Genomic DNA, 114,796 nt, shown 5'->3' with positions numbered 1-114,796 from the left:
CACGGACCCCAACCGCGCCCGCGCCCGCATCAGCGCCGCGTCTTGCCATCCGGGAAGCGGCCGCTTCGACCAGCGCCTGCCGCAGCTCGTCCACCCGTTTCCCGCTCAACTCCCGCTCGGCGGTCGGTGTGCTGAACACCTTGCCGGTACTGTAGAATTTGCCGGTTCCTTCGTAGCGGCGGTTGATGTTGGCAAGGCCCGGCTTGCCAAAGGCATAGCCGGTCGAGAAGTCCCGCTTGCGGTTGTCGTACAGCAGCTTGGCCTCCAGCGCGCGGTCGAAGCCCGCCGGATCGTCGATGTAGCGGTCGATGGCGTCGCCATAAGCATTGACCAGCATGACCATGAAATCCTTGTCGCGCATCCGGCCCTCGATTTTGAAAGAGGTAATCCCCGAGTCGATCAGCTCCGGCAGGTGCTCGTACATATACATATCCTTGACCGCCAGCGGATACTCCGCGGGGTAGACGCGGCCGTCCTTCTTCACCCGGTAGTCCCAGCGGCAGGGCTTCATGCATTTGCCCCGGTTGCTGCTCATGCCGAACACATGGGAACTGAAGTAGCAGTTCGCGCCGTGGACGGAGCACATATCGCCGTGGACGAAATATTCCAGCTCCATCCCCGTCAGCCCGTGCAGCAGCTTCGCCGCGGCGAGATCCATCTCGCGGGACAGCACCGTCCGCGTCACGCCGAGCTCGCCCAGGGCGCGGATCATCTCCAGATTATGCACATTCATCATGACGGAGGCGTGCACCGGAAGACCGACTCCCATCTCGCGGATCAGCGACAGCACGGCCATATCCTGAACGATCAAGGCATCCGGCCCGATACGGTCGAGGAACCGCAGATACGTCCGGGCTTCTTCCACGTCGGCTTCGCTGAACAGATTATTGACGGTCACATAGAGCTTCTTGCCCAGACCGTGCGCGGTCTCTACCGCCTCTTCCATCTCGGCATGCGACAGATTATACCCTTTGCGCATCATGCGCATGTTGAGAACCGGCCCGCCGAGATAGACGGCGTCGCAATTGGCTTCGATGACCTCCTTGAAGATCTCGAAGGTGCCGGCCGGGGCCAGCAGCTCCACTTCTTTACCATTAAAATAACGCGCCACTTCGTTTCCTCCTACTTCCCGCGAAATGCCAAATCCCATAAGCCCGACATACCGCGGCCGTCCGGCGGGACTTGCATGTCATCGGCTCAAATCCGTTCCTTCCTGCTTCCGTCCCGCTCACAGCAGCGCCGCGGCGCTGCCCGCGGCAAGAAACAGGACAATGAACAGCGTATCGGCGGCTCCCCACCGCAGACGGTGATAATACGTGCGGGGCGCATCCAGCACGAACCCGCGCGCTTCCATGGAATAGATCAGATCCTGTGCCCGGCGGAACGCCCCGGTGATAACCGGAACAAGCAGCGTCATCAGCATCCGGGCCTTGTCGGCAAGCTTCAGCTCCGACAAATCCGCTCCCCGCGAAGCCTGCGCCTTCAGAATCACCTGCGCTTCATCCAGAATGGTGGGAATGAAGCGCAGCGCAAGGCTCATCATCAGCGTCAGCCGTTCCGTTGGTACCCCGAGCTTCCCGAGCGGCTTCAGCAGCCCGTCCAGCCCTTGATTCAGCCGGCTCGGCCGCGTGGTGAACGTCAGCAGCGCCGTGAAGGTAATCAGGAAGAACGTGCGGATGACCGAGAAGGCCCCCAGCCGGAGACCGCCCTCGTGCAGCTCCAGCGCCCCGAGGCTCAGCCAGACCTCTCCGGTCTTGACCGTAAGGGTCTGAACGACGAAGATGAAGAGCATCAAATACTTCAGCGGTTTGGCCGCCTTGAGATAATAGTTCAGTGATATCCGGGTGGACGCCATGACCAAAACCGAGAAGACGGCCAGCAGCGCCATATCCGTCCACGATCGGCAGAGCAGGATAACCGCTACATACAGCAGCATTCCGAGCAGTTTCGAGCGGGGGTCCAGACGGTGAACCCAGGACCCGGTCTCAATGCTCCTTCCCAGGAGCAGCCGTTCATTCATCGCCGGCCTCCGTTCCTGCCGGAGCGTCCGGCCCGGAGCCGGCCGCTTCCGCCGCATTCCGGCCCAGCTTCTCCGCAATCAGCGCCGCCAGACTCTCGGGCGTCAACCGCGGCGTTTCCCCGTGCAGGCCGAGCTTTCCGGCCACAGCCCGCCAGTACAGCAGCGACTGCGGCACAGCCAGTCCGCAGCCGGTCAGAATCCCGGGTTCGGCGGCAAGACCTGCGGCATCCCTTTGATACCGCACCCGGCCTTCGCCGAGCAGGACCCACTGATCCGCATACGGCAGCAGCTCGTCCATCCGGTGCGTCACAACCACGACCGTCTTGCCCTGCTCCCGGCACAGCCGGACGAGCAGCACCACCAGCTCATCCCGGCTGACGGGATCGAGCGTAGCCGTCGGCTCGTCCAGAATGACAATCTCCGGGTCGGCGGCAAGCACCGAGGCGATCGCCGCCTTGCGCATCTGGCCTCCGCTCAGGCGGAACGGACTGCGCGCCAGGAGCTCCTCCGGCAGCCCCATATCGTTCATCGCCTGCCGGATGCGGACCCCCGCTTCCTCCCGGTCCATGCCGAAATTCAGCGGCCCGAACAGCAGATCCTTCTCCACCGTCTCGGCGAACATCTGGTGCTCCGGGAACTGGAAGACCAAGCCGACCCGCCGCCGGAGCGGCAGCAGCCGGGGCGGCTTGGCGCCTGCCTGAAGCGTAACGTCCAGCACGGTTACCGAGCCGCTGGACGGCCTCAGAATGCCGTTGAACAGCTGGAGCAGTGTCGATTTGCCCGAACCCGTCGTCCCGGCGATGCCGACGAGCGATCCGGCCGGAATCTTCAGATCAATATCGTGCAGCGCCGTCTGCTTCCAGAGCGTGCGGTCGGCATACGTGTAGCTGACCTCTTTCAGTTCGATGGCCATAGCTTCTCTGCCAGCTCCTCTCCGCCGGCTGCCGATCCGGCATCAATGCCCAGCCGCTTCAGTTCGGCGGCGAGCCGCCAGCCGTAAGGCGCGCGCAGATGGCAGGCTGCCAGCAGGCCCTCATCCGCGAACAGCTCCTCCGGCTTCCGGTCCGCCGCCACGCCGCCGCCGCCCAGCGCGATGACGCGCTCGGCGGCCCGGATCTCCTCGGCGTCATGCGTAATCATCAGCACCGTATAGCCTTCCCCGTGCAGCTTCCGCAGCACGGCCAGCAGGGCATTCCGCCCCGCTTCATCCAACATCGAAGAGGCCTCGTCCATAATGACGATGCCTGGCTCCATGGCAAGTATCGACGCAATCGCAACGCGCTGCTTCTGCCCCCCGGACAGCTCCCCCGGGTGCTTGCCGAGCAGCGGCGCAAGTTCAAATTCAGCCGTAACGCGCATAAGACGCGCTTCCATCTCCGGCCGGGACAGACACAGCCCCTCCAGACCGAAGAGAATGTCCTCTTCAACCGTCTCGCCGACGAACTGGTTGTCGGGATTCTGGAAGACCATGCCGATGCGGCGGCGAACCTCGGCGACGTGCTTGTCTTCAAGCGGAGTGCCGCAGATTTCAATCTGGCCGGAAGCTGCGGGCAGCAGCCCGTTCAGCAGCTTCACCAGCGTTGATTTGCCGCAGCCGTTCGGTCCGACGAGGGCCACCCACTGCCCGGCCGGTATCTCAAGGCTGATTCCGCTCAGAAGCGGCTGCTCCGGCGTGTAGCCGAAGGAGACCTCTCTCAAGGACACGGCCGCGGCTCCGGCCGAGCCCGCTGTACTTTTGGCGTTCATGTGGTCCATCTCTTAGGCCGCCTCCCCTCGATACCTAGTGCAGAAAATCCTCGAACAATGAAATCTGGGACAGCGATTCCGTCAAATAACGAACCGCGATGCCGACGACAACGCCGGTCACCAGTCCGAAGATCAGCAGCACCGGCAGATAATACATGATGCTGGATGCGTTCATGACAATCGAAGCGGCGACGAGCTGGCCGACGTTGTGCGCGACGCCGCCCGCAACGCTGACGCCGACGAGGCTCAACCGGTTCTTGCCCATCCGCATCAGCAGAAGCATCACCGCGAAGCTCAGCAGCGAGCCGAACAGGCTGAACAGCAGGCTGGAGAACGTGCCCAGCAGGAACGCCGTCAGCAGCGTCTTGAGAATGACCAGCGTGAGCGCATCGCGCGCCCGCAGGAAATAAATGCACGTCAGCACCATAATATTGGCAAGCCCCAGCTTGGCCCCCGGCATCAGACCCACGCTGCTTAGCGGGATCTGCGCCTCCACAATGCCCAGCACGACGGCGACCGCCGCGAAGATCGCGATAATGACCGTCCGTTTGAGCGCCAGAGCCGAATCTCTACTGGACATAAGCGTCTACCCCGTCCTCTCCGCCCGCGCTGGCAATCTCGACGAGCACCCGGTGCGGCAGGCATACAATCGTCTGCTTCGGATGGCGGATGAAGCCGAACTCCAGGCAGACTTTGTCCGGGCAATCGGCGTCGTACATCTCCACGCCGTAATCATGCACCTTCAGAATATTGTAACCGCGTTCTGTGCGGATTTCGACGATCTGCTCTTCCTTGGTAAGCTGGACCGTCTTGAACAGCTTGCCGTCAACGGTTACCCGGGCCACCCGGTTCTCCCCGCCTTTATCGTTATGGTCCGACAGCCAGCGGGGAAGGATCAGCGCAAGCGCCACCACCACAACGAGGCCAATCAGCCACACATCAGCGCGTTTCATAAAATTCTCCCTTATTTTTTAATTATATAAAAACCAGACTAATTAATTATAACGGTCCCATCCCGTTCCATCAATGAAACCCGAAGCGTTTTCGGGAGATTGTGAGAAAGTTCACGAAATCGATCACGAATCTCCAGGGATAAACAGGATGCTTCTACAGACTCTCCTATTTCTTTGAATTTTGTTAAAAAAAAGCGATTATCCGCTTATCGGATAATCGCCTGCATAGCCGCTCTCCGCCTCCGGAATTCCGCGGCTCCGGTTCTGCTCGAAGTAGCCCAGCAGCAGACCCGCAAATACCGGGTCCCACTGGGTTCCCCGGCCTTCGCTCAGAATCTTCAGCGCCTTGCCGTGCTCCATTCCCTTCCGGTAGGGACGGTCGGAGGTCATCGCATCGTAGGCGTCGGCCACCGCAATGATCCGGCCAAACAGCGGAATGTCTCCGCCTGCAAGCCCGTCGGGGTACCCCTTGCCGTCATACCGTTCGTGATGCGAGCGGACGCCGCCGAGATAAGGGAGCATCTTCTCCTGCGGCTCAATCTGCCGGAGAATATTCTCGCCCAGCACCGGATGGCTCTTGATCTGATCGAACTCTTCTTCCGTCAGCCAGCCTTCCTTGAAGAGCACCGCATCCCGGACGCCGATCTTGCCGATATCGTGCAGCAGCGCCGATTTTCGCAGATTGTCGAGCTCTTCCCCTTTCAGTCCGGCGAGCTGCCCGATGATGACCGAATACTCGGCGACCCGGATGGAATGCCCCGCCGTGTACGGGTCGCGGGCGTCCAGCGCCACGGCAAGCGAAGTGAACAGACTGTCCAGCAGCTGCTGATTCTGCTCCTCCCGGATCTGAAGCCCGCGGACCATCACATTGAAGCCTGCGACCAGACGGGAGAATTCATCCGAATAATAGTCCTGGGTCTGTTCCAGCCGCCCTTCCTTGACCTTCTTCATGGATTCGTAGAGCTGCCCGATCGGCTGCTGCACGCTGCGGGTCAGCAGCCAGGCCGCGGTCAGCGAGAACACCGTGCCCATGATCAGCACGACGGCCGCCCATCCCCAGTAGCTCAAGAGAGCGCCGCCGCCGAGGTCGCGGATGCGCACATGCGTCATCAGACTGAACAGAAACAGCGGAAACGTACCGATCAGCGTGCAGCTGATCAGAAACTTCGGGCGGATAGAGATCAGATTATGCTCTTCCAGCGAGAAATCCTCTCCATATAGACGGAGCGCTTCATTGCGTAGATGCCGCAGCAGCGGTACAATGGTGGCTCCGGTCTGAAAAAACTCGATCAGCGCATGCATGCAGGCAATCAGCACCGCTCCGGCCAGCGCGAGAAACGGATAATAATAAGGCATATCCAGAAGCTTCACATGAATCATCCAATGCGCCATGCCGACGGCCGGCAGGCTTAGTCCAAGCAGATGCGGCCCCATAATCCGCCGGACCGACAGGCCCGGCAGACGGTGCGTCCGATCATAGGCGGCCCGCAGATCCTCCAGTTCGCTTGCGCCTGCGAAGCTGCGGTAGACAGGCCGGATATGCCGGTAGAACGCGAACAGCTCGGCCCCTGCCATAATGCAGAAAGAGACGGCCAACACCAGCAGCAGCCTCATATATTCCCTTGTGGAGACTTCCAGAGTAGACAGCATGAGCAGACTCCCCGTCGCGATCACGGCCATAACGGAGCCAAGCAAATAATTGTAGACCGATTGCCGCAAAAAGGCCCGATACACTTTCATAATGGTGTTCATCCTCCAGCGGTTTTTGTTGCTTGCGTATTCTCGCAATATCTGGTACAATAGTAAGATATTTAGTTTCCTCGTAATTCTTCTTCAAGAATAGGACGTATCTCTTCTTTATCGGAATCCCCGGTACAAAACCTTACGTTTTCTTGCTGAAAACCTTATTTTTATACGAGAATCATTTTACCATCGCATTCCGATTCATACTGGCGCGGTCATTGGAGCCGCAAGGGCAAGAGAGAGGTAGGGCTTTTGTCGTTTTGGAAAAGAATGCTTCTCGCTTAACGGCTGCTGAAAATAGACAAGGAAATTAAATACAGCGTATAGCATAGTCTATGTACGCATACACCAAGACGCCCGGCCGTCCGCATAGAAGCGGATAGCCGGGCGTCGTCCAATTTTCAGGGCTTCTGCGCTCTTCCGCGCAAATGGCGAAGCACAAAATCGCAGACCCGCCGCACGTATGCCTCCGGGTCTTGATCGTAAGATTTGCCGTGGCCGGCTCCGGGCACGGACCAGCGTTCCTTCTCGCTTCGGCAGGCGGCATACAGTTCCTCCATCATCCCGACGGGAACGAACGTATCCGCTTCGCCGTGTATGAACAGAATCGGCGTCTTCGCCTTCGCTACCTGGCGCAGCGCCGAAGCTTCGCGCAGGCTGTACCCGGCTCGGATGCGGGTAACCAGCCCCGCGCCGTCCAGGACCGGGAAGGACGGCAGCCGGTAGAGCCGGCGCATCTGATAAGCCAGCTCCGCAGCCGCCGACGTATAAGCGCAGTCGGCTACGACCGCTTTGACCTGCGGAGGGAGTTCCTCGCCGGCTGCCATCAGCACGGTAGCTGCGCCCATGGATACGCCGTGCAGCACCACTTCCGACTCCGGTCCCGTCTCCTCCAGCACTCTCCAGATCCAGCCGGCATAATCAAGACGCTCCTGCCAGCCGAACCCGATGTAATCGCCGCCGCTCTCCCCGTGCCCTCTGGCATCGGGCAGCAGCACATGGAAGCCAAGCACCTCATGGTAAATGCGGGCATAGGCGCCCATATCCTTGGCCTTGCCCGAATAGCCGTGGGCAATAATCGCTGTCCGCCCCTCTGCGCGGTCCGACGGCAGCCAGTAGCCGCGGAGCTTCAGCCCGTCCGGGGCCGTCAGCTCCCAGTTCGTGAAGTTCCGGCCGGCGATCCAGCGCTGGCCTTCCCCCCACGAGGCGCCCGCTACAGGGGGCGGACCGCCTTTTCCGCCGCTTTTGGCGATATAAACCGTCTTGGGCGCGCGCCGGACAGCCACGTTGTAGACCAGCAGCCCGGCGTACACCGTAAGCGCCGCACACACAGCCGCAATTCCCGCAATTCCAATCCAGACCAACGCCTATCACCCGCCTTCGGAGTTTACAGCAGCTGCATCCAGCCGATCAACGACATCCAGAGCGGCACACTAATCAATACCCCAAAGACAAGCCCCCGCAGCATCCGTGTCTGTGCGTGCATGGCGATTCCTCTTTTCCATTCCAAATTTTAAATTTAATTTTAACCTTATAAATTCAATATATACGCAGCGCCGGGCATTTATTGTGAAATAAATCACATAATACTCTCGATTTTGCTTCTTTTTCTGATTTCCTTTCCTGCACCTCTTGAATCATGCCGGGGTTGGGAATAAAATACGAATATATGTTCCTAGTAATAGTAATCGGGAGGTAGAAGGATGCCACATGAGGAGAACAGCGACCGGAGGCTTTTGCAGGCCTATATTCTGCTTCCGCTCGTCATCACGGCCCTGGAACGGGACGGACGGCTGCTGGCGCGCCTTCTTCGGACTCCGGCTCCCTATGTCGAGATGGCGGAAGCCGCAGCAGCCGCGGCCGCGCGCGATCTGCGAAAGGTCCGTCTGGCCATGCGGGCCGCCGGGATGAGAGTCTACGAGAATGAGCGTCTGGCGGACGGCATTCGGGTCCGCTATCAATGCCGGGGCTTCCACGGGGAAATGTCGGTAACCGACGCGAAGCTCGCCGATCAGGCCGTATCGCAGATGCGCCGTTATATGGGCCTGGAGGCGCCGGCCGTGCGCTAGACGCGCCTCCGCACCGGGGCGCGCGTCCCCGTCCTCCGGCCGCACAAAAAGCCCGGCCGTGGGAGTCGGCCGGGCTTCAAAAGAATAACCACAACACTGGGGGGTGTTTGGTAGTCCTATCATACCCCCGAAACCTGAAAAAATCCTGACGCCAAGCTGAAAATTTCCTTAAATTTTGCTGGCATTAGCGTTAAATTTATACATAATGGGGCGAAGCGACAAAGAACTGCTGAATATCCAGCTCGATCTTGATGGACTGGAACAGTTGCTCCAGACTTGGCACCCATACCAGCGAATCCTGGCGCAAATAGCTGAGAACCGACTCGTAACTGCGGCAGAAATCATCCAGATGCCGGCTGGTCGCCGATTCCAGCACATTTATCGCCTTTCGGCCCAGCTCGGTATAATCCAGGCACAGCACTTCTTGAAGGTCTGAATCGCCGCCCAACAGGCGGGTCCACGAGAACGCCCCCCCATGCACGATTTCGTTTGAGCCCTCCAAATACTCTACCCGGGAATGTTCAATTATAAAGGCGTGAATGCGGCTTTCTATATTCTTATAACCGTCGAGAATCCGTTCGGTATTCGACATGGCTTCTCCTTTCTGGCAAGGCCAGCAAAAAAGGGAAGCTTCCCCTAGACTTATACGGCGGAAGCTTCCCGAATGGGCAGATATCATCAGTTCAGTTAAATTTAGTATACGACGTTATACATCGTTTGTATAGAGACAAACCTACAATTTACAGCGAAATGGAGAATATAAAAAAACGCGGTTCTCCGTATTCAACGGTGAACCGCGTCTCTGTTCAGGTCTTTCAGGATGCTGGTGAAGGGAATTGAACCCCCGGCCTACGCATTACGAGTGCGTTGCTCTACCCCTGAGCTACACCAGCATGTTAACTTCAATTTCGCAACAGAAACTATTATACCGTAATCGAAGAAAAAAGCAACCACTTTTTGAAGTCAGCTTCCCCAAAGGAACCCGGTGCCCGAATAAGCCTCCGGGTGAGGGCTTCGCCAAGAGCTGTACCGCGCTGGCATCTTCTCATTGCTCCCGGAGCTTCCGTTCCACCGACTCCAGCTTCTGCCGGCTGCTGGAATCCTGATCCCGGCGGTCGTCGATCTTGAGCGAGGTCGAGACGCGGAGCGCGCCGCTGCGGAACGGCGTTTCGTGCAGAAGACGGACGGCCTCCAGAATAGCCGGAAGGCTTCCTTCCAGAATGGTGCCCATGGAGGTCAGTTCGTAGGTGATGCCCTTCGCTTCTTCCAGAGCCCGCTGCATGTCCGCTACGTACCCGCTGAGACTTGTACTCCCTGTGCCAATCGGAATGACTGTAATTTCGGCGATGGCCATCATGGATTCCCTCCCAACTGTGTGTGCTGCTATTGTACCCCTTCCTGTCCCTTGCTGCAAACCGTCGGTTCGTTCCCTATTCAGGCACGAAATTTTGCCTTTTTTGTGGCCGGACCTGTGGATGAAATGTGGATTTCCTTCCCTCGGATTGTGGATGAACTGTGGAGCAATTGTGGAAAATCCCCCTCCGCCCGCGCCCGGCGCGGGATTCAAAATTCGGTTTACATACACAACATATTGGGTTATCTTTATTAAGAAACAACCAAATATAGTAGATTCATAGATTCAGGTGCCGTTTCTCCTCCAAGGAGAACTCGGCTTAAAAGGGAAGCCCGGTGCGATTCCGGCGCGGTCCCGCCACTGTAACCGGAAGCAGTCTGACCTACCCGGGAAGCTGCAAGCGGATTCGGCTCATGCCACTGCGAAATGCCCGTCATTTCACGGGAAGGCGCCTTATCGGTTCCGGAAGCCAGGAGACCTGCCTGCATCGATTCGACACCCTAATTACACAGCCTGCGAGGAACAGGAAGGTGTCCGTAACGATCTGCGGCCGGATCAGGCTGTACATACGGGCATTTTTCGCTGGAAGCGTAAAATGCTTTTTCTATTTATACAGGACGAAAGGGGACGCTAGGCTATGACACTGCTGGAACAACGCCAGGACACCCGCCAAGAGGCGCTGCTGGAGGAAGCGATCGGCATCGGCGACGATATTATCGACAGCCGGGATCTCGACTTGCTGAGGGAGAACGCGAATTTGAACGGGGAGAGCTTCTCCGGCAAAATGAGCAAACTCGGAAGCGAGTATTCCAAATGGTATGCCCGCCACTTTACGCTTCCTCCGCGCCTGACCCATGCGGTTCGGGAGAACATCGTCTATGTCCATGACCTGGACCAGTATGTGATCGGCACGACCAACTGCATCTTTATCCCTTTTGAACGGCTGCTCCGCGAGGGCTTCAATACGGGCAACGGCAGCGTCCGCCCGCCGAATTCGATCATGACGGCGATGGCGCTGACGGCGATTATTTTCCAGTCCCAGCAGAACGCCCAGTACGGCGGCGTATCCGGCAGCAAGCTGGACCACGACCTCGCTCCCTATGTCGCCAAGTCCTTCGCAAAATTCTTCCGCAAGGGCCTGGATTACTTCGGAGAAGGACAGGCCGCTGAAGTGGAAGGCGAAATCGCAATGGGCCGAACCGACCTGGCCGCGGCCTACCCGCAGGCGTTCCGCTACGCAATGAAAGAGACCGAGAGCGAGACGCTCCAAGGCGCGGAGAGCCTCATCCATAACCTGAACACCATGTCATCCCGGGCCGGCGGACAGATTCCGTTCACCAGCATCAACTACGGCACCTGCACCTCGCCGGAAGGGCAGCTTGTGATCGCTTCCCTGCTGACGGCGACGATGAACGGACTGGGAAGCGGGGAGACGCCGGTGTTCCCGATTCAGATCTTCAAATGCAAACAAGGCATCAACCAGCAGCCCGGCGATCCGAACTACGAGCTGTTCCTGAAGGCCGCGGAATGCTCCGCGCGCCGTCTCTATCCGAACTTCGCCAATCTCGACGCGCCGCTGAACCTGGCTTATTACGATCCTGCCGATCCCGATACTGAATTCGCGACGATGGGCTGCCGCACCCGGGTGCTCGGCGACCGCTTCGGCCGCAACCGCTGCTCCGGCAAGGGCAACCTCAGCTTCAATACGCTGAATCTGGTGCGGCTCGGCATCCGGCACGGCATGGTGACGGGCCAGCGGGAAGAGGCCGACGAGCAGGGCTTCTACGACGATCTGGACCACTATATGGAGATTGCGCTCGAAGGGCTCGTCCACCGCTACCGCATTCAGTGCGCCCAGAAGGCCAAAGCCTCCGACTTCATGATGCGCGAGGGCGTCTGGGAAGGCGGCGAAGTTCTTGGACCGGAGGACCCCGTGGGCGATCTGCTGAAGCACGGCAGCCTGTCAATCGGCTTCATCGGCATCGCGGAGTGCATGAAGGCGATGTACGGCAGGCATCACGCCGAGGACCCGGACATTCATGCCAAGGCGGTAGCCGTCGTCCGCCGTATGCGCGACTTTTGCGACCGCAAGAGCGAAGAACTGGACCTGAACATCACGCTGTTCGCCACACCGGCGGAAGGGCTGTCCGGCAAGTTCACGAAGATTGACCGCAGCGAGCTCGGAGCGATCCCCGGCGTGACCGACCGGGAATATTACACGAACTCCTTCCATGTTCCCGTCTATTACGAGCTGGGCGCCGCCCGGAAGATCAGCCTGGAAGCGCCGTTTCACGAGCTGTGCAATGCCGGCGCCATCTCCTATGTGGAGTTGAACGGGAACGCGCGGAGCAACCCGGGCGCTTTTGTGAAGATTATCCGCTACGCGCTGGAACAGAACGTCAGCTATTTCTCGATCAATCACCCCATCGACCGCTGCTCCGCCTGCGGCCATGAGGGCGTCATCGGGACGAACTGCCCCTCCTGCGGCGCGCATGAGGAAGAGGTCCATATCCGGCGGCTGCGCCGGGTGACCGGCTACCTCACCGGCGATTACCAGACCCGGTTCAACACCGCTAAGCAGGCCGAGGTCCGCGACCGGGTCAAGCATCTATGAACATCTGCGGCTTCTATCCCGAATCCATCAATGAGGGCGAGGGGCTGCGGGCCGTGCTGTTCGCCAGCGGCTGCCGGCACCGCTGCCCCGGCTGCTTCAACCCGAAGACATGGAGCTTCGGATACGGCGAGCCGTTCACTGCGGAACGCAGACGGGAGATCATCGGCGAGATCGCCGGCAATCCGCTGCTGGACGGCTTGACGCTCGCCGGCGGCGATCCGTTCTTCTCGGCCGCAGAGGCTGCGGCCTTTGTCCGCGAGCTGCGGGCGGAGCTGCCCGGCTTCAACGTCTGGGCCTACACGGGCTTCACCTGGGAGCAGCTGACGGAGCGCCCGGACACGCCCGAATATGAACTGCTCGCGCTGTGCCAGGTGCTGATCGACGGCCGGTTCGACGAGCGGCTGAAGGATACCTCGCTCCAATACCGGGGGAGCAGCAACCAGCGCATCCTTGATATTCCTGCCGGACTGGCTGCGGGAAGGCCGGTGCTGTGGAGGCCGGCGGCATTCGCCGCACTGTAGCAGTATGGCCCCGCAGCCGCCGCCGCGTCTAACCGTCCGCCTCGGCCGGTCAGATTCTTCAATTGGCCATCCATGCAAGCGGAGCCCCCGGGGTACTTGCCCCGAGGCCCTCTCCGCGCTCCTATAGATCAATTTGTGACATTGCAAAATTAAAATAGAAGGGAAGCGATCCATATGCCTCAACTCGTTATCAAGCCTGACAACCGGAGACTCGCCTTCGATGAAATCCGTCTCTCCGTCTATGCGGACCGTCTCCTGACCGGACTCGAGCAGCTGAACAAGGATCAGCTGCTGCGCGGCGTGTCCTCCAAGCTGCGCCGCGAGGAAGTGAGCGGCGAGGAGATCAGCGCCGCGTTCACCATGAGCGCCCTGGAGCTGGTCACCAAGGAGGCGCCGGACTGGAAATTCGCCGCCGCCCGCTCCCTGCTGACCTCCCTCTACAAGAAGGCCGCTGTTCACCGCCGCTACAAAGCCTACCCGGACGCCCCTTACGGCGCGCTCTACCCGCTGATCGAGACGCTGGTGAAGAAAGGCGTCTACCGCGAGGAGCTTCTAACCTGCTACACGAAGGCCCAGATCGAGGAGCTCGGGGCCTGCATCGACTCCACGCGCGATCTGCTGTTCGATTACATCGGTCTCTTGACGCTCTCCGACCGCTATCTGGCCCGCGACTTCGACGGCCGGGTGATGGAGCTGCCGCAGGAGCGCTACATGGTCATCGCCATGTACCTTATGCATACCGAGCCGGAGGAGAAGCGGCTGGACCTCGTCAAGGAGGCCTATTGGGCCATGAGCAATCTGTATATGACGGCGGCCACGCCGACCATGTCGAACGCCGGCAAGAAGGTGGCCGGACAATTGTCAAGCTGCTTCATCGACACGGTGGACGACTCGCTGGAGGGGATTTTTGACTCCAATACGGATGTGGCCCGTCTCAGCAAAATGGGCGGAGGCATCGGCGTCTACCTCGGCAAAGTCCGCGCCCGCGGCTCCGACATCCGCGGCCACAAGAATACCAGCTCCGGCGTCATCCCCTGGATCCGCCAGCTCAACAACACCGCCGTCAGCGTCGATCAGCTCGGCACCCGCAAGGGCGCCGTCGCCGTCTATCTCGACGTCTTCCATAAGGATATCCTCGCCTTCCTCGACCTGAAGCTGAACAACGGCGACGAGCGGATGCGCGCGCATGACGTGTTCCACGGCGTCTGCCTGCCCGACCTGTTCATGGAAGCCGTAGAGGCGCGCGGCGAATGGCACCTCTTCTGCCCGCACGAGGTCAAGAAGACAATGGGCTGGAAGGATGGGCAGGGCCGGGCGCTCGGGCTGGAGGACTTCTACGACGAAGCCTTCGGACAGGGCAGCTTCCGCGAGCGGTACGCCGAGGCGGTGGCCCACACGTCGCTCTCGCGGATTACGGTACCCGCCATTGATATTATGAAGCGGATTATGAAATCGCAGCTGGAGACCGGAACGCCGTACATGTTCTACCGCGATACGGTCAACCGGGCGAACCCGAACCGCCATGCGGGCATGGTGTTCTCGTCCAATCTGTGCACCGAGATTATGCAGAACCAGTCGGCGACCGTCGTGGAGCAGGAAGAACTGGTCACAAAGGACGGGCAGACCCGGATTGTCATCTCGAAGATTCCCGGCGACTTCGTTGTCTGCAACCTGAACTCCATCCATCTTGCCCGCGCTGTCCCGGCCGGCGTGCTGGAGCGCCTCGTGCCGATTCAGGTGCGCATGCTCGACAACGTGATCGACATCAACAACATCGAAGTGCTTCAGGCCCAGTACACGAACAGCCAGTACCGCGCCGTCGGCCTCGGCACCTTCGGGCTGCACCACCTGCTGGCGCTTGAAGGCATCCGCTGGGAGTCCGACGAAGCCGTTGAATACAATGATCATCTGTATGAGCACATCAATTATTTGCTGGTTCGCGCCAGCCATGAGCTGGCCCTGGAGAAAGGCAAGTATCCGAAGTTCGCCGGCTCCGATTGGGAGACGGGCGCGTATTTCGAGTCCCGCGGCTATGTCAGCGGAGAGCGTCAGGGCAAGTTCGTGACGACGGAGCAGTGGCGCGAGCTGCGCGGTGCCGTCGCCCAAGGCGGCGTCCGCAACGCCTGGATGTTCGCCATCGCGCCGAACGGCTCGACCTCGATCATCGCCGGCTCCACGGCCAGCATCGACCCGCTGTACGAGCTGCTCTCCTACGAGGAGAAGACGACGTACAAGATCGCCAACCCGGCGCCCGATCTGTCCGAGAAGACGATCTGGTATTACAAGACGGCCTTCCTGCTGGACCAGAACTGGTCGATTCAAATGGCGGCCGCCCGCCAGCGCCATGTCGATCAGGGGCAAAGCTTCAATTTCTATGTCCGGCCGGACATCAAGGCGTCGGAATTCCTCGCGCTGCACCTGAACGCCTGGAAGAGCGGACTGAAATCGACCTATTACGTGCGGAGCCGGGCGCTGACCATCGAGGAGTGCGAGTCCTGCGCGAGCTGAGGCGGCTTACTTTTAATAATGGAATCGTGGGACTTCGGCAGGTTCGAAGCTAAGAATTGGATCGTACGACTTCGGCAGGTCCGAAGCTTGGGATTTCCGCAGTGGCGCATACCTTGGCCGCTTAAGACGAACGGCTTATTTTCCATCAAGGAGGAACCCAACATGCAACTGCAAAAAATCTTCAACACCGAAGCCCCCAACCGCTCCACCCGCATCATTGAGGGTGAATGCTCGGGCATTCTGAACTGGAACGATATTCGCATGCCGCATATGTACAAGCTGTACAAGGTGCTGCTGCTCAACCACTGGATTGCGGACGAGATTCCGATGAGCAAGGACGCCCAGCAGTTCCCACTTCTTGATCCCGAGGAGCAGCGCGTCTTCAAAATCAACATTTCGCTGCTCGCGGTGCTCGACTCGATGCAGACGATGTTCGTCGGCGATGTGAAGCGTTATTTTACCGACTCGTCCCTGGAAGCCATCTCGGCCATCATCGGCCAGCAGGAGGTCGTGCACAACCAGTCCTACTCCTACGTGCTGTCCTCCATCGTATCCGAGCAGGAGCAGAAAGAGATCTTCGAATACTGGAAGCATGACCCGGTGCTGCTGGAACGCAACACGTTCATCTCCGGCATCTATCAGAGCTTCCGCGACAACCCGAATCCGCAGACGTTCTTCGAAGCGCTGGTAGCCGACCTGATCCTGGAGGGAGTCTTCTTCTACAGCACCTTCGCATTCTTCTACAATCTGGCCCGGGACCAAAAGATGATGGCGACCAGCCAGATGATCTCCTACATCCAGCGCGACGAGAACCAGCACTGCTATTTCTTCGCAGAGGCGTTCAAGCAGCTTCTGAAGGACTTCCCCGAACTGAACACGCCGGAGAACACGGACTTCGTGTACCGCACGATGGACCGGGCCGTGGAACTGGAGACGAACTGGGCGTACTACACGCTTCAGAACGTGCGCGGCATCGACCTCGGCGAGCTGAGCGATTACATCAAGTTCATCGCCAACAAGCGGCTTACGCTGATGGGGCTGGAGAAGGCCTATCAAGGCGTTGACGTCAACTGCATGCCGTGGATCAAGCCGTTCTCCGACGAGGCGCTGAATGCGACGAAGACGGACTTTTTTGAGGCCAAATCCCGCAACTACGGCAAGACGAGCGACGACAACGGATTCGACGACCTGTAAGAGGAGGCCCAAATCGGGCTGTAAAAGCGCTCCGGGGGACCGATCCCCCGGCACAATAAAGAAACGGATGCCTCCCCTCCAATCGAGGGGCAGCATCCGTTTTTGCGCGGACCGGTCTCTTCTAGTTCTTCTCTTCCGGGATGTTGAAGAAGGTATCGAGCTTCATGTCCTTCTGCCCCAGAGTCGCGGCGGTGCCGTTCGTCTCCACGAATCCGTACCCCGCTTCCATAATCGGCAGCATCAGATGATAGAAGGCAACGCGCCCCTTGATCTGCGGCTGAACGCCGTCCTGGTCCTCCATGGTATAGGGGAGGAAGAACAGCGCCGGCCGATCCGCCTTCGTACCGCTCATCCGGGCTGTCCAGACCAGCTCGCGGTAATGATCTCCAATCCGGTAGTAACGTACCGTGCCTCCGAAGGCAATAAAGCAGGCATCCGCCCGCCCTTCCGGAAAATAATAATCCTGGCTCTGGTTCTCGCCACCGTTCCATTGGTACACCTCCCGGAGCGAGGTCGTCTCCGGCATATGCAGCGCCGCCGTGCGCGCTTCCGCCAGGTCGGCGGACTTCAGCTTCGCGGCCAGCTCATCGCCGGCCCTCGCTACGTAGACCGTGCGGGTATGAGGATTCCAGGCGACATGCGCCTTCCCCGCCTCGGCGATGAAGCGCAGCGGCACCATGATCCGCCCGTTCTTCAGTGCAGGGGCAGCGGGGAGCCGGGAAGTACCCGAAGCCGAGACCGCCTGTTGGCTGCCGGGGCGCAGAACGTACCGGATTCCTTCCCGGCTGACCGTTACTTGCTTGGTGGCATTGTTCCAGCTCACCCGAAGACCCGGAATGGACTGGACTGCGCTCAGCGGGACCATTACCGTATCCCGGGCCAGATAAGGAGCGCTGTCGGTTGGAATCAGCTTGTCGTTAACCACGATCCCGATCGGAGCGGCGGATTGGGCTGAAACGGCGGCGTTCTCCGAACATACGGCCAGCCCGAATACGGTCAGGGCCAGCAATACTTTTAACTTATTCATTTCGGCTTAACTCCTCCCTGATTATGGAATCTGTATACTCTAGACGTCCGCAGTCTCATAAAGTTCCGGTTCGAGTACACGTTATTTCTTTATCTGGAAGGGTGTATTATATCAATTAGAAGAATTCATTCTTTCTGACTAGGGGGATCGCCATGAGCCGCAAGGTCATCCGCCTGCTGTCTCCGGATGGGCAGCCCCCGGCCCAGTTGACGCTGGCAGCTCCCGCACAGAACCGGCAGGAGGCCGAGGCAATCTGCCGGGATCTGAACCCGGACCCGGCGCCTTCCCGTTAGACACAAAAAGGGAGCGATCCAAGCCGCTCCCTCCTTCTCTAGTTCCCGAGGAAATCAAGCACGTTCATGCCGCGCGATGTCTCCGCCTTGTACAACTCGGTATACCCGCACTCTACACAGCTGATCGTAATGAACTTCTTGTTCTGGACATCGAACAGCTTGGCGAAATTGCCGCCCGCCGCCTGAAATTGATCCCGCTCGTACTCCGTACAGCCGCATTTCTCGCATTCATATACCCAATTGCCCATAATATAATCCGCCTCCTGTTATAGTATCTATAACGGATGGATGGTTAAGATCGTTTCAAAAATTTTCCGCACCTGCCGGGTTGCATACCAACCGATCCTTGCGCTATACTATTGCTCACAACTTGACACCTGAACAGGCCGATGAACGGCATCCAACCGTGAGGCGTTTATGACCGGGGCTTCCTGCGCCCTCTAAAATAACCGGGTTTCGCCCGTTACCGCGAAGACCAAAGAGGATCGGACCTGCCGGGCGCTGCTGCGCCGCGGATTCTGGGTTCGGTCAACCTGGGTGGCACCGCGAGCCGACGCTCCTCGTCCCATGGATGAGGGCGTTTTTTGCGTTTTTTCAGAATTCACTATTGGAAAAGGAGCGATTGGCTATGCTGGACATCGGGTATATTCGGGAACATGCGGAGGAAATACGGGCAGCCGCCCGGCACAAAGGGGTCGCCTTCGACACCGATGCGCTGCTGGTCTGCGACGGGCGGCGGCGGCTGCTGCTCGGGGAGACGGAGCGGCTGCGGGCGCAGCGGAACCGGCTCACGCGGGAGGCGGAGGCGCTGCTGCGCGGGGGCCGGGGACGCAAGGACGGCGGCGGCAAGCCGGAAGACGACGGGCAAGCTGCCGTGAATTCGAAGACGGCGGAGCCGGCGATAGCGGAGGCCGGGAATGCGGAAGCTCCGACGCCTGCGGCAGCGCCAGGGACAGCGGCAGCGGTCCCGCAGGGCCGGACGGCACCCGAGGCAACGGAGATGCCCGGGGTGCAGGCAGCCGAGCGCCCCGCCGGAATAGCGGGCGCGGACGCGGCCGAAGCGATCAAGGCCCGTGTTCGCGCACTGGGCGGCGAGTTGGTGACGCGGGAGCGGGAGCTGGCGGAGACGGAGGCCGAGTACCGGCGGCTGATGCTCCGGGCGCCGAATCCGCCGTCGGCGGACACGCCGGTCGGAGCTAGCGACGCCGACAATATGCTCGTCAAGACGGCCGGGCTGCTGCCGGTCTTCGGCTTCAAGCCGCTCGACCACGTGGAGCTCGGCGAACGGCTCGGGCTGCTCGACCCGGCGCGCGGCGTCAAGGCCGGCGGACCCCGCAGCTATGTGCTGAAGGGAGCCGGGCTGCGCCTGCATCACGCCGTTCAGCGGCTGGCGCTGGACGTGTTGGAGGCGCGGGGCTTCACCGCGCTGGAGGTGCCGGTGATTGTCCGGCCGGAGGCGCTGGAGCGGACTGGTTTTTGGCCAGGAGGAGAAGATCAGGTGTACGCGCTGACGGGCGAGAACCGGATGCTCGCGGGCACGTCGGAGGTGTCGCTCGTCTCGCTCTACAGCGATGAAATTGTCGACGTCTCGGAGCCCATAAGGCTTGCCGGGTCGTCGCCCTGCTTCCGCAGCGAGATCGGGTCGGCCGGGAGAGACGCGCGCGGGCTGTACCGGGTGCATCAATTTGCCAAGATCGAGCAGGTCGTGCTCTGCGAGAACGACCCTGCCGTATCGGAGGCCATGCTGCAGGACATTCTGGAGAACGCCGAGCATATTCTTCGGCTCCTCGAGTTGCCCTACCGGGTCATGGCCGTCTGCACAGGCGACATGTCGCTGAAGACGCACAAGCAGTATGACATCGAGACGTGGATGCCGGGGAGAGACGCCTACGGAGAGACGCATTCGGCGTCGAATCTGCTGGATTTCCAGGCCCGGCGGTCGAACATCCGGTACCGCGACAGCGAAGGACGGCTGCGCTTCTGCCACACCCTCAACAACACCGCCGTCGCTACGCCGCGCATCCTGATCCCTCTGCTGGAGAACCACCAGCGGGAGGATGGCTCGGTGCGGATTCCCGAAGCGCTTCGCCCCTATATGAACGGGCTGGAGGAGCTGAGAGCCCCCGGGAGGGAAGAGGCTTAGGGCTGCCGGTCCCGGGGGCGTTTGGACGTGGCCGGGGGACTCGGGGCGGCCGGAGGGCTCGGGACGGCCGGGTAGTTTGGAATGGCCGGGGGACTTGGGACGGCTGGGGAGCTCGGCGTGGCCGGAGGGCTCGGAGTAGCCAGGGGGCTCGGGGCGGCCGGGGGTCTGGAGAACTCGGCGTGGCCGGGGGACTCGGAGTAGCCGGGGAGCTCGGGGCAGCCGGGGGCGGCCGGGGAACTCGGCGGGGCCGGGGAACTCGGCGTGGCTTGGGGCGCTTGGGCGTGGCCGGGGGCTCGGGGCGGCCGGGAGCTCGGCGTGGCCGGGGCTCGGCGTGGCCGGGGGCTGAGCAGGCTGGGCCCCCTCTCGGAGTACGGCTTCCCGGAAGCCATGTCAGGGTTGCCCCAACCCCAACCTCCGTCCGGACTCAGGAGACGCTATTTCAGGCTTGTAGCCGACATTTTACGGCGAAGCGGACCCCAGGGACCTTATTCGCGGCCGAAGACACCTCCGCACCCCCAAAAATCTAAAATAAGGTCTCCTGTGTCCGAAGCCCGGTCTAATGGGAGGTTTGCAGGGCTAATAAGGTCTTTGGGGTCCGGTTCAGGAGCTCGGCATGCGCCCTCTTAGCGGGATGAGCGGCGGCAGGCCGGCGTCTCTTGTCCGGGAGGAGACCTCCCCGGAATTATATTATCAGGAACGCCCCGAGCAGCTGCTCGGGGCGTTTTTTGCCGAATCCAGGCTTGTTGCCGTTGCCGCTTAGTTGGGGTGGCTCGCATCTGCGTCCGCGTCCGCGTTCGCGTCTTCGGCCCGTCCGAACGGGAATTCCGGTCCGCACGCCGTCTCCGGCAGTTCCGAAGGTCCCCTCAGTGTCACAGCGTTGTAGCGTCCCAGCGTTGCGGCGTCCCCGCTTGCGGACAGCTCATTCGCCCGCCCGGTTCCGTTCGATCCACTCCACGCCGTAATCGACCAGGGACCGCTGCGGCATCAGCATGGCTTCAGCCCCGGCAACCCGGCCCCGGCGTAGCACTCCCGTCTCCGACTCATAGGCCGCTCCGATCAAGGCAAAATCATCCGAATCCCATTGCAGGTCCGGGAACTGCCGCCACCGGCGGGCCCCGTCGTCTTCCCGAACCGGCGCGCCGGCCGTCTCTGTCTGTCTTCCCGGCCAGTCGGCCCGGTATTCGGACAGATGCAGAGAGGTGTTGTTCTCGTGCCCTACGCCAAGCAGCAGCACCATGCCGCCGCTGTCATACAGCCGTGCAAGGGGCGAGTCGTCGCCCAACCCGTAAGGGAGCGGGTGCGCGCTTGTCAGCCGTTCCGCCGCAGGTCCTCTCGCCGCGAACGAGTAGAGCGGGTGCGCGCTGCGGCGCGTTCCCCGCTGACGGCGGAAGGTCTCCGGCAGAATTCCCATTCCCCGGGTCAGCGTCAGCGTCTTGTCATAGGCCGGCGTCTCTTCCCGGATGGCAGCCCACCACTCCTGCGGAACGGGCGGCCTGGACCAGCCGGCAGGGTCGGACAAATCTGTGGAATGCGTCGGCATCATCAGCGTTCCTTCGGGTCCAAGCGCCTCCTCCAGCGCCAGAATGACGGCGGGCGGACCGCCCGCCACCCAGGAGCCGAGCGACTTGAACGACGAATGAACGAGTACGGTCATGCCCTCGGCCACGCCGAGCCGCCGGAAATCGTCAGCCAGCGTGCGAACGGTTATCAGAGTTCCTTCCATAAGCTTCATTTCAATGGATATTCTCCTCTCCGAGCCGGAAATAACCCTGAACCGAGGGCAGCATCGTCACCGCCTGGATAGCCATTCCGAGACTCATATACAGCAGATGAACCGCACCCACCCCATTCATCATATACGTCTGAACCATAATCCAGATGATCAGGCCAAAGCCGATATACAGAGATACCGCCCAGGCGCTGTACATGTCCCGGAACGGGTGAACCCGGCCCAGACCCTTCAGCGGCGGGCGGCGCATCATCGCTCCCACCGTCAGCAGCGGCACTGCCCCGAAGACGAGGAGAAGGATAATTCCCGGGATCATCAGGTTGGCGAACGGCGACCGCTTCAGCAGGTCCTCCGTCATTCCGAGCATTTCTCCGCTGGGATCGACGATCAGAAAGCCGCCGCCTCCAATAGCTCCGACTGCCAAGAATACATGCAGCGCATACAGCGCAAAAACGGTTTTTGGCGTACGCGTATGGACCTTCTCTGTCCTGTCTGTTTCTTCCCTCATCCTCTTGTTCCCCTCCGCTTCCTGCGTCCCTTACGGCTTGCTGTCTCTATTGTAGCGGATTTTCGTTTCACAATGGGAAAAAGAAGATTACCGCCGCTGCTCCGGCCGCGGCATGTGATTGCCTCCGCTTTGCGGTATACTATAGAAAAGACTCTACGACAAGAAAGACGAGGTGACAGGGAGGGTGCCGGCAGCGGCCCCGATCCTGCCTATGACGACAGATACCGCAACACCGGTCAAGCAGTGTGCTTATTGCCACGAATATAAACCGTTGTCCGAATTTCGCCGCCGCACGGGCAAAGGAAGCAAGGCGCGCGGGCGGCGCGGCGCCTGCCGGGACTGCCGCAAGCGCCGGCTCCGGGAGAGCGGCGCCCTGCAGGAACCGGCAGCGTCCTACGCCCTGCCCGAGACGGCGGCCGCCGCAGCAAGCGCGCCGGAAGACGCGCGGGCAGCGGCCTCGCCGCCTGAGTCCGCAGCTGCGGAACCCGCAGCCGGGGCTGCCGAAGCCGCCCGGCCTCGCCGCCGCCGCAAGCGCAAGAAGGCCGCTTCTCTGCCGGAGACGGCTCCGGTAAGCGCGCCGGCCGGTTCGCTTCCGGTTCCGGCGGCTCCCGCTGCCGCTCCGGCGGCGGCTTCCGACCCGGGAACGGGCGCCACGTCAAGCGCCCGTTCCCGCCGCCGGAGACGCAAGAAAGCGGCCGCCGTTGCCGCGAAGGCAGCGGCGGCGGCGGCAGAGGCAGCCCCGCCGGCCGCACCGGCGCCGGCTGACGCGCCGCAGCTCCCCGAAGCGGCAGAGGCCGCACCGGGAACCGGCGCGTCAGCCGGTTCCCGGTCCCAGCGCCGCCGCAGACGCAAGAAGGCGGCGGCGCTTGCCGCGAAGGCGGCCGCCGCAGCGGAAGCGGCTGCCGAGGCTGCCGCTGAAGCGGAGGCTGCGCCGGAGCCCGCAGCTCCGGCAGCCGCAGCCCCGCCTGCGGCTGGAGGCGGGGCGGGTTCCCGCCCGCGCCGCCGCCGCAAGCGCAAGAAGGCCGCCGTCAGCGCCCTGCCGGATACGGCGGCAGCGCCAGCCCCGGCGGCCCCGGCCCAGCCGGCTCCGGGCGCGGCCACGCGGCCCGGCCAAGCCGCCGCGCCGGTGAAGGCCCGGACCCGGGCCGCAGAGCCAACCGCGCCGCATCTGCGCCCCCGGGGCCCGAAGCCGGCGCCGGATGATTACCGCGCGCTGGTGCCCTCGAATTCGGGAATGATTCTGATGCGCGGCATGAGCGACAAAGGCCGCCGCTGGCACCAGGAAGTCGAGCTTGAACTGGCGGTCACGCTCGTGAAAGAGCATGCAGCCGTTGTGCTGAATCGCCGGACAATCAAGCGGCTCTACAGCAACAAGGACTTCCGCCGGATGATTCTCGTCCGCGACGGGTACACCTGTTATTTTTGCGGCCTTTACGGAGACACCATCGACCATCTGCTGCCCCGCGCCAAGGGCGGCCACACGACGCCCGACAACTGTGTGTGCGCCTGCAATCTGTGCAATCAGACCAAGGCCGACCAGTGGCTGGAGGACTTTATCGGCCGAAGCTAGAAGCGGCGTCTCTTCGCGGGTCCGGGCCCCGCAATGCAAAAGGCGAGAAACTGCCCGCCCGGCAGCTCCCGCCTTCTTCTCTTCGGATTCAGCCGACCCAGGCTAAACGCCTGTCGGCCCAATGATCGCCTTCACCCGGCCGACCTGGCCGTCGCGGAGCCGCACCTTGATCCCGTGGGGATGCCGGGGCGAGTTCGTCAGAATATCCTTGACGACGCCGCGCGTCAACCGGCCGGTGGGCTGGTCTTTCTTCAGTACGATATCGACGGTGAGTCCGGGCGCAATATCGGCTCTGACTTGTCCGTTCATAAGTAGAACACCTCCAACTCTGGATAAGCAAGGACTGAGAAGCATGGCATTCGGCATCGACAGGAATGAATTGAACCGCTGGAAGGCCGCCGTGTCGGAAGGGCGGATTGCCTTCCTGACGCACTATTGGCTGGACTCCCGGTTCCCCGGGATCAACACGGTCACGAAGGTCGGCTGCGCCGACCGGGAGCGGCTCGCAGACTGGTGCCGGAGCCATGGCCTGCCGCCGGAATACATTCATAACCGGTCGCCGTTTCCGCATTTCGATCTCCTGGGCCCCCGCCAGGCGGATATTCTGCGCCGGGAGGGGCAGTGGGAGCAGCTGCGCCGCTTCAAGCTGCTGTAGACCCGCCTCCGCTTCAGGCCCGCCGCTGCCGGCAGGCTTATTTTTTGCGCAGATCCTCCATGATCTTACGCCCGGTCGGCGTCTGCGCCAGTCCTCCGCCCGCCGTCTCGCGGTGCTTCTCGGGCATGGCCGATCCTACCTCCAGCATGACCTGGATCACTTCGTCGGAAGGAATGACGCTCCGGACGCCGGCCAGCGCCATATCCGCCGCCGCCAGCGCCGTTACCGCGCCGAATCCGTTGCGGACGATGCACGGAATCTCCACCAGTCCGCCGACCGGATCGCAGATCAGGCCAAGCGTATTCTTCAGCGCCAGTCCGACCGCATGCACGGCCTGCGCCGGCGTTCCGCCGCGCAGCTCCGTCAGCGCGCCCGCCGCCATGCCGATCGCCGAACCGACTTCTGCCTGGCATCCGCCTTCGGCTCCGGAGACGAACGAATTGTTGGCGATTACGTAGCCGATGGCTCCCGCCGCGAACAATCCGTAAGTCATCCGGTCGTCATCCCAGCCGAACCGTTCCTGACCGCTCAGGAAGACCCCGGGAATAATGCCGCAGGAGCCGGCCGTCGGGGTCGCAATGATCCGGCCCATCGACGCATTCACTTCCGAGACGGCCAGCGCATACGCCATGGCCCGACCGGCCGGTTCGCCAAGGCAGGATTCGCCGCCGGCATTGTAATTCCCGACACGCTGGGCATCCAGCCCCGTAAGGCCGCTGCGGGAGGTCGTATTCTCCGTCATCCCCCGGCGGACCGCTTCTTTCATTACTCCGTAATATTCTTTCATGGTTGCGAATTCCCGCTCCGGGGACCGCCCCGATTCCTTCGCCTGTTCTTCCAGCATCAGCGCTCCAATGCCGAGTCCCCGCTCGCCGCACAGAACGGCCAGCTCGCTCAATGTTCCAAAATTCATCCTGCCTGTCTCCTTACTCTCTGCTGTTCCCCGAAGGGGTGGTTCTTCCGTCTGCCCCGCTGAGATCCATGACCTTGACCGAGTGGACCGCGGGCAGAATCTCCAGATCCTGAATGAGTTCCGCCGTCGGCGGATCATCCAGCTCCAGAGCCGTGAGGGCCGCGCCGCTGCGGTTCTTGCGGTCCAGCGACATATGGCCGATGTTCACGCCCGCCCGGCGCATCGTATGGGTGACAGCCGCCAGCACGCCCAGATAATCCATATGATGAATCAAAACGGTCGGATACATGCCCGAGAGCCGGACGCTGAATCCGTCGATCTCCACAATCTCGATGTTGCCGCCGCCGATCGAAGTTCCGGTAAGGGACAGCCGGTTCCGTCCGTCCGGGCCTTCCAGCTCCAGCCGGACGGTGTTCGGGTGCGGGAACAATCCCGTTCCCTGCCGGAACGTCACCGCCATCCCCATCGCCTCCGCCGTCTCTATCGAATCCGGCAGCCGGGGATCGTCCGTCCCGTAGTCCAGCAGTCCGCCGACAATAGCCCGGTCGGTGCCGTGACCTTCATAAGTCGCCGCGAACGACCCGTAGAAGACGGCCTCCGCCTTCGCCGGCCTTTCGCCCAGCAGCTGGCGGGCGGCCCGGCCGATCCGCGCTGCGCCCGCCGTATGTGAACTGGAGGGTCCGACCATCGCCGGCCCGATAATGGAGAATACATCCTTGAATCGCATGCTCTGCCTCCTGTGTACCGTATCCCGATAAGCTCCCTTAAGAAGAAGCTCGCGAGAGTCATTACCCTATTATACGGTATTCCCGTCCACTCCACACGGTCAATTTCGGCAGTAATATGCACCCATCAGAGGCAAATCTGACATGATCCTGCCAAAAGAACAGGCTCCCCGCCGTCCCGGCAGAGAGCCTTTCCTTGATTCTTCCCTTATGTGCCGCTACGCATCGCGCGAATACAGCAGAATATTGCCGCGGTACTGCCAGCCCGTTCCCGACCAGAAATCCCGGCCGACTTCATTTGTATCCACCACCATCAGATGGCATTTGCCGATGCCTTCCCCGCGCAGCCGCTCCAAGCAGCCTTCCGCCAGCCTGCGGCCCCAGCCCTGCCCTCGGTACGCTTCCTCCATCGCCACATGGTACAGATATCCCCGGCGTCCGTCATGCCCGCACAGCGCCGTGCCGGCCAGCATGCCGTCCTCCGTCTCGCAGACGAGGCTCAGACCCGGGTTGCGGTCCAGGAACCGGCCGATTGCCTCCCGCGAATCTGCGCGGCTCAGTCCCATTCCCTTCGTCCGGTTCCACAGCCCGCAGGCGGCGTCATAATCGCCGGCCGTCATTTCCCGTATCTTCATCGCTCTGTCGCTCCCTCCCGGCTGAGCGCGGCCTCATTGGCCTGTCAGCGTATACGTATTGGCGGAGCCTACGGGCGCCGCGTTGAAATAAGCGCTGCCGGAGACGGCCCCCGGTATTTTGATGCCGTAGGTGATGCCTCCCCCGCCGTCCTTGACGCCGACAACCTCGATCCGGCAGGGAACCGGCACGTCCACCGCTACCGGCTTATGGAAGATGCCGACATTCTCGGATACCGCCGTTCCGTTGACTTTGATTGTCACGACATCCCCGTCCTCCGCGGCAAAGTCCCAGACCAGCACCCGCGCCGACGTGATCCCCGCCTTCATCTTCAGGTCAAAATCGCGGGGCGCAAGTCCCGCCGAGCTGTCGGCCGATGCAAGCTGGACGCCGGCAGACAGCCCTCTGCCGATTCCGTTCGACCGCACATCTTCCATTCCGGCGGTAGAACCGTCCGTTACCAGGTACACGGCCAGCATCAGAAGAGCGGTCATGCCGGCCCAGAACGCAGGGCGGTTCTTCTTCCGGTTCCTGCCTCTTCCCCCTGCCGCTTCCCTGCCGGACAGTTCTCTGTCGGACGGTTCTCTGTCAGAGGATTCTCTGTCGAACGTTTCTCTTGCAGAGGATTCTCTAAAGGACGGCCGTCTCTGCAACGATTCCCTTACCGGACCTTCTCCCCTCCGGGGACCGCCTGTTCTTCCGCCGCTGCCCCCGGACGTTGCAGCCCTTCCGCGCTCCGCCGGGTTCGGGTGTTCTCTGCCTTGTTCCCGATCAGTCACGGCCTTCTCCTCCTCTGCCGGATGCCGCCTGCGGCATCACCGGATTCTTCCAGAACAGCAGCGACATGAGCAGACGCACGGCGACGAATGCCCCGGCGGCGAGTCCGGCCGCCAGGCTCTTGGAATACGAGCCGTCGTCGGCCCAGCCGTTCAGCAGCGCAATCGCCAGGCTAAGCCCGACGCTGGTATAGAACGCCATCTGCATGGCCGGGAGCAGAACCGGAATGCGCCGGTACAGCCGCCCGAGGAACGGATTCCGCAGGGCCAGGAACAGCCAGAGTCCGATGAATGCCAGAAGGACGGCATTGAAATTGTCTGTAGGCACCTCGTAGTTCCAGATCCGCTTCACATCGCCGTAGATCATGAATGGCATAATAAATGCAATCAGCATCAACACCCACATTATGGGATGGTAGAGGATGGCAAAGAGCCATTTCAGCACCCATTTCATCCCGAAATCCCCCTCTCCTGACCGGGTATGTCTTCCGGCAGCAGCGTCGACAGCTCTTCCGCCGTTGCATCCGTCTTCCGGCTGACCCGCAGCGCGTGCGCGCGGAGAGCCTGCTCCGCCAGATTGCGGACAAGCCGGCCGTTGCCGGACTCGCGTTCACTCCCGGAAGCGTTGAACCGGTCAAGCAGCCGGAGTTCGGTCTCCGCCGTCATCGCATATCCTTGCGCAGCCAGCTGCCCGCGGGCAATCAACAGCATCTCCTCCGCGCTGTAATCCGGGAAGGTTATTACATTGGGGAACCGGGAGCGCAGACCTGCGTTCCGGTTCATGAACCGTTCCATATCGGCTTCGTATCCGGCCAGAATGACGATCAGCTTGTCCCGGTAGTCATCCATCGCCTTGACCAGCGTGTCAATCGCTTCCTGACCGAACGAGTCTCCTTCAGCCAGCGCGTAAGCTTCATCCACGAACAGAACGCCGCCGAGCGCCCGTTCAATGACCTCGCGCGTCTTGAGTGCGGTCTGGCCGACATAGCCGGCGACCAGACCCGACCGGTCCGTCTCGACCAGCGTATCGGCCTGGATCACGCCCAGCTCGCGAAGGCGCCGGGCCAGAATCCGGGCGATGGTCGTTTTGCCCGTGCCGGGATTGCCTTGGAATACCATATGCAGGGTCTGCGCCGCCGCTTGGGGAAGGCCCAGCTCCCGGCGGCGTCTGCCAACTTCAATCTGGGCAGAGAGGCTTCGGACAAAAGCCTTGACCGGCTCAAGCCCGACGACCGCATCCAGCTCGCGGAGCGCGTCTCCCTCTGATGCGCCGGTCCGGGAAGTCCCCTCCCATCCGAAATCGGCCGCATTCAGCTCGTTCAGGCGCTCTCCTTCCAGCTCGGGCTGCTCCGCAAGCCGCCCCGCCTGTCTGCGGATTGCCTCTTCCAGCACATTGCGGACCAGCCGGCCGTTGCCGGCATCCTTTCTTGCGGATATCGGCCCGGAACGGAACAGGTCCTCCAGGCGTCCTTCCATATCCGGGGCCAGCCGGAACCCCCGCTGGCGGACCATCGTCTCGGCAATCTGCCGCATTTCGCCGGCCGTATAATCCGGAAATTCAATGCGCAGCGGGAACCGGGAAGCCATGCCGGGATTAAGGCTGACGAACCGTTCCATATCCTCGGTATAGCCGGCCATAATGACGACCAGATTGTCCTTGTGCAGCTCGATGAGGCGCACCAGCGTATCGATCGCTTCCCGGCCGAAGCCGCCGCCCTGCACGCCGTCCTGGGCCAGCGCGTACGCCTCGTCGATGAACAGCACGCCGCCGAGCGCCGATTCCACGACGCGTTTGGTCTGAACGGCGGTATGGCCCACGTACTCGGCGACCAGATCGGACCGGCCGACTTCCACCAGATGCCCTTTCTTCAATACGCCCAGAGAACGCAGCATGCCTGCGGTGAGTCTTGCTATCGTCGTCTTGCCCGTTCCCGGGTTGCCGGTAAAAATCATATTGAGCGTCTGCTCGCTCCGCACTTCAATGCCCGCATCCCTGCGTCTGCGGTCGGCAAGCACCTGCTGCTCCAGCGCGCGGATGAAGGATTTCACCGGCGCCAGGCCGACAATCCCGTTCATCTCCTGATCGAGATCGAAGACCGGCTGTTCGCCCAGCCCGAAGTCTGCGGCCGTCAACAGCCCCAGCTCCTCCGGCGCCGCATCCCCCGCCTCGCGGAGACGGACCGCCTGCCGGCGAACCGCCTCTTCCAGCAGATTGCGCGCCAGCCGGCCGTTGCCGCCGTCCTTCCGCCCGGGAATCTGCGCCCGTTCCAACTGCTCCGCCAGACCTTCGCGGGCCTGGTCGTCCAGCCGCAATCCGTTGGCGGCCGCCATGCCCTCCAGAATCCGAAGCAGATCGCCGGGCGCATAATCCGGGAATTCCACCATGAAGGGGAATCGGGAGCGCAGGCCCGGATTCGATTCCAAGAAGCCTTCCGTCTCCTGCGTGTACCCGGCAATAATAACGACCAGCCGGTCCCGGCGGTCTTCCATCGCCTTAACCAGCGTGTCGATTGCTTCAAGTCCGAAGGTGTCATGGTCATGCCGCGCCAGCGTATAGGCTTCGTCGATGAACAGCACGCCGCCTGTCGCCTCTTCTACCTTCGCCATGGTCTTCGGAGCGGTGGACCCGACATAGGAGCCGACCAGATCCTGCCGGGCCGCCTCTACCAGCTGCCCGCGCTCGAGCAGTCCCATCGCCTTCAGGATGCGGCCGACCAGCCGGGCGACGGTCGTCTTGCCGGTGCCGGGATTGCCGGTGAATACCATATGAAGCGCCATCGGAACCGCGCCCGCCCCCTCCGCTGCCCTTCTCCGGTTCAGGGCGGCCGTATCCATCAGTTCCCGGATACAGGTCTTGACCGGCTCCAGGCCGATGAGTCCGTTCAGTTCGGCAATCGCCTCCTCCAGCGTCTCATCAGGCGCGAGCGATACCGGCCGGACCGGATAGGAGCCGGAAGGCGCTTCCACCCGGAACTCCTCCCCGCTGAAGACGAGCCGTACCCGGTCGCCGCGCCGAATCTCCCCGCGGGCCCGCAGCTCCGACAGCGCCGGGAACCATACCCGGTCAATCCACTCCTGCACCGCTTCTCCGAAGGTTCGGTCTTCGGCCGCCAGCCGGGCCAGCCGGGCCGGAACCGAGCCGTCCACTTCAACGGCAGTATCCGTATTCCGCGACAGCTTCTCCGCCGCTTGTTCCAGCAGAGCACGCGAAATCTCCTGCATGGAGGCGGGATCATGCGGCTCGGATACAGCGGCGGCGCGCACGGATTGAAGCACGGCCGAAGGCAGACGGCCCGACAGTCCCGCCGGAATCCGCCCCCGTTCGCCCCGTTCCGCTCCGGGATCATCCAGATAGAAGACAATGAACGAGCCTGCTGCGCTGATCCGTATGCCTTCCCGGGTGCGAAGCCGGCCTTCAGCCGCCAGCCGGGCCGCTTGGGCAACCACGGCGGAGTCGGCCTGCCGGAGGCCTCCGAACAGCACGGTGCCTTCCCCCTGGCGGAAGGCGGCTGCCAGATCTTCGATAAAGTTCCCGGAGAGATCCTGCTCTGTGTAATGACTCAAGTCCAGCTCCGCCGCTTCGGCGGCGGGAACCCTTTTATGTACGTGCAGACTGCGGAGCAGCTCATTCAGCGCCGTCCGCTTGCCGGTTCCCGGCGGGCCCGCTACCAGAATGACGCTGCGGGGCTGATCGGGCGATTCGTTCATATATCCCTGCCTGTAGGCGGCGACCAGATCGGCCACGAACGGCCGCTGGCCGACAACCCGCCGGTTCACCGCCGCCTCGGCCTCCTGGAACAGACGGTCCAGGTCCTCCACGGACCAGTCCTCCTGACCGGTCTTCCCCGGCTCGGGAACGGGCGCTGCGGACGCCGGGAATCCGGCCTGACCGAAGGTCCGGCCGTCGGCCCGGACCGGCTGCGGTGCTCCCTGGGGCGCGGTCTGGGCCGCGGTCTGTCCGGCACCCGCTCCGGCAGCCCGCATTCGCTCCTGTCCCTGCCTCCGCCCGGCCGCCTGTTCCGGCGCTTCGTTCCGCTCCTCCGGCTCCCTGCCAGCGGCCGGCTCTCTCCGGGCTACCCAGCCGTGCTCCCGGACGGTCTGGACCAATTGAACCTCCGGCAGCAGAAATTTCAGCGCGGAGCCGATCATTTGCCTGGTACGTCCCATTTCTCGACAACCCCTCCTGCATTTCGACAATCCTGTATTTCCCTATATTGTACCATCGGCACTCCACCTGCGGGGGAATGAATATCTCCGGAGACAATTATTTGCCGGAACCGGGCAGCTCCCGGCCGGCCAGCTCCAGCATCGCCTCATACGGATCGCCCGCCAGCCCCAGCAGCCGGGCGAACGCCTGCTCCGTCTTGTACCCGTCTCGTCTTAGCTTCATCACTTCTTCGCGAAAAGCCTCTCCCCGCAGCTCCAGAATCCGCTGCTCCGCCGCCATGTGGCGGAACCCGTTCTGCCAGCGGACCGGCACCGGCTGCCCGAACACCTCAACCGGCCAGCCCCCGGCATCGAACCTCGCCACAAGCCGGGGAATGCCGCGCACTCTGCGGACGGATACGCCGAATCCCGGCAAGCCGCCGAACCGCCGGGTCAACACTTCCCTAAGCTCCGCCATTTCCCTTTCAGGCACTTCGCACAGAATATCCAGGTCGCTACCCGGAAGCTGAAGGCCAATCGGGACCGTTCCTGCCAGAAGCGGGTCCCATTGGTCCAGAACCCCCCATAATCCGCAATCTTCGAGGGCATTCCAGGCGCTGCGCTGCTGCGCCGAAGCTCCCGGCAGCCACCACGGCTCCTTCCAGCGCTCCAGCTCCGACCGGTCCTTCCCGCCCTGTCTGCCATCCGTTGTATCCATATCTACACCCCCGCTTCCTGCCGGTCAATCCTCTCCAGTATAGCAGTCCCGCAGGCATCGGCAGGCACCTTTTTCTGGGCGGGCGCATAGGCATATATCAGAGAACCCGAGCGATGAACCCAAGGAGGTTGCACCTTTGTCTATCCCTGTCTACCCGTATTACGGTTATGAGACCGTCTGCCAAGAGCAGCCCATTCCCTTCCCGCCCCAGCATCAGCCCCGGCAGCCCGGTCTGGAGAGCCTGATGAACCCCAGACCGATCAGCGAGGACCCGCAGTGGTGCGGCTGCGGGCGGCTGAAGGACAAGACCGCCCTGATTACCGGCGGCGACAGCGGCATCGGCCGCGCAGTCGCGATCGCTTTTGCCAAGGAAGGGGCTGACGTCGCCATTGCTTACCTCGATGAACGGGAAGATGCCGCCGAGACCGCACGCCGCGTGCAGAGTCTCGGGCGGCGCTGCCTGCTGATCGAAGGCGACCTGCGCCCCAAGAGCCACTGCTTCGCCGCCGTCGATCATACGCTGCGGACCTTCGGGAAGCTGGATATTCTGGTGAACAACCACGCCGTCCAGTATCCGCAGCCCAGTCTGCTCGATATTTCCGAGGAACAGCTTCTTCAGACCTTTGCCACCAATCTGTTCCCGTTCTTCTATCTCTCCCAGGCTGCGCTTCCCTGTCTCAAAAACGGGGGGACCATCATCAATACCGCCTCCATCACCGCTTACCAGGGCAACAAGCAGCTGATTGACTACTCTTCGACCAAAGGCGCCATCGTCTCCTTCACCCGCTCGCTCGCCCTCTCGGTGGTCGATCAGGGCATCCGGGTCAACAGCGTCGCCCCGGGTCCGGTCTGGACCCCGCTGATTCCGGCCAGCTTCAGCGCCGAAGAGGTCAGCCGGTTCGGGCTGGAATCCCCGATGAAGCGGGCCGCCCAGCCCTTTGAGCTGGCGGACGCCTACGTCTACCTCGCAAGTCCGGAATCGAGTTATGTCACCGGAAGCTGTATCCATGTGAACGGCGGCGAGATGGTCACCGTCTGACGGGCAGCCGACCTGGTGCCCGCCGAGGCAAGCGAAAGGAGCCGCAACCCATGAATCCGAATGATCCCCGCCACAGGCCGGACCCCGATTCTCCGGCCTATATCCGCCTCAACGCCGGTATGTACGCTCTGTCCAAGCTGGCCGGAGCGGGATTCGCCTTTCTTGTTCTCAGCCTGCTGACCCTACCCCTCTGGGGAACGGTCCCCGATCCCGGCTGGCTTGCTGATCCGGCCCGCGGCGTCTATGCGTATGCGCTTCCCTTCTCCATTGCGGCGGACGCGCTGCTTGCGCTACTCCCCCGCCGCGACCGGACGCCGGGAACGGAGGCAGCCGTCCATGCGGCCGCCGGAATTCTGGCCGGCGTCTGGCTCGCCTCCGACCAAGGGGCGAACTTCAGCGGAAGCGCACTCGCGGGCATCGCGGTTCTGCTCACTCTTCAGCTCGGCCGGCGGGCCGGAGAGCGGGTTCCGTTCTTTCTTCCCGTCTTCGCCCTGTTCCTGCCGCTGCTGGATCTGCTGCTGAGATAGGAACCGGGCTTCTGAATCGGCACCGCGGATGAAGGTTAACCGCTTCCGGCGAACCCTTCCTCATGGCTTACCGTTCCAAGAATGCAAAATACCCCTCCGCCTGCTGGCGGAGGGGTATTCGGTTTCGGGCAGCAGCCCGCTTCTGCCCAAGGGCAGCCGCGATTACTCACCGAGCGGTTCGACTCCCGGATTCACTACGTAAGGTCCGGTACCCGGCACCGAGTGCTGGTGATCGGCCGGTACGCTTAAAACCGGCGCTTCGCCCATCGGCTGCGGCTTCGCCACATACTCGAAGTTGCCGGTGCCGTCCGGCAGCGGGCCGCTCGCCCAGGCACCTTCGGCGCTCTCTTCGCCCTCGGAGAAGTTCAGGAACTGGCGGGTCGCCGGTTCCACCGTCCGTTCGCGCGGGAACGACGCCGGTACGATTACGCCGTCCATCTGCTCAATCTCGGCAATAGCCGCCATCCATTGATTCTGGTGCATGATATCGCGGGAGATCATGAACGAGAGCATATCGCGAATGCCCGGGTCCGTGGTCTGCTCGTACAGCCGGACCACTTGGAGCAGGCCCTGCGACTCTGCGTTCAGGTTGGCACGGAAGTCCGCCAGCAGATGGCCGCTGGAAATAATATATTTACTGTTCCACGGATAGCCGTTGCTGTCCGTCGGTGCAGCGCCGAGACCCGATACAATCGCATGCTGCGGGTTCATGCCGCCCATGACGGCTGCGAGCAACGGGTCCTTTGCCGCTTCATCGACCTGATCGGCCGGAGCGCCGTCCAGAAGCTGCGAGATCATCGTGCACAGCATTTCGACATGGCCGATCTCCTCCGTGCCGATATCGAGCAGCATATCGCGGTATTTCTTCTCTGCCCGACAGTTGAAGCCCTGGAACAAATATTGCATCATGACTGACATTTCACCGAATTGGCCGCCCAAGACTTCTTGCAGCTTGCGGGCATAGACCGGATCCGGTTTCGCTGGTTTGGCGCGGTATTGAAGCTCCTTGACGTGAAAGAACATGTTGTTTCCTCCTCTTCGGTATATGGAATAATGACAGACTCAACATAGGTGTTTTACCCGAGGAGGAGAAATTCAATCAAGCGCCGTCCAGAAACTTGCTCCTGACCGTTCCCCTGTCAGAGCGCCTCGATAAGGTCGGAAGCCACGATGGAAGACGGATCATGCCGTCTCCCGGCAGCCCGTTCTCCGGCCTGTCCGTGGAGGTAGACGGCGAAGGCCGCCGCCTGAATGCCGTCCAGGCCCTGTGCCAGCAGACCGGCGATCATGCCGGTCAATACGTCGCCCGCACCGCCCGTCGCCATGCCCGGGTGGCCGGTCGTATTCACGAAGGCGCGGCCGTCGGGGGCGGCGATGACCGTGTGCGCCCCCTTCAGCACCAGCGTCACGCCGTGCTCTGCGGCATAACGGATCGCAAGACCGATCCGGTCGCGCTGGACCTCGGCCGTATGGATGCCGGCCAGCCGGGCCATCTCGCCGGGATGCGGCGTGAGAACGACCGGGCGGGTCCGCCGCCAGCCGGCATAGGAGACCTCCGCGAGCAGGTTCAGGGCATCCGCGTCCACGACGAGCGGCACATCGGCTTCTTCCCACAGGCGGCGCAGCCACTGCGCCCCGCCCGGGAACCGGCCGATGCCCGGACCGACGGCCAGCACGTCCCGCGTACCCGCCAGCTCCAGCAGCCGGTCCGCCGACTCTGCCGTCCATTCGCCTGCTTCACTGCCTCCGGCATCGGCCAGCATCAGCTCGGGAGCGGCCAGAACGGCGGAGGGCAGGACACGGCCGGGCAGGGCCCAGGTGACCAGCCCGCAGCCTGCCCGAAGCGCGGCCCGGGCGCACAGCAGCCCGGCTCCGCTCATGGGCAGCGATCCTGCCGCAACCAGCACATGGCCGTAGGTTCCCTTATGGCCGTCCGCCGCCCGGCGGCGTCCGGGATCTACGCCAAGCCGCCGCTCCAGCACGGCGGGCGCCAGCCAATGCACGGACAGGCCCTGCTTCAGCGCCAGATCAGCCGGAATGCCGATAGAGCGGAGCGCAACGCGGCCCGCAGCGCCCGAACCCGGATACTGGAGAAGCCCGCGCTTCAGTAAGGCCAGGCACACCGTGACCTCCGCCTGTATGCAGGGATCATGCGTCTCCCCCGTATCCGCATTCAAGCCGCTCGGAATATCGGCGGCCACAATCGGCAGTCCGCTGGCGTTCGCCGCAGCGATCAGCTCGGCGAAGAGGCCGCGCGGCGCACCGCTTGAGCCGGTTCCGAGCAGCGCATCCACAAGGCCGGCGCAGCCCGTGAAGTCATAGCCGCCGCCCCGATAGACGGCGGCGGGCACCCCCAGCGCAGCGGCGATATCCCGCTGCACGGCGGCCTCGCCCGTCAGAGATTCCGGCGGCGCCGCATAGAGAAGCGAGACGGAGAAGCCCGCCTCGCGCAGATGCCGGGCGGCGACCAGTCCGTCGCCGCCGTTATTGCCTTTGCCGACCAGCACGATCCAGTACTCCGCACCGGGCTGAACCGGCCCGGGCGCCGCCTCTGTCCGGATGGTCAAACCTCCGGAACGCGCCCCGCCCTTGGCAGCGCGGTCTGCATCCGTCCTGCCCTGCGCATCGCTTCCTTCCGCGAAGCATCCTGACGGCCTCTCTCCCGGGCTTACTGCCAAGCCTCCCTCCGGGTTCCTTCCCTGCCCGCACCGGCGGGACAGCGCCGCAATCTCCTCTGCTATCGCCCGTCCGGCATTCTCCATCAGGACGATGGCCGGGATACCGAGCTCCTCGGTAGCGGCGCGGTCCAGCTCCCGCATTTCCGCTGCGGTCACAATCGGATACATCTTGTCCACTCCTCTCCGGGCCGAACCGGCTCTTTCGCTAGTAGCCTACCGTGAACCGGGCGCGGATAAAATGCCCCTCTTCCAGTTCGTCCAGCACGGCAACGGCGAAATCTTCCACGCTGATCTCGCTGCGGCCGTCTTCGTCCGTCACCAGCCGGTCCAGCCCGATGCGGAACTGGCCGGTCCGCCGCCCCGGCGAGATGGACGCAGCCGGGCTGGCATAGGTATAGTCCAGCCCGGAACCGGCATAAATCTCGTAAGCGTCGGCATGGGCGGCCGCCAGCGGACGCACCTCTTCCGGGAAGCCTGCCGTATCCATCAGCCGTTCGCCGCCCTCGGTCAGCAGGCTGCCTGCGCCGCCGACGATCAGCAGCCGGGCAACGCCGGCCCGCTTCAAGCCTTCCACAAGCGAGCGCGCCGCCTCCGGCAGCTCGCTCTCGCTGCCGAACGACGGGCCATAGGCGCTGACCACAGCGTCCTGCCCCCGGGCTGCCGAGGCCACCGAATCCGGGTCCAGCACATTCGCCCGGACCGCCGCGATTCCTTCTCCGTCCGTCTCGATCGTCTCCGGCCGCCGTACCGCCGCCGTCACCTCATGCTTGCGTCTGCGCGCTTCCTCGGCAATCGCCCGTCCGATGACGCCGCCTGCTCCGAATATAGCGATTCTCATTGTCTTATGCGCTCCCTTCCTTAATCCATTGCTCCATCACGAACAATCCGTCCGCCCGGGTCCATTCCACAAAAGCCAGGTCTTCCGGGCGGTTATGCCCTTTCAGGCGAAGCTCGGCCAGCAGCCACGTCAGATCCTTGCCGATCTTTCCAAGGTTGTCTTCGTTGACGTCGCCGTCCTCGACCAGCGAATACGCCAGCTCCGCCTCGGGCGCGTCCACCTTGAGATCGCCCCGGGTCGGCGGCTCCTCCTCCGATTTCTTCAGCACACTGAGCGAGCCGTTCTTCTCGAAGACCGCATACGCCACTTCCGACATCTCAAAAATATCCTTCTGCCGAAGCATCATCCGAAGCTGGCCGAAATCCAGCCGGTTGCGCTTCATCTGCTCCATGTCGATTTTGCCGTCGCAAATGACTATGGAGGCTTCTCCTTCCATCGGGCTGCGCAGCCGCTTGGCATGCTGGGTGACCTTCTCGAAGAGATACGAGAGCAGCGCCCACAGCCCCAGCGCAAAGATCAGCATACCGTAATGGGCATCCTTCTGGTAGACCGTGTTGCCGACCAGCTCGCTGAGCATCAGCGACGAGACAAAATCGAAGGGGGTAAGCTGCGAGATTTCCTTTTTGCCCAGCAGCCTTGTCATCACCCACAGGCCCACGAATCCGGTAACCAGCTTGACCGCAATCATTCCATAATCCTGCACAGTCCTCTCCTCCCGGCGGGTGGTATGTACCTCTATGCAGTATTACCCTTAAGTTCTCTTCTTTAAAAAGTCCGGGCTCTTTTGGCTTTCGGGCGCAAGAGATTGGAAACCTTCCTGCTCCGCCTGCGTATGTCTTAATAAAGAAGCAGTTCTTAACCATATCCGCACAAGAAAGGCTGTGTCCTCTATGTCCCCTCTGGGAAAATTAATGAAATGGGGTACGTTCGCCTTTGAGGCGTTCCTGGCCCTGCCGTTTATCGGCGGCGCATTCGTAATAGCCAATGCCTGGATTCCGCTTGGAGTCGCTTTACTGCTCCATCTCTTCGCCATCGTCATCCTCTCCCGGGAGGGAGAACGGGTACTCGGGAACGGCATTGGCGTCGTAACGTCCATCGTCGGCTTTATCCCGTTTGTCGGCTGGTTCATGCACGCCGTAACGGCCGTCGTCCTGCTGTTCGAAGGGCTCGCGGGTCCGAGACACCGCCGCCGGAACACCTACTGATCCGTCCTGTTCAACGCAAAAGGGAGAGCGGTCCGCATTGCCGGACCGCTCTCCCTTTCTGGTTCTCCATCTTTGAGGCCCGCCGGGCTCTCACTCAGGGCTGCGCCCGCCCGGCGGAACGCGGTTCGCTCCGGCGGGCGGAATTGCCGGCAGAGGCCGAACGGGCACCGCCGCCGTTCTCGAACCGCTTCCGTTCCGTGCGCTCCATCTGCACGATCTGCCCTTCATGGACCACAATGTGCAGCGAGCCGAACTCCATGTCATCCAGAAGCGCTGCAATCCGTTCCAGCCACACCTCATCCACCTTTAACGGCTTCGCCATAATCCGCCTCCTTCTTAGGGCGCTTCGTGCGCGTTCTTGCGCGTCAGCCAGATCTTCAGCAGCATCGTCGCTACCGCCAGCAGCAGCAGGAGCGACGCGACGGCAAAGGATGCCGAGAATTGGTATTCGTTGTACAGAATCTCCACATGCAGCGGGAGCGTATTCGTCTCGCCCCGGATGTGGCCCGATACGACAGAGACAGCGCCGAACTCGCCCATGGCCCGCGCATTGCAGAGAATGATGCCGTAGAGGAGGCCCCACTTGATGTTCGGAAGCGTGACCCGCCAGAAGATGTGCCAGCCGCGCGCGCCGAGTGTGATCGCCGCTTCCTCCTCCTGCGTTCCCTGGTCTTCCATCAGGGGAATCAGCTCGCGCGCCACGAACGGGAAGGTCACGAACAGCGTGGCCAGAATAATGCCCGGCAGGGCGAAGACAATCTTGATGTCATGTTCGCTCAGCCAGGGGCCGAACCAGCCGTGCGCGCCGAAGACGAGCACGAAGATCAGGCCGCCGATGACCGGCGAGACGGCAAAAGGCAAATCGATCAGGGTAATGAGCAGACCCTTGCCCCGGAATTTGAACTTGGTCACGGCCCAGGCCGCCGCAACGCCGAACAGGGTGTTCAGCGGCACGGTTACAGCTGCCGTCAGCAGGGTCAGCCGCAGCGCCGAGGCGGCATCGGGATCGCGCAGCGCTGCCCAGTAGACGTCCCAGCCCTTCTTCAGTGCTTCCGTCACCACAATGGCGAGCGGGAGCGCAATCAGCCACAGAAGCACCGCCGCCGCAAGGCCGATCAGCAGCCATTTGACGGCCGGCGATTCGTCCGCCGCCCGGGATGCCGCCGGCCGGGTCTGCGCCCGGGCCGCCGGCAGAGGTACCGTTCCTGCCATCTGCCTGTTCCTCCTTCGCGTGTGAAAGTGGGATGCCGCTGCTTCAGCGGGCCGCCTTGCGCATCCAGCGCTGCAGCGAATTGACGACCAGCAGCAGCAGGAATGAGAGGAGCAGGAGCAACAGGGCGACCGCCGTCGCCCCCGCATAGTCGAACTGCTCCAGCTTGGAGACGATGAGCAGCGGCGCGATTTCGGTCCGCATCGGCATATTGCCGGAAATGAAGACGACGGAGCCGTATTCGCCGATGCCTCTTGCGAACGCAAGCGCGAACCCGGTCAGCAGCGGGGGAAGCAGCCCCGGAAGCACAATCTTCCGGAAGGTCCGCCAGCGCCCGGCGCCCAGCGTCGCCGCGGCTTCCTCGGTATCCCGCTCCATATCCTCCAGCACGGGCTGAACCGTGCGGACGACGAACGGGATGCCGATGAACATCAGCGCCAGCGTAATCCCGAGCGGCGTGAATGCAATGCGGATGCCGAGCGGGTCAAACAGCGAGCCGATCCAGCCGTTCCGGGAGTAGAGCGCGGTCAGCGCAACGCCCGCCACGGCTGTCGGAAGCGCGAACGGCAGGTCGATCAGCGCGTCGAATGCTTTTTTGCCCGGAAACTCATAGCGCGCCAGCACCCAGGCCACCAGCAGGCCGAGCACGCTGTCCGCCAGCGCCGCCGCGGCCGACGTCGTCAGGCTGACCCGGTAAGAAGCCAGCACCCGCGTATCGGACGCCACTTCCCACAGCTTGCTCCAGGTCAGCCCCGTCTGATTGAACACCAGCGCCGACAGCGGAATCAGCACAACCAGACTGAGATACAGCACACTGACGCCCATCGTCAGTCCGAAGCCCGGCAGAATTCTGCGCCCCTTCCGGCCCGGAGCCTCTACACCTGCTCCCATTGGTTCATCCATCCTTTCGCTTGCCTTCGGCTCTTAGGCCGATCAGCCCTGCTCCAGCTTACTTGCCCGGAACGTAGATCTCGTCAAACACGCCGCCGTCGTTGAAGTGCTTCTCCTGCGTCTCCTTCCAGGTTCCGAACTTGTCAGCCAGCGTGAACAGCTTGATGTCCGGGAACTGCGATTTGAACTTCTCCTTGACGCTGTCCAGCGTAGGACGGTAGTAGTTCTCGGCGGCGATGGTCTGTCCTTCCTCGCTGTACAAATACTTCAGGTAGGCTTCGGCTACCTCGCGGGTGCCCTTCTTGTCGGCGATCTTGTCAACGACGGCCACCGGCGGCTCGGCCAGGATGCTCTCCGACGGGTTCACGATCTCGAACTTGTCGGGGCCGAGCTCCTTGATGGACAGATAGGCTTCGTTCTCCCAGGCGATCAGCACGTCGCCGATGCCGCGCTCCACGAAGGTCGTCGTTGCGCCGCGGGCGCCGCTGTCGAGCACAGGCACATGGGTATACAGCTCCTTGACGAACGCCTTGGCCTTCGCTTCATCGTTGTTGTTGTGATCCAGCGCGTAGCCCCAGGCCGCCAGATAGTTCCAGCGCGCGCCGCCCGAAGTCTTCGGGTTCGGCGTAATGACCTCGACGCCGTCCTTCAGCAGATCCGGCCAGTCCTTGATTCCTTTGGGGTTGCCCTTGCGGACGAGGAAGACGATGGTGGAGGTGTACGGCGAACTGTTATGATCGAACTTGGTCTGCCAGCCTTCGTTGATCAGTCCGGCCTTCTGCAATGCGTCGATATCGTATCCCAGCGCCAGCGTTACCACATCGGCCTCCAGGCCCTCCTGCACCGACCGGCTCTGCGCGCCCGATCCGCCGTGCGACTGCTTGATCGTGACCTTCTGTCCGGTCTCCTTCTCCCAATAAGCCGAGAAGGCCTTGTTGTAGTTCTCATACAGCTCGCGGGTGGGGTCATAGGAAACGTTCAGCAACTCGACCGGTTTCTTGGAAGCCGGAGGCGACGAGGCCGATTCGGCGCTCGCGCTGTTGCCGTTCTTGGAATTGCCGTTGTCCCCGCATCCCGCAAGACCCGCAGTCAGCAGCAGAGCAAGTCCGGCGGCGGCGCTTTTCTTGAACCAGGTTTTCATTCTTCAACACTCCCCCAAATTGTATCGTTCGGTTGCGTTCATGCTGCCGGATTCCCTGATGCGAAGGAACGGGCGGTTCCGCCGGTCAAACCCTCCGCCCAGGAGGTGTCTGCCGACATGGGAACCATACCCGATTGTACAGGCCGGAATAATTAATTTACAATTCCTACCCGTTTACTATGTTATAACGACATCATAAAGAGTCTATCCGGCTGGTGTCAAACGTTTTTTTGCAAATATCTAGCATCTTGTCAAAGCCCGGCTTCAAGGACTATTATGTCTACATCTTAAAATAGATGCGTGTCCGTTACGGAACGGAATCCGCGAAAGGAAGACCATCATGGGAGTGGGATTGGAATATGCGCCGCAGCGGCGCCGAAGAGGACGGAAATTCAGAGAGGGGATCGGCCGCCGGATCCGCGGCACCTTCCGCCGCGATACGCGGCTGTGGCGGAGCGCGCTGTCGGGTCCTTGGCTTCTGCTCTTCGCCGCTTTCGGGGCCGTCATGGCCGGCATTCCGACCGGTCTCGGCAGAGCGGCCGACCTGCTGCTGGCCGCCCTCGCCGCGGCAGCCGTGACGCTGCTGGCCGGGGGCGCAGCGGCGCTGCTGCTCTCGCTTGCGGGCCTTCCGGCCCCGCGCCTGTTCACCGGGGCCATGCTGTCGGCCGCCGTCGCCCTGTGGACGATCCTGCACTTCTCGGAGCTCGCTCCGGAGGCCGCAGCGGCGTTCGCGCTGCCGCTGGCCCTAGGCGGCGGGGCGCTCGGTCTCGCGGCCGCGCTTCTTCTGGCCCGCCGCTACCGGGCGGGCCTGGCGCTGGCCGCCGCGCTGCTCGCCGGCGGGCTGGCCGCTGCCGCCGGCCTCGGCCTGCTGCCGGCGGCGCTGCCCGGGGCGATGACGGCGGACCGGGACGCCGCCGTCATCGCCCCGGGAGCGGGCGAAGCGGCGCCGCCCGCGCTGGCCGCGCCCGATCCCGGCCAGCCGGGCGAATCCGCCTGGCGCAGCTTCTCTTATGCAGCGCCCGGCAAGCGGCGCGGCTATGAGGGCGCCGAGCTTGCGAGCGGCTCGGCGGACGCCGCGGCTTATATCGGCGATTGGCCGCGCCTGCGCCGGTGGTATTGGGGCTTCGACCAGCATGAGCTGCCGCTGAACGGCCGGGTCTGGATGCCTGAAGGGGACGGCCCCGCGCCGCTGGTGCTGATGCTGCACGGCAACCATGCTATGGAGGACCCCTCCGACGCCGGATACGCATACCTCGGCGAGCTGCTGGCCAGCCGGGGCTACATCGCCGTCTCGCTCGACGAGAACTTCCTCAACTACTCGGCCTGGTCGGGCATTCCGGACAACGACTTCAAGGTCCGGGCCTGGCTGATTCTGAAGCATCTGGAGCAGCTGGCATCCTTCTCCGAGACGCCGGGGAACCCGTTCTATGGCCGGATCGATTACAGCCGCACGGCTCTGCTCGGCCACAGCCGGGGCGGACAGGCGGTAGCGATGGCGGCCGACGCCGGCCGCTGGTTCGCCGGCGATCCCGCGCTTGCGTCCGCGAAGCGGTTCCGCATCGGCGCCGTCATCGCCCTTGCGCCGACCGACAAGCCGGTAGACGGGCTACAGGCAAGCCTGGATAACGTCAGCTACCTGACGCTGCAAGGCGCCCGGGATGCGGATGTGAACGACTTCTTCGGCGACCGCCAGTATATCCGCACCTTCAATGCTGCCGGTTCGGGCACCTTCAAAGCTTCGCTCTATATTGAACAGGCCAATCACAGCCGCTTCAATACGGACTGGGGGGCCGTTGACCAAGCGCTGCCGACCGGCCTGTTCCTCAAGCGGAGCGAGATTATGGAAGCCAAGGAACAGCGGACCATCGCCAAGGTCTACGTATCCGCCTTCCTGGAGACGGCTCTGCGGGGAAGCGGCGACTACGTGGAGCTGTTCCGGGATTACCGGACCGGGAGGAACTGGCTCCCCGCCTCCACCGCCTATTTCAACCGATACCAGGGCGAGGGGTTCCGGACGCTCGCCGATTATGAGGAAGACCGCAATCCGGCGACGGCGGCTGCCGGAGCGGTGGAGACGAGCGGGCTAACCGTTGCGGAGGAGCAGGCCCGCGACCGCGAAGGCGGCGAGAAGGGCAGCTACGGAGCCGTCCTTAGCCTTGCAGCGGGCGGGAATCTTGCGGACGGCAGCGGGCAAGACGGCGGCGGGCAAGACGACAGCGAGCAGGACGGCAGCCCGGGAGGACTCTACCGGATTACCCTGGCTGCCGGAGCGGCGGAGCGGCTGGAGCTGGCCCGCGCTTCGCACCTCAGCTTCTCGATGGCGCTGCTTCCCGCTGCGGATGGGGAGCAGGCCGCCGGGACAGCCGCTTCCCCGGAGATCACCGTGGAGCTGACCGATGCGGACGGCGCCGTCGCCCGTCTGCCGCTGGCCGATCTCATGCCGCCCGCTCCGCTGCCGGTAACCGATTTCACCGTGACGCCCTGGCTCGCTTCCAGGCTCGACGACGGCAAGTTCGGCTCTCCGAGCGAAGCCGTCTATCAGACGTACCGTGTCCCCTTAACGCTGCTGAAGGACGCGAACCCGGCCTTCCGTCCCGAAGAGACGGCGTCGGTCGCCTTTCGGATGACCGGCGGCTCCGGCCGTGTGATGCTGGACGATATCGGGTTCGACGGGGATTCCCCGGCGCTCAGACTGGCCGTGGGCACAGGAGCGGGCGCGGCAGGGACTGCCGCCTCCTCCCCTATCTTCTAAAGGCGCGCGCAGACTGAAAGCGCGCGGAGAAAGCCGAAGCAGCCCGCACCGTTCATCCGGTGCGGGCTGCTTCGGTATATCGGTCCGGCCAGCGATTCTAAGCATCGCCGGCCTATCGTGCAGGCTATTTCAGGAAGAGCACGCACACCGGCGAAGGCAGCTCAAGCTCGCTGCCGGTCGGGATCAGCCGGCCGTCTTCGGGATTCAGCCGGAAGGACGTGATATTGCCGGACGTCTGGTTGGCGGCCAGCACCCAGCCCTCCGCCACCGCGAAGTTGCGCGGCGTCTTGCCTCCCGTAGACTGCCAGTCGCCTTCCTCCTTCAGTCTGCCGGTCGTTTCGTCCACCGGGAAGCGGACGATGCTGTCATGGCCGCGGTTGGAGACGTACAGATAACGTCCGTCCGGGGACAGATGCACATCGGCGGCACTGTCGTCGCTCCCGGGAGCGTAAGCCTCCGGCAGCGTGGAGACATGCTGAACCGGCTCCAGCTCGGCATACTGCTCGCGGGCCTCCAGCACCGACACGGTGCAGTTCAGCTCATTCGCGCAGTAGACGGTCCGGCCGTTCGGATGCAGAGCCAGGTGGCGGGGACCGGAGCCCGGCAGCATCCGGACATCGCGCTCCTGACGGAGCTGCCCGTCCTCCAGCCGGTAAATGCGGATCACGTCGAGTCCGAGGTCGCAGACCAGGACCCGCTCCCCGCCCGGCACCGGGGTCACCGAGTGCGGATGCGGCGCATCCTGGCGGTCTTCCCTCACGCCGGCTCCGCTGTGTCTGGCCTGGGAGGTCATCCCGCCCAGCCCGCCTCCGGTTCCAACGGGGAAGACGTTCACATTGCCGCCGCCGTAGTTGACGGCATAGAGGTAGTTCCCCGAAGAATCAAGCGCCGCATAGCAGGGAGCGGCGCCTTCCGTCTTCTGAGCGCCGAGCGCCGTAAGGCGCCGTTCCTTCAGGTCCAGGGCGTAAGCGGCCACTTCGCCCTCTTCTTTTTCGCTGGCTGCGTACAGGCGGGTCAGGTCGTCGCTCAGCGCCAGGAAGGACGGATTCTCGATCCCCGCTTCCGAACCCACAATCCGCATCGTTCCTTCCCGCGTATCAAGAGCTCCTATATATATCGTCGGTTGTTCCCCGCTGCCGTAAGTTCCGGCCACAAACAGCACTTCTTCCGGCTCCAGGCCGGACGGTTCCAAGGGTTCTATCATAATAGGCTCCTCCTATGGATGAGGGATGATTGCTGCATCGGCAACTTCACTCTTTTATTACCCTTCCCGGCCGATCCTGTACCTTCCGGGCCTCCCTCTTCTCTGCGGCTTAGAATTTGCACTATTCTACCTGTGTGAATTTCAGAAGGCTTCTGTTCTTCTCTATTAGATGTAGCCTTATCTCCCCTCCCCCTCCGAAGAGGCGAATGGTCTTCCTGCCAATATCCGACACCTGATTTAAACCCGGAGGTTGAGGTTAATAGTTAACATCCAAGACAATAACAAATATGAGGAGATGAGCTAAATGAGTTTCTTGTGGATGCTGATTGTAGGCGGCGTTATCGGCTGGCTGGCCGGACTGATTGTAGGTAGAGACATTCCCGGAGGCGTCATCGGCAACATCATCGCCGGTATTATCGGTTCCTGGCTGGGCGGGTTCCTGGGTGACTTCGGACCTAAGATCAGCGACTTCTATATCTTCCCGTCCCTGATCGGCGCCATCGTGCTGATTGCGATTGTCAGCCTGGTAATGCGTTCGATGGGACGCAGCACACGCTCGTAATTAGAGTTTGCACTTTATAACCTATAAGGTTACCATAACCGCCGGCCTTGGGCCGGCGGTTTTTGGCGTTCCGTCCAGCCGTTTGGGTGAAGAAGCCCCTTTCTGCTATAATGACAACAGCATACGCACTTTAGTTGGAAAGGAAACGTGAGCTATGGGCAGCATTAACCCATCGGTCCTGCACTGGGGAACCACCATCGGCACGCTGTTCATGGCGCTGATGGTTATTTTGATCCGGGTCAAAGCCAGCGAGCGGCCGGTTACGGTCCGCAAAATCCTGATTCCGCCTATGGGCATGGCCACCGGCTTCTTCATGTTCGTCGTGCCCCAGGTCCGCTTTCCGCTCTGGTGGGCGCTTGCCGCATTCGCCGCAGGCTGGCTGATCTTCGCCTATCCGCTGATTGCGACGACGAAATTTCACCGGCGGGACGGCGAAATCTTTGCGACCCGCTCCAAGAGCTTCGCCTTTATTCTTCTCGGTCTGCTGCTGATCCGCACCCTTCTGCACGAATTTATCGACCTCTATGTATCGGTGCCCCAATCCGGCGGCCTCTTCTTCATTCTGGCATTCGGCATGATTCTGCACTGGCGCTGGTTCATGTGGAGACGGTACAAAGCCATTCTCGCAGAGCCCGGCGCTCCCGAGCCGGCCTAAAGTCCCCGCCTCCTTTCAAGCCGGCTTGTCCGCCGCACCCTGCGTTGCCCGTTCAAGAACGGGCGTTTTTGGCTTGTATCTTTTTGGATACATGTCAGGTCAAGGAGGCGCCGATCGGGTAAAATGGAAGAAACGAACAAGAGAGCGGGGATGGGGCAATGGCTAGCAAAACGCGTAAAGTCGCAATCGTCGGCTCCGGCAACGTCGGTTCGAGCTGCGCCTATGCCATGGTCAACCAGGGCATCTGCGACGAGATCATGATGATTGACCGCACCTATGACCGGGCGATGGCACAAGCGCTGGATTTATCGCATTGTATGGATTTTGCCGGTTCCCGCACCCGGGTATACGCCGGAACGGCGCTGGATTGCGGCGGAATGGACGTGGTGATTATAACGGCGGGCGCCAACCCGAAGCCGGGGCAGACCCGGCTCGATGTGCTCGATCAGGCTGCGGCCATCACGCGGGAGATTGTGACCGACATTATGAAGGGCGGGTTCGACGGGATTTTTGTCGTCGCGGCCAATCCGGTTGACATCGTCACCTATCTGGTCTGGAGAATCTCCGGCCTTCCCCGGCACCGCATTATCGGCACCGGCACCTCCATTGACTCGTCGCGGCTGAAGACGCTGCTCTCCGAGGTGTTCTCCATTGATCCGCGAAGCGTAAGCGGCTATGCCCTAGGCGAACACGGCGAATCGCAGTTCGTCGCCTGGTCGCACGTCACCATCGGCGGCAAGCCGGTTCTGCATATTCTGGAGCAGCACCGGGAACGGTTCAAAGATCTGGACCTGGACGACATTGCCCGGAAGACCAAGGACGCCGGCTGGGAAATCTTCACCCGCAAAGGCTCGACGCATTTTGGCATCGGCAGCGCGCTGGCTTACATTACGCGTTCCATCCTGAATGACGACCACAAGATCATCGCCGTCTCCGCCATTCTGGACGGAGAATACGGTTACCGGGATATCTGTACGGGCGTCCCCGCCATCATCGGCAGCGAAGGCATTCAGGAGCTGCTGGAGCTCAAGCTTACCGATGAGGAGGCCGCCAAGCTCAGCCGCTCCTGCGCCATCATCCGCACCGGCATCGAACGCCTCGCAGCTGACGGCGTGATCTGACACGAAACCACAGGTACGGCTGCCACCGAGGTCGGGCGGCTTTCTCCCGCCCGCAATTGGCTGAATAAGCACAGGATGGACCAACACCGCCAAGCAGCCGTTCAAGGATGAACTCCCTTGAACGGCCGCTTGGCTTGCTTTTTTGGAGAAAATGCCCCTTTTCAGCTTAGAAATATCTACTTCTGGGACAGCCCCTAGGGCTTGCTTGTCTTGGGGTTGTATCTCAAGTTGATGCGCTTCAGGAAGCAGACGGAACGCCGTTTATGCCGCTGCCGCCCGCTTCGCCGGAGCCGCCTCTTCCGTCTTCAGCGCCCGCATGCTGTTGAGTACGGCAAGCAGGGTCACGCCGACATCCGAGAAGACGGCCTCCCACATGGTCGCGATGCCGAATGCTCCGAGAAGCAGGAAGACGATCTTCACGCCCAGCGCGAACAGAATGTTCTGCCAGACGATCCGCCGCGTGCGCCGGGAAATGCGGATGGCGGAGGCGATCTTCGACGGTTCGTCGGTCATGATGACGATATCGGCCGCCTCAATCGCAGCGTCGGAGCCGAGACCGCCCATGGCGATGCCGACATCGGCGCCGGCCAGAACCGGCGTGTCATTGATCCCGTCTCCGACAAAAGCAATGCCTCCGCGGCCCTTGTAGCGGGTCTTCAGCCGCTCCAGCTCCTCCACCTTATGCTCGGGCAGCAGTTCGGCATGCACTTCGTCGATGCCAAGCTCCCGGCCGACCGCTTCCGCAACGGCGGAGGCGTCTCCGGTCAGCATGGCGGTACGTTCGATGCCGGCGCGGCGCAGCGCGGCGATCGCTTCTGCGGCATCCGGCTTCACCTCGTCGGCGATGACGAGACTTCCGGCATAGACGCCGTCCGCGGCCAGATGGACCACGGTTCCCGTCTCCTCCGGCCGGCGGAAGGCAATGCCTTCGCGGTCCATCAGCTTCGCATTTCCCGCCAGCACGCGCCGCCCTTCCACCGTCGCCTCAATGCCATGCCCCGCGACTTCGTTGTAGCCGGCAACGGCGGCTTCGGCGACCGGCTCTCCGTAAGCGGCCAGAATGGACTCCGCAATCGGATGGTTCGAATGGCTCTCCGCCAGCGCTGCCAGCCGCAGCAGATCCTCCCGGGTTGTTCCCTTCTCCGGATGGATCGCCGTCACCTTGAACTGGCCTTTGGTCAAGGTTCCTGTCTTGTCGAAGACGACGGTCCGAATTCCGTTCAGCGCCTCCAGGTAATTGCTTCCCTTCACCAGAATGCCGGAGCGGGAAGCCGCCCCAATGCCGCCGAAGAACCCGAGCGGAATCGAAATGACAAGCGCGCACGGACAAGAAATAACCAGGAACACCAGCGCCCGATACAGCCAGTCGGAGAATTCGGCGCCCGGCACCACGAGCGGCGGAAGGGCTGCCAGCAGCACAGCAGCGATAACAACGATCGGCGTGTATACGCGGGCGAACTTCGTAATAAAGTTCTCGGTCTTCGCCTTGCTTCCGGCCGCGTTCTGAACCAGATCCAGAATCTTCGATACCGCCGACTCGGCAAAAGTCTTCGTCACCTTCACGGCGACGACGCCATTCTTGTTGATGAAGCCGCTGAGAACCTCGCTTCCTTCTCCGGCTGCCCGCGGCACAGATTCTCCGGTCAGCGCCGACGTGTCCATCATCGAACTGCCTTCGATCACGATTCCGTCCAGCGGAACCCGCTCGCCCGGCTTCACTACAAGGATATCGCCGACAGCCACAGTCTCCGGCGATACTTCGCGCGTCATTTCTCCGCTGCGGACCCGCGCCGTCTCCGGCCGGATGTCCATGAGCGCGGTGATCGAACGGCGCGAACGGTTCACGGCCATCCCCTGGAACAGCTCGCCGATCTGGTAGAACAGCATAACGGCGACGCCTTCCGGGTACTGCCCGATGGCGAACGCTCCGATTGTTGCCACCGCCATCAGGAAGTTCTCATCGAACAGCTCGCCGCGCAGCAGATTGGTCAGCGCCCGCCAGACCACTTCTCCTCCGACGGCAAGGTAAGCGGCAAGGAACAGAATCAGCTCTGCCATGCCGCTGACAGGCAGCAGCGCTCCGGCCGCCGCCAGGACGACGCCTCCTGCAATCATCAGAACGGTCCGCCGGGTATCGCCCTGGCCGTGCGAGTGGCTGTGGCCGTGCTCGTGATCGTGCGCGTTGTTGCCGTCGTGGCCATGCTCGTGATCGTGCGCGTGGCTGTCGTCGTGGCCATGCTCGTGTCCATGCCCGTGAGAAGGCCCTTCGGAGCCTTGGGCCCGGCTTCTCCCGGACCGGACTACCATCTTCACATTCGGCTCCAGCAATTTCACCGTCCGTTCGGCCTCGGCAGCCGCGGATTCCGCATAGCCGCCCGCTGTCTCCAGCGTCAGCGTGCCTGCCGCAAAGTTCACCGAACAGGCCTCAACGCCCTCGATCCGCTTCACGCGATTCTCAATCTTCATCGCGCAGTTGGCGCAGTCCAGACCTTCCAGCATCCATTCCTGTCTCTTGGGCGTACCGCCCCCGGCTGTGTTCATCAGCTTCTCAGCTCCTTTAGTCCGTAAAAATATGAGCAAGTATTCATGTGTTATGTACCGCTATTATATGCTTACCCGTCCGGGGTGTCAATGATTGGCCGGCCTAAACGGAATTCGGAATCCTTAAAATGGGCGTTTGGCCATTATGACTAATTATTCGGGGATTTTTGCCCGGATTCTCGGGGTATTTACCGGCAGTGGAAAATTTTATAATGTGAGCTAACATCCCGGAGAAATCGCTTACATACAGATTGGCGATCCGGGGTACAGCGGCTGCCTGAAGCGGCCGCCGAACCAGACATTCACCTTATTCCTAATCAAGGAGGCACAGCATGTTCAAGAAAGTATGGAAGGTCTGCCTTACCGCCGCTCTGGCTCTGCCGGTCATTGGAAGCGGTTACGCCCAGACGGCAGCCGCCGACAGCACCGCCGCGCCCGGTCCGGCTCTTGCGTCGGCGGCCACGGCCACGGCTACCTCGGCTACCTACGGAATCCAGCCGTATCAATGGGGGCGCGCCGCCATTGTCGGCGGCGGGTATATCCCCGGAGTGATCTTTAATTCAAGCGAACCGGGACTCGTCTATGTCCGCACCGACATGGGCGGCGCCTACCGCTGGGACAGCGCCTCGAATTCCTGGAAGCAGCTGCTGGATGGCGTCAGCTTCGACAACTGGAATATGGCGGGCGTAGAGAGTCTGGCCACCGACCCCGTCGATCCGGACCGCGTCTACCTTGCAGCCGGCACGTACTCCAATTTCTTCACCGACCAGACCGGTGTCATGCTGCGTTCCTCCGACCGGGGCGAGACCTGGGAAGAGACCCGGCTGCCGATTAAGTTCGGCGGCAATATGCCCGGCCGCAATATGGGCGAACGGCTGGCGGTAGACCCGAATGACAACCGTATTCTGTACTTTGGAGCCCGCAACGGCGAAGGCCTGTGGCGAAGCGCCGACTACGGGGCAACCTGGAACCGGGTTGAATCCTTCACAGCCCGGCAGGACGCCAAGGACTACTACGGCGGCGAGTTCGGAGTCGTGTGGGTAACCTTCGACGAGACGACCGGCCAGCGGGCCGACGCCGCGGCCGGCCGGGCCGCCCGGCCGACGGGAACGATCTATGTCGGCGTAGCCGACACGGAGAATTCGGTCTATCGCAGTACAGACGGCGGCGAGACCTGGGAATCCATCACTAATCCGGACAGCAAGGGATTCCTGCCCATGCACGGCATCCTCTCTTCGGACGGGTACCTGTACGTGAACTACAACGTCAGTTCCGGTCCTTACGACGGTCTCCGCCGCGGAGGCCAGAAGGACGGGGGCGTCTATAAATACAACACCTCAACCGGCGTCTGGACAGACATTACCCCGCCGGTACAGACGACAGCCGGCTCCAATGAGGTCGGCAGCTACGGATTCGGGGGTCTGGCCGTTGACCCGCAGCATCCGAACGTGATCATGACCTCGACGATGAATGTCTGGTGGCCGGACGAGCATATTTTCCGCAGCACCGACGGAGGCGCTACCTGGAAGACCTTCTGGACCGACAGCGGCTGGGATCAGCGCCACAATAACTACACCATTGATTATTCCCGGGCGCCCTGGCTGGATTGGGGAACGCCCACCAGTACGACAAGCACGGCCCAGAATCCGAAGCTCGGCTGGATGATCGGCGATCTGGACATTGATCCGTTCAATTCCGACCATCTCTTCTACGGCACCGGAGCGACCCTGTTCGGTACCAACAACTTGACCGCTCTGGACCAGGGGATGACGGTCGGCCTCTCCGTCTACGCCCAGGGCATTGAAGAGACGGCCGTCAACGCTCTGATCGTGCCGCCTTCCGGCGACGCCAAGCTGATCAGCGGACTGGGCGACATCGGCGGATTCCGGCATACCGATCTGACCCGGGCGCCCGGGATGATTACCAATCCGACGATCAGCAATATTACGGATCTCGATTTTGCGCAGAACGATTCCAATCGGATTATCCGGGTGGGCAATGCGGACGCCGACGCTCCCCACATGGGGATATCGACCGACAATGGCGCAACCTGGACACCGGCAGCGAACGCCTGGACGGGGAATGCAACCACCGGCGGCGGACACGCAGCGATCTCCGCCGATGGCGCTACCATCGTCTGGGCGCCTGCATCCTCGGCCGCTGACGTCAAGCGTCCGGTCAGCTACTCGACCGATCTCGGGAAGACATGGACCGCTTCGAGCGGCATTCCCGACGGGGCCGTCGTCTCTTCCGACCGGGTGAACCCCGACAAGTTCTACGGCTTCCTGGACGGCAAGTTCTATGTCAGCCAGGATGGGGGCGCTACCTTCCGCCTGACGGTGTCCTCCGGACTGCCCAACAGCATGACCGGCAAATTCAAGGCCGTCTCCAACCGGGAAGGCGACATTTGGCTTGCAGCCGTCAAGGACAAGGAACATCCCGAATACGCCTACGGCGTCTTCCATTCCACCGATTCCGGCGCCAGCTTCACCAAGCTGACCGAGGTTGAGGAATCGGCCATGATCGGCTTCGGCAAGGCCGCCCCCGGCGAAGACTATGACGCCATCTATATCAGCGGCCGCATCGACGGCACCTACGGCTTCTTCCGCTCCGACGATGCCGGGGCCACCTGGATTCGCATCAACGATGAGGCGCATCAGTATGCCAACGCCACCCAGGCGATTACCGGCGATCCGAATGTCTACGGCCGCGTCTACATCGGCACGAACGGCTTCGGTATCGTAATGGGCGACCTCGCCGGAGAGGCGGTATACCCGCCGGCGGGCGGCCTTACTGTAACGGCCGCAGACCCTGCTGGCGCAGCCAACGACGGCCTGACGCAGCTTACCGTAACTCCTTCGGTATACGCCGGCAACCAGCGGGTCTACGCCAACTTCGGCACCGGCGCCGTTCCGGTTCCGAAGCTCAAAGACAAGCTCACCGGCTATGCCGCTCTACCCGAGAGCGGTCTCGTTCCCGCAGTTGACGGCGACCACATCGCGGTAGCCGAGGTGAGTCCGGCTGGCCAAGCGGTCCGCTTCGGCCAGACCACCGCCGCAGTCAGCGCCGAGCCTGCGGCGGGAACGGCTTCGCCGTCTCCGGCTGCGACGCCGGCCCCGGCTCCTGCCGTTCCGGCCGCCACGGCCTCTCCGTCCTCCGCCCCTCAGGTGACGGCAGGCTCGGCAGCCTTGACAGCGGCGGTCGGCGCGGACGGCAAGGCAGCGGTAACGCTGACGGCCGACATCCTGACCCGGGCGGCCGCAGGCGCAGACGGCACGATCACCGTCAGCGTGACGGCGGCCGGAGCCAAGTCGCTGTCGGCCGCGTTGCCGGATGGAATTCTGGCCGCGCTCGCAAGCCAGGGCATCCGGGACGTTCAGGTGAAATTGAACGACGTCTACATCTCGCTGGATACCGCCCTGCTCCGGAAGGCCGGGGCCGGGGCTCCGCTTGTACTCTCCGCCGCCCGGGTGGAGCCTTCCGCTCTGTCCGCGGAAGCGAAGCTGAAGACGGCCGGCAGCCAGGTGTATGAGCTGAACCTAAGCAGCGGCGGCCAGACCGTAGCCTGGAACGGCAAGGCCGTTCAGGTGTCCCTGCCTTATTCTCCGGCTTCCGGCGAGAAGCCGAATCAGACGGTCGTCTATTATTTAAGCGACAACGGCGGGGTCCAGACTGTGAAGAATGCGAAGTACGAGGCTGCATCCGGCCGGGTTGTCTTCGCGCCGAAGCACTTCAGCAAGTACGCGGCGGCCAACGTCAAGGTCTCCTTCCCTGACACCGCCCGCTATGTCTGGGCCGCCGACGCCATCGACCGGCTGGCAGCGCAGGGCGTGCTCTCCGGCATGGGAGACGGCGCCTTCCATCCGGCGGGTACGGTAACCCGGGCGCAGTTCGCCCAAATGCTGACTCTGGCGCTTGATCTGGAGGCTCCCGGCGCTTCCGCCCCCTTCTCCGATGTGAAGGCCGGCGCCTGGTACAGCGAAGCGGTTGCCGCCGCGCAGAAATCCGGCATCGTTCAGGGCCGCTCCGACGGCACCTTCGGGGTGAACGAGCCGATCACCCGCCAGGATATGGCCGTCATGATCGACAAAGCCCTCAAGCAGCAGAACGCGGACCTGTCCGCTTCCGCCGCTTCGTTCAAAGACAGCGCCGCCATCTCCGCTTATGCGCTGGAGAGTGTGGACCGGCTGGCCGCAGCCGGCCTGATCTCCGGTCAGGGCGACGGCCTCTTCGCACCGAAGGCAAGCGCAACGCGCGCCGAAGCCGCTGTACTGATTCACCATCTGCTCGGCTATCTGGCCAAGTAGAGCGAACTCCATCCGCAGATCAAAGAACCCGCAAGCGGCGAGAGCCGGCTTGCGGGTTCTTGCGTCCGGATAACTTCCGGAGCTTCTATGTCCGCCGTGGGCCTCCGGCTATTCATGCCGGATGTGCTCATGCGTCTGAAGAAAAATCTGCTCGACATGCGCGTCGTTCAGCGAATAGAACACCGTCTTGCCTTCCTTGCGGCGCTTGACGATCCGCAGGTTGCGCAGGTACCGGAGCTGGTGGGATACCGCCGACTGGCCCATCTCCAGAATGACGGACAGATCATGCACGCAGAGCTCGCGGCGCGACAGCGCATAGATCAGCCGGACCCGGGTAGGATCTCCGAGCGCCTTGAACATCTCGGCCATCTTGTCGGTGATCTCCCGCTCGGGCAGCGTCAGACGCAGATGCTCCGGGTCCGGTTCGGTGCCGCCGCACGTCGTATCGCACTCCGTCACTGCCGGTTTCGTCATATCCGTCTCCCCGCTTTCTCGTCTAACCGGAATGATTACGTTCTTCTCTATATTATAGAAAAAGCGCGCTGCGCTGTCCATGCCGCCGGTCCGCAGCCTTCCTTCCGGCTTCGCCGGCCTTCTGCGGCCCTTGCGGCCGGGCGGCTTAAAGCTCGGCTACCGGGCGGCCGAACAGATAGCCCTGGCCGAGCTCGGCGCCAAGCCCGAGGCAGCACTCGAACTCCTCGCGCCGCTCGATGCCTTCGGCAAGCACGGTGCCGCCGTAAGCATGGGCCTGGGCCGCAATCTCCCGGATCGCGGCCTGCTTGGCATAGTCGGCATCGCAGAAGCTGACAAGGCCGCGGTCGATTTTGACAAAATCGGGCTGCAGCCGCTGCAGAACCTCAATGGTCGAGAACCCGGCTCCCACGTCGTCCAGCGCGACTCCGATTCCGTGTCTCCGGTATTCCGCGAAGATGCTCGCCAAGTGGGTGATATCCGTAATCCGCTCGCTCTCCACCACTTCGAACACGAAGTCCCGGGGATCTTGATCCAGCCGCTCAATCGCGGCAAACGTATGCGTCAGACAATATTTCGGGTTATAGATGGAAGAAGGCAGAAAATTGATGAACCGCTTCAGTCCCTTCGGCACCTGCCGCGTCCCGGCCTCAATCGCCGAGATGCGGGCGGCGCGGTCCAGGAACGAATGAAATCCGCTCCGCCGGGCGGCCTCGAACAGCTCATACGGCTGAAACGGGCTGCCTCCCGGCAGCGGCCGCAGCAGAAACTCATACCCGAAGGCCGCTCCGTCCCGGTCCACAATCGGCTGGAGGTAGCTGCAGAATTCCGCGCGTGAAATAATGTCGATCAGATCGGCGCTCCGGAACCGGGCTTCCAGTTGCTCCAGGCCGAACCACCGCTGCAGGTGATCGGACTGCCTGCCGGCAAAATGGCCCCGGAAGCCGACCTGCAGCGGTCTGTCCGTCCCCGCATTCGCAGGGTATGCCCTCAGCCGTTCCAGGCAAGTGAGCAGCTCGTCCCGGGTGGCATAGGGGATGCTGTAGCTTCCGCTGTCCTGCCCTTCGACCGTGATGCCTGCCTCCCGGGCAGCCTCCGCCCACTCCGGGGTTGCCTGCCTGATTCGAATCTCGCCGCTGTCTTCAATCGGTTCCACCCTGGAACAATCGCTGCAATGCATGGCCCGTCCTCCTGTAGCCTACTATGGATCAGATCAATAGATTCCTATCTGCCTGATGGCTTGATTGTACCATAATCCGGACGCCAAAAAGGACCGAAAATCAGTCCGAAGACCTGTTTTTTCGGTCCGCAATGGTGCCGCTTTGCGCAAGTGCCGTCCCTGGCGGGACAGGCCGGCGGGCGGAAGGCTTCTAGCCCTGCGCCTTCTCCCAGACGGAACGTTCTCCGCCCGATTCCAGCTCGATGCGCTGCGGGTCCAGCTTCAGCACGACATAATCGGGATCCTCCGGTCCCTTGAACCAACGGGACAGATCCGGATTCCAGACCTGCTTGCGCAGGGATTCTTCCGACGAGATCGACACCCGGGCCTCAATCTCAAGCACATCCTTGCTGCCGCCGGATTCATAGCCCACCAGCAGAAAGGCGTTCGGATTGTTCTCCAGTTCTTCCACCTTGTGCGTCTTGCGGTCGGTGGCCAGATAAATGTTCAGACCCTCGTGATAGACGGCCATATAGCGGACCTTGGGCTTGCCTCCGGCTTCGACGGTTCCGAAGGACCCGAAGCGGTTCGCGTCCAGCACCTGTCCGATGCGTTCTTCTGTCAGTGATTGTGTCATGATTCCTTCATTCTCCTTCCGTGCGGGTCCGTACCCGCCTGGCAATGTGTTAGGGTATACTGGTAGTGTACCCGTCTTGCATGAAATGAATCCCAGAGGCGGACGAGGACCTTCAGGGTAATAAGAGGGAATGAACAGTCAACGGGCGCCGGAGCCAGTCTTCGGAGCCCGGGAATCCGGGAGGAACGAGCCATGAATCTAGCCGACAACGAACCCAGGCTGAGCACCGCACTGCTGCAATTTATCTTTCCGTTCTCCCTTCAGGAGGGACGCAACCGGGAGCTGAGAGACCAGCTTCTCCTGGACGGCTTCGAGCCGTTCTTTCTGGATGAGACCCGGCTGGAAGACGCCTATTACGGCGAGGGCTACTGCGTCTCCCATGAGAATATGGAGCGCGTCTATATGCCTTTCGCAGCACATGTCCTGTTTCCGCGCGCAGAGAAGGAGCCCGACGCCTTCCACCGCTATTCGCGCGCCCATATTCTGGACTGCGAGATGATTATGCCGCAGCGCCGCATGCCCTTCCGGCTGCTCTCGACCGATATTTTCCTTTGTCCTTTCCAGCTCGGCTTTGTGACCATCCGCCTTGAGCTTACCGGCGAGTATACCCTCAGCGAAGCGCTGGAATTCGCCGACCGCTTCCGCTCTCTTGAGGATGCCTCGGACGCGGACCGCGCCGTTACCTTCTCTTGTCCGAGCCGAAAGTTCAGCCAGACGGAGGACCTGCTCTTCGGCATACTGGCTCCTCACCTGCGGGACTATCTGGACCAGTCCGAGATGAGCGGCGCGTATTTCGAGACCCTGCCGTTCTTCGTGGACGAACGAATGCTTGTCCAGGGATTCTACGGTTTCGAGCCGGATGCGGAGATTACGGAGACGGTGCTGTACCGCATTTCCCAGATTGACGGCCTGAACGGAACCGACCGCCCTTATATAAGCGCCAGCGACCCCGAATATATTCAGGATTATAACCGGAAGCATACCTACCGGCGCTGGGCGCCGGATACCTACTACATCACGAATGAACAGACCTTCTCCTGCGTCTCCTGCAGGGAAGGCGAGAGTGCCGTCCGGATGGCGAACCAGATGTACGGCGAATATTATTATGGCCTGCTGCTGAGCCTGTTCCACAAGATCGTGCTGCTCAAGCTTGCCAACATCCACTCCCGGCTGCGGATCGAGCACGACTATGAAGAGATCGAGAGCCTGATCTTCGACATCAACCGCTTCTCGGCCAAATTCTATTTTCTGGAACTGATTTCCCAGTCTCAGGGCAGAGAAATCTTCTTCCAGCTCCGCAAAGTCTACGGCAACGACCAGTTATATGACGAGGTCAAGGGCACGCTGGACGACCTGTTCCAGTACCAGGAGAAATTTCAGGGAAGGCGCCGCGACAATCTGCTGATGATTCTGACCGTCTTCACGGTCATCAGCGGCATTTACGGCATGAACCAGGTCATCGAGGACCTCAAGAGTCCAATCCACTGGGACAAAATGCTGGGCTACTCGCCGTTTGAGTACCTGGCCCTCTTCGTTACGATGACCGGAATTGCCGCCAGCCTGGTGCTGGCGGTGCGGGAGGTCTGGAACCAGATCCGCCGCAAGCGGCGTCAGAAATACCGGTTCCGGGAGTAGAGCGGACCGGGACGGCTTCGGCAAGACTGGACAAGGCCGTTCAGGGCGTCTATAATACGGCTAAGCTAAACCCGTCAATTTCATAGAAGCAGGGGTGCTGGAATCGGCCGGCTGAGATTGTATCCCAACAGATACTGACCCTTATACCTGATCTGGATAATGCCAGCGTAGGAATCGCTTATGCCAAGCGAACCGTTCCCTTTCGGGAGCCTTTCGCCTTCATGCGTCCTGCTGCGCTCCGATCCTGAACAGATCGGAGCGTTTTTTCTCGTCTGGCGGGTGAAGGCTTATACAAGAGGGGGAGAGAAACGGTTATGACGAAGAACAAGAAATCACAGTGGGGCCTGACGGCCTTGGCCGTCCTGCTGACTCTGTTCGCTGCCGGATGCGGCGGCGGGAACGGCAACGGCAGCGCCTCTCCGGCGCCTTCGCCGGAGACCACCGCTTCGGCCGGAGCATCCGCCGGGGCCGCAAAGGCGCCGAGCCGGGAGCTGAAGCCGATCAAGGTGGCGCTGGACTGGACGCCGAACACGAATCACACCGGACTGTATGTCGCGAAGGAACTGGGCTACTATGAGGAAGAAGGTCTGGATGTGAACATCGTGCAGCCCGGCGCTGCGGGAACGGATACGATGGTAACGAGCGGGGAAGCGGCTTTTGGCATCGGGGGTCAGGAAGGACTGACGATGGCCCGCGTTCAGGGAGTTCCGCTCGTCTCCATCGCGGCGATCATCCAGCATAATACGTCGGGCTTCGCCGCTCCGAAGGACCGGAACATCAAGTCGCCCAAGGATTTCGAGGGCAAAACCTACGGCGGCTGGGGCTCGCCCACCGAGGAAGCGACGATGAAGGCGATCATGGACCCGCTCGGCGGGGACGTCAAGAAGGTCAAGCAGGTCAATATCGGCGAGGCCGATTATTTTACCGCCATCAAGCGCGACATCGACTTCGCCTGGGTCTTCTACGCCTGGACGGGGATCGAAGCCGAGCTGCGGGGCGAACCGCTCGACATGCTGTACCTCCAGGACTATGCGCCGCAGTTCGACTACTATACGCCGGTGCTGACGACGAGCGAGAAGGAGATCGCCGAGCGGCCCGAAGAGGTCCGTGCCTTCCTGAAAGCTACCTCCCGCGGGTATCAGTATGCGATCGACCATCCTGAAGAGGCCGCCAATCTTCTGCTGAAGGCCGTTCCCGACCTTAACAAAGAGCTGGTCATAGCCAGCCAGAAATGGCTGAGCCCGCGCTATGCGGCCGATGCTCCCCGCTGGGGCGAGCAGAAGGAAGAGATCTGGAAGGGCTTCGCCGACTGGATGTACGGACTGAAGCTTCTCGACAAGCCGCTGGAGGCGGACAAGGCGTTCACCAATGAGTACCTGCCGAAGTAAGCGGCTTGATCTGCAAATCCCACCAGAGAAAAGGATGAGATGAACATGGCGAATACGCTGCTCAGCATTCAAGTAATTCCGAAGACTCCGAACGGAGAAGACTCCATTCCTTATGTGGATACCGCCATTGAAGTGATCCAGCGCTCCGGCGTGAAGCATCAGGTGAACGCGCTGGAGACCACGATGGAAGGCGATCTTAGCGAACTGCTGCAGATCGTGCAGGACATGCAGGCGGCGCTCATCGAGGCCGGCAGCCCGAGCGTCATTTCCCAGATCAAGATCGCGCATAATCCTTCCGGAATCAGCATGGATGGGCTGACCGCCAAATACCGTCCATGAAGTCGCGCTGGTCCCGGCTGTGGCCGCCGGCTGCGGCCGTCCTGCTGCTCCTGCTGCTCTGGCAGGCTGCGGTGGTGCTGCTGGATATCGAACGCTGGATGCTGCCGTCCCCGCTAGACGTGCTGCGGGAGCTGGCCGCGAATCCGCCGGTCGAACACACGCTGGCGACGGCGCGCCTGACCGCCATCGGCTTTCCGATCGGAACGCTCGTCGGTATCGGAACGGCGGTGCTGCTCCATCTGCTGCCCTGGACCCGGCGGGCCTTCTATCCGCTGCTCGTTCTCAGCCAGAACATTCCGACCATCGCGCTTGCTCCGCTGCTTGTCATCTGGTTCGGCTTCGGTCTTCTTCCCAAAATCATTCTGATTACCCTGGTCTGCTTCTTCCCCGTCGCCGTCGCCATGATGGGCGGGCTCGGGGGAAGCGACCGGGCGATGCGCAATTACATGCAGATGGCGGGAGCGGGCCGCTGGACCATCTTCCGCAAGCTGGAGCTGCCGTCCAGTCTGCCGCCGCTCTTCTCCGGCATCCGCATCTCCGCGGCCTATGCCGTCACCGGCGCGGTGGTCGCCGAATGGCTCGGTTCGGACCGGGGGCTGGGCAATTATATGCAGCTGCAAAAAGCCGCTTACCGCACCGACCGCATGTTCGTTGCGATCTTCATCATCGTGGCGCTCAGCCTGCTGCTGTTCGCCCTTGTGGCGCTGCTGGAGCGGTGGCTTGTCCGCTGGAAGCGGAACTGATTACTATACTCCAAGGAAAAGAGGCGCTCGGCATGGGAGCAAAGCCCGATACAATTCCGTCGGCGGGAGCGGAACCCGCTTCCGCCCAAGCGCTGGAGGTCCTCCGGCTCGGCAAAACCTTCCGGAACGGGCGCACCGAGGTCCCGGCGCTTCGGGACATTACGCTGCATGTAGCCGCCGGCGAATTCGTATCCGTCCTCGGCCCGTCGGGCTGCGGCAAAAGCACGCTGTTCCAGATTATCGGCGGCCTTCTCCACCCCGATGCCGGCTCGGTGCGCATGGACGGCGAAGAGGTCACCGGCAAGCGCGGGCGGATCGCCTATATGCCCCAGCAGCCGGCGCTGTTCCCGTGGCGGACGATGCTGGACAACGTGCTGCTGGCCCGCGAGATTGCCGGCGGCGTCGATGCCGCGGCCCGCGAGGAAGCCGCCGGCTGGCTCACCAAAGCCGGGCTCGGCGGGTACGAGCGCTCGTATCCGCACATGCTGTCGGGCGGCATGCAGCAGCGGACCGCCTTCGTGCGTGCGCTCCTGTCGCCGCAGGAGCTGATGCTGCTGGACGAGCCGTTCAGCGCGCTCGACGCCCTGACCCGCAGCGACATGCAGCGCTGGCTGCTGGAGATGTGGGAGGAGACGCGCCGTTCGGTGCTCTTCATCACCCACAGCATTGAAGAAGCGCTGCTGCTGTCTTCCCGCATCTACATCTTCTCGAACCGCCCGGGAACGGTTCTGCACGAAATCGAAGTGCCCTTCCCCCGGCCACGCCCGGCGAATCTGGCGGATGATCCGGAGTTCATCCGGCTCCGCCGCCGGATTTCGGACTGGATGACGGAGGAACAGCAACGTCCGTGACCGGAGCTTCGGCTGCAACCCCAACGAAGCGCCAACCTCAAGGAGATGATCCCGAGGTTGGCGCTTCGTTGTTCCCGCCGGACAGCCGGTTGGCGATCAGCGCTTCATAAATCCCTTGCTCTGCAAAAATTCCTTCATTTGCATCCGCGCGGGCTGCGCAAGGCGATGCGCCATCGTAACCGACCACGGCGTATCGCTCGTTCCGCCGCTGCGCTCCCGCATATAGGCCCGGGTCGTCTCGTCATAGGCCGCCGCCCGTTCGACCGTCTCCTGCGCGCTGTAGCGCTCGCGGTGCAGCACCGATTGCAGCGGCAGACGCGGGCGCAGCACAGGCTCCTGCGCAGGCGTGCCGACGCACATGCCGAAGACCGGATAGACCAGCTCCGGCAGTTCGAGCGCCTCGGAGAAGGCGGCGATGTCATTGCGGACGCCGCCGATGTAGACGATGCCGAGACCGAGCGATTCGGCGGCGACCGCCGCATTCTGCGCGGCCAGCGCGGCATCGACCGTCGCTACGATCAGATTCTCGGTCGTGTCGATATGCGAGGCTTCGGGAGCCATATGCGCGCTCGTCACTTCCCGCAGACGGTACAGGTCTGCACACCAGACGAGGAAGACGGGGCACTCCCGGATATAAGCCTGGTTGCCCGCCAGAGCGGCCAGCCGTTCCTTGCGCCCGGGGTCCGTTACGGCGATAACGCTGTAAGCCTGTACATTGCTGGAGGTGGAGGCCATCTGCGCCGCGCCGACTATCGCTTCAAGCTGTTCTTCCGTTACGGGCGTATCCGCGAACCGGCGAATCGAGCGGTGCCGCATCAGCAGCTCCAGCGTATCATTAAAAGGTTTCATTTACGGGGTTCACTCCTGTTCCAGTAGGTTGTCTTCCTCTACAGGTTTACCACAAAACAGATTGTAAATGAAGTGCGACAGACCCATTAGGAGCGTAGAGCACAGAGCGTGCCTATCGAAAACTACTCGGATGCCTTAGCCGGAGAGAACCAATTCAAGCTGCAAGAGACGTGGTCTCCCGAGCAGATTGAAAAGAGGCGCCGGATGGAGGGCAAGCCTTCTGTTTACTACATAGGCCCGGCACAAAAGAAGCATACCCCCCGGGCCTATCCACGCATGACCCTGTCCGCCTGAACGCGGCCCGGCTTACAGCTTCACCCGCTGCAGCCGCAGCGCATTCAGCACGACCGAGACCGAGCTGAACGCCATGGCGGCTCCGGCCAGCCAGGGCGCCAGAAATCCGAGCGCCGCCACGGGAATGCCGACGGCGTTGTAAGCCAGCGCCCAGAACAGATTCTGCTTGATGTTGGTCATGGTGCGGCGGCTCATTGCAATGGCGTCCGCGATGGCTCCGAGGTCGCCGCGCATCAGCGTGATATCGGCGGTCTCCATTGCCACATCGGTGCCGGTTCCCACGGCCATGCCGATGTCGGCGGTCGCCAGCGCCGGCGCGTCGTTGATGCCGTCGCCGACCATCGCCACCTTCCGTCCGCCGGCCTGTAGACGGCGCACCTCCTCCGCCTTGCCTTCGGGAAGCACCTCGGCCAGCACGGTCCCGATCCCGGCCTGCGCCGCGATGCTCCGGGCCGTTGCGGCATTGTCGCCGGTAATCATCACCGTCTCGATGCCCAGTTCCCGCAGCCGCTCGACCGCAGCCCGCGACGACGGCTTGATCGTGTCAGCTACGGCCACGATGCCGACGGCTGCGCCGTCCACGGCGGTCAGCATCGCCGTCTTGCCCTCTGCTTCAAGCTCCTCCAGCGAGGCGGTCCATTCCCCGTAATCCACGTCGGCCTCCTCCATCATCCGGCGCGTACCGACCAGCACCCGGCGTCCGGCCACGACGGCGCGGATGCCCCGGCCCGGCTCGGCCGCGAACTCCTCTGCCGCCGGAGGACGCAGGCCCCGCTCGGCGGCTCCTGCGGCAATCGCCTCGGCCAACGGATGCTCCGAGAGCCGTTCCGCGGCCGCGGCGACGGCCAGCAGGGCCTTCTCGCCCCGGCCGAAGCCCACCAGCGCAAAATCCTCCGCCGCGCGGACATCCGTCAGAACCGGCTTGCCGTTCGTAACGGTGCCGGTCTTATCCAGCACGACCACTTCAATGCCTTGGGCGGTCTCCAGGTGCTCGCCGCCCTTGAACAGAATGCCGAACTCCGCCGCCCGGCCGGAGCCGGCCATAATGGAAGTCGGCGTAGCCAATCCGAGCGCGCACGGGCAGGCGATAACCAGCACCGCAATCGCCTTCTCCAGCGACTCCGCGAACTCTCCGGGCGAGGCCCAGAAGTACCAGACCGCAAAAGTAAGCAGGGCAATCCCGACTACAATCGGCACGAAGATGCCGGAGATAACATCGGCGATCCGCTGAATCGGCGCCTTCGAGCCCTGGGCCTCCTCCACGACGCGGATGATTGCCGCCAGCGCCGTGTCCTTCCCGACCTTGCGCGCCCGGACCGTCAGCACGCCGTTCTTGTTCAGCGTCGCGCCGATGACGGCGTCGCCCGGTTTTTTGTCCACCGGAAGACTCTCGCCGGTCAGCATGGATTCGTCCACCGACGAACGCCCCTCGACCACTTCGCCGTCAACCGGCACCTTCGCTCCCGGCTTGACGCGGAGCAGATCTCCGGGGACCACTTCGCTGACCGGAACGCTGAATTCGGCTCCGTCCCGCAGCACCAGCGCCGTCTTGGGCTGGAGACCCATCAGGCTGCGGATTGCGTCCGACGAACGCCCCTTCGCCACCGCCTCGAACCACTTGCCGACCAGAATCAGCGTAATCAGCACGGCGCTGGTCTCGTAGTACATTTCGACCGTGTGGTCCATTCCGGCCATGGAGAGCGAGTCAATCGTCAGATACAGACTGTAGAAATACGCCGCCGAGGTGCCCAGAGCCACCAGAACGTCCATATTGGCGCTGCCGTTCTTCAGCGCCTTGTAGGCGCCGACATAGAACTGCCAGCCGATAATGAACTGGACCGGCGTCGCCAGCAGAAGCTGGAACCAGGGATTCATCAGCAGGTCCGGGACCGGAAGACCGGAGGTGAAGGAGAAATGCCCGGCCATCGCCCACAGCAGCGGCAGGGACAGAACGGCCGAGAGGAGCCATTTATTCCGCTTGGCGGCAATTTCCCGTCCTCTCCGGTCTCCGCCCTCCTGCCGGTCCTGCTTCAGCGAAGCCCGGTAGCCGAGATCGCTCACCTTGCCGATGAGATCGCGCGGAGCAATCTCGCCCGAGCGGTATTCCACATGCGCCGTCTCCAGCGCCAGATTGACATGGGCCGACACTACGCCGGGCATCCGGTTCAGCCCTTTCTCGATCCGGGTCGAGCAGGCCGCGCAGGTCATGCCGGAAATATCGAAATCGGCGGACTCATGCGCAACCCCGTAGCCAAGCGAGCGGATCTTCTCTTCGAGGTCCGACGGTTTCAACCGGGCAGGGTCGTATCCGACCGAAGCCTGCTCGAGCGCCAGATTGACATTCGCGCGGCTGACGCCTTCCATCCGGCCCAGTCCCTTCTCGATCCGGGCGGCGCAGGCCGAGCACGTCATTCCGGTAACCGGCAGCGTTAGCTGCCGTTCTTCTTCCGTTCCGCTGCCGTTGTGTGCAGGATTCATTACAGATCCACATCCTCGTTATACCCATTGAGGGTATATAGTTTAGGTGAGAAAAGCGCCTGCAAGGCGCTTTTCGAATCCGCTTGACGCGGAGGATTGGTTCAGACGACGTCGTAGCCCTGATCTTCAATAGCTTCCTTGATGGCATCCAGTGAGACCGCAGACTCGTCGTACTCCACGGCTACCTTCTTCCCCGGCAGATCGACCCGGGCAACGGCGCCGAGGTTCTTGACGGCCTTCTCCACTGCGCTGACGCAGTGGCCGCAGGACATTCCTTCAACGTTCAAAATAGCTTGGCTCATTATTCTTCCTCCTATTTCATTAATTTATTGACCGTGACCAGCAGCTCGTCGATAACTTCGTAGTCTCCGGCCCCGATGCGGTCAACAATACAGCTCTTCATATGGCCTTCCAGCAACAGGCGTCCGACGCTGCCGAGCGCAGCTTGTACGGCCGCAAGCTGGGTCAGGACATCGTCGCAGTACACATCCCGCTCGATCATGCCCTTGATGCCCCGGATCTGGCCCTCAATCCGATTGAGCCGGGTTCCCAGAATATTCTTGAATTCATCGGAATGATGGCTCTTTCTCGGCTGGGCGCCGGATTCGCAGCATGCCCGTCCGTCTTCCGTCCGTCCGCTCTCCTGCGTTGACATCCTTCTTCTGCCTCCCTTGCTTCAGAGATGAAGGCGGCTCTCCGCCTTTACTCTTCTTTCACACTTTATCATACCCCCACCCGGTATGTAAAGGGAATATATTCGACTCTTTTGCGTCCTCTTATCGACAAAATCCTCTGTTCAGCAGGATTTCCTTTATAAAGAACGAATATGTCTAACGGAAGCTAGCGGATTTTTCCAATACATACGCGTTAAGGAGCGGTGCACATGGTTTACGACGGCATAGCTCTCGGCCTTCTGGTCGGGCTGCTGCGCGGCGGCTTCCGCCACGGCCTGAGACAATTCGCCAATCTGAAGATCAGAGGCGGCCTTTGGTTTCCGCTGCTGCTGCTTCTGCAGTTTGTCGTGTTTGAACTAAGCGATCGGTCGCCTGCCATCGCTGCAGCCAGCGGTTCTTTCTTCATCGCTGTGTATGCGGCGGGACTTTATATCCTGTGGTTGAACCGGAGCAATCCGGGCTTCCTGTTCATCTTTGCCGGCGTTCTGCTCAATTTTGCCGTGATGGCCGCCAACGGCGGCAAGATGCCGGTATCGCTGGATGCGGCGTCGGTGCTCGGGCCGTATTATGTTGACATGCTGAAATCGGGAACCGTCGTGACGAAGCATTTTCTGATGGACCGTTCCACCCGGCTGTCGTTTCTGGGCGATATTATTCCGCTCTCGAACCCCTATCCCCGCACCCAGGTTATCAGCATCGGCGACATTGTGATGAACATCGGGATCTTCCTTTATTTGCAGCATCTTATGGTCCCCGGCAAGAAGGACGATCAGGACAGCAAGTCGGCAGTCGTCAACACTTCGGAACGAAAGGGGGAGAGCGCATGAAGAAGACAGACCGCATTATGTATTCCCGTATCGTCATCAACACTGTAATCGTAGCATCGGTAGTTATGGCATTGACATCCGGCTTCCGCTTTATCGGCGGAGGACGCTGATTGCCTAACGCAAACAGAGACAGGCTGAAACTTTCAGCCTGTCTTTTGTGTATTTGTCAACGAACTTCCTGTTCTTTCTTCCGGCAATCCCTTAATATTGAAATCATCCTGGGAACGGCCAAAGGAGGTGCCCTCGGTGTTCAAGAGCAAGATAGGCCGCATCGTCTGGAATCGAAGCCATCTGTATGCGTTCGGCGTCTGCCTGGTGGGGCTTGCCCTCTTCTCGGTATACAACGCAGGCGCCTTCATCCGCTATACCTCGCCCACCTGGGTCTGGGTCTACGCCCTGTCCGGCGCGGCGACCCTGCTGACTGTATTCACCTTCCAGCTTCCGCCCCAAGGCAACGGCATGTCGCTCGACTCTTCGGTCTACCTGGCCTGCGTCTTTGTGTTCGGCCCTTCCTTCACTCTCTCGGTTCTGCTGCTCTCTTCCATTGTGATCTTTCTGATCGAGCGCCAGACCGTCTGGTGGAAGCACCTGAACAACTTCGCGGTGTACACCATCATGATCGCTTCGGCCTCCTTCGTCTATACCGCCCTCGGCGGCCGGCGCGGGCCGCTTGTACCTGACCATCTGGGCGCCTATGCGTCGGGAATGGCGGTTTATTTTGCGCTGAACGCGCTGCTGGTCGGCTTCTATTACTACATTGTCTTTCAGGAGAATCTCTTCGAGACGCTCAAAGGCATGCTGCGGGACACGGTACTGGCCTACGTCAGCACCCTGGTGCTGTCGCTCGTACTTACGATTCTCCTCTACTATAATCATATTCTCGGTCTGGCCCTCTTTCTCTGTCTCGGCACCCTGCTGTCCTATTCATTCAAGCAGATGTTCGCCATGTATCGCCGGCTTGAAGAGCGGGCGAACCGCGATCAGCGGACAGGGCTGTTCAATCACAGCTATTTCGAGGTGGTCCTTGAAGACGAGATGCGCCGTTCCCGCTCCACAGGCGAAGCGCTGTCGCTGGCCATGATCGACATCGACGATTTCAAGCGGTACAACGATCACTTCGGCCATCTGAAGGGGGACGGATTGATTGTGTTTCTGGCTGAGCTGCTCCAGCAGTCCTGCTCCGATGCGGGCATTATCGTCTCCCGGTATGGAGGCGAAGAATTCACCCTGCTGATGCCGGGCCATGATTCGGCGCGCGCGCACCATTTTATCGACACCTTGCGCCGGAAGCTGAACAACTCGCCGTTCGAGGGAACGGAGATCTTCCCCCAGGGCTGCCTGAGCTTCTCTGCCGGCGTCGCCGTCTACCGCCCGGATGTCCATGACAAGTCCGAACTGGTGGAACACGCCGATCAGGCTCTCTACTATGCCAAGAAGCAGGGCAAGAACATGGTCCATGTCTTCGGCAACCAGTCGCCGCTGGAGCGCGATATCGACTTCAGCCAGGATGTGCGGGATATCGAGCAGCAGCTCAGCCTGCTGATGTACAAGGACCTGGAGACGTACAAGCATTCCAAGCGGGTGTTCCGCTACGCTATGGATATCAGCGAGCTGCTGGACATGGACGCGCTCTCCAAGCGGCAGTTCACGTTGGGCGCGCTGATTCACGACATCGGCAAGCTGGAGATTCCGTGGGGGATTCTGAACAAGAAGGAGAAGCTCGCCCCCGAAGAATGGGATATGGTCAAATGGCATGTCACCTGGGGCAAACAGATGGCGCTGACCAACGGCAAGTACAAGGATCTGACCCCGTATATCGAGCTTCACCACGAACGCTACGACGGCAAAGGCTATCCCCACGGCTTCAAGGGCGAGGAGATTCCGCGGCTCTGCCGGATGCTCACCATTATTGATTCCTTCGACGCCATGACGACCGAACGCCCCTACCAGCCGACCAAATCGGTGGAAGAGGCCATCGTCGAACTCCGCGCCTGCTCCGGCACCCAGTTCGATCCGGAATTGACCGAATTCTTCATCACTTATATTCAGAAGCGACACCAGCTCCCCGACGAAACGGCCGTTTAGCCGCCGGCAATTCCCTTCTGCCGCCGCTGACGGCCGTTGCCGTGCGAGCGCCGCTTCCGGGTTCCCTCTTGCCTCCCTATTCAAATTTGAATATAATAGCGGAGAAATCCATGAATAACCGAAGGAGCTGGGAAACCCATGCATTCCAAAGAAAGCAATATGAAGCTGGTCGTCGCCGGCCTGCTGCTCGGCATCCTGATGTCCGCCATGGACAATACAATCGTGGCCGCAGCCATGGGGACGATTGTCGCCGATCTCGGCGGCGTGGATAAGCTCGTCTGGGTCACCTCGGCCTATATGGTTATGGTGATGGCAGGAACCCCGATCTTCGGCAAGCTGTCCGACATGTACGGCCGCAAACGGTTCTTCCTGTTCGGACTGATCGTCTTTCTGGTCGGATCGGCGCTGTGCGGGACCTCTACTACTCTCACGCAGCTGATCATCTACCGGGCCATCCAGGGGGTGGGCGGCGGCGCGCTGATGCCGATTGCGTTCACCATTATTTTTGACATCTTCCCTCCGGAAAAACGCGGCAAGATGACGGGCCTCTTCGGCGCCGTCTTCGGCATCTCCAGCGTGCTCGGCCCGCTGCTGGGCGCCTACATTACCGATTATATGGGCTGGGAATGGGTGTTCTACATCAACCTGCCGCTGGGAGTCGTGGCCTTCTTCCTGATTGTGGCCGCCTACAAGGAGTCGGTTATCCATTCCAAGCAGCGGATCGACTGGGGCGGCGCGTTCACGCTGGTCGGCGCGGTCATCTGCCTGATGTTCGGGCTGGAGCTCGGCGGCCAGACGGTCGGACACCATGAGTACGCCTGGAGTTCTCCGGAAATTCTCAGTCTGTTCGCCGGCTTCGCCATTCTGCTGATCGCCTTCCTGCTGATTGAGCGCAAGGCGGCCGAACCGGTCATCTCGTTCGACATGTTCCGCAACCGGCTGTTCGCCACGAGCGCCATCGCCGCTCTCTTCTATGGAGCGACCTTCATCGTAGCCACCGTCTACATTCCGATCTTCGTTCAGGGCGTATTCGGCGGCTCGGCGACCAACTCCGGCCTGATCCTGATGCCGATGATGATCGGTTCCGTTATCGGTTCGCAGACCGGCGGGATTCTGACGTCCCGCACCAGCTTCCGCAACATCATGCTGATCTCCGCCGTCTGCTTCGTGGCGGGCGTCGCTACCCTGACGCAGCTCGACCCGGATATTTCGCGGCTGCTGGTCAACGTCTTCATGGCTCTGCTAGGCTTCGGCGTCGGCTTCTCCTTCTCCGTTCTGAACATGTCGGCAGTCCATCATTTCGACATCCGGCAGCGGGGATCGGCCACTTCGACCAGCACCTTCACGCGGTCGCTCGGCATGACGCTCGGCATTACCATCTTCGGCATTATCCAGCGCAACAGCTTCAGCAGCCAGCTTAAGGACGCCTTCGGCGGCGCCGATACCTCTTCCTTCAGCGATACGCGCTCGGCCCTGACGCCCGAAGCCCGGGCCAAGATTCCGGCAGCGGTGCTGGAGAAGATCACGTCGTCGCTCTCCACTTCCATCGCCCATACCTTCATGTGGGCGCTCATTCCGGCTGTAGCTGCACTCGTCTTCGTGCTGCTCATGCCCGGCGACCGGCTCAAGATTCCCGCCAAAACCGAGCCTTCTCGGTCCAGGGGCTGATCCGCCATGTCGATGAAGCTGGCGATTCTCGGTCTGCTCCTGGAGAAGAACATGCATCCTTACGAGATCGTCATGGTCATGAGAGACCGTTCGATGGACCGGATTATGAAGCTGCAGATGGGCTCGCTGTATTACGCCGTCGACAATCTGGCCAAGGACGGCTACATCGAGGCGCTGGAGACGATCCGCAGCAGTGACCGGCCGGACAAGACCGTCTATTCGATCACGGAGACGGGCAGGGCGCTGTTCGAGCAGCTCCTCACCCAGCAGCTTCGCCGGCAGGAGCTGGTTCTGCATCCCATGTATCCGGCCATCGTATTCTCCCGGCACATCGCTCCCGAGAAGATCGCTTCGCTGCTCGAGGAGCGAATCCGCGAGACCGAGCATGAGGTCAACCTTGCCTATCAGGTCTATGAAGAGCATGTCCGGACGGTCCCCCGTTCGGCGCTGCACCTGATGTACGGCCGCTACGAGCATATGAAGACCGAACTGGAGTGGCTCAGACGGCTGCATCAGGACGCCCGGGAAGGACGCCTGAACGAGATCGGACAGCCGCTCGGCCCTGAACTCTAGCGTACAGCCGGTGTTTCATTTCCTCCTGCCCGGGGTATTAAGGGTCATCTTCCCAAATGGAAAGCGAGGACTTTACATGACGGAACCGAAGCCCCGCCGGACCGGACACCTCCGGGATCACCCCGAGCAGTACCCGACCGAGAGCGAGAGCCTGTTCGACCGGTTCGAGAGCGAACAGAACGTAGATCCGCTTCCGGTAGAGGATCTGACGCTCGAGCAGCAGGAGGAGAAGGACAAGGAGAGCACCAAGCAGCGGTCGTCGAGCGACCGCAATTACCATACCGGATTCTAGGCGGCCCGGCCGCTTGGAGCCGGCGCAGCACACGAACGGAACCTATCCGCAGGGCCAAGGGCCCGTCGGGTAGGTTTTTTGTCGGAATAATAGGGTCGGAACGATAAGGGGGAGCTGTCTATGTCAACATTGCCTTTGAACCGGAACAACCGGCTTGGAATCGCCGTAAGCCCCATCGTGCTTGGGACGATGGGGCTCGGCGGAGAGTGGGACCGGGAACCGGCAGCAGCCGAGCAGATCAAGCAGGGGCACGAAGCGGTCGAGGCCGCGCTGTCCATCGGCGTCAACATGATCGACAGTGCGGATATCTATACCCGCGGCAAAGCGGAATCCATTCTGGGCACGGTCCTGCGGGAGCGGCCGGAGCTGCGCGAACGGCTGATTCTGCAATCCAAATGCGGCATCCGGCTGATGGAGCCGGGCGATCTGTCCAATACCTTCGATCTATCCAGATCCCATATTCTCTCCAGCGTAGACGGCATCCTGTCGCGCCTGGGCACCGAGTATCTCGATATTCTCCTGCTTCACCGGCCGGACCCGCTGATGGACCCTGAAGAGGTCGGCGAGGCGCTGCGGGAGCTGAAGGCTTCGGGCAGGGTCCGCCATTTCGGCGTATCCAATATGAGCGCCGCCCAGATCGGGCTGCTCCGCACAGGGACGGACGAGCCCTTCATCGTCAATCAGCTGCACCTCAGTCTCGGCAAGCTTGACTGGCTGGACGCCGTCGTCAGCGTCAACCGCCCCGCCTGGACGGAACATGGAATGCCGGAGGGGACGATTGAATACTGCCGCGCGAACGGCATTCAGCTCCAAGCATGGGGACCGCTCGCCCAAGGGCGGTTCAGCGGACGTTCGCTGGAAGGCGAGCCGCCGCATGTCGCCGACACGGCGGCCATGGTCGCCCGGCTGGCCGAAGAGAAGGGAACGACCCGGGAAGCCATTGTCCTCGCATGGCTGATGACGCACCCGGCCGGCATTCAAGCCGTCATCGGAACGGTCAGCCCCCGCCGAATCGAGGCCTGCCGGGGCGCTGAAGAGATTGTTCTGACCCGCCGGGAGTGGTATGACCTCTATGTCAGCTCCCGCGGCCAGCGTCTTCCCTGACCGGCGAGGCTCGGCCCCTGGCGCCTGTTCCTCGCTAATTTTGGCTTTGAGGACAGATGCAAATTTGTTATACTGGATAGGATTAAAGAGCGTATGCCCTCACTCTTAATCCACTCACTAACAAGGAGGGGCTGAATCCGCCGTGCCAGACAACATCGGACAGAACATTCAGCAGCTTCGTCTGGAGAAGGGGCTTTCCCTTTCCGAGCTTGCCGGCAAAGCTGATGTCGCCAAATCGTACCTCAGCAATGTAGAACGCAATATTCAATCCAACCCCTCGATTCAATTTATCGAAAAAATCGCCGAGGCCCTGGATGTCTCCGTCCAAAGCCTTCTCTATGGAAACTTATCCGATTCGGAAGAGGAGCCGCTCGACGCCGACTGGTTCCGCCTGATCCAGGAAGCGATGTCATCGGGGGTCAGCAAGCGGGAGTTCAAGGAATTCCTGGATTATCAGAAATGGCGGCTGGAACAAAAAGACGAGTAGCCGCGTTCAGAGGCCGGGCCCGGCCGGGATGCCGATCAGCCATCGGAGCCGAATAATGCCGCCCTGCTGTTCTTAATTGAGAACAGCAGGGCGGCATTATTCGTTCGCCCCGGTCAGCCCCGGGGCGCCCACAGCATGACCGATACTCCGATGAGGCAGATGGCTGCCCCGACCCCGTCGTAGAAATCGGGGGTTTTGCGGTCAACGAGCCAGCCCCACAGCACGGCCAGCACAATGAAGACCCCGCCGTAGGCGGCATAGACCCGTCCGAAGGAAGGGAACGACTGGAGCGTCGGAATTACTCCGTACAAGACAAGAATCAAGCCCCCGGCCGCCCCCATCCAGAGCGGTCTGCCTTCTCGCAGCCAGAGCCACACCAGGTAGCCCCCGCCGATTTCGGCCAGTCCGGCCAGCACGAACAATACGATAGTCACGCCTCTTCTCCCTTCCTGACAGCGATTGCCACGTTTCGCTGACCCGGTCATCCGGGTAATGGTTCACAGATGAAATAAAAAAAGCCCGGCGCCGCGCCGCCAGGCTCTGCTGCTGCCAGATGCAGAATTACGCATTCTACATGGCCTTCAATGTTCTATCATTGAAAAAACGACGAATTTCCTCGGCGCGAATGCCCTGTTTCTTGGCTTTCAGAAGCAGGTGTACCCATTCCATGTCGAGATCTGCCGCCTGAGTTTCCACTACGTTCCCCTGGTTGGACTTGTCCAAAAAATCTCCTCCTAAGATTTCATGTCCCCAGGCAGTCCGGCTGTCGTAGCATGGTTCGCCTTAGACCCGCGACTTTGTGTCCCTGCCTTTCGGCAAGTTTACCCTTTACTGGACCCTTTAAGTTCAAGGATCTGCTTAGATCTCGAAAACTGTCTATCACTAACATTGTACAAGATAATGGCCTGAATGTGTGTCGTATTTTGGAGGTTAAGATTGCGCGGAGAGAAAAAACTTCATACCGACCAAAAACCCAGTTATGTAGATTCTTAGCAAGTAGTATATAGGTACTATAAACAAAAAATAACCTGAACTCAAGTGTTTGAAACCCCTTCCTTCAAAAAAAGTGGGAAAGTAGTCGCATTTCGGTTCAGGTCTCCGCCTGTCATTCCCGCTCATTTCCTAAGCATTATGGCCTATAAGGCAGAACTATGCCGTTTTGCGAACGGATTGGCCGAAAGTTAGAATTGATTGTACTGGGGGAAAGTTGCATTATAGGATGTGGCAAGAACCTTCGTTTCAGAGAGGCAGTATGCCTCCGGCCGGCCCGGCGGTCTCGACCCCGTCAGCCGCCGCCTTAACCGAAGGCCAGCGATGCTTCGTCTGTACCAATGTAAACGCAACCACAGCTCCGGCGGAAGCTGGAGTCATCCGTTAAGGAGGATGTATTCATGGCAGCCCAAGAGCCCTACCGCGATTCGATCTGGAGCAATTATCATGGACCCAATCTGGGGTATATTCAGGAGAAATACGAACAGTATCTTCAGGACCCCGAGACCGTTGAGCCCCGCTACCGCGAGTTGTTCACTGTCTCCGGCCCGCCTCCTCTTGGCCCGCAAGCCGCCGGAGCGCCCGAACAGATGGTTGCCGGAGACACCGCCTGGCTGCTCAAAGCGGTCCGGGCCGCGAAGCTGATTGCCAACATCCGCATTTACGGCCATCTGGCCGCCGATATTGATCCGCTGGAGCGTGAGACGCGCCATTCTCTGGCCAAAGCGATCGAGCCTTCTTCCTATGACCTTACCCGCGAGGATCTGCTCGCGCTGCCGGCTTCCCTGATCTGGGAGAACGCCCCGTCCGACGTCAAAACCGCCTGGGATGCCTACCACCGGATGCGGCAGGCCTATACGAAGACCATTGCCTATGAGTTCGGCCATGTTCACGACGAACAGGAGCTCCGCTGGCTGAACAGCCAGGCCGAGTCGCCGAGCTCGCCGGCGCCTCTGACCGCCGGCGAACGCAAGGAGCTGCTGAAGCGGCTGATCGAGGTCGAGCAGTTCGAGACTTTCCTGCACAAGACCTTCGTCGGCCAGAAGCGGTTCAGCCTGGAGGGCAACGACGTTCTGGTTCCAATGCTGGACGAGATTGTCCGGGCCGCCGCGCACGACGGCGCCGAGCACATTCTGATGGGCATGGCCCACCGGGGACGGCTGAATGTGCTGGCTCATATTCTGGGCAAGCCTTACGAAATCATTTTCTCCGAGTTCCACCACTCGCCGAACAAAGAGCTGTTCCCGTCGGAGGGCTCCATGGGCATCAATTACGGCTGGACCGGAGATGTCAAATACCACCTCGGCGCCGACCGCGCCGTCCGCGAAGGCGAGACGGTGCGTACGCGCCTGACGCTGGCCAATAACCCGAGCCATCTGGAATTCGTCAACCCGGTCGTGGAAGGCTTCGCCCGGGCGGCCCAGGAAGACCGCCGGACTCCGGGACTGCCTGTGCAGGATACGAACAAGTCGATGGCCGTGCTCATGCACGGCGACGCCGCCTTCCCGGGCGAGGGCATTGTCGCCGAGACGCTCAACATCAGCAAGCTTCAGGGTTATCAGAACGGCGGGACGATTCATATTATCGTCAATAACCGGATCGGCTTCACGACGGAGAGCGAGGATTCCCGCTCCACCCACTACGCAAGCGATCTGGCGAAGGGCTACGAAATTCCGGTCGTCCATGTCAATGCCGACGACCCGGAAGCCTGCATCGCCGCCGTCCGGCTGGCCAGCGCCTACCGCCACAAATTCAAGAAGGATTTCCTGATCGACCTTGTCGGCTACCGCCGTCACGGCCATAATGAAATGGACGATCCCGAGACGACCCAGCCGCTGGTCTACGGCCGGGTCAAGAGCCACCCGACGGTCTACCGTCTGTATGCCCAGCGGCTGGAACGCGAGCAGATCGTTACCCGCGAGGACGCAGAGCGCTTCTGCTCCGAGAACGAGCGCGTGCTTCAGGAAGCCTTCGACCGGATGAAGGAGGGCAAGCACAAGAACGGCGAGACCAAGCCGTCCGTCACGCTTCCCGATCCGCAGGGAGCTTACCCGGTTACGGCGGTGCCGCTGACGCGGCTGCGGGAGATCAACCGCACGCTGCTGGATGTGCCGCCCGGCTTCAAGGTCTATCCGAAGCTCGCCCGCATTCTGCAGCGCCGCAAGGATCTGCTGAACGACGGCGAGAAGGTCGAGTGGGCGCTGGCCGAGGCGCTGGCCTTCGCCACGATTCTCCAGGACGGCACGCCGATCCGCATCAGCGGGCAGGACGCCCAGCGCGGCACCTTTGCGCAGCGGCATCTGGTGCTCCATGACAGCGAGACGGGCGCGCTCTTCTCGCCGCTGCATCAGCTGAAGGATGCCGCCGCCTCTTTCGGCGTCTACAACAGCCCGCTGTCGGAGGCATCGGTTCTCGGCTATGAGTACGGGTACAATGTCTTCGCGCCGGAGACCTTCGTCATCTGGGAAGCGCAGTACGGAGACTTCGCGAATGCCGCCCAGGTAATCTTCGACCAGTTCATCTCGGCAGGCCGGGCCAAATGGACCCAGCGCAGCAATCTCGTCATCCTGCTTCCGCACGGATACGAGGGCCAGGGACCGGAACACTCCAGCGGACGGCTGGAGCGGTATTTGCAGCTCTCGGCGGAAGAGAACTGGACGGTCGCCAACCTGACGAGCGCTTCCCAATACTTCCACCTGCTGCGCCGCCAGGCATCGCTCTGCGGCAAGCCGGAAGCCCGGCCGCTCGTTATCATGACGCCCAAGAGCCTGCTCCGCAATCCGCGGAGCGCCTCGCCGGGATCGGAGCTTGCCTCCGGCGAATTCCAGCCGGTGCTGCCGGAACCGCTGCTGGGCAGTCAGCCCGCAAGCGTCAAGCGGCTCATCGTCTGCTCCGGCAAAATAGCGGTCGATCTCCAGACCGAGCTGGAGACGGCGCGCGAACAAGACTGGTCGGGCGTGCATATTCTCCGGCTGGAGCAGCTCTATCCGTTCCCGGAGAGCGAATTGGCCGCCCACCTCAGCACCTTCTCTTCGCTGAAAGAGATCGTCTGGGTCCAGGAAGAGCCGAAGAACATGGGCGGCTGGAGCTACGCCGAGCCCCGGCTGCGCGGCATCGCGCCGGAAGGAACCACCGTCTCGTATATCGGACGTCCGGAACGTTCCAGTCCGGCGAGCGGCTACGCCGACGTCCACACCTATGAACAGCGGCGGATCGTCACGGAAGCCCTGAACCTGAACCAATCGCAAGCACAAGCGGCTGTACCGTCCTCCACCGGGGCGGGGTCACGATAGCGTAAATTCAATTTTCTGGGGAGGTAGCGGCTGTGTCCGAAATCAAAGTGCCCGATCTGGGCGAATCCATTTCCGAGGGAACGATCTACAAGTGGCACGTGAAGGAGGGGGACGTCGTCGGAGCCGGCGACGTGCTGGCCGAACTTGAGACCGACAAGGTCAATCTGGAGATCAGCGCCGAGGAAGGCGGCGTCATCTCCGCTATCCTGCGCCAGGAGGGCGAGAATGTCGCTGTAGGCGAAGCAATCGGCGTGATCGGCGAAGCGGCCGGCGGCGAAGCGAAGACGCCGGCCAGCTCGGCCGCCGGTTCAGGCGGCGAGGCGCCCGCAGCGCCTGCTCCGGTGCCGTCGGCACCGGCGGCAGCGCCAGCGCCGCCCGCAGCGCCGGAGCCTTCGTCGGCGGCGGCAAGCGGGGAGCACCTGGCCACGCCGGGTGCCCGCAAGCTCGCGCGCGAGCGGGGCATCGACCTCGGCGAGGTCGGCGCGCGCGATCCCATCGGCCGGATTGCCCAGGCCGATGTGCAGGGCCACGGCGCGGCTGCGCCCGCTCCGAAGCCTGCGGACGGCGGCAGCAAGCCGGCCGCCGCGAAGGCGCCGGAGAGCGCAGCGCCGTCCGGCGGCAAGGAAGTCGAGCGCAAGCGCATGTCGCGACGCCGGCTGACTATCGCGAGCCGGCTCGTCGAGGCGCAGCATACGGCAGCCATGCTGACCACCTTCAACGAGGTGGACATGACGGCCATTCTCGACATCCGCAAGCGGCGCAAGGACAGCTTCAAGGAGAAGCACGATGTCGGTCTGGGCTTCATGTCCTTCTTCACCAAGGCGGTAATCGGAGCCCTGAAGGCATACCCGCTGCTTAACGCGGAGATCGACGGCGAGGATTTGATTATCAAAAAATACTATGATATCGGCATCGCCGTCGCCGCCAAGGAAGGGTTGGTCGTTCCGGTCGTACGGGACGCCGACCGGCTCAGCTTCCCGCAGATCGAGCGGGAGATTGGCGAGCTGGCCGCCAAGGCCCGCAACAACACGCTCAGCCTGTCCGAGCTTCAGGGCGGTACGTTCACCATTACCAACGGCGGCGTCTTCGGCTCTCTGCTGTCTACGCCGATTCTGAACACGCCGCAGGTCGGCATTCTCGGCATGCACAAGATCCAGCTTCGGCCGATCGCGCTCGATGAGACGACAACGGTCAACCGGCCGATGATGTACATCGCGCTCTCTTACGACCACCGGATTGTCGACGGCTCCGAAGCCGTCAGCTTCCTGGTCAAAGTCAAGGAGCTGCTGGAAGATCCGGAATCGCTGCTGCTGGAAGGCTGAAGTACGCAGAATAGACACGAAGCCAGAAAGGGGCTGTCCGCGAGGACGCCCCTTCTTGCCGTTGCTGCATGGCCGCAGCAGTTCTTCCCTCCGCCTCTTCGCTAAGGCTAGTCTGCCTCCCTAAGGCTAGTCTGCCGCCGCCGGGCCGAACTGCTCCCGCTCCACCCGGTCCAGCCATTCGTGTACCAGCGCCTCGAAGAGCTCCGGCTGCTCGAATTGGAGATTATGGCCTGCGGTATCCAGCACCGCATAAGTCAGGCGCGGATAACGTTCCAGCAATTCCAGCGCGTCCCGGTAACCGACAGAGACATCCTGGCGGCCGGCTACCAGAAGTCCGGGCTTGTCCATGACCGCTGTCTCCAGCGGAAAGCTGAAGCCGTAGCGCTCCCGAATTCCGTCGAGGAACCGAGTGTCCCCGAGGCGCAGGCCGGGTAACACATCCTCTATGTATCGGCGCCATGTCCGGGCGTTCGCCACAACCGCCATCTGGCGGAAATCGTCGAAGTCCGGTCCGGCGGCCGATTCCGCAAGCGACACGTCTTCGCGGAGAATCCGGTGCTCCGGCAGCTGCCGATCGTCGTGAGCGGGCAGGATCATCGGACAGATCAGCCCGAGGCCGGCCACCGATTCGGGGCTGCGCTCGGCAATTCCCCGGGCAAGGTAGCCGCCGTACGATTCGCCGGCCAGACAGAACGGTTCGCCGCCCGGCAGCCATTGCCGGATAGCCGCCAGCACAGCGTCCAGCATACCGTCCGAGTCCGTTATCCCTTCATAGCTTCTTGTGCGTCCCATCCCGGGCAAATCAAGATAAAGCCGCTTCCAGCCCGGCCGGGCGGCAAATACAGGCTCCATGCAGCCCTTCATCAAGCGATGGTCGATTGTGAAGCCGTGAAGCAGCACAATCGGACGCCCCTCCCCGATTTCTTCATAATACAGCTCTGCCGTTTCTGTTCTGAAGTAAGGCAATTCAATCCCTCCTCAATTTACCAAGGCAGGAACACAAGTTCCCTTTCTCCTATCTTATCAGCTGCCGCTCCGATCCCAAAGAGCCTATTTAAGAAGAATAGGTGACGGATTGCAGCGATGCCTCCACAAGATGCCCGCAAGACGGATCGGCAGAGCGTTATCCGCTTCGTTCGTATTGAACCCCCGGCTGAATTATGTCATGGTTAGCTGTAGAACTTCCATATCCGGATTTAGGGGGGAGCAGCGTGAAGACCGACCGGCTGTTAGGCATTGTAATCTACTTACTGAACCGCGAGCGGGTGACCGCCCGGGTGCTGGCCGAACACTTTGAGGTGTCGGTCCGGACGATTCAGCGGGATATCGAGTCGCTGGGCATGGCGGGCATTCCGGTTGCCGCCGCCCAGGGAGCCGCGGGCGGGTACTATATTCTGGACGGATTCCGCCTAAGCCGCCAGCCTCTGGGCAGCGAGGATTTCCGCTGGATCGCAGCCGCCGTGAAGGGGCTGGAGTCCGGATTCAGCCACTCGGGGCTGGAGGCGGCGGCGGAGAAAATGACGGCGGCCTTCGGCGGCATAGAACCGCCGCCCGTCCAGTTCGACCTTGGGGCGTACCGCGAGGGACGGAGCATCCAGGAACTTCTTCCTCCGCTCGTCCAGGCGGCACTGGCCCGGCTGGCCGTCGAGTTCGACTATTACAGCGCTCAAGGCGTTCTCTCCCGCAGATGCGCAGAACCGGTCCAGCTTCTGATGAAGTGGAACGCCTGGTACATGCTGGCCTACTGCCGCCGGCGCGAAGACTACCGGCTGTTCCGTCTGTCCCGGATGCGGAATCTTCGCCCTACGGCTTCGCCGTTCTCCCGGAGCCACCCCCCGGCCGATACGCTCTTGAAGGATCGGCCGGACGAACGGACTTACCTGGACGTCCGGCTTCGCTGCCCGGCACCATGGCGGATACCCGCCGAGGAAGCTTTTCCGAATGCATCGGTTACCGAAGAGCCGGACCAGGGAGCGCTCCTCTCCTTCAGCGTGCCGGAGGAAGAGAGCGGATGGTTCGGGCGCCTGCTGGCGCTTGCGCCGCATGTGGACATTCTGGGTCCGCCGGCCCTTCAGCGGCGGATTGCCGACCACGCCCGTTCGATCCTAACCCGCCAATCCGCAGAAGCAGCAGGCAAAGACGACATACAGGTGTCGTCTTTCCTCCGTTAAGATAGAGTCAGTCCATCCGGCCAAGAGCCGATAACCAAGGAGGAATTCGATACTTATGCAGCTGCCATCCGCCCATCCGTCGCCCTATGTTCAGAGTCCCGTCTATGAAACCGCACACTTCCGGTACCGTCTGGTCCGGCCGGAAGACGCCGCCGAGCTGCTTGACTGCTATTCCGATCCCGCCGCGGTTCCGCTGTTCAACAGCGACAACTGCCACAGCGACTTTCACTTCCGCACCGAGGAGGAAGTAAGCGCCTGCATCCGCTGCTGGCTGGACGCTTACAGCTGGCAGGCTTATGTCCGCTTCAGCGTGATAGACAAAGTCCTGCAGAAGGCGGTGGGAACGTTAGAAATCTTCGTCAGAAGCGATGCTCCCCAATCAGAGGATGGAGCGGAAATCCCTACCGCCGTTCTCCGGCTCGATCTGGCTTCCGCCTATGAGAGAGAAGATCTGCTTGAAGAAATCGCCGGGCTGGCCGTTGCCGGGCTCTACGAAGATTTCCCGGCCGACCGGATGATTACCAAGATCGTCCCCGCGGACGCGCCAAGAATCCGCGCCTTCATGAAGCGCGGATTCGCGGAGGTTCCGGCAGGGTCGCTGCCGTTCGATCATTATTATGTCCATATCCGGCCAGGTATCTAGGCGGCGGTTCTCCGTTCCTGGGGACGCGCCTCTGCCAGAGGAGCGTCCCTCAGTCAGAGGCGCGTCCCTCACGAGGGGAGCGTCCCTTACAGGCTGAGGAGCGTCCTTTAGGCCCGCTCCAGCATGCCCCGGGCGATCCAGACGCCGGCTGCGCCGGCCTGGGCCAGACCGCGCGTGATGCCGGCTCCGTCGCCGCCGCAGTACAACCCGGCGATCTCCGTCTCAAGCGAAGCTGTCAGCTTCGGACGGGCGGAATAGAACTTGGCCTCTACGCCATAGAACAGCGTGTGTTCGGAGGCAATGCCCGGCGTTACCTTCTCCAGCGCTTCCACCATTTCGATCAGACTCTTCATCGTGTTGTAGGGAAGCACCAGGCCGAGATCGCCCGGCACTGCCTCCTTCAGTGTCGGCTCCAGGAAGCCTTCGTCGATCCGGCTTCGCGTTGAGCGCCGCCCCCGGAGAATGTCTCCGTATTTCTGAACAATGACGCCGCCGCTCGACAGGTCGTTCGCCCGCTTGCAGATTTCCCGGGCATATTCATTCGGCTTGTCGAACGGCTCCGTGAATTTATGGGAGACCAGCAAGGCAAAGTTCGTATTCTTGGAGCCCAGCTCGGGGTCCTTGTAGGAATGGCCGTTCGCGGCCATGACGCCGCTATGGTTCTCTACCACGACATGTCCCGACGGATTGCTGCAGAAGGTCCGCACCCGGGTTCCGACTGAAGTGTTGAAGATGAACTTGCCCTCGTACAGATTCTCGTTGATCTCCCGCATCACGACATCCGAAGTCTCGACCCGTACGCCGACATCCACCTGATTGTTGTACATCTTCAGCCGCCGCTTCTTCAGCACTTCCGTCAGCCAGGCAGAACCGTCCCGTCCGGGAGCGATCATGACCCGGTCGGATTCATACACTTCCCCGCTCTTGAGCAGGACGCCTGTTACCCGGTGTCCTTCTTCTCCCTTAACCGTCACGATGTCCTGAACCTCGCTCTTGAACGCCATGTCGATCCGGGTCTGCAAATATTCATAGATGGATTTCAGAATCTCCAGGTTCTGTTCGGTGCCCAAATGCCGCACTTCGGCTCTCAGCAGCTTCAGTCCGGCTGCGTAGCCGCGCTGCTCAATCTGCCGAATATGCTCGGTGGTCGGGTCGGTGACGGCTTCGGTTGCGCCATGCTTCAGATTCAGGGCGTCGACATAGCGGATCAGTTCCAGCACTCTGGAAGGCGGCATATAGTCGGTCAGCCAGCCGCCGAACTCCGTCGTAATATTAAATTTCCCGTCGCTGTAGGCTCCTGCCCCGCCGAAGCCAGCGGTGATGGAGCAGGCCGGAAGACAGCCGGCGAATTCCTTGCGTCCGCTTGCAGGGGGACAGAGCTGAATCTTCTCTTCCAGAATCGGACAGCGGCGTCGATAAATATCATGCCCCTTATCAAGTAGCAGCACCTTCCAATGCGGGGCTCTCAGTGTCAGTTCGTAACAGGCGAAGATACCGGCCGGACCGGCCCCCACGACAATTGCATCATACTTGCTCATCGCTTCCTCCTTAATGAATGACAAAAAAATTCCCGGCTCTACACAGGTATGCGAAAGCACCCTGTCCGTAGCCGGGAATTTAAGGTTCCCTGTAGAGACCCCCGTCCCATATTGCCGGGGATATACGAACAATTCTTGCCGTTTTTTCACGGCCATTAGCGATTGTACCTAAATCAGCCGAACGAGTCAATGATAATCCTAATAATCATTCGTGTTTTATTTCATTTTTTGCAGATTTATTAATAAATATTGACTTCGTGTATGCAGAATACGAACATTTTTGCATTGGTTAATTCGGGAAGGAATACCATGTTTTTTGGCGAATATAGTAGATATCTGTCTTTGAAATGAGGCACTTCTTATGTCCAAGTCACCTCCCGCTCCTCGTCAATTGAATTGGAACCGGTTGCTGATCAACGCGCTCTGGGTTGTCATGTTCGTCCAGCTCTTCATCCAGCTCTTCATTCTCTGGTCAGTCTGGGGGCAATCCGCTTTTCACAACGGCAATTCCGTATCCCGCAGCCATGCGCTCCTGACTGATACGCTGCTCCTGGCTCTGCTGGTCCTGCTTGAGTTCATCAATGCGCGCAGACCGGATCTGTCCGAAGGGGCTATCGCGGCAGGCAGCCATGTATTTGCCATCCTTCTAATCATGTTCATGAGCCCCGATATTCACGCCAAACCGCTGCTGCTGCTGCTCCCGATGCTGGTTACGATTCTGTACATGCGAATGGGCTATTTGGCTGCCTCCGCCTGTGTCTGCCTGCTGTATATGCTGTTTCTGTTCGGCACGTCTTCCCAGTATGATTACGCGCTTCGAATCGAACACTTGATTTATACGTTTGTTTTTCTTTTGTCCGCGCTTACAGGCTATGCCGTCATCCTCCGCGAGCGCGATCTGACCCGTTCGCTGGCCAATTCGGTCAAGGCGGAGCAGGATCTGCGCATCCAGAACATCATCATGGACCGTCTGTCCAAGATCGACCCGCTGACGGATCTCTATAACCACAAGACCTTTCATGAATATTTCGGCTGGCTGATTGAACATCAGCAGTCGAATCCGTTTCCGATGCAGCTTGCCATTCTGGACATCGATAACTTCAAGAAGGTCAATGATACATACGGCCACTGGGTGGGAGACATCGCTCTGAAGCAGGTCGCCGCTACCATTCTGAAGCACATCGACTCCGACGATTTCGCGGCAAGATACGGAGGCGAGGAGTTTGTCGTGATCCTGACTTCCAAGAGCCTGGATCATTCCCGGATGCTGATGGAGAGCGTCCGCACTGGGATTATGGAACTGCCGGTCGATGAAATGGAAGGCAAATCCGTCACCGTCAGCATCGGCATGCATGATTTCAACGGCTCCGACTCCAAGAGCTTTGTCTTCCAGAAAGCCGATGATGCCCTCTATGAAGCCAAGAAGACCGGCAAGAACAAAATCGTGGTGCTTTGACCGATCCGTCAACCGCGCAAGAGGGGCACTTCCCCGGCAGACAGCCGCCCACCGGGAAATGCCCCTCTTTTCTTCTGGTAACCTATTACCGCTTAGCAAACCTTGCCGTTCCCAGGGCCATTCAGCAATTCGAGCGCATGTTTCTCCGGAACGGGACGGCTGATTAAATAACCCTGTACTTTGTCGCAACCGGTGTGCTCCAGAATCTCGAGCTGGCTGGACCGCTCTACCCCCTCGGCGACTACTTCAAGTCCCATATCGTGTCCAAGCGCCACAATGGTCCGGATGAACGTCTGGCTGTAGGCATCCTCGGTCAGCGGATCAATGAATGCCTTGTCCACCTTCAGCGTGGACAACGGAAGCTGCTGCAGATAACTCAGCGAAGAGTATCCTTTGCCAAAATCGTCAAGAGCGATCCGGAAGCCCTCCGCCTTCAGGCGTTCCAGCTTGCCTACAATCCGTTCGTAGGACTCCATGAATACGGATTCAGTAATCTCCAGCTCCAGGCAGCCCGGCTCAATTCTGCTCTCCTGCGCGGCATCCAGCACGATCTCCACAAAATCATCCTGCAGCAGCTGAATCACCGAAATATTGACCGAGATTTTGTACGTGCAGCTCTTCTTTGCCTGCACATCGCCGAGAAAACGGCAGGCCTCCCGGAGCACCCACTCGCCGATAGGAACAATCAGACGCGAGTCCTCCGCGATCCGGATAAAGGCCAGCGGGGAGACAAAGCCGAGCTCGGGACTATTCCAGCGAATCAGCGCTTCAAAGCCGGAAATCTGACCGCCGGCAATATCGACCTGAGGCTGATAGAACAGCTCGAACTCCTTGTTCTCCAGCGCTCCCCGCAGATGCTTCTCCAAATGAAGCCGTTCGTTGAATTCGGTATGCATCGTCTTGTCATAGACAACATACCGGTTCTTGCCCGAATCCTTCGCCCGGTACATGGCGACATCAGCATTCTTCAGAATCTCCTCGGTCGTCCGCCCGTCTTCCGGGTAGAAGGAAATTCCGATGCTGAGCGAGACATACAGCCGGGTTTCTCCGATTTGGAACGGCTGCTTGAAGCTCTCCACGATCGACTCGGCAAGATTCAGCACTTCTTCCCGCCGGTAGATCCGCTTGCACAGAATGACAAACTCGTCGCCTCCGAGCCGGCAGAGCATGTCATGGTCCCGAATGAGCTGCTGCACACGTTCGCTGGTCTTGACGAGCAGCGCATCTCCGAACCGGTGGCCCATGGTATCATTGATGAATTTGAAATTGTCCGTATCCAGGAACAAAAGCGCAGCGCGGCCTTCCGTACCCTGGAAGCAGCGTTCCAGGGTCTCCAGCAGCATCAGCCGGTTCGGAAGGCCGGTCAGCCCGTCGTAATACGCGAGCCGGTGCATTTTCTCCTGGTTGTCCAGCAGCACCTCGTACTGATCCATCAACTCTTCCTGGGTCACCGTCAGCTCTTCATAAGTCGCTTCTAGTTCCTGATAGCTCCGGCTGAGCTGAAGCTCCGTCTCTTTGCGGCCGGTAATGTCGATCAGCGATCCCAGGAAGACGACGGCGCCGCTCTCCGGCGAACGTGAAGCCTTGCCTCTGACGCCGAACCAGAGATACCGGCCTTCCTTGGTCCGCATCCGGTATTCCGTTTCGTAGAACGGCGTTCTCCCCTCCAGATGGGCGCGGCGCGCCCGCTCGGCCGCCTCGATATCATCGGGGTGCATCAAGTGGAACGGAGCATCGGATCTGCTGTAGAATTCTTCGGGGGTATACCCCATCAGCTCAAACCAGCGTTCCGAAATATCATACCTTCCGGTCGTGATGTCCAACTCCCAAATGTAGGCTCCCGAACCTTCGGATGCGGCGCGGAATCGCTGCTGGCTGAGCCGAAGCCGCTCCATCTGCTCCTGAAGCTCCTCCTGGGCCATCTCCAGCTCGCAATGCGCCGATTCCAGATTCTCGTAGCTGGACTGAAGCTTGAGTGCATTCTTCTTCAGATCATCGACGTCGATACCGACCAGCACCGCAACATTCATGCCCCGGCTTATTTCTACCCGCGGACCCGGGATCGTCTTCAGCAGAAAATATCGCCCGTTCCGGGGAATCCTGGCCTCCACCCCCGGCGAATATCGTCCTTCGACCGCCTCCAGCAGCAGATTCCGCAGTTCCTGAAGGCCGGGATCGGACAGCTCCAGTTCCTCCAGCCTCTTACCGGCCAGCTCAGATTCTTGCAAGCCGGTCGTCTCCTCGGTGAACGCGGTCATCCGCACCGTTCTGCCGTCAGCGGCTGCCGCCCAGACGAGAATGCCGGCATGACCGACCACGTTGCTGAACAGGCGCTGCTCGGCCTCGATCGTTCTGCGAAGCCGCTGGATATACATCCGGATAAACACAAAGCCAAAGGCAAGCAGACAAGCGCCAATCAGAGTGCCGAGCATCACCCGCTCGCGCGTCATCTGCCGGTAATAGTCGGAGTGGCGAAAGAAATATTGAAGATGCAGTTCTTCGAACGCGCCGGAACGGCGCAGTTCGTCGAGACGTGCATTGATGTAGGGCACAAGTTCGGAGGAGCTTCGGCTGACGCCGTAGGCGATATCCACGGGGTATAAATTGCTGAGGCGGTGGATAATGGCATTGCTCCACCCCTGCTCGATAATCATATGGTCGATAACCGCCTGGTTCTCCAGCAGCACATCGATCTCTCCATGCCGAAGCGCTTCCAGCGCTTCCGGGAGGTCTTCATAGGCCGCATAGCCGGTAAGTCCCAGCTTGTCCCGCACGACATCCTCGGAGTATTGGCCGCGCCTGACGCCTACTTTGTACTTCCCGAGCGTCTTCAGCGTCACTCCCTCCGCTCTGCTCTGGAGCGAATAGACGGACAAATAGGCCCGGGTCACTTTCTTGGAGAACAGTACTTCTTTCTGCCGTTCTGGAGTAACGGCCATCAATCCGGCCGTATCAATCTTGCCGTCCACCAGCTTCCGGTAAAGGGCATTCCAGTTGCCTCCGGAATAGAAGACCTGGTAGGACTGCCGCTCGAACACCATATGCGTCAGATCCACGTCGAACCCGGTCAGAAAGCCGTCCTGTACATATTTATAAGGAGGATAATTCAGTTCGGCCTCATATCGGATTTCCCGACGCTCGGCTAACACGGTAGATGGAACAAGCACAAGGAACAGGATGATTCCCCATATCGGCCGTAGCTGCTTCATCGCAATGTCTCCTTTAATTTCATTCCTCGCCCGTCTTAAGCGATACAGTAGATTTTCGACAGAAAGCGCCGAATATCCTTCCTATTACTCCCATAGAAAATGCTTTTGCTCCATTTTTTCCTGAATATGAATCCTTTCTTAAAATTGTAACATTCCAAATTAAAAACTTGTGGTTTGCATATTGCTTTTCTCATCCATAATGTTCATAATAGCAGTATCAAACAAATGATAATGATTATCATTATTGCACTTAACCGGCTCACACCCTTATTCATTCTGGTTCAAAAGGAGACTGACTGTATGAATACCGCCGCCAAACGGACTTCGCTTCAAGTTGACGATTACCTGGATCTGCTTAATCTGGCCGTTAAGGTCGGAGACCTTAAATGGCAGAAAGAAATCAAGTCCCGCCTTCAGTTTCTGCTGTGTCTGGAAGCTTAGGCCCTGTTCTGACGATCCTCTGCGGCTCCGGCCGATTCCAACCGCGTCTTCCTCTTCCGGGAAAGGCGCGGTTTTTGCTTGGAAAGGGTTATTATATAATAAAGGTATTGACGGGCAATCCTGCCCGAGAATGGAGCGTGTCCGTTTGAGAAAAAGCCTACCTGCACTGTTGCTGTCTACCCTGCTCTTCCTTCTTGGCGTTCCGGCCGCGTCGGCCGCCGCCATCCCGTCTCCCGGCGGAGCCGTGGTCGACCAGGCCGGCCTGCTCGGTTCCGGCCAGGCCGATGCCGTCGCCAAGCAGGCGGAGCAAGGCCCCTACGCCTTCCGTATACTCATTCTGCCTTCGCTGGATGGGGAATCCTCCGAGCAGTATGCCTATGACGTCTATGAGAGCTGGGGACTCGCGGAGAATGAACTGCTGCTTCTGATCGGCAGCGAAGACCGCACCGTCGATCTGCATTTCATGAACCCCGGCCTTCAGGCCGCCTTGAACGCCTGGTCCGCCAATCAGGGCGGGGGCAGCGGTTCCGAAGCGATTAAGCAGCTGCTGGATACCTATTTCATCCCCTATGCCAAGGAGGGGGACTTCGGCAAAGCCATCCTCTCGGTGATCGGGGCAACCCATGCCATCGGCGGAGACGCCGGCGCAGAATCCGGCGCGTCCGGCGGCAGCGGGCCCGGCGCAGGCGCTGCGGCCGGTTCCTCCGGAGGATCGGATTCCGGCACCCGCGGAACCGGAACGTCCGCAGGCTCGCCGGCGGCCGCACCCCGTTCGGGAACCGGTACGGACGGTTCCTCCCGGTCTCTCGTCTACATCCTGGCCGGGGCCGTTCTGGCTGGCCTCATTCTGTATGTGACGGTGACCGGCATTCGGCGGCGCAGGCAGCTTCGCGCCTCGCAGGAAGCGATCTCCGATCTGCTTGTTCGGGCGAACCGGGGCCTGGAGGCGCTTCAACCCTTCCAGGGCATTGTTCAGGGCAAGACCCAGCAGCTGGCCGATACCGCTTCCCGGACGCTCTCCGACCTGCTGGTCAAGCTGTCGGCCCTCTCCTCCGAGCAGCAGAGCGGTTCGCTTCCGGCCTTCTACCGGCTGGGGGCGTTGTCTGCGGCCAATCGCCAGCTCCAAGGCGCAGAGAGCGAGCTGCGGACGGCGCTGGAGGAGCAGGAGAAGAGCATCGCAGCAATCAGCGAGGCGGACCGTACGGTGAAGCAGCACATCAACGAACTGAAACAGGCGGCGCCTGAACTTCAGAGCGAATTCCAGGATGCGCTTCAGGAGACCGGATACGGCCTGGAGGACATTGCGGACGATCTCAAGGAGCTGGCCGAGCAGACGGCGGAGGCCGACAAGCTGGAGCTGTTCGATCCCATTGCCGCCCAGACGGTCAGCGCACAGGCCAGAGAACTGCAGGAGCAGATCAGCCGGGATGTGCAGGATGTCGATGTGTATCAGGACAAAATCCACGGCTTCCCGGCCGCGCTGGCGGCCGCCCGCTCCGAGATTGCCGCGCTGATTGAACAGAACGCGCTGCAGAATATGAAGGTCAAGCCTTACGAGCTGCTGAAGCAGGCGGAAGCCGATGTCGCCCTGCTGGAAGAGGAGCTGCGCGGCGGGGACCTGAATGAAGTACGCCGGATCGGCGCGGAGATGGACCGGCGGATTGAAGACGCCGTCTCCATGACGAAACGCCAGGCCGAGATCCGGCTGGCCAACCGGCGGGATCTGAATCAGATCCGCGAAGGCTGGAAGGAGCTCGGGAGCGCCCAGGAGCGGCTCCGAAGCCTTATCGCTTCGGCTTCCGCCCGCTATGCCCGCAGCCATATCGAGCCCGCGGAGGCCGCGCTTGCCGAATGGAGCCGCAGGCTGAGAGAGGCCGAGGCCGGCGTGCCGGAGATTGAAGCCTGGACCGCCGATGAGCGGGGCGAATTCGACAAGGCCCGCGAAGGGCTGGACCGGCTGCTCGCGCTTCAGGACGAGGCCCGCCGCCTGCTCGGCGAAGCGGCCGGGGATTTGGGCGAGCTCGACAACCGGCTCGCCCGGGTGGAAGCGGCGCTCCGCCAGGGCGAAGCGGACGCCGAAGCGGCCCGGCGGCTGCTCCAGAGCCGGGGGCTGCATGCCCGGGACGGTCTGGCGGGACTTCCGCCGTACCGGGACCTGCAGGCCGGCCTCTCCGCCGGCCCGTATCAGCTCGACGCGCTGGAAGCGTCGGCCCGGGCCTTCCTGGCCGGCGTAGCCGCCTACGCCGAGGAGGCGCAGCGGCTGGTCCGCCGCAAGGAAGAGGAGGAGCGGCTGGCGCAGATGGCCGCCATGCAGGCGCAGATGCGCCGCGAGGCCGAGCGCCGCGGCGGTCCGGGCGGCTTCGGCGGCCGTCCCGGCGGGGGCGGCGGCCACTCTTCCGGCAGCTCCTCCTGGGGCGGCGGAGGCAGCGGCCATTCCTCCGGCGGCTCCAAATGGTAGAGCCCGGCACCTAACGGCAACCGGGCCATCGAACCACGACCGAAAGCTCTGCCGCAGCTGCGGCAGAGCTTCTTTGGCGCGCGTTACAAGCAGGCTCCGGGCCCCTCCTTACTCCGTCATCAGCCCGATAAACGTCTCGCAGCCGGCCGGAAGCGCCCCGGGCCGGGTGACGAGCTGCACGCTGAAGCCGCTGTCTCCGTCTTCAAGCGGCACCGCAACCAGTTCACCGCGTTCGACCGGCCCCGCGAAGGCGTAGCCCGGCAGATAGGCCGCGCCGAACCCCTGTCTGGCGGCCTGGAGGATGCCCTCCAGATGGCCCAGCTCCATCTCGATCCGGGGAGCGGCCCCCGCCGCCCGGCACAATTCCAGAAGACGCTCCCGGTAGGTGCAGCTCTCATCGGTCAGCACCAGCGGCTCCCCGTCCAGTTCGGCGGGAGCTATACGCTCCCGTCCCGCGAAGCGGTGGCCGGGAGCGACGACCAGACAGAGCGGTTCCCGCCGGAGCGTTCTGGAAACCAGTCCCTCGCCCGAGAAAGGGCGGTCAAAGATCAGGCCGATGTCGGCCGAGCGGCTTCGGACCGCCGCAATAATCTCCGGCTCCGAACCCGGAACGACCTTCAACTGAAGGCCGGGATGGCGCTCCCTGAACCGCAGCAGCCGCTGGGGGAGCAGGCAGACGGCAATGGTCTCGATGGACGCGACGACCAGGGAACCCGACGCCTCTCCCGCCACGGCCGTTCTGGCTTCCTCCCGGACCGCCAGCATCTGCCGGGCGTACGGCAGCAGCGTCCGGCCCGCAAAGGTCGGAAGCATGCCTTGACCGGCCCGTTCCAAGAGCGCCGTGCCGTAGATCTCCTCCAGGCGGGTCATCTGCGCCGTTACACTCGATTGGGCGTACCCCAGCTTCTCCGCCGCCCGCGTCAGGCTGCCGCTGTCGACCACCTCGCAAAATGTCCGCAGATACGTCAGTTCCAATGCGTAATCCCCCTGCCTTCCGAATGCCCGGAGCTCTTCCGGGCCGTTATCGAAATCTTCGATAATCCTTATCCAATACTATAGATAACGGGCCGTCGGGATTCAAGCTACAATAGGAACATCTTAACCACCCCATCCACCGAAGGAGGAACTCTCTATGACCGTTCGCCCCAAATCCCAGACGTCCGCCAGTCCCGCCGCCGATCCGGCGGCAGCCGCAGCTCACTTTCAGGCCAGAGCCGCTTTTGAGACCGACGTCGCCGACGTCGCCTACGATCTTCACCACGGCGTCCAGGACTTCGTTCTTCTGGATGTCCGGGACGCGCAGTCTTACGAGGAAGCGCATCTGCCGGGAGCCCGCTCGCTTCCGGGCGGCTTCCTCCGGGGCGAAGCGCCGCCCTTTGGCAAGGAGGACCTTCTGGTCGTCTACTGCTGGGGTCCGGCCTGCAACGGCGCCACCAAAGCGGCGGGCCGGCTGGCCGCAAAAGGCTACCGCGTCAAGGAAATGCTGGGCGGCATCGAATACTGGAGGCTGGAAGGCGGCGAGTTGGAAGGCACCCTGCGCGAGGCCGCCCCGCTCCATTACCGGATGCCCGCTCCCGGGCGGAATTAACGCCCGTTAAGCCGAACCAAGCCGCCATCCGCCCCTCAGGGCGTACGGCGGCTTTATTTGGGACGGGGAAGGTTCGGGAACGGCATCCCCTGCGCATGGGACAAGGGTCAGTGCGGCTCCTCGTCCAGAAACGGCTTATTCACATAGTAGTACATCACGCCCATCAGTACGCCGCCGCCGATCAGGTTGCCGATCGTGACGGGAACCAGGTTATGGAACACCCCGTTCCATGAGATCGTCCCCGGATGATTCAGCACCAGCGCAATGGCGAAGGTACACATGTTGGCGATGCTGTGCTCGTATCCGGAGATGAAGAAGCAGAAGACAAACAGCATCATGGCGAACATTTTGGCCCCGTCGGTCTTCATGGACATCGGGACAAAGAAGGCGAGACAGACAAGCCAGTTACACAGAATCGCCCGGAAGAACAGCTCCAGCGCAGGCGCTTCCATCTTGTGCGCGACCACGCTCAGAAGGAACCCGTTCACATCCGGCGAATCGAACAGCCCCGTCAGATAGATCAAGAGCGCAAAAGCGGTGGCGCCGAGAATGTTGCCGATGTAGCTGATTACCCACATGCGGCCGACCTCGGTCCAGCGCAGCTTGCGGCGGAGCGCCCCGTACGTGTAGTAGAACGTGTCGCCGGTGAACAGATCACCGCCGCCGTACGAGATCAGGATGATGGCCGCGCCGAAGGTCACGGCTGCCATCGGATAGGTCAGCGGCGAATGCTCCATGTAGAAGAAGTTGCCTGTCTTGAAGGCCACGATAACGCCGAATCCGATGAACATGCTTGCCAGCATGGCGCGGGCAATGTACCGAAGAATACTGTTGCGGTAAATCTTCTGTTTCTTGAGGGCAAGCCGTTCGACTTGCTGCAGCGCTTCAGTCTCCATAGAACCTCCGTGTCGGTTGTGTATTTCGCCCCAGCGGGCAATCCGGCAGATACTACCAGTTTATTATACCCAATAACCCGGCAAAATTCCGTTGAATCACCCAAGCGCCCCGTTATCCTTTCTTGCCCTCCCGCCGCCGCTTGGCCCGGCTGTAAATCAGCGTACCCGCGAACATGGCAATGAGGACGGCAAAGAATACGGTATGCGGCAGCTCGTAGCCAAAGGCGCCGGCGAGCATCTTGCCGGCAATGATGGCGATGAGCAGGAAGGCTGTCTGCTCCAGCTCCGGGAACTTGTCGATCAGTCTCAGGAAGAGCTGGGCGACGCCGCGCATCATCAGCACGCCGAGGATGCCGCCCATGAACAGCACCCAGACCTCGTCGCTGAGGCCGAAGGCCGCAATGACACTGTCGATGCTGAAGGCGATGTCCATCAACTCGACGAGAAGCACCGTTCTCCAGAAAGAAGCGCCGCGGTTGACCGTCTTCTCCTCTCCGCCTCCCCGGAACAGCCCTTTATACGCAATGTAGAATAAATAGAGCGCGCCCAGAACTTTGACCGTTGTGAACTTGATTAAGTACGTTCCAAGCCCAATGGCAATGAAGCGGAACAGATAGGCACCTATAATCCCATAGAACAGCGCCTTCTTCTGCTGCTCCTTCGGCAGGTGCCGGACCATGACGGCCAGAACGAGCGCATTGTCGGCCGACAGCAGGCCTTCCAGCAGCACAAGACTGCCTATGATGCCCCAGCTGACCGGATCGGACAAGGTGGCGGCGATATCACTCCACGAGAAGAAATGGCCGTAATTCTCGCTGATGCTCCGAAAAAAGTCGGCAAACCAATCCATTGATGTTTAACCCTCCGGCTGCAAATTATTAAGCGGATAACCCGTTCTACTATACTCTTTTTTATACGTCTCGGCCAGAAAGAGGTTCCCTGCACGCCGTCTTCGCCGAACGCAAAACCGCCGCGGCATGCGCCCCGGCGTTCTTGACCTCTGCGGAACAAGCGGCCTCTCTTACAGCACTTTGGACAAAAACTCCCGCGTCCGCGCCTGCTGCGGCTTCCCGAACAGTTCCTCCGGCGTCCCTTCCTCAACAATGTCGCCGCCTTCCATGAACAGCACGCGGTTGCCGACCTCCCGCGCGAAGCCCATTTCATGCGTCACGACGACCATCGTCATTCCTTCGGATGCCAGATTCTTCATGACGGCCAGCACTTCGCCGACCATCTCCGGGTCCAGGGCAGAGGTGGGCTCGTCGAACAGCATCATCTTCGGCTCCATCGCCAAGGCCCGGGCGATCGCCACGCGCTGCGACTGGCCGCCCGAGAGCGACGCCGGATACGCGGCAGCTTTGTCCGCCAGCCCGACCTTCTCCAGCAGCTCCATTCCTTTGGCCCTGGCCCGATCCGGCGTCCAGCGGCGGACCTGAACCGGAGCCAGCATCAGGTTCTCGATCACCGTCTTGTGCGGGAAGAGATTGAACTGCTGAAAGACCATGCCCACCTCGGTCCGCACATCGTGAATCCGCGTCTTGGGGTCCGTCAGAGAGATGCCTTCAATGACAATCTCTCCGCCCTGCGGCCGTTCCAGCAGATTCAGACAGCGCAGGAAGGTGGATTTGCCGGAGCCGGACGGACCGATGACGACCACGACCTCCTGCGGATAAATCTCGACGTTCACATTGCCGAGCACCACATGGGCGCCGAACGCTTTGCGCAGATGCCTGACGGCAATAATCGGTTCCATCGGTTACAGCCTCCGTTCCACTTGCTGCAGCAGCTTGTTGAGCAGATAGGTGAGGATAAAATACAGCACCGCCGCCGTCAGATACGGCTCCCAGATGCGGTAATACTGGCCCTTCATTGTATTGCCCCAGTACATAATCTCCGGCATGGCGATGACCGCCAGCAGGGACGAATCCTTGACCAGCACGATGAACTCGTTGCCAAAAGCAGGCACCATCCGCTTCACCGCCTGCGGCAGCACGACGAAGCGCATCGCCTGCCTCCCCGTCATGCCGAGCGACAAGGCCGCCTCCCGCTGCCCGCCGTCGATGGACTGAACGCCCGCCCGGAAGATCTCCGCCGAATAGGCGGCCGAGTTCAGCGAGAGCGCTACGACGCCGGAGACCAGCGCATTCGTGCTGCCGTAGAAGACCGGCACGATGCCGAAGTGGACGATCAGGATCTGTACATAGAGCGGCGTTCCGCGAAAAATATTGATGTAAGCATCGAACGGCAGCCGCAGCAGCCGGCTCCGGAGCATTTTGCCGAACCCGATACCAAGGCCCAGCACCGAACCGATCAGGATGGAGGCGGCGGAGACCCCGACCGTGTACAGCATCCCCCGCATGAATAAAGGCAAATAGTGCATGACCAGATCCATTCTGAAATCCATCGCCGCATCCCCTTACTTCGCCTGCTTCAGATTCTCCAGATTCGGCGCTTCCCCGAACCATTTCTTGTAGATCTCTTCATACTTGCCGTTATCCAGCACCTTCTGGATGGCCGGGTCCAGCTTCGCTTTCAGCTCGCTGCCCTTCGGATACAGAATGCCGTAATACTCCGAGGTAAAGTTGGTGTTGTCGGTGATGCCGACCAGCTTCTGGTCCGGATTGTTCTTGATGAACTCGCGCACGATGGCGATGTCCGCCACCACCGCGTCCGCGCCGCCCCCTTGCAGCTCCATCAGTGCAACCGCATTGCTGTCGAACCGCTTCAGCTTCGCATTGTCCATGCCCATGATGCCGCTCATCAGCGTATCGGCTGTCGTCGCCGTCTGCACAGCGACCTTCTTATCCTTCAGATCAAGCGCGCTCTTGATGTCGCTGCCCTCCTTGACCATAATCATGTTCGTCGACTCAAAATAAGGGATGGAGAAGTCATACGTCTCTTTCCGCTCATCCGTAATGGATACGGAAGACAGACCGGCCTGATACTCCGTTCCCTGCTTGACGCTCTCAAGCATCGTATCCCAGCCGGTATTGGAGACCTCGTACTTCATTCCGGCTTCCTCCATTACCGCCCGGATAAAGTCGATGTCGAAGCCTTTGATCTTGTCTCCGTCCATAAACTCCATCGGCGCATAGCTGGCGTCGCTCGCGAACTTGACGGTCTCTCCGCCGCCCGAACCCGAGCTGCCGGAGCCTTCCTTGTTGTTGGAGCCGCATCCCGCTGCCGTCAGCAGCATCAATGCCATAATAGCTGACATAAAAATCGCTTTTCTCTTCTTCATCCCCTGACCCCCCAAAATATAGTCGCTAAACTTAAAGAGATTTTATCAGATCAAAGCAACGGTGACAATTATATTTCTACTTAAATGTTATGTTATATAACATTTGATGGATACTCTTAGCGGATCGATTAGAATTCATACAAAAAAACAGCAGCCGGGAGTTGCCTCCTTGCTGCTGTTGCATTCTGTCCGTTTCTCCATTCAATCAGAACGTCAAATCCCCGTCATAACTCGCGATCATCCGGTACAGCTCCGGACGGCGGTCGCGGAAGATGCCCCACTCGATCCGGCCGACCTCAAGCTGGTCCAGATCGAACTCGGCGGTCAGCACCGCCTCTTCGCCGCGTCCCGCTTCGGCAATCATATTGCCCTGCGGACCGGCGATGAACGACGAGCCGTAGAAGTCGATGCTCGACTCCTCGTCCTCTTCCCGGCCGATCCGGTTCGATGCCACCACCGGGATCAGGTTGGCGGCGGCATGGCCGCGCATCGTCATCTGCCAGTGGTCCTTGGAGTCGATCGAGCCGTCCTGCGGCTCCGAGCCGATGGCGGTCGGATAGAACAGAATCTCCGCGCCCATCAGCGTCATGACGCGCGCCGCTTCCGGGTACCACTGATCCCAGCAGACGCCGACGCCGATCTTGGCGTACTTCGTATTCCAGACCTTGAAGCCCGTATCGCCGGGGTTAAAGTAGAACTTCTCTTCATAGCCCGGTCCGTCCGGGATATGGCTCTTGCGGTATTTGCCCAGCACGGTTCCGTCGGCGTCGATGACGGCGAGGGAGTTGTAGCGGGCATAGTTCTTTTTCTCATAGAAGCTGATCGGCAGCACGACCTTCAGTTCCTTCGCCACTTCCTTGAAATGATTGACGGCGCGGTTCTGCTCCAGCTCGGTGGCGTAGGCGTAATAGTCCGACTTCTCCTTCTGGCAGAAATACGGCGTCTCGAACAGCTCCTGCAGCAAAATAATCTGCGCGCCCTGGGCCGCCGCCTCGCGCACCAGCTTATCCGCCTTGCGGATATTCTCTTCAATATCGCATGAGCAGCTCATCTGTGTAGCCGCTACCTTCACTTGTCTCACGATGATGTCCCTCCTCGCTCTGCGGCCTTAAGCCGCGGCTCTGATCGTCAATGCCCCTTCGGCATCTGTTGGGTGGTGCAGTGCACGTTGCCGCCTTCCGTGATAACGGCCAACCCGTCTACGGTGCGGATTACACGGTCCGGGAAAAGCTCCTGCAGCTTCGCCTCCGCAAGCCGGTCAGCCGCTTCCGCCGCCCCGCCGAATACCGGCAGAATAATCCCGCCGTTCACAAAATAGAAATTCAGATAGCTCAGCGTCAGCCGGCTGTCTTCATGATCGGCGCGCGGCGGCTGCTGAATCGTGTGGATCTCCAGCTTCCGGCCCCTGGCATCCACGGCCTCTTCCAGAATGCGCAGATTCTCCTGCGCAATGGCGTAGTTCTCGTCGGCCGGGTCGTCGCAGATCTGGATCAGCACCTTGCCGGGACCGATGAAGCAGGCGATGTTGTCGACATGGCCGTCCGTCTCGTCGCCGCTGAGGCCACGCTTCAGCCAGATGACCTTCCGGGCTCCGGTGAATTTATGCAGATACTCTTCGATGTCGCCGACTCCGAGACCGGGATTGCGGTTCGGATTCAGCAGACATTCCTCCGTCGTCAGCAGCGTGCCTTCGCCGTCGGTGTGGATCGAACCGCCTTCCATAACAATCGGCGCATCGAACCGGTCGATATGCAGCCGCTCCAGAATCTGCGGCGCGACCTTGTCGTCAAGGTCCCACGGCGAATATTTGCCGCCCCAGGCGTTGAACTTCCAGTTCACGCCCGCAAGCTTGCCCTCCGGACCGGTCAGAAAGGTGGGCCCGTTGTCGCGGAGCCAGGCGTCGCTGTGCTCGATCGGCATCAGCTCAACGTTCGGGAAGTCCAGCAGACGCCGGACCTGTTCGGCTTCCTCGGGATTCACGATGACCGTAACCGGCTCGAACTCGGCGATGGCCCGGATAATGCCGGCATAGCCTTCGCAGACGGAGGCGTGGCTGCCGGGATAACACATGGAAGCCTGTACCGGCCAGGAGATAAAGGTGCGCTCATGCTCGGCCCACTCGGCCGGCATGCTATAGTTGAGGTCAATTGGATTCATGGCTTGGATTCCCGCTTTGCTGAAAGATTTGGATAAAGCGCAGGCTGGCCGCGATTTACCTCACCTATCATACAATATAATACCCGTCAACAAAAGCGCCGTTCTTGCCCTTCTTATTGGAAAGCAATCGACTTAATCACAGAGCCGTCGAATCCTTTGACGGCAAAGCCCGACGGCTCAAGAATGCCGTACGAATTCAGATAGTTCTCTTTGGGAAGCGAGATCGAGCCGGGATTCAGCACATAGATCCCCTCCCGGATGTCCGCCACCGGGACATGGGTATGTCCCTGGATGAAGATATCGCCTGCGTTCAGCGGCGGCAGGGCCTCCATGCCGAAGACATGCCCGTGCGTAGCGAAGATCCGCCGGCCATCGGCCCAGAGCTGAATATCGTCGCCCATCATCGGGAACGCAAGGAGCATCTGGTCCACCTCGGCGTCGCAGTTGCCGCGCAGCCCCAGCAGTTCGGCGCTGCGCTCGTTCAGCAGCTTCGCCACCCCCTGCGGATCGTAGCCCTCGGGCAGCGGATTGCGCGGACCGTGATACAGAAAATCCCCCAGGAACACCAGCCGGTCCGGCCGCTCCTCATCGGCCTTGGCGAGCGCCTTCTCCAGCCAGTGGCGCGAACCGTGAATATCGGAAATAAACATCAGCTTCATGAATTCTTCCAGCCTCCTTCTCGTTCCATAAGCTTCTTGCCTGTAAGCCTCTTGGTCCCATCATAATCCTTCCCCGCCTCCCCTACAACCTGGAGCGGCGGGACGATACCGCGTGCCGCTTATCGCCTGCACACCGAAAAGGACGCCCTCTCGGGCGTCCTCGTTCCGGGTCGTTATTGGTCCCTTGATCCGGATTGATCCGGTTCGTTGAGGGTCGCTTCGGGTCGTTCAGGGCAGCTCCGACGTTCCCATCAGGTAGCGGTCGACTTCGCGGGCAGCCTGGCGTCCTTCGCTGATCGCCCATACGACAAGGCTCTGGCCGCGGCGCATATCGCCGGCGGCGAACACGCCGTCCACATTCGTCGCCTGGAGGCCGAATTCCGCCTTGGCGTTGCCCCGCTCATCGCGCTCCACGCCGAGCTGGTCCATCACCTGCTCTTCCGGACCGGTAAAGCCGAGCGCCAGAAGCACCATCTGCGCCGGGAGCGCTTCTTCGCTTCCCGGAATCTCGACGGCCATCATCCGGCCGTCCTCCGAGCGCTTCCATTCGATGCGCACGGTATGCACTTCGGTCAGATGTCCTCTGCCGTCGCCGCCGAACCGCTTGGTGGACACGAGATAGCGGCGCGGGTCTTCGCCGTATACGGCCGCCGCTTCCTGCTGGCCGTAGTCGACCTTCAGCACCTTCGGATACTCCGGCCACGGATTATCCGCCTGCCGGCTCAGCGGAGCCTGCGGCATAATCTCAAGCTGGACGACGCTCTTGCAGCCGTGGCGCAGAGCGGTAGCTACGCAGTCCGTACCGGTATCGCCGCCGCCGATGACGACCACATCCTTGCCGGCGGCCGACAGATAGCTTCCGTCTTCCAGACCGGAATCCAGCAGGCTCTTCGTGTTCAGGGTCAGGAATTCCATCGCCTGATGGATGCCTTCCAGATCACGTCCCGGTACCGGCAGATCGCGCGCCTTTGTCGATCCGGTGCACAGCACAACGGCATCGTGGCGGCTGCGGAGCTCTTCGGCGCTGACGTCTCTGCCGATCTCCACGCCGGTTACGAATTCGACGCCTTCGGCAGCCAACAGATCAACCCGGCGCTGAACCTTGCTCTTCTCCAGCTTCATATTCGGGATGCCGTAGGTCAGAAGGCCGCCGATCCGGTCCGCTCGTTCGTATACAGTAACCGTGTGGCCGGCCTTGTTAAGCTGCGCGGCGCAGGCCATACCCGCCGGTCCCGAGCCGACGACGGCCACCGTCTTGCCTGTCCGCAGAAGCGGCGGCTCCGGCACGATCCAGCCTTCTTCAAATCCGCGGTCGACGATCGACTTCTCAATATTCTTGATGGTTACCGGACTGCCGTGCTTGCCTACCGTACAGGCCCCCTCGCAGGGAGCCGGGCAGACCCGGCCGGTGAACTCCGGAAAGTTATTCGTCTTGTGAAGGCGGCCCAGCGCCACCTTCCAGTTGCCCCGATAGACCATATCGTTCCATTCGGGAATCAGATTGTGCAGCGGGCAGCCCGAAGCCATGCCCGACAGCAGCCGGCCGACGTGGCAGAACGGCGTTCCGCAGTCCATGCAGCGGGCCGCCTGCTCGCGCAGCTTCTCCTCTTCCAGCGGAACCGTGAACTCATTCCAGCCGCCGATGCGCTCCAGCGCTTCGCATTCGCCGGGCGTCCGGCGCGCATATTCCAAAAATCCTGTCGTCTTACCCATGTTCTTCTCCTCCGTCTCCGTATAACTCTCGCAATGATAACTATGCCGCATTAAAGCAGAGAAGCCCAAGCCTGCGCCGAAGCGCCTCTGCGGGATACTTGCAGGAAATAACCTGATCTTATCATCCGGTCAGAGCGCGCGGCGTGAGCAATGTCACCTTTTGGAGGATGAAACATTCATTTTGATAGAAAAAGATCATACTGCCGGTTGAAGATGAATTCTTCCAGCTTCGCAGCCGGAAGCGGACGGCTGATGTAGTAGCCCTGAAGCTCATCGGTGCCCAGATGGCACAGCAGCTCGAACTGCTCCTTAAGCTCGACCCCCTCGGAGATGACGCGCAGTCCGAGATTGTGGCCCAGCTCAATCACCGTCCGGACCAGCGTATCATCGGTCGCTCCCGGCCGAATGCCGGAGACGAAGGACCGGTCAATCTTGATGAGGTCGACGGTGAAATGCCGCAGATAGCTGAGCGAGGAGAATCCGGTTCCGAAATCGTCGAGTGAAATGCGGAAGCCCAGCGAGCGCAGCTCTTCAAGCGCTCCGAAGACGGATTCCCCCGACATCAGCACCGTTTCGGTGATCTCCAGCTCCAGGCAGCCGGGCTGGAGCCCGTTGACCTTCAGCGCCCTCGCGAGCTCTCCCGGCAGTCCGGGATGCATGAGCTGGAGGCCCGAAATGTTGACGGCCGCCGTCAGCTCCACGCCGTTCTCCCGGAACCAGCGCAGATCGGTACAGACCCGCTCGATTACCCAGGTTCCGATGCCGAGCATCGAGCCGCCGGCTTCCGCGAGCGGGATGAATTCGGCGGGCGAGACCGGTCCGAAGGTCGGGCTGGTCCAGCGCAGCAGCGCTTCCACTTTGACGACCTCACCCGTTGAAGCGGACAGAATAGGCTGGTAGTGCATCTCCAGCTCCCCGTTTTCGGCGGCCGAGAGAAGCTGCCGGCCGAGCACTTTTTTGCGGCTGACCCTCTCGTCCAGCTGGGAGGAATAGCGAAATACGTTGTTCCGGCCGTTCTCCTTCACCTGGAACATCGCCAGATCGGCGGCCTTGACCAACAGCTCGGCGCTCTCTCCGTTCTGCGGGTACACGCTGACTCCGATACTCGCCGTACTGTGGAACACCTGTCCGTTCAGAAGATACGGCTCGGACAGAACGCGCTGAATCGGGAAGATGCGGGCCTGTATATCCACGGGATCGGACAAATGCGCCAGCAGAATCGTGAACTCGTCTCCGCCCAGTCTGGAGACCAGGTCTTCTGGTCCGACCGCCCCCGAGAGCCTGTCGGCAATCTGCTTCAGGATCGCATCTCCGAAGTCATGCCCCCAGGTGTCGTTGATCGCCTTGAAGTGGTCCAGGTCAATGAACAGCAGGGCAATCTGCCGGCCGCTGCCAGCCGCCTGACGGATGGCCCGGTCCAGCGTCTGAAAGAAGAACGCGCGGTTGGGCAGCCGGGTCAGCGGGTCCAGCATCGCCTTGCTGTGCAGTTCCTGATGGGTGCTCTCCAGCGAGGACACCAGCCTGTTGAATTCCTTCTCGACTTCACCGAATTCGTCCCGCCCCGTTAGACCGATCCGCACGGTCAGATCGCCGCTCTGCCGAATGACCCGGATGCTGCGAACCAGCGCCGCCATCCGGTTCAGAATCGTGCGGTTGATAAACAGCAAGCTGAGCAGGCAGATGCCGGTTGTCGATATAACGAAGAACAGCGTGAAGTTCGACATGGCGTTCTGGCCGCTCAAATAGATATGGCGCTCCTGCTCCATCGAGAGGATAATGCCCGGGTTGCCGAACAGGTCATAGATTACGCCGTGTCCCGCCAGGAAATGTCCCGAGAGCTTCTCTACCCAGATATCCTGTCCCCCGCTGCCCGCCAGCCGTTCGCCCGTAGCGCTCTCCACTGTAATTCCGGAGGGACTCAGGCGGCCGATCCGGCCGATCTCTTCCCGGTCCAGCATGCGTCCGGCGACCGCCATTCCGGCAACGGGGCCCGAACGGTCGTTGCGAACAATGGGCTGGCAGGCGATCAGCATCGGACCTTTCTCCAGCATCACGAGACCCACGAATCGGTCGCTCGCCTCCGTGAATACGGCCAGCCGCTGGCGGATGGACGACAGCAGTTCCGTCACCTCGGGCGTTGCCGGCACCGTCTTCTGGCGTCTCTGATTGTACATGCCGCTGTAGACCAGGTCGCCCCTCCGGTTCGTCAGAGCCATCAGGTCAAAACGGTTGCTCTCAAAGGTAGCCTCGTCAAAATTGCTTTGAATATAAGGATTCTCCGGGTCCGGCGCCGTCCGTTCCCGGACAAAGTCATACGTCTCGTCCCAGACCGAGTAATTGAGCATCGTTTCGTTAATGCCCTGAAGCTCTGTATGATAGGTATTCACGATATCGGACATGCGCGATTCCACCGCCTCGCGGTCCAACTTCGCGAACCGGTCCAGAAATATCGTATTTGAGAGGATATATGTAGACGACAGCGCAAGCACAGCGACGGCAAGAATATATAACAGAATCTTGGTACGCAGTTTCATTGTGGTCTCCCCGGAAGTCGATTTCAGGCGAATAATCAAGTCATTAGGAAAAAAGTCCCGCAACCATTGTATCACGGCTTCAGGACCCCCGATACCGTCCGGGGGGTCCAAATCTTCCCCAGAATCCAATGGGATTCATGCCGGGACCAGGCTCCAAAAAAGCTTCCCCTGAACGTAAGCTTTCTCTCTTTTTACTATCGACCAAATCCTCTGAATAATCGAGAGCCCGCGCCTAGGCGCAGGATGCCGGATGAACGGCTGAAACCAATTATATATCATTGAAAAATATGACTTAATAGGATATATTCCCTTTTGTATTATTTCTCTGTCATGAGGAGGAGGTCTTCGATGTTCAGCAGTCTTGCAGAGAAGAAGAGCTGGTTCACCCCGGATGATCTGGTTCCTGAAAGGAGAGCCCGGTTCGGCAGCGCTCTGTCCGAGGGCGTTTCTTTTACTTTTGTTGACTCCCCTTCGCAACCCAGAATGAGCGATGTGCCGGAGAACAGCCTGTTGTCCTGTATTCATTCCGTCACAGCCCGCTCCGCGGCGTCGGTCGTCCTCCCCTTCACCTTGATGGCCGTATCGGCGGAAGGACGGGTGCTTGAACTCATTCACTCCAACGAAACGCTGCGCCGGGAAGCCGAGCAGGCGGGCCTGCGCCGCGGATTGATGCTGGACTTGCTTCATGCCGGAATGAATGCGGTTTCGCTTGCAATGGAGACGGGAGGCCCGACCGTAGTTCGGGGGGTGGAGCATTCCCACCCCGTATTCCGGCAGTGGAATTGCATCTGCGCTCCGCTTGTGTTCGAGGATCGGCGATACGGATTTCTGGACCTGTCCTTCAGCGTGGCCCGCGAGGTCGAGTTCGCGGTTCCGTTCGTTATTAAGCTGGCGGAGGATATCTCCGCCCAGGTGCAGGCCTGCGACCCCTGTATGAGACGCAGCCGCATTCAGGAGCTTTTTCAGGAATTCGGACTGACTCCAAGAGAACGCGAGGTTGCCGAGCTGTGGATGAACAAGAAGGGGGCGCTGCATATTTCCAGCCAACTGGGAATCAGCGAGGGAACGGTACGCAATACCGTCAAACGCATCTACGAGAAGATGAAAGTAAGCGACCGGGCGGAAATGATAGGGCGGCTTCTCTGAAGCCGCTTTTCTTATAGGATCAAAGCAAGCAGACTCATGACGGGAACGGATTCCCTCTTAATTAGCAGCGTTTCTCGCCCCGTGACAAAATCAGCCTCTTCCTGCGATTAAATGACTTGCTGTCGTTCTGAATCCGAATTAAGCCTGATACGCAGTCAATTGCTGCATTGGGGAAATAACAAGCTCCAACGACCGTAATTAATATGGCAGCGGACAGGATGAGTAATGGAGCAGATTGCCCATGCAGGGATCACGATCAGAGATGCAACAATAAACACCACCTATAGATTATCTCCAGCGCCGCCTCCAATCCATATCCTTCCCGGATATTTACAAGCCACCGCATTGCTCTTATAATACTCGGTCTCTGTTTTGCAGCAAAAATAACCCCCTGAACGTCTTCCCCCGCATAGGGGGAAGGTTCAGGAGGCTGTTCGATTCCGACCTGCCGCTGCGGGCGGTCGGCACGCTGGCTGCGCCGAGGCTCGGACGCCTCAGTCGTGCGTCGCCAGTCCGCTCTGCGGCAGCACTGCGACGACGGCCATGCCGGCGCCGGTCAGCTCAAGCCGATTGGCGGAGAGATCGCCAAGAATCTCGTCGCCGAAGATCGGCTTCCAGTCGCCGAGTTCCGGAAGTTCAAAGACGGCACCTTCCGGCTTCGGGTTATAGGCGACAAAAAGGTGTTCGGCGGCGTCCCCGCCGGCATGTCCGCGCAGCGTGTAGGCGACCGTGCCGAGCGGCGCCGGCTCGAAGAACAGATGATGCCGGATGTCTTCGGCCTTGCGCAGCCGGAACGCCGGATGGCGAAGACGGAGCGAGATCAGCCGCTTCATGTAGGCAACATCGTCCTGGCGTTCGGCGCAGCGCTCCCAGTCGAGCCAATTGACTTCGTCCGGCGACTTATAGCTGTTCTCCACGCCGCCCTTGGTGCGCATGAACTCCTGTCCCGCATGCAGGAAGGCGATGCCCTGGCTGGTCATCACCATCGCGGAAGCGAGGCGGTGCAGGGCGCGCAGATGTTCCTCGCCTGCGTCCTCGTTGGAGAGAACGAGCTTATCCCAGAGCGTATGATTGTCATGGCACTCGACATAGTTGACGCTCTGATCCGGTTCATGGGCAAAGCCCGCCAGACCCGGAGCGAACGGAATGCCTCCGGCTACGACGGTCTTGACCTTCCGCTCAAAGCCGCGGGCTCCGCTGACGAAGCCTTTGCGGTCGAAGATGAAGATGTCGCCCTTGACCGTGTCTCGGAAATCATCGCTGAACTGGCCGATCCGCGGCATCTCCTTGCTGTTCTTCTGATGGGCAAGCCGGTTCGTGTCCAGCTCGGTATCAATGATCCAGCCTTCTCCGATGGTCATGATCGTCGGGTCGATCTCGTCCAGACGGCGGCGGACCTCGTTGATGGTGTCATAATCCATCAGACCCATCAGGTCAAACCGGAAGCCGTCGAAATGATATTCCTTGGCCCAGTAGAGCACGGATTCCACAATGAAACGGGACATCATTATGCGTTCGGTGGCGTTGTCGTTGCCGCAGCCGGAGCCGTTGGAGAGCGTTCCGTCTTCGGCGTAGCGCAGATAATAGCCCGGCACGAGCTTCGAGAAGTTGGCGCGGTAGCCGTCATAGACATGGTTATAGACCACGTCCATAATGACGCGCAGACCGCGGCGGTGCAGCGCCTGGATCATCTCTTTCAGCTCGCGGATGCGGACTCCCGGAACGTACGGGTCGGTCGCATAAGAGCCTTCCGGGACATTGTAGTTCTTCGGGTCGTAGCCCCAGTTGAACTGCGGCTCATCCAGCCGGCTCTCATCGACGCTCTCGGTGGAATAATCATAGACAGGGAGAAGCTGCACATGCGTCACGCCCAGATCGGCAATATGGTCCAGACCGGTCCGAATACCGCCCGGACCCCGGGTTCCGCTCTCGGCCAGGCCGGCGAACTTGCCTTTGGCCGAGATGCCGCTGGCCGGATGAATCGACAGATCGCGGACATGCAGTTCATAAATCACGGCGTCGGTCGGGGCTTCCAGCGGTTCGGCATCGACGCGGTCTTCCGCCCAGCCCTCCGGGTCGGTTCCGCGCAGATCCAGGATCGCACCCCGGTCTCCGTTGACCCCGACAGCCCGGGCATAGGGATCGGCCGCTTCCTGCCAGCGGTCCTCCTGAAGCCGCACCCGGAAGGTATAGAAAGCGCCTTCGAGATTGCGGTTAACGGCAAGACTCCACACGCCGCGCGCTTCCCGGCTCATGGCCAGACGCTCCGCCGTTCCGCCCGTTCCGGCATCGTACAGCGCGACTTCTGCTTCCAGCGCCGTTGGCGCCCACAGCTTGAAGGTTGTCGCTTCCGGACTGTAGCTCACTCCCAGATCACCGCCGTCATAGGCGAACATTTCGTCAAATGCGGGATCGAATACGGACACGCCGCCGGTCGCCGCCGGGTCACCGTAATAGAGGGGTTCTTCCATCTCTCTTTGTACCGACATGGATTCATGCTCCTTTGAGGGTATGCGCGCATACCTGAATAATGTAGCGAATCAGAGAATTGCAGGGTGTGCAAACGTTTGATTTCCAGTTATCCCCGGCATTATACACCCCGGTTCTCCGGGGTGTCAATGCGAAGGCTAACCATCGTGAGAACGGGCCGGTTGGCCTCATAGGCGATGCGCCGCTCCCGTCCCGGGACGGCCTCGCCGCTGCGCTTGCGCCCCCCGTTGTCATGCAGCAGCAGGAAGCGATTCTTCCCCTCCACTTCATAGCCGATGCCGACCGTCCAGTGGTAATCGAACGCATAGTCTCCCCGCCAGCGCAGAGCCGACCAGCGGTCGAACTTGACGGCAACCGGACGCCCCGCGTCGATCTCCTCCCGATACCGCTCAAAATCCCTAAACACCGCAAGGAAGACGCGGGCCCCTTCCGGCGCATGCCTCTTCCAATAGCGGCGCAGGCCCCGGACCAGTCCGCCGGCGCTCATGCCCCAGGGGCGTCCGCCATAGCGCTCATACATATGGTTGATCCGGGCAGGGGCGGATTCCGCCGCCCCGCTTCCGGGCAAGGCCAGGCCGGCCCAGTAGTCGGCCAGGGCGGCCATGGCCGCGGGTCCGCAGGCCGAGGCCGGGCGCGAGACACCCGCTTCCCACTGGGAGAGCGGGGCAAGATTCAGGCGGCGGGAGAAGCGCTCCGCCCGCCCGTCCGCTTCGCTCATTCTTCCGCTCCGGCCTGTACGGGAAGCGTGAAGTAGAAGTCGGAGCCGACTCCGTGCACGCTGTCGACGGCGATGGCGCCGCCCATCAGCTCGACGATTTTTTTGCAGATGGACAGTCCAAGGCCGGTACCGCCGTACTTGCGGTTAATGAACGGGTGAAGCTGGGAGAACGGCTGGAACAACAGCGCCTGCTTGCCGGCCGCGATGCCGATCCCCGTATCCCGGACATGGAAGCGCAGCGTCATGCCGCCCGGTCTGGAAGATGCGGCTGCCGACACCTCCAGATGGACGCTGCCCTCTTCGGTGAATTTCACCGCGTTGCTGACCAGGTTGACCAGCACCTGGCGCAGCCGGGCGCCGTCGCCGTTGATAATGGAAGGAACCTCGTCGCCGATGCTGGAGGTAAGCCGGATGCCCTTCTCCTGGGCTTTGGGACCGAACAGATCGGTCACCCCTTCAATCATATCCCGCAGCGCAAAGGGCTCGCAGAGCAAGGTCATTTTGCCGGCTTCGATCTTGCTGAGGTCCAGAATTTCGTTCAGAATCTGCAGCAGGGAGTGGCTGCTCTGATTGATAATCTCGGCATATCCGCTCTGCTCTTCATCCAGCTCGGTCTGCAGCAGCAGATCGGTCATGCCCATAATCCCGTTCATCGGGGTGCGCAGCTCATGGCTCATGACGGCGAGGAACTCCGACTTGGCCCGGTCGGCCTGCTCCGCCGATTCCTTGGCCTTGATAATCTCGGCTTCATTCGTCATATCGCGGAATACGACCACGGTCCCCTGGCGTCTTCCCTGATCGAACAGCGGCGTAACCCGGTACTCCGCGATGAAGCTGGAACCGTCGGCCCGCCACAGCACCGCTTCCCTGCCATGCGAGGAGTCTCCGCTGCGGACCGCTTCCAGCAGCGGCGCCGACATCGGATCGTAGACCATCCCCGACAGCGCAGTCTGATGCAACAGGTCCTCCACCCGCCGTCCCCGCAGTTCTTCGTTCGGATAACCCAGCATCCGGGAGGCGGAAGGATTGATGAACATGACTCTGCCTTCCTGATCCAGCCCGAAGATACCCTCGGTCACCGAGTTGAGAATGAGCGTATACTCGCTGCTGAGACGCTCAATCTGCTCGATATAGCGCGTCCGCTCGGTAATATCGCGGGAGATACCGTAGACGCCGACAATTCTCCCGTCCACAATGATCGGGATGTTGACCGTATTGATCTCGATTTCGTATCCGTCCCTGTGGATGATCGTCAGGTCGTAGCTCTGCGGTTCCCCCTGGGCCGCGAGATTGAAATGATGCAGCGTTTTGTCCATATCCTTCTCGGCTACCAGAGGGCCGAAATACATGCCGATCAGCTCGTCCAGCGTATAGCCGGTCAGCTTCTCCAGATTCTCGTTGGCGGTCAGATAGTCGCCCTGCAGATTCATGGAATAGACCGCAGACGGATTGTATTCGAATATTGACTTGTACCGCTGCTCGCTCTCCTTCAGCTTGAACTCCATCTGCTTGCGCTCCGTAATATCGCGAGCGATCGCAACGACTTCCTGCGGATAGCCGTTCTCCCCGTAGACAAACCGGCAGCTCGTCTCCATCCAGCAGAACGACCCGTCTTTGCGGCGGTACCGGAATTGGAGGACCGGAATATTGCCCGTTAACCGGGCATGGCTTACCTGCTTGAGCATTCGCATCCGGTCATCGGGATGCAGATGTTCCGCCGTCCGCAGCTGCTGCACTTCCTCCGGCTCATAGCCGAGCAGCGTGCGGCTGGCCGGCGAACAGTAGACGACCCGGCTCTCTTCAAGCGAATAGCGGACAATGAGATCAAGGGAGGTCTCCGAGATGAGCCGGTAATTCCGCTCGCTCTCCCGAAGCTGCTGCTCCATCTTCATGCGTTCCGTGATATCCTGCATCATGCCGACCAACTGGCCGGGACGGCCGTCCCGGTCAGGTATCACTTCCCATTCGACATTCACGGTGATCCACTCTCCGGGTGGACCGATCCGGTAGACGGTCTTGCCGGAGCGGCCGGCAAAGGCGCGCTCGGCCACGACATTCACCCGGTCAAGATCATCGGGATGGAGATAACGGGCGAAGTCCTCATACGGAATCAGCGGACCCAGACAGTATGACACCATCTGACGGATTTCGTCGGAGAAGGCGATCAATCCCGTCTTCAGATTCCAGGACCACGAGCCGATCCGCGCAACGCGCTGGGCGACGGCCAGTTCTTCCTCGCTCCGCTTGCGGTCGGTTACATCATGGCCGATGCCCATGATCCGTTCGACCTGCCCGTCATCGCCCGTAATGATCTGAAAAGAAATCTCGAACCAGCGGTAATGTCCGTCCTTGTGCCGCAGGCGGCGGAGCCGGCTTGCGCCGGAACGCGCTTCGCTCACGATGTCCGCAGACGGTTCGCGGTCCTCCGGATGGTAATAATCCCAGCGGTTGGTCCCGATGACTTCATGGACCGCATATCCCAGAATCATTTCGAACGACGGAGAGAGGAAGGTAAGCGTCCCGTCCGGCTGGCTGACGGAAATAATATTGTGTTCGCTCTGAATGAACAGGTCGTACAGATCCCGGCTGTTGATAGTAATCTGGTCGGCAATTTTGCGGTCCGTAATATCCTGGGCATACAGCAAAACGACTTCCTCGCCGTTCTCCCGGACCTCCCGGACATAGCGCAGACCGAGCCAGACGTGACGCCCCGGCTCCGGCGCGAAGCGCCAGTCCATCTCATAGACTCTGCCGGAGGCTGCGAGCAAATGGCTCAGAATCGAGTCGAACGGAGGAAATTGCCCTTCCGGTCTCAAGAGTTCCGGGCAAGAATCCAGGCCTTCGGCCCACTGCGGGCGCTCCCCTCCTGTCAGGATGTCGCGCATGGCGGCATTCGCCTGCATCCACCTGCCGTCCGCAGGGCGCAGCAGCGCAATCCCGAACGGGGCTTTGTCGAATGCCATATCCATCCACTCTTGCTGCAGTTGAACATTATCCATCTAGGGAGGCTCCTCCTTTGCTCTAGCCGCTTGTCCATTCATTCGTTTGTATGTACCAGTATACGCTAAAACCTCTCCCCGAAGAAGCGGGGAGAGGATAGAAAAGCACCCGCCGCCGGCCGCTCCAGCCGGCGAATACGGGTGCACGGGCCCTGCGGCGGCCGGCCGGGCGCATCAGCGCTGCGCTCTAGTCGGCAGGCAGCTTGCTTCTCCCTGCCCAGGAGTCCGATTGTCCGCTCATGACGGCTCGCAGCCGTTCCAGTCCCCGGCGGTAGCCGCGGCTGGCTTCGGCATCCCTCCGCAGCCGGGTCTCCGCGTACAAGAAGCCCACGGTCCACAGCAGCATTCCGTAGCGGAGCCGGGTCATGGGAGTGCGCAGCCGAAGCAGCTCATAATGGTTCACCACCTTGGAATAGGAGACCTGCTCCCGCCGGTCCCTGGAAGCCGGAGATCCGTGGTGCAGCAGCCGCATGGCCGGGTTGACCAGCATCGGGCCGCTACGTCCGGCGATGAACGACAGATACAAGTCTTCTCCCAGACTGTAGCCGGTGAGCCATTCCTCCGCTTCGGCCTCGCTCAGCGCGGAACGGCGAAAGCACATATTGCAGCCGTGAAGAAACTCCGTCCGGAACGTCCGCTTCTGGCGGTTCCACAGATTCATGGAGGAGGCAAATCCGCTGTAGGACAGCTTGCCCGGGGACAGGCGCCCTCTTCCGCTGAGCAGCATGAGCATTCTGCCCTTCAGCGAACAGGAGAATCCTTGATCCACGCCGCCGACTCCCACCGCCTCCGGGTGAGCGGCCAGCGTCGCCCGAAGCTGGGACAGATAATCGGGCGCAAGCTCCACGTCGTCGTCCAGGAACAGCAGCATTTCGTTGCGCGCGGCGCGAACGGCGTACAGCCGGGACCGGATCAGACCGGCCTCGGCCGGATTTTTGCGGTAATAGATCAGATCGACCCACTCCGGAGCTTGCTCCCGCGCCCCATCCAGCCAGGAACGGGACGTTTCGCCGTCGTCAATCAGCATCAGTTCGATGCGTGCGTCTTCGATCCGCTGGCTGTAGAGAGACTTCAGGCAGCGAAGCAAATCGTCATGCCGATTCCGTGTGCAAATTGCGATGGATAATCTCCAGAAGCCATCCATAGTTCTTCTACTCCCGCCTTTCTTCAACTTCCACGTCCATCCTGATGCCTAACAGATGCCACTACTTACCCCGCGATGCAGGTAATGAATCAGGAAATTTTTTACTTTATCAGGATTTCAATGGCCGTTCCGGAGCCGGAATCGCCGGTATGCCATGACTTTCCGGTACATGGATTTGTCGTGAAGCTGATTGAAAATGTACGGGTCCGGGTTCGTGTTGACCTCGATAATCCACGGGGTCAGCGCCGGGTCCAGCCCGATATCAATTCCTAATTGATGGAAGCCGGGGTAGTGCTTGCCGTAAAACCGTCCGATCCGCTGCCCCAGCCGCTTCAGCTCACGGACTAGTTCCCGTTCCCGGGCCTCGCTCATATGAGGAGCCAGCAGGGTATGAATATCCGTAGGCTTGCCGCCGCTGTGATAATTCGTAACGGCCTTGCCTTTGGCTGCCACCCGGCCAATCAGCCCTGTGGTCTCCCAGCGTCCCTTCGGACTGAGCTGGACCATAACCCGCAGATCGAAGCGGCGGCCGCCATGCTTCAGTAGCGGAATGCCCCGCTGAACGAGATAGCTCCGCTTGCCCGCCCGCTGCCGCAGCGACCGGTAGAGGCTGTCAAACCGGTCGAACCGGTAGATCCGCGTTCCCGACTGGTACTTGTATCCCTGGCCGAAGGGCCCCCGTTCCATTTCAACCCGCATCACGCCGTTGCCGTAAGTTCCCCTCTCCGGCTTCACATAGACCATCCCGTAACGGTGCAGCATCCGCTCGACATGTCCTGCCGTCATCCGGCTGGTCTCCGGAATTAGCGGCGCGACTTCCGGGCTCTTCATCAGAATAACGGTTTTGACCCATTTGCTGGTCATGGTTGTTCGTCTTTGTCTCATGCCCACTGCCCTCTCTGCTTCTGGCGGTATTCGCTTTTCGCCAACAGAATATGCGAGAGGACTGCGGAAGGCATGGGATAAGGGCCTGCTCACCCGTGTCTGGCCGCGCATCTTCCGCATATGCTGAAGCGACAGGCCGCCGCCCGTCTGTCGGCGGCCAGGGAAGGAGTGAGTCCATGCGAATCTGCTTCATCGCGCCGCCGCGGTTCCCGCTCCCGGGCAGCGGTTCCGTGGAGATCAGCATCTGGGCGGCGGCCCGGCGGCTCGTGCTCCGGCATGAGGTGACCGTGCTCAGCCGCCGGGCCCCGGGACTGCCGGAAGAGGAGATCCGCGAAGGCGTCCGGCTGCTGCGGCTTCCCGCCGCTCCGTCCTTCCGTTACGCCGAAGGAATCGTGGAGGCGATCGCCGCCGGGAACTTCGACCTCATCCAGGTCGATAACCGGCCGGCGCTGCTGCGGGCAGTCAAAGAAGCCTATCCTGCACTTCCGGCAGTGCTGTACCTGCATTCGCTGACGTTCGTGCCGGCGGGACCGCTTACCGCAGCCCGCCTGTATCCCGCAGACGCCGTCATCGTCAACAGCGCTTCTCTTGCCGACCGGCTCCGCCGCCGGTTCCCCGGCCTGGGCCTCGCCCCGCAGGTCGTGCCGCTGGGCGCCGATCTGTCCCGGTTCGTCCCGGCAGACGAAGCCCTGCGGGACCGCATGCGCAGTCTGTACCGGATTTCTTCCCGCCGCTACGTCCTTCTCTTCGCGGGAAGGGTGATCCCGCGCAAGGGCCTGCCGGTGCTGATCCGCGCCGCCGCACGCGTGAACCGGTTCTATCCGGTTCAGCTGGTCGTTGCCGGAAGCGGAGACGCCCGGTATATCCGCCGCCTCCGGAGTCTGGCCCGGCGGCTTCGGCTGCCGTTCCTGTTCCTGGGCCCGGTACCCCATGGCGACATGCACCGCATCTACCAGGCGGCCGACTGCTTCATCTGCCCCTCCCAGCGGCATGAGGCCTTCGGGCTCGTGAATGTGGAAGCCATGGCCTCCGGGCTGCCTGTGATCGCTTCCGCGATCGGCGGTATAGTAGAGATTCTCGGCTCCGGCCGAACCGGGATGCTGGTTGCCGACTACCGCCGCCCCTCGGCCTTTGCCCGGGCCATCCGCACCCTGATCCGCCGTCCCGACAGGGCACGGGCGATGGGCGAAGAGGGGCGGAGGGCGGCTGTCGACCGTTACGGCTGGGAAGCCACGGCCCGGAGACTGGAGTCTCTGTACAGACAGACCCTGGAGTCCCGGTGGTCAAGACCCCATTTAGTGGACATTGAAAAAAACACCTAG

100 protein-coding genes, 1 tRNA gene and 4 riboswitches (1 of these 105 cut by a window edge) are annotated in these 114,796 nt (G+C 61.2%); of the genes, 40 read left to right on the top strand and 61 right to left on the bottom strand.

All coding sequences use genetic code 11. From position 1 onward, the window contains the following. The 8 genes from F4V43_RS14400 to F4V43_RS14365 form a co-directional block, all read right to left on the bottom strand. On the bottom strand, window positions 1-1,111 hold the 5' portion of the coding sequence (locus F4V43_RS14400) for a peptidase U32 family protein (protein ID WP_150458942.1). 842 nt of this gene lie to the left of the window's left edge; the window shows 1,111 of its 1,953 coding nt (coding positions 1-1,111); the start codon lies at window positions 1,109-1,111; its stop codon lies beyond the left edge, outside the window. A 117-nt stretch (window positions 1,112-1,228) separates the two neighbouring features. Next, a complete protein-coding gene (locus F4V43_RS14395; RefSeq protein ID WP_150458941.1) occupies window positions 1,229-2,020 on the bottom strand; it encodes an energy-coupling factor transporter transmembrane component T family protein in 792 nt (263 codons plus the stop codon). Further along, window positions 2,013-2,933, bottom strand: a complete 921-nt coding sequence (locus tag F4V43_RS14390) for an ATP-binding cassette domain-containing protein (RefSeq protein ID WP_150458940.1) — start codon at window positions 2,931-2,933, stop codon at window positions 2,013-2,015. Before F4V43_RS14390 ends, F4V43_RS14395 begins: the two co-directional genes overlap by 8 nt. Next, window positions 2,918-3,775: an energy-coupling factor ABC transporter ATP-binding protein gene (locus F4V43_RS14385; RefSeq protein ID WP_223879904.1), complete on the bottom strand. Its 858-nt coding sequence runs from the start codon at window positions 3,773-3,775 to the stop codon at window positions 2,918-2,920. The genes F4V43_RS14390 and F4V43_RS14385 overlap by 16 nt, the downstream gene beginning before the upstream one ends. A 25-nt stretch (window positions 3,776-3,800) precedes the next feature. Then, entirely contained in the window at window positions 3,801-4,346 is a 546-nt protein-coding gene (locus tag F4V43_RS14380) for a Gx transporter family protein (RefSeq protein WP_150458939.1), read from the bottom strand. Then, window positions 4,336-4,719: a NusG domain II-containing protein gene (locus F4V43_RS14375; RefSeq protein ID WP_150458938.1), complete on the bottom strand. Its 384-nt coding sequence runs from the start codon at window positions 4,717-4,719 to the stop codon at window positions 4,336-4,338. Before F4V43_RS14375 ends, F4V43_RS14380 begins: the two co-directional genes overlap by 11 nt. A gap of 198 nt (window positions 4,720-4,917) precedes the next feature. Next, window positions 4,918-6,459, bottom strand: coding sequence for an HD domain-containing phosphohydrolase (locus tag F4V43_RS14370; RefSeq protein ID WP_150458937.1), 1,542 nt, complete (start codon window positions 6,457-6,459; stop codon window positions 4,918-4,920). A gap of 404 nt (window positions 6,460-6,863) precedes the next feature. After that, the gene (locus F4V43_RS14365) at window positions 6,864-7,826 is read right to left on the bottom strand and encodes an alpha/beta hydrolase (protein WP_223879903.1); all 963 of its coding nucleotides are present in this window, start codon (window positions 7,824-7,826) and stop codon (window positions 6,864-6,866) included. Window positions 7,827-8,165: 339 nt separating this feature from the next. Here F4V43_RS14365 and F4V43_RS14360 point away from each other — a divergent pair, with 339 nt between their 5' ends. Beyond that, window positions 8,166-8,531, top strand: coding sequence for a hypothetical protein (locus F4V43_RS14360; protein ID WP_150458936.1), 366 nt, complete (start codon window positions 8,166-8,168; stop codon window positions 8,529-8,531). Window positions 8,532-8,727: 196 nt separating this feature from the next. On the opposite strand, the gene F4V43_RS14355 is transcribed toward F4V43_RS14360, so the two are convergent. The 3 genes from F4V43_RS14355 to F4V43_RS14345 all read right to left on the bottom strand — a co-directional run bounded on the left by F4V43_RS14355 (window position 8,728) and on the right by F4V43_RS14345 (window position 9,885). After that, window positions 8,728-9,123 carry a hypothetical protein gene (locus F4V43_RS14355; RefSeq protein ID WP_150458935.1) on the bottom strand — a complete coding sequence of 132 codons (396 nt, stop codon included), beginning with the start codon at window positions 9,121-9,123 and terminating at the stop codon, window positions 8,728-8,730. Between the two features lie 229 nt (window positions 9,124-9,352). Further along, window positions 9,353-9,424, bottom strand: a tRNA-Thr gene (locus F4V43_RS14350). A 152-nt stretch (window positions 9,425-9,576) separates the two neighbouring features. Further along, on the bottom strand, window positions 9,577-9,885 hold the full coding sequence (locus F4V43_RS14345; protein ID WP_150458952.1) for an MTH1187 family thiamine-binding protein: 309 nt from the start codon (window positions 9,883-9,885) through the stop codon (window positions 9,577-9,579). Between the two features lie 270 nt (window positions 9,886-10,155). After that, window positions 10,156-10,386: riboswitch (cobalamin riboswitch) on the top strand. 136 nt (window positions 10,387-10,522) lie between these two features. Here F4V43_RS14345 and F4V43_RS14340 point away from each other — a divergent pair. The 4 genes from F4V43_RS14340 (at window position 10,523) to F4V43_RS14325 (ending at window position 16,722) form a co-directional block, all read left to right on the top strand. After that, entirely contained in the window at window positions 10,523-12,499 is a 1,977-nt protein-coding gene (locus F4V43_RS14340) for an anaerobic ribonucleoside triphosphate reductase (RefSeq protein WP_150458934.1), read from the top strand. Further along, window positions 12,496-13,020 carry an anaerobic ribonucleoside-triphosphate reductase activating protein gene (gene nrdG, locus F4V43_RS14335; RefSeq protein WP_150458933.1) on the top strand — a complete coding sequence of 175 codons (525 nt, stop codon included), beginning with the start codon at window positions 12,496-12,498 and terminating at the stop codon, window positions 13,018-13,020. Before F4V43_RS14340 ends, nrdG begins: the two co-directional genes overlap by 4 nt. Window positions 13,021-13,194: 174 nt before the next feature. Beyond that, window positions 13,195-15,528: a ribonucleoside-diphosphate reductase subunit alpha gene (locus F4V43_RS14330; protein WP_150458932.1), complete on the top strand. Its 2,334-nt coding sequence runs from the start codon at window positions 13,195-13,197 to the stop codon at window positions 15,526-15,528. Window positions 15,529-15,690: 162 nt separating this feature from the next. Beyond that, window positions 15,691-16,722: a ribonucleotide-diphosphate reductase subunit beta gene (locus tag F4V43_RS14325; RefSeq protein ID WP_150458931.1), complete on the top strand. Its 1,032-nt coding sequence runs from the start codon at window positions 15,691-15,693 to the stop codon at window positions 16,720-16,722. 121 nt (window positions 16,723-16,843) lie between these two features. Here F4V43_RS14325 and F4V43_RS14320 read toward each other — a convergent pair whose 3' ends face one another. Then, the gene (locus F4V43_RS14320) at window positions 16,844-17,749 is read right to left on the bottom strand and encodes a copper amine oxidase N-terminal domain-containing protein (RefSeq protein ID WP_150458930.1); all 906 of its coding nucleotides are present in this window, start codon (window positions 17,747-17,749) and stop codon (window positions 16,844-16,846) included. A gap of 152 nt (window positions 17,750-17,901) precedes the next feature. Here F4V43_RS14320 and F4V43_RS19755 point away from each other — a divergent pair, with 152 nt between their 5' ends. Beyond that, window positions 17,902-18,042 carry a hypothetical protein gene (locus F4V43_RS19755; protein WP_191089596.1) on the top strand — a complete coding sequence of 47 codons (141 nt, stop codon included), beginning with the start codon at window positions 17,902-17,904 and terminating at the stop codon, window positions 18,040-18,042. A 38-nt stretch (window positions 18,043-18,080) separates the two neighbouring features. Here F4V43_RS19755 and F4V43_RS14315 read toward each other — a convergent pair whose 3' ends face one another. Beyond that, a complete protein-coding gene (locus F4V43_RS14315; protein ID WP_150458929.1) occupies window positions 18,081-18,290 on the bottom strand; it encodes a zinc ribbon domain-containing protein in 210 nt (69 codons plus the stop codon). 380 nt (window positions 18,291-18,670) lie between these two features. On the opposite strand from F4V43_RS14315, the gene serS reads away from it, so the two are divergent. Together serS and F4V43_RS19750 are read left to right on the top strand one after the other, a co-directional pair. Further along, window positions 18,671-20,185 (top strand): serine--tRNA ligase, encoded by a 1,515-nt coding sequence (gene serS / locus F4V43_RS14310; RefSeq protein ID WP_191089595.1) that lies wholly within the window; start codon window positions 18,671-18,673, stop codon window positions 20,183-20,185. A 613-nt stretch (window positions 20,186-20,798) separates the two neighbouring features. Then, window positions 20,799-20,945, top strand: coding sequence for a hypothetical protein (locus F4V43_RS19750; RefSeq protein WP_191089594.1), 147 nt, complete (start codon window positions 20,799-20,801; stop codon window positions 20,943-20,945). 159 nt (window positions 20,946-21,104) lie between these two features. Here the strand turns inward: F4V43_RS19750 and F4V43_RS14305 are convergent, their stop codons facing one another. Together F4V43_RS14305 and F4V43_RS14300 are read right to left on the bottom strand one after the other, a co-directional pair. Then, a complete protein-coding gene (locus tag F4V43_RS14305) occupies window positions 21,105-21,917 on the bottom strand; it encodes an aminoglycoside N(3)-acetyltransferase (protein ID WP_150458927.1) in 813 nt (270 codons plus the stop codon). Window position 21,918: 1 nt separating this feature from the next. Beyond that, window positions 21,919-22,422: a hypothetical protein gene (locus tag F4V43_RS14300; protein WP_223879902.1), complete on the bottom strand. Its 504-nt coding sequence runs from the start codon at window positions 22,420-22,422 to the stop codon at window positions 21,919-21,921. Between the two features lie 271 nt (window positions 22,423-22,693). Here F4V43_RS14300 and F4V43_RS19890 point away from each other — a divergent pair, with 271 nt between their 5' ends. Beyond that, a complete protein-coding gene (locus F4V43_RS19890) occupies window positions 22,694-23,992 on the top strand; it encodes an HNH endonuclease (RefSeq protein WP_223879901.1) in 1,299 nt (432 codons plus the stop codon). Window positions 23,993-24,094: 102 nt separating this feature from the next. Here the strand turns inward: F4V43_RS19890 and F4V43_RS14290 are convergent, their stop codons facing one another. Further along, a complete protein-coding gene (locus tag F4V43_RS14290; RefSeq protein WP_150458926.1) occupies window positions 24,095-24,301 on the bottom strand; it encodes a YwbE family protein in 207 nt (68 codons plus the stop codon). A gap of 43 nt (window positions 24,302-24,344) precedes the next feature. On the opposite strand from F4V43_RS14290, the gene F4V43_RS14285 reads away from it, so the two are divergent. Next, window positions 24,345-24,647, top strand: coding sequence for a hypothetical protein (locus tag F4V43_RS14285; RefSeq protein WP_150458925.1), 303 nt, complete (start codon window positions 24,345-24,347; stop codon window positions 24,645-24,647). A 37-nt stretch (window positions 24,648-24,684) separates the two neighbouring features. Here F4V43_RS14285 and sdaAA read toward each other — a convergent pair whose 3' ends face one another. The 7 genes from sdaAA to F4V43_RS14250 form a co-directional block, all read right to left on the bottom strand. Further along, the gene (gene sdaAA, locus F4V43_RS14280) at window positions 24,685-25,560 is read right to left on the bottom strand and encodes an L-serine ammonia-lyase, iron-sulfur-dependent, subunit alpha (RefSeq protein WP_150458924.1); all 876 of its coding nucleotides are present in this window, start codon (window positions 25,558-25,560) and stop codon (window positions 24,685-24,687) included. A gap of 13 nt (window positions 25,561-25,573) precedes the next feature. Beyond that, window positions 25,574-26,287: an L-serine ammonia-lyase, iron-sulfur-dependent subunit beta gene (gene sdaAB / locus F4V43_RS14275; protein WP_150458923.1), complete on the bottom strand. Its 714-nt coding sequence runs from the start codon at window positions 26,285-26,287 to the stop codon at window positions 25,574-25,576. Window positions 26,288-26,503: 216 nt separating this feature from the next. Beyond that, window positions 26,504-26,920, bottom strand: a complete 417-nt coding sequence (locus F4V43_RS14270) for a GNAT family N-acetyltransferase (RefSeq protein ID WP_150458922.1) — start codon at window positions 26,918-26,920, stop codon at window positions 26,504-26,506. Between the two features lie 33 nt (window positions 26,921-26,953). Then, a complete protein-coding gene (locus F4V43_RS14265) occupies window positions 26,954-27,697 on the bottom strand; it encodes a hypothetical protein (protein WP_150458921.1) in 744 nt (247 codons plus the stop codon). Then, window positions 27,690-28,148 carry a hypothetical protein gene (locus F4V43_RS14260; RefSeq protein WP_150458920.1) on the bottom strand — a complete coding sequence of 153 codons (459 nt, stop codon included), beginning with the start codon at window positions 28,146-28,148 and terminating at the stop codon, window positions 27,690-27,692. Before F4V43_RS14260 ends, F4V43_RS14265 begins: the two co-directional genes overlap by 8 nt. Further along, the gene (locus F4V43_RS14255) at window positions 28,145-31,861 is read right to left on the bottom strand and encodes an AAA family ATPase (protein ID WP_150458919.1); all 3,717 of its coding nucleotides are present in this window, start codon (window positions 31,859-31,861) and stop codon (window positions 28,145-28,147) included. The genes F4V43_RS14260 and F4V43_RS14255 overlap by 4 nt, the downstream gene beginning before the upstream one ends. A 97-nt stretch (window positions 31,862-31,958) precedes the next feature. After that, a complete protein-coding gene (locus F4V43_RS14250; protein ID WP_150458918.1) occupies window positions 31,959-32,558 on the bottom strand; it encodes a DUF4269 domain-containing protein in 600 nt (199 codons plus the stop codon). Window positions 32,559-32,694: 136 nt separating this feature from the next. Between F4V43_RS14250 and F4V43_RS14245 the strand changes: the two genes are divergently transcribed. Both F4V43_RS14245 and F4V43_RS14240 read left to right on the top strand, forming a co-directional pair. Further along, window positions 32,695-33,597, top strand: coding sequence for an SDR family oxidoreductase (locus F4V43_RS14245; protein ID WP_223879900.1), 903 nt, complete (start codon window positions 32,695-32,697; stop codon window positions 33,595-33,597). Between the two features lie 50 nt (window positions 33,598-33,647). Continuing rightward, window positions 33,648-34,124 carry a hypothetical protein gene (locus F4V43_RS14240; protein ID WP_150458917.1) on the top strand — a complete coding sequence of 159 codons (477 nt, stop codon included), beginning with the start codon at window positions 33,648-33,650 and terminating at the stop codon, window positions 34,122-34,124. Window positions 34,125-34,286: 162 nt separating this feature from the next. Here the strand turns inward: F4V43_RS14240 and F4V43_RS14235 are convergent, their stop codons facing one another. From F4V43_RS14235 to F4V43_RS14220, 4 genes are all read right to left on the bottom strand, one after another. Further along, window positions 34,287-35,147 (bottom strand): manganese catalase family protein, encoded by an 861-nt coding sequence (locus F4V43_RS14235; RefSeq protein WP_150458916.1) that lies wholly within the window; start codon window positions 35,145-35,147, stop codon window positions 34,287-34,289. A 116-nt stretch (window positions 35,148-35,263) separates the two neighbouring features. Beyond that, the gene (locus F4V43_RS14230; RefSeq protein ID WP_150458915.1) at window positions 35,264-36,970 is read right to left on the bottom strand and encodes an NAD(P)H-hydrate dehydratase; all 1,707 of its coding nucleotides are present in this window, start codon (window positions 36,968-36,970) and stop codon (window positions 35,264-35,266) included. 37 nt (window positions 36,971-37,007) lie between these two features. After that, window positions 37,008-37,640: an NAD(P)-dependent oxidoreductase gene (locus F4V43_RS14225; RefSeq protein WP_150458914.1), complete on the bottom strand. Its 633-nt coding sequence runs from the start codon at window positions 37,638-37,640 to the stop codon at window positions 37,008-37,010. A 4-nt stretch (window positions 37,641-37,644) separates the two neighbouring features. Next, the gene (locus tag F4V43_RS14220) at window positions 37,645-38,343 is read right to left on the bottom strand and encodes a DUF421 domain-containing protein (protein WP_223879899.1); all 699 of its coding nucleotides are present in this window, start codon (window positions 38,341-38,343) and stop codon (window positions 37,645-37,647) included. 208 nt (window positions 38,344-38,551) lie between these two features. Here F4V43_RS14220 and F4V43_RS14215 point away from each other — a divergent pair, with 208 nt between their 5' ends. Beyond that, on the top strand, window positions 38,552-38,845 hold the full coding sequence (locus F4V43_RS14215; RefSeq protein ID WP_223879898.1) for a hypothetical protein: 294 nt from the start codon (window positions 38,552-38,554) through the stop codon (window positions 38,843-38,845). 94 nt (window positions 38,846-38,939) lie between these two features. On the opposite strand, the gene F4V43_RS14210 is transcribed toward F4V43_RS14215, so the two are convergent. From F4V43_RS14210 to F4V43_RS14195, 4 genes are read right to left on the bottom strand one after another with little or no spacing between them, the layout of a single operon-like run. Further along, the gene (locus F4V43_RS14210; protein ID WP_150458912.1) at window positions 38,940-39,167 is read right to left on the bottom strand and encodes a YezD family protein; all 228 of its coding nucleotides are present in this window, start codon (window positions 39,165-39,167) and stop codon (window positions 38,940-38,942) included. A gap of 14 nt (window positions 39,168-39,181) precedes the next feature. Then, window positions 39,182-40,057: a sulfate ABC transporter permease subunit CysW gene (gene cysW, locus F4V43_RS14205; RefSeq protein WP_150458911.1), complete on the bottom strand. Its 876-nt coding sequence runs from the start codon at window positions 40,055-40,057 to the stop codon at window positions 39,182-39,184. A 43-nt stretch (window positions 40,058-40,100) separates the two neighbouring features. Next, window positions 40,101-40,946, bottom strand: coding sequence for a sulfate ABC transporter permease subunit CysT (gene cysT / locus F4V43_RS14200; protein WP_150458910.1), 846 nt, complete (start codon window positions 40,944-40,946; stop codon window positions 40,101-40,103). Between the two features lie 58 nt (window positions 40,947-41,004). Further along, entirely contained in the window at window positions 41,005-42,087 is a 1,083-nt protein-coding gene (locus F4V43_RS14195; protein ID WP_150458909.1) for a sulfate ABC transporter substrate-binding protein, read from the bottom strand. A gap of 340 nt (window positions 42,088-42,427) precedes the next feature. On the opposite strand from F4V43_RS14195, the gene F4V43_RS14190 reads away from it, so the two are divergent. Continuing rightward, complete coding sequence (locus F4V43_RS14190) at window positions 42,428-44,839, top strand: alpha/beta hydrolase family protein (RefSeq protein WP_150458908.1); 2,412 nt, start codon at window positions 42,428-42,430, stop codon at window positions 44,837-44,839. Between the two features lie 124 nt (window positions 44,840-44,963). Here the strand turns inward: F4V43_RS14190 and F4V43_RS14185 are convergent, their stop codons facing one another. Continuing rightward, the gene (locus tag F4V43_RS14185; protein ID WP_150458907.1) at window positions 44,964-46,043 is read right to left on the bottom strand and encodes a lactonase family protein; all 1,080 of its coding nucleotides are present in this window, start codon (window positions 46,041-46,043) and stop codon (window positions 44,964-44,966) included. Between the two features lie 304 nt (window positions 46,044-46,347). Here F4V43_RS14185 and F4V43_RS14180 point away from each other — a divergent pair, with 304 nt between their 5' ends. From F4V43_RS14180 to F4V43_RS14170, 3 genes are all read left to right on the top strand, one after another. Beyond that, entirely contained in the window at window positions 46,348-46,605 is a 258-nt protein-coding gene (locus tag F4V43_RS14180) for a GlsB/YeaQ/YmgE family stress response membrane protein (protein WP_150458906.1), read from the top strand. 154 nt (window positions 46,606-46,759) lie between these two features. Continuing rightward, window positions 46,760-47,260: a CcdC family protein gene (locus tag F4V43_RS14175; protein ID WP_150458905.1), complete on the top strand. Its 501-nt coding sequence runs from the start codon at window positions 46,760-46,762 to the stop codon at window positions 47,258-47,260. Between the two features lie 158 nt (window positions 47,261-47,418). Next, a complete protein-coding gene (locus F4V43_RS14170) occupies window positions 47,419-48,381 on the top strand; it encodes an L-lactate dehydrogenase (RefSeq protein ID WP_150458904.1) in 963 nt (320 codons plus the stop codon). A gap of 261 nt (window positions 48,382-48,642) precedes the next feature. Here the strand turns inward: F4V43_RS14170 and F4V43_RS14165 are convergent, their stop codons facing one another. Continuing rightward, window positions 48,643-50,922, bottom strand: a complete 2,280-nt coding sequence (locus F4V43_RS14165; RefSeq protein ID WP_150458903.1) for a heavy metal translocating P-type ATPase — start codon at window positions 50,920-50,922, stop codon at window positions 48,643-48,645. Window positions 50,923-51,254: 332 nt separating this feature from the next. On the opposite strand from F4V43_RS14165, the gene F4V43_RS14160 reads away from it, so the two are divergent. Continuing rightward, window positions 51,255-55,229: an S-layer homology domain-containing protein gene (locus tag F4V43_RS14160; RefSeq protein ID WP_150458902.1), complete on the top strand. Its 3,975-nt coding sequence runs from the start codon at window positions 51,255-51,257 to the stop codon at window positions 55,227-55,229. A gap of 108 nt (window positions 55,230-55,337) precedes the next feature. On the opposite strand, the gene F4V43_RS14155 is transcribed toward F4V43_RS14160, so the two are convergent. The 3 genes from F4V43_RS14155 to F4V43_RS14145 form a co-directional block, all read right to left on the bottom strand. Next, window positions 55,338-55,703, bottom strand: a complete 366-nt coding sequence (locus tag F4V43_RS14155; RefSeq protein WP_150458901.1) for an ArsR/SmtB family transcription factor — start codon at window positions 55,701-55,703, stop codon at window positions 55,338-55,340. A 145-nt stretch (window positions 55,704-55,848) separates the two neighbouring features. Further along, window positions 55,849-56,880, bottom strand: a complete 1,032-nt coding sequence (locus F4V43_RS14150) for an EAL domain-containing protein (protein WP_150458900.1) — start codon at window positions 56,878-56,880, stop codon at window positions 55,849-55,851. 190 nt (window positions 56,881-57,070) lie between these two features. Continuing rightward, window positions 57,071-57,496, bottom strand: coding sequence for a pyridoxamine 5'-phosphate oxidase family protein (locus F4V43_RS14145; protein WP_150458899.1), 426 nt, complete (start codon window positions 57,494-57,496; stop codon window positions 57,071-57,073). 192 nt (window positions 57,497-57,688) lie between these two features. On the opposite strand from F4V43_RS14145, the gene F4V43_RS14140 reads away from it, so the two are divergent. From F4V43_RS14140 to F4V43_RS14120, 5 genes are all read left to right on the top strand, one after another. Then, window positions 57,689-59,131 (top strand): hypothetical protein, encoded by a 1,443-nt coding sequence (locus F4V43_RS14140; protein WP_150458898.1) that lies wholly within the window; start codon window positions 57,689-57,691, stop codon window positions 59,129-59,131. Window positions 59,132-59,211: 80 nt separating this feature from the next. Further along, window positions 59,212-59,322: riboswitch (TPP riboswitch) on the top strand. Window positions 59,323-59,445: 123 nt separating this feature from the next. Continuing rightward, a complete protein-coding gene (locus F4V43_RS14135; protein WP_150458897.1) occupies window positions 59,446-60,519 on the top strand; it encodes an ABC transporter substrate-binding protein in 1,074 nt (357 codons plus the stop codon). A 45-nt stretch (window positions 60,520-60,564) separates the two neighbouring features. Then, window positions 60,565-60,858, top strand: coding sequence for an MTH1187 family thiamine-binding protein (locus tag F4V43_RS14130; RefSeq protein WP_150458896.1), 294 nt, complete (start codon window positions 60,565-60,567; stop codon window positions 60,856-60,858). Beyond that, a complete protein-coding gene (locus F4V43_RS14125; protein ID WP_150458895.1) occupies window positions 60,855-61,601 on the top strand; it encodes an ABC transporter permease in 747 nt (248 codons plus the stop codon). The genes F4V43_RS14130 and F4V43_RS14125 overlap by 4 nt, the downstream gene beginning before the upstream one ends. A 32-nt stretch (window positions 61,602-61,633) precedes the next feature. Beyond that, window positions 61,634-62,452, top strand: a complete 819-nt coding sequence (locus F4V43_RS14120) for an ABC transporter ATP-binding protein (RefSeq protein WP_150458894.1) — start codon at window positions 61,634-61,636, stop codon at window positions 62,450-62,452. Window positions 62,453-62,548: 96 nt separating this feature from the next. On the opposite strand, the gene nfsA is transcribed toward F4V43_RS14120, so the two are convergent. From nfsA to F4V43_RS14100, 4 genes are all read right to left on the bottom strand, one after another. Next, window positions 62,549-63,301 (bottom strand): oxygen-insensitive NADPH nitroreductase, encoded by a 753-nt coding sequence (gene nfsA, locus F4V43_RS14115; RefSeq protein ID WP_150458893.1) that lies wholly within the window; start codon window positions 63,299-63,301, stop codon window positions 62,549-62,551. A gap of 306 nt (window positions 63,302-63,607) precedes the next feature. Next, window positions 63,608-66,073, bottom strand: a complete 2,466-nt coding sequence (locus tag F4V43_RS14110; protein ID WP_150458892.1) for a heavy metal translocating P-type ATPase — start codon at window positions 66,071-66,073, stop codon at window positions 63,608-63,610. Window positions 66,074-66,174: 101 nt separating this feature from the next. After that, window positions 66,175-66,375 (bottom strand): copper chaperone CopZ, encoded by a 201-nt coding sequence (gene copZ / locus F4V43_RS14105; protein ID WP_150458891.1) that lies wholly within the window; start codon window positions 66,373-66,375, stop codon window positions 66,175-66,177. Between the two features lie 11 nt (window positions 66,376-66,386). Further along, entirely contained in the window at window positions 66,387-66,728 is a 342-nt protein-coding gene (locus F4V43_RS14100) for a metal-sensitive transcriptional regulator (RefSeq protein WP_150458890.1), read from the bottom strand. A gap of 228 nt (window positions 66,729-66,956) precedes the next feature. Here F4V43_RS14100 and F4V43_RS14095 point away from each other — a divergent pair, with 228 nt between their 5' ends. The 7 genes from F4V43_RS14095 to F4V43_RS14065 all read left to right on the top strand — a co-directional run bounded on the left by F4V43_RS14095 (window position 66,957) and on the right by F4V43_RS14065 (window position 73,783). Then, on the top strand, window positions 66,957-67,574 hold the full coding sequence (locus F4V43_RS14095; RefSeq protein ID WP_150458889.1) for a DUF5317 domain-containing protein: 618 nt from the start codon (window positions 66,957-66,959) through the stop codon (window positions 67,572-67,574). A 237-nt stretch (window positions 67,575-67,811) separates the two neighbouring features. Continuing rightward, complete coding sequence (locus F4V43_RS14090) at window positions 67,812-69,659, top strand: diguanylate cyclase (protein ID WP_408638315.1); 1,848 nt, start codon at window positions 67,812-67,814, stop codon at window positions 69,657-69,659. A 138-nt stretch (window positions 69,660-69,797) separates the two neighbouring features. Next, complete coding sequence (locus F4V43_RS14085; RefSeq protein ID WP_150458888.1) at window positions 69,798-71,327, top strand: MDR family MFS transporter; 1,530 nt, start codon at window positions 69,798-69,800, stop codon at window positions 71,325-71,327. A 6-nt stretch (window positions 71,328-71,333) separates the two neighbouring features. Further along, window positions 71,334-71,900 carry a PadR family transcriptional regulator gene (locus F4V43_RS14080; RefSeq protein ID WP_150458887.1) on the top strand — a complete coding sequence of 189 codons (567 nt, stop codon included), beginning with the start codon at window positions 71,334-71,336 and terminating at the stop codon, window positions 71,898-71,900. A gap of 76 nt (window positions 71,901-71,976) precedes the next feature. Next, window positions 71,977-72,192, top strand: a complete 216-nt coding sequence (locus F4V43_RS14075) for a hypothetical protein (protein ID WP_150458886.1) — start codon at window positions 71,977-71,979, stop codon at window positions 72,190-72,192. A 120-nt stretch (window positions 72,193-72,312) separates the two neighbouring features. Beyond that, on the top strand, window positions 72,313-73,296 hold the full coding sequence (locus F4V43_RS14070; RefSeq protein WP_150458885.1) for an aldo/keto reductase family oxidoreductase: 984 nt from the start codon (window positions 72,313-72,315) through the stop codon (window positions 73,294-73,296). 142 nt (window positions 73,297-73,438) lie between these two features. Then, entirely contained in the window at window positions 73,439-73,783 is a 345-nt protein-coding gene (locus tag F4V43_RS14065; protein WP_150458884.1) for a helix-turn-helix domain-containing protein, read from the top strand. A gap of 113 nt (window positions 73,784-73,896) precedes the next feature. Here F4V43_RS14065 and F4V43_RS14060 read toward each other — a convergent pair whose 3' ends face one another. Then, window positions 73,897-74,217, bottom strand: coding sequence for a YnfA family protein (locus F4V43_RS14060; protein WP_408638311.1), 321 nt, complete (start codon window positions 74,215-74,217; stop codon window positions 73,897-73,899). A gap of 136 nt (window positions 74,218-74,353) precedes the next feature. Next, window positions 74,354-74,506 (bottom strand): anti-repressor SinI family protein, encoded by a 153-nt coding sequence (locus tag F4V43_RS19885; protein ID WP_223879897.1) that lies wholly within the window; start codon window positions 74,504-74,506, stop codon window positions 74,354-74,356. A gap of 27 nt (window positions 74,507-74,533) precedes the next feature. Then, window positions 74,534-74,619, bottom strand: a riboswitch (cyclic di-GMP riboswitch). A 555-nt stretch (window positions 74,620-75,174) separates the two neighbouring features. Here F4V43_RS19885 and F4V43_RS14050 point away from each other — a divergent pair. Both F4V43_RS14050 and odhB read left to right on the top strand, forming a co-directional pair. Then, window positions 75,175-78,066, top strand: coding sequence for a 2-oxoglutarate dehydrogenase E1 component (locus F4V43_RS14050; RefSeq protein ID WP_150458882.1), 2,892 nt, complete (start codon window positions 75,175-75,177; stop codon window positions 78,064-78,066). Window positions 78,067-78,098: 32 nt separating this feature from the next. Beyond that, a complete protein-coding gene (gene odhB / locus F4V43_RS14045) occupies window positions 78,099-79,388 on the top strand; it encodes a 2-oxoglutarate dehydrogenase complex dihydrolipoyllysine-residue succinyltransferase (protein ID WP_150458881.1) in 1,290 nt (429 codons plus the stop codon). 126 nt (window positions 79,389-79,514) lie between these two features. Here odhB and F4V43_RS14040 read toward each other — a convergent pair whose 3' ends face one another. Then, entirely contained in the window at window positions 79,515-80,354 is an 840-nt protein-coding gene (locus F4V43_RS14040; RefSeq protein ID WP_150458880.1) for an alpha/beta fold hydrolase, read from the bottom strand. Between the two features lie 245 nt (window positions 80,355-80,599). Here F4V43_RS14040 and F4V43_RS14035 point away from each other — a divergent pair, with 245 nt between their 5' ends. Both F4V43_RS14035 and F4V43_RS14030 read left to right on the top strand, forming a co-directional pair. Then, on the top strand, window positions 80,600-81,559 hold the full coding sequence (locus F4V43_RS14035; RefSeq protein WP_191089591.1) for a helix-turn-helix transcriptional regulator: 960 nt from the start codon (window positions 80,600-80,602) through the stop codon (window positions 81,557-81,559). Between the two features lie 55 nt (window positions 81,560-81,614). Beyond that, the gene (locus tag F4V43_RS14030) at window positions 81,615-82,202 is read left to right on the top strand and encodes a GNAT family N-acetyltransferase (RefSeq protein ID WP_150458878.1); all 588 of its coding nucleotides are present in this window, start codon (window positions 81,615-81,617) and stop codon (window positions 82,200-82,202) included. Window positions 82,203-82,309: 107 nt separating this feature from the next. Here F4V43_RS14030 and F4V43_RS14025 read toward each other — a convergent pair whose 3' ends face one another. Then, window positions 82,310-83,740: an NAD(P)/FAD-dependent oxidoreductase gene (locus tag F4V43_RS14025; protein ID WP_150458877.1), complete on the bottom strand. Its 1,431-nt coding sequence runs from the start codon at window positions 83,738-83,740 to the stop codon at window positions 82,310-82,312. A gap of 48 nt (window positions 83,741-83,788) precedes the next feature. Continuing rightward, window positions 83,789-83,888: riboswitch (purine riboswitch) on the bottom strand. 213 nt (window positions 83,889-84,101) lie between these two features. Between F4V43_RS14025 and F4V43_RS14020 the strand changes: the two genes are divergently transcribed. Further along, window positions 84,102-85,196 (top strand): sensor domain-containing diguanylate cyclase, encoded by a 1,095-nt coding sequence (locus F4V43_RS14020; protein WP_150458876.1) that lies wholly within the window; start codon window positions 84,102-84,104, stop codon window positions 85,194-85,196. Window positions 85,197-85,288: 92 nt separating this feature from the next. On the opposite strand, the gene F4V43_RS14015 is transcribed toward F4V43_RS14020, so the two are convergent. Beyond that, on the bottom strand, window positions 85,289-88,405 hold the full coding sequence (locus F4V43_RS14015; RefSeq protein ID WP_150458875.1) for an EAL domain-containing protein: 3,117 nt from the start codon (window positions 88,403-88,405) through the stop codon (window positions 85,289-85,291). 300 nt (window positions 88,406-88,705) lie between these two features. Here F4V43_RS14015 and F4V43_RS19745 point away from each other — a divergent pair, with 300 nt between their 5' ends. Together F4V43_RS19745 and F4V43_RS14010 are read left to right on the top strand one after the other, a co-directional pair. After that, on the top strand, window positions 88,706-88,846 hold the full coding sequence (locus F4V43_RS19745; RefSeq protein ID WP_191089590.1) for a hypothetical protein: 141 nt from the start codon (window positions 88,706-88,708) through the stop codon (window positions 88,844-88,846). A gap of 145 nt (window positions 88,847-88,991) precedes the next feature. Further along, window positions 88,992-91,304, top strand: coding sequence for a TPM domain-containing protein (locus tag F4V43_RS14010; RefSeq protein ID WP_191089589.1), 2,313 nt, complete (start codon window positions 88,992-88,994; stop codon window positions 91,302-91,304). Between the two features lie 108 nt (window positions 91,305-91,412). Here the strand turns inward: F4V43_RS14010 and F4V43_RS14005 are convergent, their stop codons facing one another. After that, entirely contained in the window at window positions 91,413-92,279 is an 867-nt protein-coding gene (locus F4V43_RS14005; protein ID WP_150458873.1) for a LysR family transcriptional regulator, read from the bottom strand. 157 nt (window positions 92,280-92,436) lie between these two features. On the opposite strand from F4V43_RS14005, the gene F4V43_RS14000 reads away from it, so the two are divergent. Next, window positions 92,437-92,892 (top strand): rhodanese-like domain-containing protein, encoded by a 456-nt coding sequence (locus tag F4V43_RS14000; protein WP_150458872.1) that lies wholly within the window; start codon window positions 92,437-92,439, stop codon window positions 92,890-92,892. 107 nt (window positions 92,893-92,999) lie between these two features. On the opposite strand, the gene F4V43_RS13995 is transcribed toward F4V43_RS14000, so the two are convergent. From F4V43_RS13995 to F4V43_RS13950, 10 genes are all read right to left on the bottom strand, one after another. Further along, window positions 93,000-93,788: a formate/nitrite transporter family protein gene (locus F4V43_RS13995; RefSeq protein ID WP_150458871.1), complete on the bottom strand. Its 789-nt coding sequence runs from the start codon at window positions 93,786-93,788 to the stop codon at window positions 93,000-93,002. 112 nt (window positions 93,789-93,900) lie between these two features. Then, a complete protein-coding gene (locus F4V43_RS13990; protein ID WP_150458870.1) occupies window positions 93,901-94,638 on the bottom strand; it encodes a TerC family protein in 738 nt (245 codons plus the stop codon). 171 nt (window positions 94,639-94,809) lie between these two features. Beyond that, the gene (locus F4V43_RS13985; protein WP_150458945.1) at window positions 94,810-95,532 is read right to left on the bottom strand and encodes an amino acid ABC transporter ATP-binding protein; all 723 of its coding nucleotides are present in this window, start codon (window positions 95,530-95,532) and stop codon (window positions 94,810-94,812) included. A gap of 12 nt (window positions 95,533-95,544) precedes the next feature. After that, window positions 95,545-96,192: an amino acid ABC transporter permease gene (locus F4V43_RS13980; protein WP_150458869.1), complete on the bottom strand. Its 648-nt coding sequence runs from the start codon at window positions 96,190-96,192 to the stop codon at window positions 95,545-95,547. 12 nt (window positions 96,193-96,204) lie between these two features. Further along, on the bottom strand, window positions 96,205-97,029 hold the full coding sequence (locus tag F4V43_RS13975; protein ID WP_191089588.1) for a basic amino acid ABC transporter substrate-binding protein: 825 nt from the start codon (window positions 97,027-97,029) through the stop codon (window positions 96,205-96,207). Window positions 97,030-97,234: 205 nt separating this feature from the next. After that, window positions 97,235-98,110: an N-carbamoylputrescine amidase gene (gene aguB, locus F4V43_RS13970; protein WP_150458868.1), complete on the bottom strand. Its 876-nt coding sequence runs from the start codon at window positions 98,108-98,110 to the stop codon at window positions 97,235-97,237. A 47-nt stretch (window positions 98,111-98,157) separates the two neighbouring features. Beyond that, window positions 98,158-99,186, bottom strand: a complete 1,029-nt coding sequence (locus F4V43_RS13965; RefSeq protein ID WP_150458867.1) for an agmatine/peptidylarginine deiminase — start codon at window positions 99,184-99,186, stop codon at window positions 98,158-98,160. A gap of 113 nt (window positions 99,187-99,299) precedes the next feature. Beyond that, window positions 99,300-99,845 (bottom strand): phosphodiesterase, encoded by a 546-nt coding sequence (gene yfcE, locus F4V43_RS13960; protein ID WP_150458866.1) that lies wholly within the window; start codon window positions 99,843-99,845, stop codon window positions 99,300-99,302. 228 nt (window positions 99,846-100,073) lie between these two features. Next, complete coding sequence (locus F4V43_RS13955; protein ID WP_150458865.1) at window positions 100,074-101,558, bottom strand: glutamate synthase subunit beta; 1,485 nt, start codon at window positions 101,556-101,558, stop codon at window positions 100,074-100,076. Window positions 101,559-101,734: 176 nt separating this feature from the next. After that, complete coding sequence (locus tag F4V43_RS13950; RefSeq protein ID WP_150458864.1) at window positions 101,735-104,092, bottom strand: EAL domain-containing protein; 2,358 nt, start codon at window positions 104,090-104,092, stop codon at window positions 101,735-101,737. Window positions 104,093-104,440: 348 nt separating this feature from the next. Here F4V43_RS13950 and F4V43_RS13945 point away from each other — a divergent pair, with 348 nt between their 5' ends. Beyond that, window positions 104,441-105,238 carry a helix-turn-helix transcriptional regulator gene (locus F4V43_RS13945; RefSeq protein ID WP_191089587.1) on the top strand — a complete coding sequence of 266 codons (798 nt, stop codon included), beginning with the start codon at window positions 104,441-104,443 and terminating at the stop codon, window positions 105,236-105,238. Window positions 105,239-105,732: 494 nt separating this feature from the next. Here the strand turns inward: F4V43_RS13945 and pulA are convergent, their stop codons facing one another. The 5 genes from pulA to F4V43_RS13920 form a co-directional block, all read right to left on the bottom strand. Continuing rightward, window positions 105,733-107,727: a type I pullulanase gene (gene pulA / locus F4V43_RS13940; protein ID WP_150458862.1), complete on the bottom strand. Its 1,995-nt coding sequence runs from the start codon at window positions 107,725-107,727 to the stop codon at window positions 105,733-105,735. Between the two features lie 101 nt (window positions 107,728-107,828). Beyond that, window positions 107,829-108,446 (bottom strand): C39 family peptidase, encoded by a 618-nt coding sequence (locus tag F4V43_RS13935; protein WP_150458861.1) that lies wholly within the window; start codon window positions 108,444-108,446, stop codon window positions 107,829-107,831. Then, entirely contained in the window at window positions 108,443-111,445 is a 3,003-nt protein-coding gene (locus tag F4V43_RS13930; RefSeq protein ID WP_150458860.1) for a PAS domain S-box protein, read from the bottom strand. The genes F4V43_RS13935 and F4V43_RS13930 overlap by 4 nt, the downstream gene beginning before the upstream one ends. A gap of 187 nt (window positions 111,446-111,632) precedes the next feature. Continuing rightward, the gene (locus tag F4V43_RS13925; protein WP_150458859.1) at window positions 111,633-112,589 is read right to left on the bottom strand and encodes a glycosyltransferase family 2 protein; all 957 of its coding nucleotides are present in this window, start codon (window positions 112,587-112,589) and stop codon (window positions 111,633-111,635) included. 117 nt (window positions 112,590-112,706) lie between these two features. Further along, window positions 112,707-113,474 carry a YheC/YheD family protein gene (locus F4V43_RS13920; RefSeq protein WP_150458858.1) on the bottom strand — a complete coding sequence of 256 codons (768 nt, stop codon included), beginning with the start codon at window positions 113,472-113,474 and terminating at the stop codon, window positions 112,707-112,709. 176 nt (window positions 113,475-113,650) lie between these two features. Here F4V43_RS13920 and F4V43_RS13915 point away from each other — a divergent pair, with 176 nt between their 5' ends. Continuing rightward, complete coding sequence (locus F4V43_RS13915; RefSeq protein WP_150458857.1) at window positions 113,651-114,796, top strand: glycosyltransferase family 4 protein; 1,146 nt, start codon at window positions 113,651-113,653, stop codon at window positions 114,794-114,796.

The sequence above is a fragment of the Paenibacillus spiritus genome, assembly GCF_008710135.1.
In the GTDB taxonomy this organism is placed as follows: domain Bacteria; phylum Bacillota; class Bacilli; order Paenibacillales; family Paenibacillaceae; genus Paenibacillus_AQ; species Paenibacillus_AQ glufosinatiresistens.
The sequence above is the reverse complement of the archived record's forward strand: the minus strand, read 5'-3'. Positions and strand labels throughout refer to the sequence as shown.

Excerpts from the sequence above, each read along its gene's own strand:
- F4V43_RS14395 (WP_150458941.1), bottom strand. The coding sequence starts at position 2,020 with ATGAATGAACGGCTGCTCCTGGGAAGGAGCATTGAGACCGGGTCCTGG.
- F4V43_RS14390 (WP_150458940.1), bottom strand. The coding sequence starts at position 2,933 with ATGGCCATCGAACTGAAAGAGGTCAGCTACACGTATGCCGACCGCACG.
- F4V43_RS14385 (WP_223879904.1), bottom strand. The coding sequence starts at position 3,775 with ATGGACCACATGAACGCCAAAAGTACAGCGGGCTCGGCCGGAGCCGCG.
- F4V43_RS14380 (WP_150458939.1), bottom strand. The coding sequence starts at position 4,346 with ATGTCCAGTAGAGATTCGGCTCTGGCGCTCAAACGGACGGTCATTATC.
- F4V43_RS14375 (WP_150458938.1), bottom strand. The coding sequence starts at position 4,719 with ATGAAACGCGCTGATGTGTGGCTGATTGGCCTCGTTGTGGTGGTGGCG.
- F4V43_RS14370 (WP_150458937.1), bottom strand. The coding sequence starts at position 6,459 with ATGAAAGTGTATCGGGCCTTTTTGCGGCAATCGGTCTACAATTATTTG.
- F4V43_RS14360 (WP_150458936.1), top strand. The coding sequence starts at position 8,166 with ATGCCACATGAGGAGAACAGCGACCGGAGGCTTTTGCAGGCCTATATT.
- F4V43_RS14355 (WP_150458935.1), bottom strand. The coding sequence starts at position 9,123 with ATGTCGAATACCGAACGGATTCTCGACGGTTATAAGAATATAGAAAGC.
- F4V43_RS14345 (WP_150458952.1), bottom strand. The coding sequence starts at position 9,885 with ATGGCCATCGCCGAAATTACAGTCATTCCGATTGGCACAGGGAGTACA.
- F4V43_RS14340 (WP_150458934.1), top strand. The coding sequence starts at position 10,523 with ATGACACTGCTGGAACAACGCCAGGACACCCGCCAAGAGGCGCTGCTG.
- nrdG (WP_150458933.1), top strand. The coding sequence starts at position 12,496 with ATGAACATCTGCGGCTTCTATCCCGAATCCATCAATGAGGGCGAGGGG.
- F4V43_RS14330 (WP_150458932.1), top strand. The coding sequence starts at position 13,195 with ATGCCTCAACTCGTTATCAAGCCTGACAACCGGAGACTCGCCTTCGAT.
- F4V43_RS14325 (WP_150458931.1), top strand. The coding sequence starts at position 15,691 with ATGCAACTGCAAAAAATCTTCAACACCGAAGCCCCCAACCGCTCCACC.
- F4V43_RS14320 (WP_150458930.1), bottom strand. The coding sequence starts at position 17,749 with ATGAATAAGTTAAAAGTATTGCTGGCCCTGACCGTATTCGGGCTGGCC.
- F4V43_RS19755 (WP_191089596.1), top strand. The coding sequence starts at position 17,902 with ATGAGCCGCAAGGTCATCCGCCTGCTGTCTCCGGATGGGCAGCCCCCG.
- F4V43_RS14315 (WP_150458929.1), bottom strand. The coding sequence starts at position 18,290 with ATGGGCAATTGGGTATATGAATGCGAGAAATGCGGCTGTACGGAGTAC.
- serS (WP_191089595.1), top strand. The coding sequence starts at position 18,671 with ATGCTGGACATCGGGTATATTCGGGAACATGCGGAGGAAATACGGGCA.
- F4V43_RS19750 (WP_191089594.1), top strand. The coding sequence starts at position 20,799 with ATGCGCCCTCTTAGCGGGATGAGCGGCGGCAGGCCGGCGTCTCTTGTC.
- F4V43_RS14305 (WP_150458927.1), bottom strand. The coding sequence starts at position 21,917 with ATGAAGCTTATGGAAGGAACTCTGATAACCGTTCGCACGCTGGCTGAC.
- F4V43_RS14300 (WP_223879902.1), bottom strand. The coding sequence starts at position 22,422 with ATGAGGGAAGAAACAGACAGGACAGAGAAGGTCCATACGCGTACGCCA.
- F4V43_RS14290 (WP_150458926.1), bottom strand. The coding sequence starts at position 24,301 with ATGAACGGACAAGTCAGAGCCGATATTGCGCCCGGACTCACCGTCGAT.
- F4V43_RS14285 (WP_150458925.1), top strand. The coding sequence starts at position 24,345 with ATGGCATTCGGCATCGACAGGAATGAATTGAACCGCTGGAAGGCCGCC.
- sdaAA (WP_150458924.1), bottom strand. The coding sequence starts at position 25,560 with ATGAATTTTGGAACATTGAGCGAGCTGGCCGTTCTGTGCGGCGAGCGG.
- sdaAB (WP_150458923.1), bottom strand. The coding sequence starts at position 26,287 with ATGCGATTCAAGGATGTATTCTCCATTATCGGGCCGGCGATGGTCGGA.
- F4V43_RS14270 (WP_150458922.1), bottom strand. The coding sequence starts at position 26,920 with ATGAAGATACGGGAAATGACGGCCGGCGATTATGACGCCGCCTGCGGG.
- F4V43_RS14260 (WP_150458920.1), bottom strand. The coding sequence starts at position 28,148 with ATGAAATGGGTGCTGAAATGGCTCTTTGCCATCCTCTACCATCCCATA.
- F4V43_RS14255 (WP_150458919.1), bottom strand. The coding sequence starts at position 31,861 with ATGGGACGTACCAGGCAAATGATCGGCTCCGCGCTGAAATTTCTGCTG.
- F4V43_RS14250 (WP_150458918.1), bottom strand. The coding sequence starts at position 32,558 with ATGGATACAACGGATGGCAGACAGGGCGGGAAGGACCGGTCGGAGCTG.
- F4V43_RS14240 (WP_150458917.1), top strand. The coding sequence starts at position 33,648 with ATGAATCCGAATGATCCCCGCCACAGGCCGGACCCCGATTCTCCGGCC.
- F4V43_RS14235 (WP_150458916.1), bottom strand. The coding sequence starts at position 35,147 with ATGTTCTTTCACGTCAAGGAGCTTCAATACCGCGCCAAACCAGCGAAA.
- F4V43_RS14230 (WP_150458915.1), bottom strand. The coding sequence starts at position 36,970 with ATGTATCCGATTGTGACCGCAGCGGAAATGCGGGAGCTGGACCGCGCC.
- F4V43_RS14225 (WP_150458914.1), bottom strand. The coding sequence starts at position 37,640 with ATGAGAATCGCTATATTCGGAGCAGGCGGCGTCATCGGACGGGCGATT.
- F4V43_RS14215 (WP_223879898.1), top strand. The coding sequence starts at position 38,552 with ATGAAATGGGGTACGTTCGCCTTTGAGGCGTTCCTGGCCCTGCCGTTT.
- F4V43_RS14210 (WP_150458912.1), bottom strand. The coding sequence starts at position 39,167 with ATGGCGAAGCCGTTAAAGGTGGATGAGGTGTGGCTGGAACGGATTGCA.
- cysW (WP_150458911.1), bottom strand. The coding sequence starts at position 40,057 with ATGGCAGGAACGGTACCTCTGCCGGCGGCCCGGGCGCAGACCCGGCCG.
- cysT (WP_150458910.1), bottom strand. The coding sequence starts at position 40,946 with ATGGGAGCAGGTGTAGAGGCTCCGGGCCGGAAGGGGCGCAGAATTCTG.
- F4V43_RS14195 (WP_150458909.1), bottom strand. The coding sequence starts at position 42,087 with ATGAAAACCTGGTTCAAGAAAAGCGCCGCCGCCGGACTTGCTCTGCTG.
- F4V43_RS14190 (WP_150458908.1), top strand. The coding sequence starts at position 42,428 with ATGGGAGTGGGATTGGAATATGCGCCGCAGCGGCGCCGAAGAGGACGG.
- F4V43_RS14185 (WP_150458907.1), bottom strand. The coding sequence starts at position 46,043 with ATGATAGAACCCTTGGAACCGTCCGGCCTGGAGCCGGAAGAAGTGCTG.
- F4V43_RS14180 (WP_150458906.1), top strand. The coding sequence starts at position 46,348 with ATGAGTTTCTTGTGGATGCTGATTGTAGGCGGCGTTATCGGCTGGCTG.
- F4V43_RS14175 (WP_150458905.1), top strand. The coding sequence starts at position 46,760 with ATGGGCAGCATTAACCCATCGGTCCTGCACTGGGGAACCACCATCGGC.
- F4V43_RS14170 (WP_150458904.1), top strand. The coding sequence starts at position 47,419 with ATGGCTAGCAAAACGCGTAAAGTCGCAATCGTCGGCTCCGGCAACGTC.
- F4V43_RS14165 (WP_150458903.1), bottom strand. The coding sequence starts at position 50,922 with ATGAACACAGCCGGGGGCGGTACGCCCAAGAGACAGGAATGGATGCTG.
- F4V43_RS14160 (WP_150458902.1), top strand. The coding sequence starts at position 51,255 with ATGTTCAAGAAAGTATGGAAGGTCTGCCTTACCGCCGCTCTGGCTCTG.
- F4V43_RS14155 (WP_150458901.1), bottom strand. The coding sequence starts at position 55,703 with ATGACGAAACCGGCAGTGACGGAGTGCGATACGACGTGCGGCGGCACC.
- F4V43_RS14150 (WP_150458900.1), bottom strand. The coding sequence starts at position 56,880 with ATGCATTGCAGCGATTGTTCCAGGGTGGAACCGATTGAAGACAGCGGC.
- F4V43_RS14145 (WP_150458899.1), bottom strand. The coding sequence starts at position 57,496 with ATGACACAATCACTGACAGAAGAACGCATCGGACAGGTGCTGGACGCG.
- F4V43_RS14140 (WP_150458898.1), top strand. The coding sequence starts at position 57,689 with ATGAATCTAGCCGACAACGAACCCAGGCTGAGCACCGCACTGCTGCAA.
- F4V43_RS14135 (WP_150458897.1), top strand. The coding sequence starts at position 59,446 with ATGACGAAGAACAAGAAATCACAGTGGGGCCTGACGGCCTTGGCCGTC.
- F4V43_RS14130 (WP_150458896.1), top strand. The coding sequence starts at position 60,565 with ATGGCGAATACGCTGCTCAGCATTCAAGTAATTCCGAAGACTCCGAAC.
- F4V43_RS14125 (WP_150458895.1), top strand. The coding sequence starts at position 60,855 with ATGAAGTCGCGCTGGTCCCGGCTGTGGCCGCCGGCTGCGGCCGTCCTG.
- F4V43_RS14120 (WP_150458894.1), top strand. The coding sequence starts at position 61,634 with ATGGGAGCAAAGCCCGATACAATTCCGTCGGCGGGAGCGGAACCCGCT.
- nfsA (WP_150458893.1), bottom strand. The coding sequence starts at position 63,301 with ATGAAACCTTTTAATGATACGCTGGAGCTGCTGATGCGGCACCGCTCG.
- F4V43_RS14110 (WP_150458892.1), bottom strand. The coding sequence starts at position 66,073 with ATGAATCCTGCACACAACGGCAGCGGAACGGAAGAAGAACGGCAGCTA.
- copZ (WP_150458891.1), bottom strand. The coding sequence starts at position 66,375 with ATGAGCCAAGCTATTTTGAACGTTGAAGGAATGTCCTGCGGCCACTGC.
- F4V43_RS14100 (WP_150458890.1), bottom strand. The coding sequence starts at position 66,728 with ATGTCAACGCAGGAGAGCGGACGGACGGAAGACGGACGGGCATGCTGC.
- F4V43_RS14095 (WP_150458889.1), top strand. The coding sequence starts at position 66,957 with ATGGTTTACGACGGCATAGCTCTCGGCCTTCTGGTCGGGCTGCTGCGC.
- F4V43_RS14085 (WP_150458888.1), top strand. The coding sequence starts at position 69,798 with ATGCATTCCAAAGAAAGCAATATGAAGCTGGTCGTCGCCGGCCTGCTG.
- F4V43_RS14080 (WP_150458887.1), top strand. The coding sequence starts at position 71,334 with ATGTCGATGAAGCTGGCGATTCTCGGTCTGCTCCTGGAGAAGAACATG.
- F4V43_RS14075 (WP_150458886.1), top strand. The coding sequence starts at position 71,977 with ATGACGGAACCGAAGCCCCGCCGGACCGGACACCTCCGGGATCACCCC.
- F4V43_RS14070 (WP_150458885.1), top strand. The coding sequence starts at position 72,313 with ATGTCAACATTGCCTTTGAACCGGAACAACCGGCTTGGAATCGCCGTA.
- F4V43_RS14050 (WP_150458882.1), top strand. The coding sequence starts at position 75,175 with ATGGCAGCCCAAGAGCCCTACCGCGATTCGATCTGGAGCAATTATCAT.
- F4V43_RS14030 (WP_150458878.1), top strand. The coding sequence starts at position 81,615 with ATGCAGCTGCCATCCGCCCATCCGTCGCCCTATGTTCAGAGTCCCGTC.
- F4V43_RS14025 (WP_150458877.1), bottom strand. The coding sequence starts at position 83,740 with ATGAGCAAGTATGATGCAATTGTCGTGGGGGCCGGTCCGGCCGGTATC.
- F4V43_RS14020 (WP_150458876.1), top strand. The coding sequence starts at position 84,102 with ATGTCCAAGTCACCTCCCGCTCCTCGTCAATTGAATTGGAACCGGTTG.
- F4V43_RS14015 (WP_150458875.1), bottom strand. The coding sequence starts at position 88,405 with ATGAAGCAGCTACGGCCGATATGGGGAATCATCCTGTTCCTTGTGCTT.
- F4V43_RS19745 (WP_191089590.1), top strand. The coding sequence starts at position 88,706 with ATGAATACCGCCGCCAAACGGACTTCGCTTCAAGTTGACGATTACCTG.
- F4V43_RS14000 (WP_150458872.1), top strand. The coding sequence starts at position 92,437 with ATGACCGTTCGCCCCAAATCCCAGACGTCCGCCAGTCCCGCCGCCGAT.
- F4V43_RS13995 (WP_150458871.1), bottom strand. The coding sequence starts at position 93,788 with ATGGAGACTGAAGCGCTGCAGCAAGTCGAACGGCTTGCCCTCAAGAAA.
- F4V43_RS13990 (WP_150458870.1), bottom strand. The coding sequence starts at position 94,638 with ATGGATTGGTTTGCCGACTTTTTTCGGAGCATCAGCGAGAATTACGGC.
- F4V43_RS13980 (WP_150458869.1), bottom strand. The coding sequence starts at position 96,192 with ATGGATTTCAGAATGGATCTGGTCATGCACTATTTGCCTTTATTCATG.
- F4V43_RS13975 (WP_191089588.1), bottom strand. The coding sequence starts at position 97,029 with ATGAAGAAGAGAAAAGCGATTTTTATGTCAGCTATTATGGCATTGATG.
- F4V43_RS13965 (WP_150458867.1), bottom strand. The coding sequence starts at position 99,186 with ATGAATCCAATTGACCTCAACTATAGCATGCCGGCCGAGTGGGCCGAG.
- yfcE (WP_150458866.1), bottom strand. The coding sequence starts at position 99,845 with ATGAAGCTGATGTTTATTTCCGATATTCACGGTTCGCGCCACTGGCTG.
- F4V43_RS13955 (WP_150458865.1), bottom strand. The coding sequence starts at position 101,558 with ATGGGTAAGACGACAGGATTTTTGGAATATGCGCGCCGGACGCCCGGC.
- F4V43_RS13950 (WP_150458864.1), bottom strand. The coding sequence starts at position 104,092 with ATGAAACTGCGTACCAAGATTCTGTTATATATTCTTGCCGTCGCTGTG.
- F4V43_RS13945 (WP_191089587.1), top strand. The coding sequence starts at position 104,441 with ATGTTCAGCAGTCTTGCAGAGAAGAAGAGCTGGTTCACCCCGGATGAT.
- pulA (WP_150458862.1), bottom strand. The coding sequence starts at position 107,727 with ATGTCGGTACAAAGAGAGATGGAAGAACCCCTCTATTACGGTGACCCG.
- F4V43_RS13935 (WP_150458861.1), bottom strand. The coding sequence starts at position 108,446 with ATGAGCGAAGCGGACGGGCGGGCGGAGCGCTTCTCCCGCCGCCTGAAT.
- F4V43_RS13930 (WP_150458860.1), bottom strand. The coding sequence starts at position 111,445 with ATGGATAATGTTCAACTGCAGCAAGAGTGGATGGATATGGCATTCGAC.
- F4V43_RS13925 (WP_150458859.1), bottom strand. The coding sequence starts at position 112,589 with ATGGATGGCTTCTGGAGATTATCCATCGCAATTTGCACACGGAATCGG.
- F4V43_RS13920 (WP_150458858.1), bottom strand. The coding sequence starts at position 113,474 with ATGAGACAAAGACGAACAACCATGACCAGCAAATGGGTCAAAACCGTT.
- F4V43_RS13915 (WP_150458857.1), top strand. The coding sequence starts at position 113,651 with ATGCGAATCTGCTTCATCGCGCCGCCGCGGTTCCCGCTCCCGGGCAGC.